The organism is Tenacibaculum skagerrakense (genome assembly GCF_004345825.1).
GTDB lineage: Bacteria > Bacteroidota > Bacteroidia > Flavobacteriales > Flavobacteriaceae > Polaribacter > Polaribacter skagerrakensis.
On the sequence record NZ_SLXM01000005.1, the window covers coordinates 231,975 to 312,878 of the forward strand.

54 protein-coding genes (1 of these 54 cut by a window edge) are annotated in these 80,904 nt (G+C 30.9%); 34 read left to right on the forward strand and 20 right to left on the reverse strand.

Translation table 11 applies throughout. The annotated features are described in order from the left end of the window. The 3 genes from EV195_RS10065 to EV195_RS10075 form a co-directional block, all read right to left on the reverse strand. On the reverse strand, nt 1-1,265 hold the 5' portion of the coding sequence (locus tag EV195_RS10065; RefSeq protein ID WP_132794820.1) for an amidohydrolase family protein. The gene continues 31 nt to the left of window position 1, outside the view; only the first 1,265 of its 1,296 coding nucleotides appear in the window; it begins with the start codon at nt 1,263-1,265; the stop codon falls past the left edge of the window. Between the two features lie 19 nt (nt 1,266-1,284). Further along, nucleotides 1,285-4,233, reverse strand: a complete 2,949-nt coding sequence (locus EV195_RS10070) for an amidohydrolase family protein (RefSeq protein ID WP_132794821.1) — start codon at nt 4,231-4,233, stop codon at nt 1,285-1,287. Between the two features lie 81 nt (nt 4,234-4,314). Then, a complete protein-coding gene (locus EV195_RS10075) occupies nt 4,315-5,355 on the reverse strand; it encodes a WD40/YVTN/BNR-like repeat-containing protein (RefSeq protein WP_132794822.1) in 1,041 nt (346 codons plus the stop codon). Between the two features lie 50 nt (nt 5,356-5,405). On the opposite strand from EV195_RS10075, the gene EV195_RS10080 reads away from it, so the two are divergent. Together EV195_RS10080 and EV195_RS10085 are read left to right on the forward strand one after the other, a co-directional pair. Further along, a complete protein-coding gene (locus tag EV195_RS10080; protein WP_132794823.1) occupies nt 5,406-6,347 on the forward strand; it encodes a patatin-like phospholipase family protein in 942 nt (313 codons plus the stop codon). Then, nucleotides 6,344-7,231: a DUF72 domain-containing protein gene (locus tag EV195_RS10085; RefSeq protein WP_132794824.1), complete on the forward strand. Its 888-nt coding sequence runs from the start codon at nt 6,344-6,346 to the stop codon at nt 7,229-7,231. Before EV195_RS10080 ends, EV195_RS10085 begins: the two co-directional genes overlap by 4 nt. On the opposite strand, the gene EV195_RS10090 is transcribed toward EV195_RS10085, so the two are convergent. Beyond that, a complete protein-coding gene (locus tag EV195_RS10090; RefSeq protein ID WP_132794825.1) occupies nt 7,228-7,743 on the reverse strand; it encodes a hypothetical protein in 516 nt (171 codons plus the stop codon). The two genes, EV195_RS10085 and EV195_RS10090, sit on opposite strands and share 4 nt — an antisense overlap. 140 nt (nt 7,744-7,883) lie before the next feature. Continuing rightward, nucleotides 7,884-9,344: a S41 family peptidase gene (locus EV195_RS10095; RefSeq protein WP_132794826.1), complete on the reverse strand. Its 1,461-nt coding sequence runs from the start codon at nt 9,342-9,344 to the stop codon at nt 7,884-7,886. Nucleotides 9,345-9,507: 163 nt separating this feature from the next. Between EV195_RS10095 and EV195_RS10100 the strand changes: the two genes are divergently transcribed. The 7 genes from EV195_RS10100 to EV195_RS10130 all read left to right on the forward strand — a co-directional run bounded on the left by EV195_RS10100 (nt 9,508) and on the right by EV195_RS10130 (nt 16,112). Beyond that, nucleotides 9,508-10,017, forward strand: a complete 510-nt coding sequence (locus EV195_RS10100; protein WP_132794827.1) for an RNA polymerase sigma factor — start codon at nt 9,508-9,510, stop codon at nt 10,015-10,017. Next, nucleotides 10,004-10,480, forward strand: a complete 477-nt coding sequence (locus EV195_RS10105) for a hypothetical protein (RefSeq protein WP_132794828.1) — start codon at nt 10,004-10,006, stop codon at nt 10,478-10,480. Before EV195_RS10100 ends, EV195_RS10105 begins: the two co-directional genes overlap by 14 nt. 42 nt (nt 10,481-10,522) lie before the next feature. After that, the gene (locus EV195_RS10110; RefSeq protein ID WP_132794829.1) at nt 10,523-11,026 is read left to right on the forward strand and encodes a DUF4252 domain-containing protein; all 504 of its coding nucleotides are present in this window, start codon (nt 10,523-10,525) and stop codon (nt 11,024-11,026) included. A gap of 80 nt (nt 11,027-11,106) precedes the next feature. Continuing rightward, a complete protein-coding gene (locus tag EV195_RS10115) occupies nt 11,107-11,682 on the forward strand; it encodes a DUF4252 domain-containing protein (protein ID WP_132794830.1) in 576 nt (191 codons plus the stop codon). A gap of 123 nt (nt 11,683-11,805) precedes the next feature. After that, on the forward strand, nt 11,806-14,247 hold the full coding sequence (locus EV195_RS10120) for a M1 family aminopeptidase (RefSeq protein ID WP_132794831.1): 2,442 nt from the start codon (nt 11,806-11,808) through the stop codon (nt 14,245-14,247). A gap of 59 nt (nt 14,248-14,306) precedes the next feature. Further along, nucleotides 14,307-15,506 carry a hypothetical protein gene (locus EV195_RS10125; protein WP_132794832.1) on the forward strand — a complete coding sequence of 400 codons (1,200 nt, stop codon included), beginning with the start codon at nt 14,307-14,309 and terminating at the stop codon, nt 15,504-15,506. Beyond that, nucleotides 15,507-16,112 (forward strand): alpha-ketoglutarate-dependent dioxygenase AlkB family protein, encoded by a 606-nt coding sequence (locus EV195_RS10130; protein ID WP_132794833.1) that lies wholly within the window; start codon nt 15,507-15,509, stop codon nt 16,110-16,112. Here EV195_RS10130 and EV195_RS10135 read toward each other — a convergent pair. Continuing rightward, nucleotides 16,109-16,834, reverse strand: a complete 726-nt coding sequence (locus EV195_RS10135) for a head GIN domain-containing protein (protein ID WP_132794834.1) — start codon at nt 16,832-16,834, stop codon at nt 16,109-16,111. The genes EV195_RS10130 and EV195_RS10135 overlap by 4 nt on opposite strands. A gap of 74 nt (nt 16,835-16,908) precedes the next feature. On the opposite strand from EV195_RS10135, the gene EV195_RS10140 reads away from it, so the two are divergent. After that, nucleotides 16,909-17,538: a hypothetical protein gene (locus EV195_RS10140; RefSeq protein ID WP_132794835.1), complete on the forward strand. Its 630-nt coding sequence runs from the start codon at nt 16,909-16,911 to the stop codon at nt 17,536-17,538. Between the two features lie 3 nt (nt 17,539-17,541). Here the strand turns inward: EV195_RS10140 and EV195_RS10145 are convergent, their stop codons facing one another. Genes EV195_RS10145 through EV195_RS10155 form a run of 3 tightly spaced genes read right to left on the reverse strand, consistent with a single transcriptional unit; the run spans nt 17,542 to nt 19,703 of the window. Then, nucleotides 17,542-18,627 carry a hypothetical protein gene (locus EV195_RS10145; RefSeq protein WP_132794836.1) on the reverse strand — a complete coding sequence of 362 codons (1,086 nt, stop codon included), beginning with the start codon at nt 18,625-18,627 and terminating at the stop codon, nt 17,542-17,544. Next, nucleotides 18,614-19,144: a hypothetical protein gene (locus EV195_RS10150; RefSeq protein WP_132794837.1), complete on the reverse strand. Its 531-nt coding sequence runs from the start codon at nt 19,142-19,144 to the stop codon at nt 18,614-18,616. Before EV195_RS10150 ends, EV195_RS10145 begins: the two co-directional genes overlap by 14 nt. Beyond that, nucleotides 19,134-19,703, reverse strand: a complete 570-nt coding sequence (locus EV195_RS10155) for an RNA polymerase sigma factor (protein WP_132794838.1) — start codon at nt 19,701-19,703, stop codon at nt 19,134-19,136. Before EV195_RS10155 ends, EV195_RS10150 begins: the two co-directional genes overlap by 11 nt. A gap of 145 nt (nt 19,704-19,848) precedes the next feature. Here EV195_RS10155 and EV195_RS10160 point away from each other — a divergent pair, with 145 nt between their 5' ends. From EV195_RS10160 to EV195_RS10210, 11 genes are all read left to right on the forward strand, one after another. Further along, nucleotides 19,849-20,718: a hydroxymethylglutaryl-CoA lyase gene (locus EV195_RS10160; RefSeq protein ID WP_132794839.1), complete on the forward strand. Its 870-nt coding sequence runs from the start codon at nt 19,849-19,851 to the stop codon at nt 20,716-20,718. Further along, entirely contained in the window at nt 20,718-21,533 is an 816-nt protein-coding gene (locus EV195_RS10165) for a hypothetical protein (protein ID WP_132794840.1), read from the forward strand. The genes EV195_RS10160 and EV195_RS10165 overlap by 1 nt, the downstream gene beginning before the upstream one ends. Before the next feature lie 15 nt (nt 21,534-21,548). Further along, complete coding sequence (locus tag EV195_RS10170; protein ID WP_132794841.1) at nt 21,549-23,054, forward strand: bifunctional metallophosphatase/5'-nucleotidase; 1,506 nt, start codon at nt 21,549-21,551, stop codon at nt 23,052-23,054. Between the two features lie 88 nt (nt 23,055-23,142). Continuing rightward, nucleotides 23,143-24,333 (forward strand): DUF4856 domain-containing protein, encoded by a 1,191-nt coding sequence (locus tag EV195_RS10175; protein WP_132794842.1) that lies wholly within the window; start codon nt 23,143-23,145, stop codon nt 24,331-24,333. Between the two features lie 100 nt (nt 24,334-24,433). Next, nucleotides 24,434-25,537, forward strand: a complete 1,104-nt coding sequence (locus tag EV195_RS10180) for an imelysin family protein (protein ID WP_132794843.1) — start codon at nt 24,434-24,436, stop codon at nt 25,535-25,537. A gap of 63 nt (nt 25,538-25,600) precedes the next feature. After that, nucleotides 25,601-26,956 (forward strand): HTTM domain-containing protein, encoded by a 1,356-nt coding sequence (locus tag EV195_RS10185; protein ID WP_243693102.1) that lies wholly within the window; start codon nt 25,601-25,603, stop codon nt 26,954-26,956. Beyond that, nucleotides 26,931-29,366, forward strand: coding sequence for a TonB-dependent receptor family protein (locus tag EV195_RS10190; protein ID WP_132794844.1), 2,436 nt, complete (start codon nt 26,931-26,933; stop codon nt 29,364-29,366). Before EV195_RS10185 ends, EV195_RS10190 begins: the two co-directional genes overlap by 26 nt. An 82-nt stretch (nt 29,367-29,448) precedes the next feature. Beyond that, complete coding sequence (locus EV195_RS10195; protein WP_132794845.1) at nt 29,449-30,171, forward strand: hypothetical protein; 723 nt, start codon at nt 29,449-29,451, stop codon at nt 30,169-30,171. Nucleotides 30,172-30,318: 147 nt separating this feature from the next. After that, on the forward strand, nt 30,319-30,819 hold the full coding sequence (locus EV195_RS10200; protein WP_132794846.1) for a hypothetical protein: 501 nt from the start codon (nt 30,319-30,321) through the stop codon (nt 30,817-30,819). 9 nt (nt 30,820-30,828) lie between these two features. Beyond that, on the forward strand, nt 30,829-32,541 hold the full coding sequence (locus EV195_RS10205; protein WP_132794847.1) for a tetratricopeptide repeat-containing sensor histidine kinase: 1,713 nt from the start codon (nt 30,829-30,831) through the stop codon (nt 32,539-32,541). A 45-nt stretch (nt 32,542-32,586) separates the two neighbouring features. After that, nucleotides 32,587-33,330, forward strand: a complete 744-nt coding sequence (locus EV195_RS10210) for a LytR/AlgR family response regulator transcription factor (RefSeq protein WP_132794848.1) — start codon at nt 32,587-32,589, stop codon at nt 33,328-33,330. Nucleotides 33,331-33,405: 75 nt separating this feature from the next. Here the strand turns inward: EV195_RS10210 and EV195_RS10215 are convergent, their stop codons facing one another. Then, entirely contained in the window at nt 33,406-33,810 is a 405-nt protein-coding gene (locus EV195_RS10215) for a DUF1842 domain-containing protein (RefSeq protein WP_132794849.1), read from the reverse strand. A gap of 222 nt (nt 33,811-34,032) precedes the next feature. Between EV195_RS10215 and guaB the strand changes: the two genes are divergently transcribed. From guaB to EV195_RS10280, 13 genes are all read left to right on the forward strand, one after another. Further along, nucleotides 34,033-35,508 carry an IMP dehydrogenase gene (gene guaB, locus EV195_RS10220; protein ID WP_132794884.1) on the forward strand — a complete coding sequence of 492 codons (1,476 nt, stop codon included), beginning with the start codon at nt 34,033-34,035 and terminating at the stop codon, nt 35,506-35,508. Between the two features lie 244 nt (nt 35,509-35,752). Then, nucleotides 35,753-38,245, forward strand: coding sequence for a TonB-dependent receptor (locus EV195_RS10225; RefSeq protein WP_132794850.1), 2,493 nt, complete (start codon nt 35,753-35,755; stop codon nt 38,243-38,245). Nucleotides 38,246-38,267: 22 nt separating this feature from the next. Next, a complete protein-coding gene (locus tag EV195_RS10230; RefSeq protein WP_132794851.1) occupies nt 38,268-44,267 on the forward strand; it encodes a DNA/RNA non-specific endonuclease in 6,000 nt (1,999 codons plus the stop codon). A gap of 14 nt (nt 44,268-44,281) precedes the next feature. Next, nucleotides 44,282-45,004, forward strand: coding sequence for a hypothetical protein (locus EV195_RS10235; RefSeq protein ID WP_132794852.1), 723 nt, complete (start codon nt 44,282-44,284; stop codon nt 45,002-45,004). Nucleotides 45,005-45,034: 30 nt separating this feature from the next. Beyond that, the gene (locus tag EV195_RS10240) at nt 45,035-49,648 is read left to right on the forward strand and encodes a hypothetical protein (protein ID WP_132794853.1); all 4,614 of its coding nucleotides are present in this window, start codon (nt 45,035-45,037) and stop codon (nt 49,646-49,648) included. Then, on the forward strand, nt 49,641-51,743 hold the full coding sequence (locus EV195_RS10245) for a fibronectin type III domain-containing protein (protein WP_132794854.1): 2,103 nt from the start codon (nt 49,641-49,643) through the stop codon (nt 51,741-51,743). The genes EV195_RS10240 and EV195_RS10245 overlap by 8 nt, the downstream gene beginning before the upstream one ends. A 3-nt stretch (nt 51,744-51,746) precedes the next feature. Next, nucleotides 51,747-64,106, forward strand: a complete 12,360-nt coding sequence (locus tag EV195_RS10250; RefSeq protein WP_132794855.1) for a T9SS type A sorting domain-containing protein — start codon at nt 51,747-51,749, stop codon at nt 64,104-64,106. A 444-nt stretch (nt 64,107-64,550) separates the two neighbouring features. After that, entirely contained in the window at nt 64,551-64,784 is a 234-nt protein-coding gene (locus EV195_RS10255) for a hypothetical protein (protein ID WP_132794856.1), read from the forward strand. Nucleotides 64,785-64,992: 208 nt separating this feature from the next. Continuing rightward, nucleotides 64,993-66,849: a DNA topoisomerase IV subunit B gene (locus EV195_RS10260; protein ID WP_132794857.1), complete on the forward strand. Its 1,857-nt coding sequence runs from the start codon at nt 64,993-64,995 to the stop codon at nt 66,847-66,849. A gap of 163 nt (nt 66,850-67,012) precedes the next feature. Continuing rightward, nucleotides 67,013-68,416 (forward strand): glycine-rich domain-containing protein, encoded by a 1,404-nt coding sequence (locus EV195_RS10265; RefSeq protein WP_132794858.1) that lies wholly within the window; start codon nt 67,013-67,015, stop codon nt 68,414-68,416. 55 nt (nt 68,417-68,471) lie between these two features. Then, on the forward strand, nt 68,472-71,150 hold the full coding sequence (locus EV195_RS10270) for a DNA gyrase/topoisomerase IV subunit A (RefSeq protein WP_132794859.1): 2,679 nt from the start codon (nt 68,472-68,474) through the stop codon (nt 71,148-71,150). Then, nucleotides 71,151-71,486, forward strand: coding sequence for a DUF2834 domain-containing protein (locus EV195_RS10275; RefSeq protein ID WP_132794860.1), 336 nt, complete (start codon nt 71,151-71,153; stop codon nt 71,484-71,486). A gap of 4 nt (nt 71,487-71,490) precedes the next feature. Then, entirely contained in the window at nt 71,491-72,309 is an 819-nt protein-coding gene (locus tag EV195_RS10280; protein WP_132794861.1) for a mechanosensitive ion channel family protein, read from the forward strand. Between the two features lie 43 nt (nt 72,310-72,352). On the opposite strand, the gene EV195_RS10285 is transcribed toward EV195_RS10280, so the two are convergent. The 10 genes from EV195_RS10285 to EV195_RS10330 form a co-directional block, all read right to left on the reverse strand. Further along, nucleotides 72,353-73,273, reverse strand: coding sequence for a T9SS type A sorting domain-containing protein (locus EV195_RS10285; protein WP_132794862.1), 921 nt, complete (start codon nt 73,271-73,273; stop codon nt 72,353-72,355). 191 nt (nt 73,274-73,464) lie between these two features. After that, on the reverse strand, nt 73,465-73,965 hold the full coding sequence (locus EV195_RS10290; RefSeq protein ID WP_132794863.1) for a hypothetical protein: 501 nt from the start codon (nt 73,963-73,965) through the stop codon (nt 73,465-73,467). A gap of 727 nt (nt 73,966-74,692) precedes the next feature. Then, nucleotides 74,693-75,226: an STM3941 family protein gene (locus EV195_RS10295; protein WP_132794864.1), complete on the reverse strand. Its 534-nt coding sequence runs from the start codon at nt 75,224-75,226 to the stop codon at nt 74,693-74,695. Between the two features lies 1 nt (nt 75,227). After that, a complete protein-coding gene (locus EV195_RS10300; protein WP_132794865.1) occupies nt 75,228-76,112 on the reverse strand; it encodes a pirin family protein in 885 nt (294 codons plus the stop codon). A 177-nt stretch (nt 76,113-76,289) separates the two neighbouring features. After that, the gene (locus EV195_RS10305; RefSeq protein WP_132794866.1) at nt 76,290-77,084 is read right to left on the reverse strand and encodes a cation transporter; all 795 of its coding nucleotides are present in this window, start codon (nt 77,082-77,084) and stop codon (nt 76,290-76,292) included. 68 nt (nt 77,085-77,152) lie between these two features. Continuing rightward, entirely contained in the window at nt 77,153-77,686 is a 534-nt protein-coding gene (locus tag EV195_RS10310) for a contractile injection system tape measure protein (RefSeq protein ID WP_132794867.1), read from the reverse strand. A gap of 74 nt (nt 77,687-77,760) precedes the next feature. Then, complete coding sequence (locus EV195_RS10315; protein ID WP_132794868.1) at nt 77,761-78,492, reverse strand: sulfite exporter TauE/SafE family protein; 732 nt, start codon at nt 78,490-78,492, stop codon at nt 77,761-77,763. 40 nt (nt 78,493-78,532) lie between these two features. Beyond that, entirely contained in the window at nt 78,533-79,150 is a 618-nt protein-coding gene (locus EV195_RS10320; RefSeq protein ID WP_132794869.1) for a class I SAM-dependent methyltransferase, read from the reverse strand. A 178-nt stretch (nt 79,151-79,328) separates the two neighbouring features. After that, complete coding sequence (locus tag EV195_RS10325) at nt 79,329-79,742, reverse strand: hypothetical protein (protein ID WP_132794870.1); 414 nt, start codon at nt 79,740-79,742, stop codon at nt 79,329-79,331. A 142-nt stretch (nt 79,743-79,884) separates the two neighbouring features. Further along, nucleotides 79,885-80,637 carry a hypothetical protein gene (locus EV195_RS10330; protein WP_132794871.1) on the reverse strand — a complete coding sequence of 251 codons (753 nt, stop codon included), beginning with the start codon at nt 80,635-80,637 and terminating at the stop codon, nt 79,885-79,887. Nucleotides 80,638-80,904: the final 267 nt, after the last annotated feature.

Here is an 80,904-nt window from a genome sequence, read left to right on the forward strand (position 1 = left end):
CAAAGTTTTGTTTGATGTGTTTCTAAACTAATTTTCCTTCCTTGAATAAATGCTTGAGAGATTATATTTGTTCTCATGTCTAAAGCATCTCCTTCCGAAATAAATAAAGTCGCATCTTTACCTACCTCTAATGTTCCAACTTGATTGTCGATTCCTAAAATTTTAGCAGTATTTGAGGTGATTAATTTTAAGGCTTCTTCTTTTCCTAGTCCGTAAGCAGCATACGTACCAGCATAAAAAGGTAGATTTCGTGTACTCATTCTTTCCATGTCACCTTCCATTCCTAAACCAACTACAATACCTTTGTCCGTTAAAATTTTAGCCGTTCTATATGGTAAATCATAGTCTTCATCCTCGCTATTAGGTAATCTATGAGCTCTATTTACAATAACACTTACGTTGTTATCTTTAATTAAATCAGCAACTTTATCGGCACCTTCAGCATGTACTAAAACTAAATTATTGATGTTTAATTTTTTGAAGATATTAATAACATCGGTGATAGGCTTTTCTCCCGAAGCATGAACAAAAAGTTTCTGTTTACCATTGAGTAACTTTTCCATTGCTTCAAAAGGCAGGTTTTTTGGTGTTCTATCTCCAGCCAAATAATTCTTTGCATCTTTAATATAATTTACAATTTTATCAACTGCTTCAGGATAGGTTTTATTAGGTTTTAAACCAGCATCTTCACCAAGCCACCAGCGTCCTCTAGAAAAACTAGATGGCCAGTTAATGTGAATGGCATCATCAAATACCATAGCAGCGTCTTCCCAGTTCCAAGCATCAAACTGTACAATAGAAGATGTACCAGAAATAGTTCCGCCTCTTGGTGTAATTTGAGCCATTAATACACCATTAGGACGCATAGTTTCTACGACTTTACTTTCTGCATTGTAAGCGATAATACTTCTAATATGTGGTAAATAACCACCAACCTCATCAAAATCTCTAGTAGCTCTTACAGCATCAATTTCAGCTAATCCTAACGAAGTGTTTGCTGCTATAAACCCAGGATAAACGTGTTTCCCTTTTCCGTTGATGATAGTACCTTTACGAGCAATTCTTGAGTTAGCACTACCAACAAAGTCTAGTTTACCATTAGAAAACATTATTAAAGAGTTTTCTATAACTGTACCGTTTCCTAAATGAGCAGTTGCGCCTTCAATACTAAACGCTTCTTTTTGTTTCGGAGCGGGAGTTTGTTGAGCACTAAGATTTCCAATGAATAAGAAACCTAGCAATATGTATATAAATTGTTTTTTCATTTTGTTTCGTTTTAAGTTCTTATTCAGTATCACAATGGAATAATTTCTTTTGCTTTTTTGAAGGAGCTTGTGTTGGTGCACCTCCAATTTTTTCCTGTAACATCATTTCAACTAGCTTAGCTTTTTCAGCTTTAATAGCTTTACGTTTTTCAATATCCTTTTCAATATCAAAATAAATAGCACCGTCAATTATAGTTTTTTCAGCCTTACTGTATATAGATAACGGATTATCACTCCAAAGTACTACATCTGCATCTTTTCCTTCTTTAATACTTCCCGTACGATTGTCTAAGTGTAATAATTTAGCAGGATTGATAGTAACTGTTTCCCAAGCTTCTTGTTCTGTTAAACCACCATATTTTATCGTTTTAGCAGCTTCTTGATTTAATCTTCTTGACATTTCAGCATCATCAGAATTGATTGCTACCGTAACTCCTTGATTGTGCATAATAGCAGCATTATAAGGAATAGCATCATTAACTTCATATTTATAAGCCCACCAATCTGCAAAAGTAGAACCGCCAACACCATGTTTCTTCATTTTATCAGCCAGTTTATAACCTTCTAAAATGTGTGTAAACGTGTTTACATTAAAGTCGAATTGTTCTGCAACTTTCATAAGCATGTTAATTTCAGATTGGATATATGAGTGACAAGTAATAAAACGTTCTTTATTGATGATTTCTACCAATGTTTCTAACTCGATATCTTTTCTATATGGTTGTCCGCTTTTTTTCTTAGCATCGTATTCTTTTGCACGTTGAAAGTAATCAATAAATACTTGCTCAACACCCATTCTAGTTTGTGGAAAACGAATCGTTTGACGGTCTCCCCAGTTAGATTGTTTTACGTTTTCACCCAAAGCAAATTTGATAAACTTAGGAGAGTTGTCATAAATCATATTTTCAGCATTTTCTCCCCATTTAAGTTTGATAATAGCTGAACGACCACCAATTGGGTTTGCAGAACCATGTAAAATTTGAATAGAAGTTACACCTCCAGCAATATTTCTATAAATATTAATATCATCAGGATCAACAACATCTTCTATGGTAACTTCTGCTGTTGAGTTGTGCCCAGATTCATTTACAGCCGATGTTGCAATATGTGAATGCTCATCAATAATTCCTGCTGTTAAGTATTTTCCTGTTCCGTCTATTACTTTAGCACTTCTAGCTGATAAGTTTTTTCCTATTTTACTAATTTTTCCGTCTTTTATTAATACATCTGTACCTGTTAAAACTTGCTTGTTTTCACTTGTCCAAACAGTTGTATTTTTAATTAAAATAGTTTGTTGTACTGGTTTAGTAGTATTTCCAAAACCGATATTTGGGTATGTTACAGCTACAACTTCTGGAGTTTTATCATCTGATTTCTTTTTAGATTTCTTATCATCCGATTTCTTTACTTGCTTTGAAGCATTCCATGTAATGTCGTTTCCATAATGATCAGTTCCGGTTCCTTTCACACCATTTAAATCATTAACAACAGTACCAACTAAACGAATAAATTTACCGTTATCATTAATTGCTAATTGGATCCATCCGTCTTTAAATGAAAAAGTAGATTTTAATTTTTTATCCCCTAATTTAACTTCACCTTTTTGTTTATCTCCTTCACCAGAAATTGTTAATTCATATGAATTTCCATTAACACTTACCATGTAAGTTCCTTCTAAGCTAGGAATGGTCATATCATTGATAATGTTTTTACTTCCTTGTACCCAGTTTTCATGAACAGTGGTTTTATCGTCAAAAATATCACCTGAAGTAATTAAAAAGTTAGCATAACTTCCAGTGCTTAAGTTTCCAATTTTAGTATTATTTAAAATTGAAGCAGGAGTTGTAGTAAGCGCCTCTAAAGCTTTCGTTTTATCTAAACCATACTGAATTGCTTTTTGTAAATTTTTACTAAAATCTTTTACTGATTTCAACTTGTGAGTTGTTAGAGCAAAATTTACATTGTTTTTAGCAAGCATAGCAGGGTTAGAAGGTTCTTGATTCCATTTACGCATATCATGTAATGAAATTACTTCTGCTAAGAATTTATCGCTTACATCATAGGCTTTTCTGAAGTCGATAGGAATGATAAAAGTAGCATTCGTTTTTTTAATATCTTGAATTCTTTCAAATTCATCACCACCACCTAAAATAGTATATTGTATACCAAACTCGTCTCCAACTTTATCTGCTCTTAAGGCGTTAATAGCATCTCCAGCATTGAAAATTTGTGGTAAGTCTTTATTCTTGTTAATAGCTTCTAAGGATAAGTCAGAATTCTTAGAGTTTCCTTTACCATACCAATCTGCATCCATGTAAGCTTGTCTTATCAATGCCATAGCTCCCATTCTTGAAGTAGGATAAGATTGACCAGAAGCATTACTTTTTGAAAATGATAAATGATTCGTAGTTTTTTGTTCTAAAACTCGGTAAGCATTTGTAGCATCTGAATTTAAAGCAACTAAAATTCCATTACCTTGCATGATACCATCTTCCAAATGAGAATTTACAACACCAAATCCAGCATCAATTAATTCTTTTGCTTTTTTAGCATCAAATGAAAAAGACGTTAAAGGATCTGTTTCTGGTCTGATATGATCATTCCAATAATATCCTTTTCGGTTTGCATCGTATTGTGGACCTCTGTCACCACCCGGACTTCTTTTAACAGGAGCTATTCCAAAACTTGAATACACATCAATAAATGAAGGATAAATATATTTTCCTTTTACATCAACGATTTTCGCTTCTTTTGGAATAGTAACATTTTTACCAACATTAACAACTTTACCGTCTTTAATTAATAAAGTTCCTTTGTTTATCTTACTAGTTGGAGTTACATAAATAGTTGCATTGGTAAAAGCAACTGTAGTGTTTTGAATTGTTTTCACTCCTGTATTCGTAGGAAAGTATTCTTGAGAGAAACTTATTGATACACAGAAGAGAAATAGTAGTACTATTTTTTTCATTGTAGAATTAATTGATTGAAATAACGACTAAAAATATTCAATTAATTCCACAATGAATTTCCTTTAACATAAAATTAAGAATTAAGGAATGCTCAATTTGGCTATTTTCTCATTACCTGATAGCCAAGCGGTATTTTTATCTATGAATTGAATTGAGTAAAAGCCTTCATCAGAAAGTTTCTTCCAAGATTTTCCAGCATCATTAGAAAATGATATTCCTGTTTTTCCTACTGCAAAAATTTCTTTTCCATCACCTTCAGGAACATATTGTACACAACTTTTGTAATTTGGGTTTTCATTGTCTGCAATTAGTTGCCAAGTTTTACCTCCATCAGTAGTAATGGCTTTGTTTTTACAATTGTCATTCGGTTTAGAATAATCGCCACCGATAATTATCCCATTATTCTCATCATAAAAATCAATAGAATAAATGCCTTGAGGACCATTGCCTTGCACAATAGGAGTAGTATAGATTTCCCAAGTTTTTCCCTTATCCGAAGATTTCAGTACTCTAGCTTTTTTTCCTCCAGAGGCAATCCAAACTATATTATTAATAATTTTAATATTTGTGTTACTGGCTGCAAAGAAAGCTTCACCTTCTTCGAATTTAGGAAGTTGTTCACAAGAAATTTTTGTCCAAGTATTCCCTCCATCATTTGTAGTAATTATAGACGGACAGTCACTTGTTGGATCACCAACTGCAATTCCATCAATTCCATTGCTAAAAAACTTCATGGAATCATAAAATACCTTTTCGTTATTTTCTGTATATACTATTTTCTGGGTATCATCAATTTTATATAAGAGAGCCGGATTAGCAATAGAAAGTGCAAACAAAGCGTTTTTTGTTTTTGAAATACTTCTGAAATGTGGTTTTATAGAATCATGAAAAGTAAGGGTATTAATATTCCATGTATTTCCTCCATCTGTTGTAGTTCCAATTCTTCCATTTGAGCCGGCAAAATATAAAGTGTCTTTATTTTTAGCATAAATAGCTCGTATGCTAGTACTATCAATCTTGTATGTTTTAACACTTATGGTGTTAATTTCTCTAGGTGTAAAGTTTTCTTTACATGAGGTGAAAAAAAAGGATAATGAAATAATTGTAAGGTAACGTTTCATTTTTTGTCTATTTTTATGCAACTAAAAATAGAGAAAATCATTTCATATTTATGAAGAAAGCACTAGTAATTTCTGGAGGTGGTAGTAAAGGCGCATTTGCGGGTGGTGTTGTTGAGTTTTTAATGAAGGAAAAAAAGAAGGATTATGATTTATTTTTAGGTACTTCTACGGGTAGTTTAATGGTATCTCATTTGGCTGTTGGTATGGTAGATGAATTAAAAGTCTTATACACCAATGTTGATCAGCGAAATATTTTTAGTAATAATCCATTCAGAATAAAGAATGTTCACGGAGTAAAAGTAGTCTCAATCCGACATAGAAATACCTTTTGGAATTTTTTAAACGGAAGAAAGACTTTTGGTGAGAGTAAGAATTTGCTAAAACTTATTAGGGCTAATATTACCCATAAAATGTATGATATCATTAGAGAACAGAATAAGGATGTAGTTGTAACGGTTTCTAATTTAACAGCCAATGAGATTGAATACAAATCGATATTAGATTATAGTTACGATGATTTTTGTGATTGGATTTGGGGTTCTTGTAATTATGTTCCTTTTATGAGTCTGTTAGAAAAGAATTCATGTCAGTATGCAGATGGAGGTTTTGGGTGTTTAGTTCCTATTAGAGAAGCTATAGACAGAGGCGCAAAAGAAGTAGATGCTATTATTTTAGAAACAGAAGTGAATCAAATTAATAGAATACCTGCTAAAAATCCATTTTCGTTAATGTTAGATGTTTTTGGTTTTATGTTAGAACATGTGGAAAAACATAATGTTACCATAGGAAAATTATCTGCAAAATATCAAGATGTTAAATTAAATCTATATTACACACCTACAGTTTTAACTACCAATTCATTAGTGTTTGATAAAAAACAAATGTCTTCTTGGTGGTTACAAGGTTATGAGTATGCTAAAATGAAAGATTTATCACTTATGAATGATTTTAGACCAGAATTAATAGACAAAAAAACTAAAGATGCTTCATGAAGTTTGGAAAAGTAGCACATCCAGAGTTAATAGATTTTTCGTTTCCTGAAACTCATAAGGATACTGTTAAACTATTGTCTAATTTGGATAAATCTGAACATTTATCTGTTTATGTGGGATGCGCAAAATGGAATAAAGCCGATTTAAAAGGTTTTTATCCAAGAGGTACTAAAGATGAATTGGTATATTATTCTAGTCAATTTAATTCTATTGAATTAAATGCAACTTTCTATAGACAATTTCCGCCAGAACAGTTTGAGAAATGGAAAAGTAAAACGCCAGATGGTTTCAAGTTTTTTCCAAAGTTAACCCAAGAAATTAGTCATTGGAAGCGTCTACAAGAAGTTGCTGATGCCGTAAATTACTACCTGGATGCAGCGACTAGATTAGAGGAGAAGCTAGGAACTATATTCTTACAATTACATGCTAATTTTGGACCTAAAAACTTTGATAGACTTCAAAATTTTGTGGAAAGCTGGCCAAAAGATATTCCTCTAACAGTTGAGTGTAGGCATACTGATTGGTTTACTGATGAAGCTATTTCTAATGAATTTTATAATTTATTAGAAGAGAATGGTGTATCCAATACAATAGTTGATACCGCAGGTAGAAGAGATATGATGCATATGCGTTTAACCAATAATGAAGCATTTATAAGGTATGTTGGAGCAAATCACAGTTCAGATTACCAACGCTTAGATGATTGGGTACTTAGATTAAAAGAATGGGTTGATGTAGGTTTACGAAACATCCACTTTTTTGTGCATCAAAATTTAGAAGTTGAATCACCACTTTTAGCGGCTTATTTTATCAAAAAACTGAATTCTAAACTAGGAATTAGTTTAAAAATTCCAAATGAAGAAGAACAGCAAAGCTTGTTTTAATTAAGACTTTCTAATTGTTGTTTTATAGTTTCTTTTTGACTTTCAAGATTCTGTAGATCTATTTCATTAGGATGTTCTATTATTTCATAACGAATACTATTGAGAAATTTATTGCATCCATCAAAACGTTCATTAATTTTTTGATTTCTATTGATTACTTTTTGTTTCACTATTTTAATCCCTGTTAACGAGTACAAAATAATTCCGATAAGAACACAACTTGGTACAATGATGATGATTGATGCTAAAACCACTAAGAAATTAGTTAATTTATTATCAAAAACTTCACTTGGGTCGTTGTGAAAAGCTTCATGACAATGATTGGGTCCATCAACAGGTTTAAAAGTAAAATCTATTATTTGCTCAAGTATTTTCCAATATAAAGGAACTGATTTTCTATCAGGGAAGTAATGATGGTTATAGTATCCTATTCTAGCTGAAATTGTATTGTCTGCATAACCTCCGGCAATAACATTTCTAAATTGATCCAAAGAAATAAAAAGGTTTGACATGTATTTCCATATAGCAGATTTATTGGTAATAATTTGTAGTTATTTTTTTGTCTTCTTTCAAAGATAATAATTGAAGCATAAAAAAAACTACCTAAATCTAGGTAGTTTTATAAGTTAGTAAAGCTATTTTAGAAATAAGCTTACTTGAATTGTATATACATATTATTGTAATCTAAATTCTTCATGTTTGAATTCCAAATAGGCTTTTCAACTTCACTAGTAAATGAAAAATTAGTTCCTCTAGCTCCAGTTGTTATGTATTGAATAGTTCTTTCTAATAAAGGTTCTGTAGGATCTCCTAAAACACCAAGATTACTATTATCTTCAGCAATTTGAACTTCTGCGGTAAAACCATTAGGTTCGTTTTGTCCATCTCTATTTTGAATTTCTAATACAATTGGTTGCATAGCCCAAGTATGAGAAGCATTAAAATTTGGTCCGTTTCTAGTGTAATCATCAGAATCGTATAACGTAATAGATGCAACTTGCTTTCCTACAGTTTCTGTTCCAACCAATTTCACATCTATGTAAGGTCTTAAACAGTTAATAATTAATTCTGAAGCTGAAGCAGTTTGTTCACTAACAATTATATAAACTGTGCTTAGGTTTAAACTATTTATGGTTTCGTCTAGAATAGTATTACCGTTACTGTCTTTTTTTACAATTCTATCAGTAAAACGATCTATGAAATTATCAGCACTAAAATTAGCCATTACTTTTTCGTTCCAAATTTTATTGGCAAAAACTTCACCGTTAAACTGACCAGTAATCATACTTGATAAGTACACTGCTGATGCAACTGATCCTCCACCATTATATCGTAAATCTAAAACTAAATCGGTGATACCACCTGTTTGAAAATTGGCAAAAGCTTGATTCAACTCATCATCAAAATCAGAAGCAAATTGATTGTACATTAAATATCCAATTCTATTAGCTCCTTCGTTAATAATAGTAGCAACTTTAATTGGGTTTTCGGTAACTTCCGATTTTACTATGTTAATTATTGTTCCATTTGTAGTTGGATTTCCACCATTATAATCTGCTAAACTTACTGTAAAGTTATTAGGTTCAAATAATTGACTTACATTACCAGTTGTAATTTGTGTTCCGTTTACTTCAGAAATAATCATTCCTCGAGTAATTCCTTTTATATCAGCATCTGATCCTGTTACTACATCTCTAACTACCACATAAGCATTACCAGAATTATCAGCATACGGAATAGCTACTAACTTTAAACCACTTGTTAATCTAATTCCTTGAAAAGAGTTTTCTAAGGCAATGTAATCGCTTGTAATCCATGAAAAAACTCTATTTGGATCTTTTGGAAATTCATTAGGATACGATAGTAAACTATTAAAAAGTTCATCAGGCGTTCCAGTTCCACTTAAATAACTGTTTAATTGTTCTCTAGTAGAAAATCTATTATCTGATAAATCAGGAATAATTCCCTGCCACTTATAATAAGCATTCATACCTCCCCATACAAAATCATTGATTTCAATATCTTGAGGAATGTCTTCTGTTTTAGAACAACTAGCAAGAGTTACTGTAAAAACAATTAAAAAAAGATTTTTAAGCTGGAAATATTTCTTCATCTGATCAGGTTTAATCCAAGTAATAACGCAATTTATGCAAAACTTAGTATTTTTTTTAACTTTCTTTGTAACAAAATAAATTCTACCTCGTCGTAAGGGTGTAATATTGATAATTAAGACGTAAAATAAATCAATAAATTACAACTAACTCAATTACCAAACAATGAAACAGTCAGACTTTTTAAAAGCTGTATTACCATTTAAAGATAAAGTTTTTCGTTTAGCCAAACGTTTACTTGTGTCTACAGAAGAAGCAGAAGACGCTACACAAGAGCTTTATTTTAAATTATGGAAGAACAAGGAGAAGTTAGGCGAATATAAAAACGTAGAAGCGTTTGCTATGACAATGACTAAGAATTATTGTTTTGATAGATTAAAATCGAAACAAGCTAGTAATTTAACATTAGTTCATAGCAATTACAAAGAGAAGGATACTTCTTTAGAAAAGAAGATAGAGTATAAAGATAGTGTAAGTAATGTTCATAAACTGATAGAAAATTTACCAGAACAACAAAAGATAATCATTCAACTAAGAGATATCGAACAGTATGATTTTGAGGAAATTTGTGAAATGGTAGATATGAAACCAACCGCAGTTAGAGTAGCATTATCAAGAGCACGTAAAACAATTAGAGAAGAATTAATTAAACAACATAACTATGGAGTTAGCTAACATAGAAAAATTAATAGAAAAATACCTAGAAGCTGAAACATCTCTACAAGAAGAGAATATTTTAAGAACGTATTTTACTTCAGGTAATGTGGCACCACATTTAGAAGATTATGCAATAATGTTCGGGTATTTTAAACAAAATCAAAGTGAGACGTTTACCAAAACCATTAAGTTAAAACCTGAGAAAAAAAGTAAAAAGAACTTTAAATGGTTATCAGTAGCAGCATCTTTAGCTTTGTTAGTAAGTGTTTATGTAGGTAAAGTTCAATACGATAAGTATCAACAAAGAGTATACTTTGCTCAAGTTAAAGAAGCACTTGAAAAGGTTTCATTTCAATTAAATAAAGGAAACGATGCATTGTATGCAGTTTCAGACAACTTAAATAAAGGAAGTGATGCTGTAAGCCAATTGAAAATCTATGAGAACACTGCAAATACAGTACTCAAAAAAGTAAATTATTAAAAAATTAAAAGTAAAACCAAGTATTAAGTAAATAAGTAAATCATGAAAAAAGTAATATTATTAGTAGCAATGGTATTTATGTCTAACATAACTTTTGCTCAAGGAACATTCGATTCATTAGAAGATTTAGACGATGTATCAACAGTTGTAGTAACAAAAGCAGCATTTGAATTATTAAAGAAATTCCCTGATGCTAAGTCTGAAGACATGAAGGTTTTTAATACAGCTAAAGGATTAGAAGAGTTAAAAGTGTTTTCTACTGAGAATGGAGATATAGCTTCAAAAATGGAAGCAATGGCTAATGCAGCTATCAAGAAAGGAAACATGACTCAATTAATGCGTGTTAAAGACAAAGGATCTAGAGTTAAAATTTACATCAAATCTACAAGCAACAAGGATATCGTAAGTGAGGTGTTAATGTTTGTAAAGAGTAAAGATGGTAAAGATGACAAGCAGAGCTCTACAATCATATCTTTAATCGGAGAGATTAACATGAACGAATTAGCTGAAATCGCTAAAGATTACGATAAAAAATCTGATAAATAATTTAGATTTTTATATAAAAAATAAAAACATAGCCTACTTTTAGGCTATGTTTATTCATCTCAATAACCAATAAGTATACTATGAAAAAATTATTCACATTCGCAATTATATGTCTAACATTAACAATTACCTCTTGTAAAAAACAAGAAAGTTTACAGAGTTATTTAATTCAAACAGAAGACAACCAAGATTATGTGCGTTTTGATTTTTCAACAAGTATGCTTGGTTCCTTTTTAGAGAACATTTCTGAAGAAGATCAACAAACATTTAGAAGTGTTAAGAAAATGAATATAGCCTTTTTACCAGTTAATAAAGCTACAGAAGAAGTTTTTAGTGAAGAAAGAAAAAAGATAAAAGGTATTATGAAAAATACGGATTATAAGTCGTTAATTCGTGTAAATGATAAAAGAGGTAAGGGTAATATTTACTACGCTGGAGAAGCAGATGCAATTGATGAAATTGTAGCTGTTATTTATGCTAAGGATTTTGGATTTGGTGTTGCTAGAATTATAGGAAATGATATGAACATTGAGAAGATTATGAAAATGGTTCAAAATATAGACACAAAAGATAAAGGAGATGAGCTTGTGAAAATTAAAGACATTTTCGGAGGTCAATTTCAAACTGAAAAATTGCATGTAGAACCAGTTCAGTAAAATAACCAAGAACTACATAAATAAACAAACCACAATTTCTAAATTGTGGTTTTTTTGTTTTAACTCGCTATTAACAAGTCCAAATGTTAAAATTCTTATTTTTGGCTAAATTTCTAACAGTATATGAGGAAAGTAGTATTGGTTTTAGTAGCGTTTATTTCTATACAATTTTATGCGCAGAATGCAAGTGAATATAGAGCAGAGAGAGATAAAGTTCATAATTTAGTTCACACGAAGCTTAAAGTAGACTTTGATTTTGATAAGCAAACAATGAACGGTGAAGCATGGGTTACTGCGAAACCTCATTTTTATGCTTCAGATAGACTTGTTTTAGATGCAAAGGCAATGGTGATTCATAGCATAACAATGGACTCTAAACCTTTAAACTTTAATTATGATGATTTTCAAATCATAATAAACTTACCTAAAAAATACAAACGTGACGAGCAATTTACAGTATATATTAAATATACAGCTCAACCAGAAAAAGTTAAGCAAAAAGGAAGTGCTGCGATAACATCTGCTAAAGGATTGTATTTTATCAATCCAACTGGTATTGACAAAACGAAGCCAACACAGATTTGGACACAAGGAGAAACAGAAGCAAGTAGTTGTTGGTTTCCAACGATAGATGCGCCAAATCAAAAAACTTCTCAAGAAATTTATATAACTGTTCCTAATAAATATGTTACACTGTCTAATGGTAGGTTAGAAAATCAGAAAAATAATTCAGACGGAACAAGAACAGATTATTGGAATTTTACTCAGAAGCACACTCCTTATTTATTTTTTATGGGAATAGGAGAGTATGAAATAATTAAAGATTCTTACAAGGATATTCCAGTAGATTACTATGTTGAAAAAGAATATGCGCCTTATGCAAAAGAAATTTTTGGTAAAACACCAGAAATGTTAGCGTTCTTTTCGAAAATTACAGGAATAGAATATCCATGGAATAAGTATGCACAAATTGTAGGACGAGATTATGTAAGTGGTGCTATGGAAAATACGACAGCTGTTATTCATGGAGAACAGGCTTATCAAACTCCAGGAGAATTAATAGATGGAAATAGACAAGAAAATACCATTGCTCACGAGGCTTTTCATCATTGGTTTGGCGATTTAGTAACTACTGAAAGCTGGAGTAATTTAACCTTAAATGAAAGTTTCGCCAATTATAGCGAATATTTATGGAGAGAGTATAAATACGGAAAAGATGATGCAGATGCGCATTTATTTACGGCTATTCAAGGGTATAAAAGTGGTCAAAATTATGACAAGCATTTAGTTCGTTTTTATTACGATGATAAAGAAGATATGTTTGATGCTGTGAGTTACAACAAAGGTGGTGCAATTTTACATATGTTACGCTCTTATGTTGGCGATGCAGCTTTTTTTGAAGCGCTAAATAAGTATTTAACCGATTTTAAATATCAAGTAGCAGAAGTACATCAATTGCGTTTAGTTTTTGAGGAAATTACAGGGAAAGACTTGAATTGGTTTTTTAACCAATGGTATTTTGGTAATGGACATCCTAAGTTAGATATTTCTTACGATTACAATGAATTACGTAAAACGGTAACCGTAAATGTTTATCAGACGCAATCTGAAGAGTTTAAGTTTCCTTTAGCTATCGATATTTTTGAAGAAGGAAAGCAAACAAGACATGAGGTTTTTGTTGATAGAAAAGAATCTTCTTTTACATTACCTTATACAAAACAACCTAAACTTATTCAAATTAATGCGGATGGTGTGTTGCTTTGTGATATCAATGAGAATAAAGTGTTGAGTGATTATATATTTCAGCTTAAAAATGCTAAAAGTTATATGCATAAGAGAGAGGCTTTATTAGAACTCATCGATAAACAAGATGATAATGATGCTTTTGATGCTGTTGCAAATGCGCTTAATGATTCTTTCTATTTGATTCGTAAGTTAGCATTGGAAAATATTAATTTGATTAATAAATTCTCTAAGCGACAAGCTATAGATAAGATCAAACAAATGGCATCTAATGATCCTAAAACTGTTGTGCAAGCGGCTGCCATCGAAACATTAGGAAAACTTACCGATCCAGAATTGAAACCTATTTTCGTAAAAGGTCTTCAAAGCCCGTCTTATTCTGTAATCGGGAAATCACTAGTTTCTTTGTATTATATAGATAAACCATTAGCGGTAGCAAAATCTAAAGAATTACCAGATGAAGTAAAAAAGATTATAGCTACACCGCTAACACGTATATATTTGGAAGAGAATGATGAAGAGGAATTGACTTTTATAGCAGGAAATGTAATTTCAGGTATGTATTTAAGTCAAGATAGAAATACACAGAGTCTGTATAAAAAGGCATATGATAAAATTGCAGAAGGAAATAATTCGAGAGCAATTCAGAACCTCGTAAATGATATTGTGAATAAAGGAAAGCAGTACAAGCAGTACGGGTTTCATAATGTCGGAATAGACTTAATGAAAAAAATGGTAAAAACACAACAATCTGCTAATAAGAGTAATAAAATCAAAAATATTGCAATTATTCAAGATGCTATGACAAGATTATTAGAATAAGTCATAACAATTGTTAATTTTGGTACTGTATTTGTCATAATCGATTAAAACAAATTTTTATGTATAAAACACTACCTACCATTCTGCTATTTAGTATTCTGTTGTTAAGCGCTTGTAGCAGCGTTAAATCCACACAAAAAGCTATTAATACTGGAAATTATGATAAGGCAATTTCAATTGCTTTAAAAAATCTTGAAAAAGATAAGACTAAAGAGAAAAATCAACCTTACGTGGTTATGCTTCAGGATGCTTTTAAAAAAGCGACAGACAGAGATATAGCACAAGTTGAGTTCTTAGAAAAAGAAAACCGAGCTGAAAACTTAGGAAGAATTTACGAGTTGTACAGAGGTTTAAAAAACAGACAAGAACGTATTAAGCCATTACTTCCTCTAAAAATCTTAGCTTCAGGTAAAAATGCTGAATTTAATTTAATGAATTATGACGAAGCAATAATTTCTGTAAAAGAAGATTATGCAACTTACTTGTATGATGAAGCAAAAAACACATTTGATCAGGCTAGAGGAGATAAATTAAGCTACAGAATTGCTTACGATCAGTTTCAAAATGTCTCTAGAATTTATCCAAATTTTAAAAACATTAATGATTTGATGCAACAATGTCATAATAAAGGAACAGATTATGTTCATGTGGCTGTGTTTAATGAAACTGATCAAATAATTCCAAGACGTTTAGAACAAGATTTACTAGCTATTGATACTTATGGATTGGATGATTTTTGGACCGTATATCACTCTAAAAGAATAAGAAATAAAAAATATGATTTTAATCTTGAGTTAAATTTTAGAAGAATAACAGTCTCACCAGAACAGATAAGTGAAAAAGAAATTATTCGAGAAAGAGAAATAAAAGATGGTTTTAAATATTTAAAAGATAGTAGAGGAAATTATGTGCTAGATAGCCTAGGAAATAAGCAGAAAGTAGATAATATGGTACTTGTTCGTTGTAAATTTTACAGATTTACACAGTTTAAGAGCAGTAACGTCGAAGCGGTAGTAAGATATATAGATAATCGAAATAAGCAACTTATTGATCAGTTTCCGTTAGTGAGCGAGTTTGTATTTGAGCATAGTTATGCTGATTATGATGGTGATAAAAGAGCATTAAACGATGATAACTTAAACTTAATCCGTTTAGAAGCTGTTCAGTTTCCTTCTAACGAACAAATGGTTTATGATACGGGTACCGATATTAAGGAAAAATTAAAAAGGATTATCAGGAGAAATAAGTTCAGAAAGTAAATGGATTTATTTAATCAATTTGACGAGCATACTAATCTACTTCCTTTTGGTGGGGAAGTAAATTATTATGGTTGTGTTTATACTAATCAAGAAGCAGATAATTTTTACGATTATTTGCTCAATCAAATTGAATGGAAAAATGACCAGGCTGTGATTTTTGGGAAGTTAATGGTGACAAAAAGAAAAGTAGCTTGGTATGCAGAAAAACCTTTCGAATATTCCTACTCAAATATTACTAAAGTAGCTTTGCCATTTACAGATGAACTACTCGAAATAAAAAAGTTTGTTGAAAGTAAAACCACTGAAACCTACAATTCGTGTTTGTTGAATTTATATCATGATGGGAGTGAAGGTATGGCATGGCACAGTGATGGAGAAAAAGATTTAAAGAAAAATGGAGCAATAGCTTCTGTAACTTTCGGAGCAGAACGCAAATTCGCTTTTAAAAACAAACGAACCAAGGAAGTTGTATCATTACAACTTCAACATGGTTCGTTATTAGTTATGAAAGGGGAGACCCAAACAAATTGGTTACATCGTTTGCCTCCCACAAAAAAAGTACATCGTCCTAGAATAAATTTAACATTCAGAACAATTGATTCTTAGTCTCTTTTGATTACATCACCAGATCCAACAGAGCTTGTATCAACAAACTTAGCATTTCCTTTATAGTAAACGCTTCCAGATCCTGCAATACTTGCTTTAATTCGTTCCGTTACAGTTGCCTCTATATCTCCTGATCCAGCAACACTAGCTCTTAAACTAGTAACAGTTAAGTTATAAGCTCTAACATTTCCAGAACCTGCAACAGAGCATTTTAATTTATCACTTTTTCCCTTTAGGTCAATATTACCAGAACCTCCAATTGAAGCTTTTACATTTTCAGCGCTAACAGCAGCTTTAATATTACCAGAACCTCCAATTGCAAATCCAACTTCGTTTCCTTTTATAACTTTTTTAGAGATAATACTACCTGACCCGCCTAACGCAACACCATTTATATCTTCAAAAGGAACTATTACGGTTAGTTTTTTTCTAAATTTTAAATTAGTGTTTTTCTTTACTTTAATTTTTAAAGTACCTCCTTTTACTTCGGTAATTATGTAAGGTAATAAATTTTCTTCACCTTCTAACGTAATTTCACCTTCTTTTCCGTCAATTAAAACAACGTCAAAAGAACCACTCAAACTCACCTCGTCAAAAGAGCCAACGCTACGTTTTTCAGTAACAACATTCCCGTTACCTTTTACAGATGAAGAACCCCACCAACTTTGCGATAATACTGTAGCACAGTTAAAAATTAATAGTGTAAATAATAGTTTTCTCATTTTTTATTTTAAATTTAAGATTAATAAATATTTCATTGAAGTCGCATATTGTAAATAATAAGATTACTCGTTTTTTGAAGCTTTTGTATATTATTACTTGTATTTTAGTAAGTTATGCTTTAGCTGTTGAAAATGTAAACCTTGAGTTTGCCATAAAACTAGTAGCATTATTCTCACTATCATTTTTATACCTAGAAACTACTTTGAGTGTAAACCATTGGTATATAATGATTCTTTTATTCTCAATTATTTCTGACTCGTTATTTATTTTTGAGGAATTTTACTATCCTGCGTTATTTTTTCTGATTCTTAATAGGTTTCTCTACATTGTTATTATTCGAAAAACGATATTTCCGTATCCTCCTAAAGTAATCTTCCTGTATTCAATTCCTTTTTTGTTAACTTTTTTGATGGTCTATTTTCTCATTTATGAATACATGGTTGATATTCAGTTTTTCGCATTCGTATTCGGAATTGTATCTGTTTTTATGTTCTCTTCGACCTATTTAAATTTTCTTAAAAAAAACAATAAACGATCTAAATACTATTTTTTAGGAACATCATTAATGCCTTTTGCCGATATACTAATGGCTATAGCGTTCTATATAGACTCTCATTTAGCTTATGTAATTATATATCATATGATGTATTACATAGGTAGATTTTATATTTATAAAGCGATGGTGATGCATCGGAACAAATAAATATTAATCAACTAATTTAAGAGAAACGCCTCCATAATTAGACTTTATTTTTATCGAAGATTTAGCATTACCTTTTCCAAATACACCTTCGTAATATTTACTTGTATTTTTCTTAATTGATTTGAAAGTTTCAGTTTGCTCTTCAGGATAATTAAAACTTGCATAACCTAAGTCTACAGTAAATTTAAAGTTGTTATCAGACGAGGTTCCGATTTTAATACCTGCATAGTTACCATCAATTACTACCTGGTTAAATCCTTTTTTCAATTCATCAACTCTAAGACCACCATAGTCAGTATTAATTCTTAGGTTTTGTCTTAATGTTCCAATTTTCATTCCAGCATAGTCAGAGTTTCCATCTACAGAATATGCATCATTAATAGAAATGCTACCATAATCACAATTAAAATCTACTGTATCAGCATTCCCAATCTTTACACCACTGTAATCTGCATTAACTCTAATCTTATCGGTCTTATCAATAGTAATTTTAGAATAATCAGCATTTACACTACCAGATTTCATGTAACGGATATCAGAATTTCCACAGTAATCTAATTCGATAGTATTATCTTGGTTTAAAAGTTTATCTATCTGAATAGCTCCATAATCACAGTTAATATTAGCTTTACCTTTCAACTCGTCTAAATCTATATTTCCATATTTATTATTTAGATCTGCATTATTGGTAATAGGCATTTTAATGTAATAATTAATTTTATAGTTCAAATTGTTGTTGTTGTTATTTCCCCACCAACTCCAACTAGATTTTATACTTTCTATTATAGTTCTAGCTTCTACTAAATCTGCTGAAGCTTCAAATTCTACCGTGATAGCATTAAGCTTTTCTTGTACTTTATCTTCACTTTTACCATTTACAGTAATTTTTACATCAATTTCAACGATGTTTTTTTCCCAAGTAGTAACATTTACATTACCATATTTGTTTTTGATAAAAACAGTAGCATTGCTGTTAACATTAAATTTTTTACTGATAGTTTTAGTTTTCTCATGTTTTTTTATCGGGCTAGCCAATAGGAATAGCGGAGAAAGTAAAAGGACTGTAATTATTTTTTTAAATTGTTTCATTGAATTCTGTATTTTGAATTTCAGGGTTTTTTAATCGTTCTAATAAATTTTGAAGAGTTTGTAATATTTTCAAACGTTGTTGATAATTTGTGATCATGGCTTGAATCACAAGTTCTTCATTACCTTTTATTTGTAAATCTTTTACATAGTTTTGATAATGATCTTCTAGTTCTTCAATATCATCTAAAGCATCTTCAATTATAGTCTCAGTATCTAAGTTTCTATATTTTTCAATTTCTCTTAATTCGTGATTTATAGCATTTACAAAGAACATTTTAGTTTCACTCATTTCAGGATTGATATCTTCTAAAATGATGGTGTTATTTCCATAAACACTACCGAAATAAAAACCAATTAGTAAAACTACAGATGCTGCTACTGACAACCATTTGAATGATATTCCTTTAGTATTGCCTCTTCCTTCTAATTTTCTCAAAAAACGCTCTTCATGTCCTGTGTGAGGCTCAAATAAATCTAGATCGTTATTCGAAAAAAAATCTTTCAACTTATCTTCCATACATACTTATTTTCGGGTTCTCTTTAAGTAATAATTGTTGTAATTTCTTTTTTGCCCTAGAAATAGTAGTTCTAACATTCTCATTACTGAAATTTAAAATAACTGCTATTTCTTCATTGTCATAACCTTCAATTAGATTGAGGTTTAAAACTATTCTATAATTATCTTTAAGGCTATTGATAGTATTTAGGATGTTATTCACACCTAAAGCTCTATAATTAATGTCAATATTTTCATGTTCTTCATCATCAGATACAACTTCCATTTTTACTTCCGAATAGCGATTGTTTTTCTTTAATTGTGTTAAACTTTTGTTTATTACTATTCTTTTTAACCATGCTCCGAAAGCCACTTCTCCTTTAAAACTATTAATCTTTGTAAAAGCGGTTAAAAAAGCTTCTTGCATAAGATCTTCAGCTTCAAATTCGTCCTTTAATATTCGATACGCGGTATTGTACATTGCTTTATAATATTGTCTATACAATTTCATTTGTGCTGTTTTATCACTTTTTTTACAGCGTTCGATTAGTTGATCTATATTTAGTTTTTCAGCGTTCAAAAAATTACTTTTCTATGGTAAAGACTAACCATTTTTTAGCTTGTTACACTTTTTTATTTTTTTTATTTAAAAACTTAATAAAATTGTTAGTAAACACATTTATCAATAATTTAAAAATATTAAAATATCACCTATATTTGGCATAATGATTGAAGAAGTAAAGTTAATAGAATGCCCAAGAGATGCAATGCAGGGAATAAAAAGTCATTTTATTCCTACTGAACTCAAAGCAAAGTATATAAACTCATTGTTAAATGTAGGTTTTGATACTATTGACTTTGGAAGTTTTGTATCCCCAAAAGCGATTCCTCAAATGAGAGATACAGACAAAGTTTTAAATTTACTGGATTTATCTTCAACAAGAAGTAAGTTATTAGCAATTGTTGCAAATGTAAGAGGAGCTAATGACGCTTGTGTTTTTGAAGAAATAGATTATTTAGGGTACCCTTTTTCTATTTCTGAAAATTTTCAAATGAGGAATACTCATAAAACCATATCGGAATCAGTAGATATTTTAAGAGATATATTAAACATAGCCAACAGACACAATAAAGAGGTAGTTGCTTATTTATCAATGGGCTTTGGGAATCCTTATGGGGACCCTTGGAACGAAGAAATTGTAGCAAAATGGACCGAAAAACTTGCAAAATATGGAGTTAAAATTGTATCTTTGTCTGACACCATAGGAAGTTCAACTCCTGAGGTTATAGATTATTTGTTTTCTAGTTTGATCCCCAAGTACCCTCAAATCGAGTTCGGAGCACACCTACATACTACTCCGAATAAATGGTTTGAAAAAGTAGACAGTGCATATAAAGCTGGGTGTAGAAGGTTCGACGGAGCAATCAAAGGTTATGGAGGTTGTCCAATGGCGAAAGATGAATTAACTGGTAATATGCCAACAGAAAAAATGTTGTCTTACTTTACTACCAACAAAGTTAATACCAACGTTAAGCCATTGAGTTTTGAAAGTGCTTATAACAAAGCTTTAGAGGTTTTTAATACTGTTGTGTGATGAAAATTAAATTTTTAATAATATTCTTCTTAAGTACAGTAATCCCTACTGAAAAGTCAAGGGACAACGATGGGGTCACTCTTGGTTCCTGGGAAATTAAGAATGGAATTTTTATTGAAAATAACGACGAAGAAACAAATATTGCACGCTATAATTGGAATATTTTCTACAACATGTTTCCAAAGCGTATTACCCAACGTTACATAAAAAAATTAGTCTTAATGACTGATGGAGAGGATGAAAAAACTGGAGCATTAGGTGCCTTGAATGACAAGAACAATGAATGGCAACTAGTTTTAGATCCCATTGATGTAGATTTTACTAGTAAAGATGAAACTAGAATTTCCCAGTCAATCTATACTTTGGTTCATGAGTTTGGTCATCTTTTGACGTTAAATCACACTCAAATAAAGCCTGTAAAAAAGACAAAGCAAGAAAAAGGTGATCCTTACGTAACTATTGAAGGAACAGCCATAAAAGATAGTTATATCAACAAATTTGTTGATGAGTTTTGGGACGGAGGTTTATTGAAAGAATGGGATTACATTCAAAGAAATTTCTGTGTTACCGAACAAAAAAGTTGTTTGGAAAAATTGTACGGTTTATACAAAGATAATTATACAGATTTCCTAACAGATTATGCTGCTGAAAGTCCGGAAGAAGATATTGCTGAAAGTTGGACGGCTTTTGTTTTGGGAGAAAAAATTAAAAATCCACAAACCATAGCAGAAAAGAAGATAAACTTTTTTTACCAGTTTGAAGAATTGGTTTACTACAGAAAAGTTATCCGAAAGAATATTAGAAAATATCAATAGATTTTAGTTTTTGCTATGCACTTTTTAAAGAGGTTTTTACCACTTATCGTTTTTGCTTTTATAATTTCATGTAAATCTAAAGCAGATAAAGATGTTACTTTTACAATAGTTCAACTCAATGATGTCTACGAGATTTCTCCGATACAAGGTAATAAGTATGGAGGAATGGCAAGAGTTGAAACAGTTCACAAAGAATTGCTAAAAGAAAATCCTAACACTATGTTAGTTTTAGCTGGAGATTTTTTAAACCCATCACTTTTAGGAACCATTAAAGTAAATGGAGAGCGTGTTAGAGGTAAACAGATGGTGGAAGTTATGAATGCAATGAATTTTGAATTAGTTGCTTTTGGTAATCATGAATTTGATTTAAGTTATGAGCATTTACAAAACCGCTTAAATGAGAGTAAATTCGAATGGATTTGTTCTAACGTCTACCATAATGTAAACGGAGAAAACGAATCTTTTGTTAAAGTAGTTGATGGTAAAACGAAACATATTAATCAAACATTTATTAAAGAGTTTACAGTAGGTTCAGAAACTATAAAAGTTGGTTTTATAAGTGTTTGCATTCCTTCTAACCCTAGAAGTTATGTTACCTATACAGATATGTTTGAAGAAGCAAAAAGAACTTACGAAGAGTTGAAAGATAAAACAGATTTTGTATTGGGTTTAACGCATGTAAAAGTTGAAGATGATATAAAAATAGCAGAGATGTTACCCAATATTCCTTTAATCATGGGGGGGCATGAACATACTAACAAGTATGAGAAAGCTGGTAATTCAATCATTTCAAAAGCCGATGCCAATGCTAAAACGGTATATATACACCGATTTAAATACAATACAACTACTAAAAAAATAGATTTTAATTCTGAGTTAAAAACAATAGACGAGTCTATTCCTGCGGATAAAGAAGTAGGAGAGGTTGTTTCAAAATGGGAGAATATTTTAAATACTCAGATTAAAGAAGTTATACCCAATCCAAATGAAATAGTATTCACAACTGAGACTCCGTTAGATGCTAGAGATACTCAAATACGTTCTGTTCAAACTAATATGGGAGAAATTGTTGCTGCAGCAATGAGTAAAGCTTATGATGATTCTGTTGATTGCGCTTTTGTGAATGGTGGATCAATTCGTATTGATGACGAATTGTTAGGAGATATATCGGCAGTTGATATTTTTAGAGTTTTACCTTACGGTGGACCAGTTTTAAAAGTCTCACTTAAAGGAGATTTACTTGAAGAAGTTTTAAATTTTGGAGAAAAAGCTGCAGGCACAGGAGCATATCTTCAGATGTATAATATTACTAAGTCTAATAATCAATGGTTAGTTCAAAACAAGATTATAGATAAGAAGAAAACCTACACTATAGCTACTTCAGATTATCTATTAAAAGGCTTCGATATTCCTTTTTTAAAGCCTTCAAACCCCAAAGTTGTTGACGTTTACACTCCTACACAAGAAGAAGAAGCATCTGATGTTCGAAAATCTGTAATTACTTATTTAAAGTCTAAATAATTTATTTAAAATTAATCTAAATAATACTTGTAGAATTCATTTTGTTTTCTACTTTTGCATCGTTATTTGAAATTAATCTAAATAAAAAATGAAAAAAGTAATTATAGCTTCATTAGCATTAGCGTCTTTATCTATTGTTTCATGTTCAGACGATGATAATATCGATTCATCTGTAACTGCACCACAAACGTACAAATTTGAAAGAAATGGAAGTACTTCTGTAAGTTACTCTGGGCAAACTACTCGTATTAAAATGGGTGAGGAGTTTATAAGTGCATTAATGGATCCAACAAAGACAGAGGCTGAGTTAGACGGAATGTTTGCTCACGTTGCAGGGAATAATGATTTTTCTGATGCTACACTAAATAGCTCTGATAAAAGTATTAGAAGTAAAACTGCTGCGTCTAGAGATTATTTCTCAACAAATACAGCAGAAGCAACAACTTTAAAGGCAAAGTTTGATACATGGATTGCAGCTCAAGTTTCTGAAGTTTTTCCAAACTGGAATACACTAGCTTCAGAAGGTGTAGCAGGGCAAATTCAAGAAGCTGGAGGAGGTTCAACGCGTTATGTAAGCGCTAAAGGATTGGAATATAATCAAGCTATTAATAAAGGTTTAATAGGAGCTTTAATGGTTGATCAAATGTTAAATAACTATTTAAGTACTTCTGTTTTAGATGAAGTTTCAAATATTGCTGATAATAATTCAGATGTGTTGGCTGTTGATAAGAATTATACAACAATGGAGCATAAATGGGACGAAGCGTTTGGCTATTTATATGGTACAGATGATGCTGAAAATCCTCAATATGGAGCAGATAGTTTCTTAAGTAAATATGTGGCAAGAGTTGAAAATGATGCTGATTTTGCTGGGATTTCTAAAGAAATTTATGATGCCTTTAAATTAGGAAGAGCCGCTATTGTTGCAAAGAATTATGATGTAAGAAATGAGCAAGCAGATATCATCAGAAATGCAGTTTCAAAAATCATAGCGATTAGAGTTGTATATTATTTACAACAAGCAAAAGCTTCATTGGCAACTGATAAAGCTGCAGCTTTCCATGATTTGTCTGAAGGTTTTGGTTTTATTCAATCATTACGTTTTACTAGAAATACATCAACAAATACAACGCATTTACCATCAGCTGAAATTGAAGGTTTCTTAACTACCTTAATGGCTAATAATGGTTTTTGGGATGTAACAACCAATACGTTAGATGATATTTCTACAAGAATTGCAAATGTGTACGGGTTTACTGTAGCAGAAGCAGCTAATTAAAATCTATTCTAAATAAAAATAATTACCTAAAAAGTAGCTATGTTTCATAGCTACTTTTTATATTTGCACTGTTTATTTAGAATAAATAGAAATAATAATTATGATTAAAAGATATATAGCATTACTTACCGTTTTAATTGTTGCTTTTTCATGTTCTAGTTCAGATAATGGACCATCTGGTAACACAGATAATTTTGATAGATCTACCTTATTAGCGAATATAGCTGATAACATGGCTAAGCCTGTTTTTGCTGATTTAAAAGCTAAGTTAGAAGATTTAAAAGCTAAGTTTGATAGTTTCAATACTACACCAAATACATTAACTTTTTCTGAAGTAAAAACATCTTGGTACGAAGCTTATAAGGTTTGGCAGTATGCCGCTATTTTTGAAATAGGGAAGGCGGAAGAATTACAATTTGTAAATCACTTTAATATTTATCCTGTTACCGTTGCTGATGTTGATAATAATATTGCTACTGGGACCTATGATTTAAACAGTACAAATTTTCATGATGCGCAAGGTTTTCCTGCTCTTGATTATTTATTTTTTGGTGTAGCAGCTACTGAAGCTGATATTGTGGCTAAATATACCACAGATGCAAATGCTGCTAATTATAGAAAATATGTGTATGATGTTATTGCTAAAATGACAGATATTGCTACTCAAATTTCTGATGATTGGAATGGAAGTTACAGAAACGATTTCGTATCTAATTCAGGTAATACAGCTACAAGTGCTTTGAATAAGTTTGTAAACGATTTTATTTTTAACTACGAAAAAAGATTGAGAGCCAATAAGTTTGGTATTCCTGTTGGAAACTTTTCAACGACACCATTACCTGAAAAAGTAGAGGCATTTTATGCAAAACAATATTCAAGAGATTTAGCTTTAGAATCTTTATCAGCAGTAAATGGTGTGTTTTCAGGAAGAGCTTATGGAGGAACTACATCAGGAGCAAGTTTTCAAACCTATTTAAATAGTTTAGATAAATTTAATTTAGCTACGTCTATTACGAATCAATTTGAATCAGCAAGAACTCAAATCAACTCATTGAGTCCAAATTTATACGAGCAAATTAACACAAATAATCAACAAGCCTTGATGGCTTACGATGAATTACAGAAAGCAGTAGTATTACTTAAAGTAGATATGCTACAGGCTTTTAATATAAGTGTCGATTTTGTTGATGCTGATGGAGATTAGAAATCGAAAATAAAAATAATAGAACTGTCTGTTTTTCAGACAGTTTTTTTATGTGTTGGATAATTGTATTTTAAGAGCTACATAGAAAAGAAAGTTAGTGCAGCTCCTTTGGCATTTTTTCGAGTTGCTTTTGGAGTTTTAATGTGCTTAAGTATTATTAGATTTTGGTATAATGGATGGATTGAAAAGCTATACATTTTACCAAAATTCTTTTTTTCTTTCTATGGTTTTGAATGGGTAAAGCCTTTTGGGAATTTAACTTATTTACTTTTCGTCTTTTGTGGATTAGCTGCGTTTTTAGTAGCTATTGGTTATAAATATAGAATTGCCATTATTTCATTCTTTTTAAGTTTTACTTACATAGAGTTAATGGATAAAACTACCTATTTAAACCATTATTACTTTGTAAGTTTAGTGAGCTTTTTAATGATATTTCTACCAGCAAATGCTACCTTTTCGGTTGATAGTTATCTTAAAAAAATAGAGTTCAACAAAATTCCAAAATGGACTATAGATAGTATCAAATTTATGTTGGGAATTGTCTATTTCTATGCTGGTTTGGCAAAATTGAATTCTGATTGGTTGTTTAGAGCACAACCTTTAAAGATTTGGTTACTATCAAAATACGATTTACCTTTTATCGGGAACAATTTAATGCAACAAGATTGGTTCCATTTTGCAATGAGTTGGAGTGGAGCTATTTATGATTTATGTATTCCGTTCTTATTACTTTTTAAAAGAACCAGAGTAATCGGTTTTGTTCTAGTCGTAGTTTTCCATGTATTTACTAGAATTCTATTTCCTATAGGAATGTTCCCGTATATCATGATTGTGGCTACTATGATTTTCTTTGAGCCAAGTTTTCATGAAAAGGTTATTTCTTTCCTGAAAGAGAAGTTTACACTATTGAATTATAAGGTTCAATCAAAAGAAGTTTTCCAATATAAAAGTAATACCGTTCCAAAATTAATTGGTGTTTTTATACTAATTCAACTGCTATTTCCATGGAGGTATTTATTATACCCAGGAGAATTATTTTGGACTGAAGAAGGTTATCGTTTTTCCTGGAGAGTGATGTTGATGGAAAAAGCGGGCTATTCAAATTTTAAAATAGTTGATGGAAAAACAAAGCAGTTTTTCTATGTAGATAATAAAGATTTTTTGACTTCTTTTCAAGAGAAGCAAATGAGTTTTCAACCTGATTTTATATTAGAATATGCACACTATTTAGGTGATCATTTTACAAAAGATGGACATCAAAATGTTGAAGTATATGTAGAGTCATATGTAGCTTTAAATGGAAGGCCAAGTAAGTTATATATCGATCCGAAGGTTGATTTATACAAGCAGAAAGAAAGTTTTAAACATAAAGATTGGATTTTACCTTTTAACGATGAGATTAAAATTAAAGGATTATAGTTTACTAGTAATAGTGTTTTTATTTGTAATAGTAGCAAGTGCTCAAACAAAGTTTACAGGAATTGTTACTTCTGAAACAAATAAACAATTACAAAAAGTACAATTACTTGATGTATCTGGTAATACATTAGCAATTACTGATTCTAAAGGTTATTTTGAATTTACAAGTGCTAAAAAAACGTTTATAGTTGCCTTTTATTTAGATGAATATGAACTATTTGAAACGAAGTTTGATGTAAATACTAAAACTGTTTATAACATCGTATTAAACTCTTTTTCTGAGGAATTATCTGAAGTTGAAATCAAAGCTAAAAAACGCAAAGCCTTTGAGTTAAAACGATTAAAAGATGTTGAAGGTACAGCTATTTATGCCGGTAAGAAAACGGAAGTTATTTTAGTAACAGAATCTATGGCGAACTTAGCAACCAATAATGCACGTCAATTATATAACCAAGTTGCGGGTTTAAACATTTTTGAAAATGATGATGCAGGTTTACAATTAAATGTTGGAGGTCGTGGATTAGATCCGAATAGAACTTCGAACTTTAATACACGTCAAAATGGATACGACATTAGTGCAGATGTATTAGGATATCCGGAAAGTTATTATACACCTGCTACAGAAGGAGTTCAAGAGATACAAGTAATACGTGGAGCTGCGTCTTTACAATATGGAACTCAATTTGGAGGGTTGATTAACTTTATCATGAAAAAGCCAAATCCTAATAAAGAATTTGAAGTAGTTACAAGAAATACTCTAGGAAGTTTTAATTTGTTCACAAACTTTACAAGTATTGGAGGAACTTCAGGAAAATTGAGTTATTATGGATACTATAATTACAAACAAGGTGATGGATTTAGACCAAACTCTGGTTTTAATTCTAAAAATGCATATGCTTATATTGGTTATGATTTTAATACAAAGACAAAATTAGAAGCAGAAGGAACATATTTGACTTATTTAGCTCAACAAGCTGGTGGATTAACCGATGCAATGTTTACTGACAATCCGTTTCAAAGTAATAGAACTCGAAACTGGTTTAATGTAGATTGGTTTTTATACAACTTAAGATTAACGCATGATTTTTCTGAAAATACAAAGCTTACGTTTAATTTCTTCGGATTAAATGCATCTAGAGATGCAATTGGTTTTAGAGATAGAAGAGTAGATGTAGCAGATAATTTTGAAGCCCGAGAATTATTAAGTAGCGATTTTAGCAATTTTGGATTCGAAGCACGTTTCTTGGATAAATATACCTTTTTTGGAAAGAATGCTACGTATTTAATAGGAGGGAAGTACTACAATGCAAGCAACACGTCTTTCCAAGGTCCAGGAACCGATGAAAGTGATGCTAATTTTTCTTCTGCACTAGATCAATTTCCAAATTATACCTTCCAATCCGATTTTGAAAACCCAAATGAAAATATAGCAATTTTTGGAGAGAATATTTTTTATGTAAACGACAAGTTTTCTGTTACTCCAGGTTTCAGGTTTGAATACATTAATACAGGAAGTAATGGTTTTAGAAAACGAGTAAATAGAGATGGTGCTGGAAACCCAATTGGAACAGTCGAAGAATCGGATAATATAACAAAAGAGCGTTCATTTGTATTATTAGGAATTGGGTTGAGTTATAAACCGACAGATGTTTTGGAAGTCTATGGAAATGTTTCTCAAAATTACCGTTCAATTACATTTTCAGATGTAAATATTGTGAATCCATCAAATGCTGTAGATCCTAATTTAGAAGATGAAAAAGGTTTTACAATTGATGCTGGTGTTAGAGGTAATTTGAATAAGTTTGTTTCTTATGATGTAAGTGGATTTGCATTATTCTATAACAATCGTATTGGAGATTTTACAACTACAATTCCGCCATTGAATACAGTAGGTCAATTACGAACAAATGTTGGAGAGGCTCGTATTCTTGGTTTAGAATCTTTGATTGATATTAATATGAAAAGAGTATTTAATTTATCTAATCACTATAGTCTTAATACTTTTATAAATACGTCATTCATCACTTCAGAATATACTGATTCTAAGGAAAACAATATCAAAGGAAATAAAGTTGAATTCGTTCCTGATGTAAACTTAAAAACAGGATTAAAATTTGGTTATAAGAATTTTACCACAAGTCTTCAATATTCATATTTATCAGAGCAGTTTAATGATGCTAATAATTCTGATCAACCTGATTCTTCAAATGCAGTAAGAGGTCCAATTCCAGCTTATGGAATCTTAGATTTCTCAGCTTCTTATAGTTATAAGTTTGTAAAGTTAGAAGTTGGTGTTAATAACCTATTGGATGAAGTGTATTTTACACGAAGAGCAACTGGTTACCCTGGTCCAGGTATTATTCCTTCAGCACCAAGAAATTGGTATACAACACTTCAGTTTAAATTTTAGAACTAGTCTAAATAACAAGAGAGTTTTTAGACCTTTTTATTTACTGATATTTTGTTGTATTTTTATGTAAAAGACTATCAGTATGTTAGGTTTAGTGAATCTTCATGAAGAGTTAATTAAGAGCAGAGCAAGAGAGCTTAATGGGAAAGATGTTTTAGATTGGGTTCAACATCTTTTTAAAGAGGTTGATAATGAGCATGAAAGAATAGAAAAGGTTCTAAAATCATCAAATTCCAATGGTATTGAAAACAATTTCGATATTGATAAATTAGATGCTAATCGCATATTTCATATTTCTCAAATAAAAAGTATTTGTATTCAATATCGATTAAAGTTTTTAGATACTCATTTGTTTAAAGGAGAATTTCCAAAATCAACTATTAGCAAGATAAACGAACTAGAAAAAGCTCATAATCTAGCAATAAAAGGATATAAAATAATTGCCCCTTCGATCCTTTTTAAATTAAAAAAGGCTGATGATCCTTTACTTTTTGCTCCGTTAGGAAATGATTTTTATTACTTAATTGATAAATGGGGAAATGATATTCGTTTCTCCCGAAAGATAGCATATTGGCCGGTTCGTACTTTTGATAATTTTGCATTTACACTACTATTTACAACGGTTGTATTAACAGCTTTATGTCATCAACTATTTTTTGGTACAGAAGGCACTGTAGCACATTTCTTTATTGTATTCTTATTCTTTTTAAAAGGTGTTATTGGTATGGCTTTATTTTTTGGTGTTTCTATTGGAAAGAATTTTACTGAATTTTCATGGCAAAGCGAACACGATAAAATTCAATAATTGTTTTTTTTTACTGAACTATTTAAAACTGAATTAATTGAAGGGTGAAATATGTTTAATATCTATTGAACTTAGATAAAATCGTTTGTTTTTTTGATATTTTTTATTGTAAATTTAGTTCGTCTAACTAAACTTAATTATAAAAATATGGGTAATCCTGTAAGTACAAACGGAGTAACACTTACTCTTGTAGATTTCAAAAAATTTAACAACGCAAATATAGATGCTCAGTATAGAGCAACTGGTCCATTAGTAAATATTTCTGGAGCCGAAGGTGGTTCAGCTACACCATATACTGTAACAGTTTTAGCGTATATTCCAAGCAACCAACAATTAAAACCTGTTGATAATACATCTGGACTTTCACTTCAAGGTAATCAGATTTATTTGAATTACTATGGAGCGACTAATATGCAGATTTTGAATAAACAAGGAGGTTGGGATACGGTTTCTTGTAGAGATTTTAGAGTTGAATTTAACTGTAATGAGCAAGCATCACAATATGACTTATACTACATTCAGTTTACTTATCAATTAGATTCAGGAACTCCTTCTGTTGATGCTATTTGTGTAAGAGATCAAGATGATGATCCTGAAACAGATAGAGGAACAGTAACAAGACCTTCAACACCACCACCAACATTGTAATTTTAAATATTGAAATATTCTTTCTCTTTTTTTACGATTGTTGTTTTATCATCTATAAGTTTCCTTTCAGCTCAAAAGAAAAATTATTTAACAAGGAAAGGAGATTCTATATGTGATAATTCTAAGAACATTGTTTTTTGTAAGGCTATAGATTTTTACAGAAGTCAACAATATGATTCTTGTTATGCCTATAGTAATAGAGCATTAATGATGACAAATGATAAAGAGGAGAAGGATTTTTTCCATTGTATTCATGGATATAGTGCTTATACGAAAGGCCTATATAAAAAAGCGTTGTTGAGTTTCAACAGTATTTCCAATTCCGATAATTATGCTCTTATAAAGAATTATTTACTTGGTAATGTTCATCTTAGTTTAAAATCTTATGATAAAGCTGTAAATAATTATAAATATTGGATAGCAAATAATAAAGATACCAATAATGTTATTAAGAAAGCCGTTTTAAGGAATTTAGGTTTATCGTACATACATTTGAGAGACTATGAAACTGCTAGAGATTATTTTGATAAAGAATTGTCCTTAATTAATAGTAATGATACTGTTGCAATAATTGATGCTAAGACATATTTAGCAAATGTTTATTACAATCAATATTTAGATGAAGATGCTATTCCATTGTTTAAAGAGGTGTATGAACTTTCAAAATCATTTAACAATGTTGAATTAAAACATAATGCTTCATTAAATATGGCAGTAGTTGAGCGAAATAGAAAAGATTATCAACAAAGCGTAGCATATTATAGAGAGCATATTAAATGGAAAGATTCTTTATTTAACAGAGACAAAATCTGGGAACTTACAGAAAAGGATAAACAATTTGCAGTAGCTCAAAAAGAAAGTGAAATAGCAATTCAAGATGAGAAATTAAAAACTCAGAAAGTAGTACAAAAAGCTTTGATTTTTGGCGCTTCTGGATTATTAATATTTCTTGCTTTCTTAGGTTTTTTCTATAAAAAACTACAAAAGAAAAACTCTTTAATAACGCAACAAAAAGAGGATTTAGCCATAGCGAACAAAACTAAGAATTACTTGTTTTCTGTTGTTTCGCATGATTTACGTTCTCCAATGAACACTATAAAACACCAACATTTACAGCTTAAAAAGCATATTGAGAATAATAATATTGAAGGGATTAGAGAAGCAAATAATTCTGCCATAACAGTTACAGAAAGTACTAGCCATTTATTAAATAATGTATTGCATTGGTCTTTAGAGCAAAACAATCAAATGGTTTTTGAGCAAAAAGAGTATCCTTTTAAACCAATTATTGAGCATGTTTTATACGATTATGAAAACTTAATCGAAGCTAATGATGTTGAGATCAAGACTAATTATTTAAAAAACTCTTTAATTAAAGCCGATAGAGAGTCTTTAAAAATTGTACTTAGAAATCTATTAGACAATGCTGTAAAGTACATGAATGGAAAAGGTGCAATTACAATCGAAATGGGAGTAGATTCGGAAGATTTTGCCTACGTTTCGATTCAGGATACAGGAATAGGAATTTCAAAAGAAAAACTAGAAAGAATTAATAGTTTAAAGGATGTAAGTATTGATAAAATCAATCGCTCTGAAGGAGTTGGATTGGGATTAATTTTATGTCAGACCTTGGTAAAAAAGAACCAAGGTGTTTTATCTTTTGATAGTGAAGAAGGGAAAGGTACTAAGGTTACGATACAATTACCAAGAAGTGAAGCCTAAGGCTAATTACTTTTTTATATATTTACTGTATCAAACCAAATACCCATGAAGAACCTACGATTACTTTTATTAGAGGATTTAGATGAAGAAGCAAAAGAAATCGTTTCATTTCTTGAAGAAAATGAATATGAAGTAATTAGAGTACGAAATATTAGTGAGGCTGAAAAAGAAATCAAAAATCGATTTTTTGATTTAGTTATCTTAGACATAATGATAGATGGTAAGCCTGATGGTATTACGTTTGCACAAAGAATCAATAAAGAAGGTATTGATGTTCCGTTTTTATTCTTAACAAGCATGCAAAGTAGAGCTGTTTTTGATGAAGCAAAACTTACAAATCCGCTTGTTTACTTATTAAAACCATTCAATAAGCTTGAGCTATTATATACGCTAGAGCTAGCTATTGAATCGTGTTATGATCAAAGTAACAGTATTAGTTTTGATGATGAAAATGCAGTACTAAGTCCAAAATTTTTATTTATTAAGCATAAGCGTAGCGTTGTAAAGGTAGATGTAGATGCTATTGATTATGTAGATGTTAAAGAAAAGTATTGTAATTTACAATGCGGTGAAAGCAGATACTTAGTAAAGCTTTCTTTGATAAAACTTAAAGAGATGCTTAACAATGATAATTTTAAACAAGTACACAGAAATTATCTTGTAAACATGAAAAGTATCAAAGAGATTTATTTAGAAGACAATTTAATCATCTTAAATAACTTGGAGAAAATTCCTTTTAGTGAGCGTTACAAAAACGCTTTTGTTAGAGATAATACAATTTTCAGATAAAAATTAAGGTAGTTTTTGTTTTAATTAAAAAACGCAAACTACCTTAAATTACTATAATCCCCTAATTTTTATATTTTAATTCTCCGATTTTACAGGAACATTTTCAATTTTTTGATTACTGTAAGTAAATCCACCGGTTCCATTCCATTCATTATTTATATCCATATGAGCAGTAAAATGTTGTAAATAACTGCCTATTGCTGGTGGAGGAACTGTAATTAAATAGTTGCCACTTAAGTTTACCGTTTTTGTGTTTTCACCAAAACCAGTAGAACGAATACTGCCAGTAACATTAAGTAAAATAGAAGGCCTGTCAATAGCCTGAATAATTTCTATAATCCCAGATATTATTCCAGAGGTAGCACAAACTACCAAAGAGAAATGAATAATTGGTTCAGCTGGCATTCCTACATTTCCAATAGTGCCTTTACTTAAATAAGCAGAATCAATTAATGATTTTGGTTCCTTTAAAGCAGGCATATTAAGTTGGTTTTGGGGTTAGAAATAACTATTTACTCATTTTATCATTGTCAAATGTATTCTATGAATTAGAACTTTGTGAAATTTTTCCCTTAAACGTATTAATATTGACCATAAGCGTTTTAAGTTAAAAATACTGCTTAACAAAAACATAAACTTAAAATTCCAATAAAATCAGTATATTTGCATGCAATTAATTACAAACCTAATATTGATTGCACCATGAATGCCCACTCATCTAAATTCGTCGGAGAAGGATTAACATACGATGACGTTCTACTAGTCCCAGCTTATTCTGAAGTACTTCCTAGAGAAGTAAATATTCAAACAAAATTTACAAGAAATATCACGATTAATGTACCAATAGTATCAGCAGCTATGGATACTGTAACAGAAAGTGATATGGCAATTGCTATTGCTCGTGAGGGTGGTATTGGAGTTTTGCATAAGAATATGACGATAGAGCAGCAAGCTCAAGAAGTTAGAAAGGTTAAGAGGGCGGAAAGTGGAATGATTATAGATCCGATTACTTTACCATTAGATGCTGTGGTTCTTGATGCAAAAAAGGCAATGAGAGAGCACAAAATAGGAGGGATTCCTGTTGTTGATGATGAAAAAAAATTAGTAGGTATTGTAACTAATAGAGATTTACGTTTTGAGAAAGATAATGATCGTGCGATAACAGAAGTTATGACTTCTGAAAACTTAATTACTGTAGCAGAAGGAACTTCATTACAACAAGCTGAGATTATTCTTCAAAGCAATAAAATAGAAAAACTACCTGTAGTAAACAATCAATATAAATTAGTAGGGTTAATTACATTTAGAGACATTACTAAAACTACTCAAAAACCAATTGCAAACAAAGATAGTTTAGGAAGATTAAGAGTTGCTGCCGCATTAGGTGTAACATACGATGCAGTAGAAAGAGCAGAAGCATTAGTAAATGCAGGAGTAGATGCAGTTATTATAGATACTGCACATGGACACACGAAAGGTGTTGTTACTGTATTAAAAAGCGTAAAAGAAAAGTTTCCAAATCTAGATGTTGTTGTAGGGAATATTGCAACACCAGAAGCTGCAAAGTATTTAGTTGAAGCAGGTGCCGATGCTGTAAAAGTTGGAATTGGTCCTGGGTCTATTTGTACTACAAGAGTAGTTGCAGGAGTAGGTTTTCCTCAGTTCTCTGCAGTAATTGAAGTAGCAGCAGCTATTAAAGGAAGTGGAGTACCTGTTATTGCTGATGGAGGGATTCGTTACACAGGAGATATACCTAAAGCAATTGCAGCTGGAGCCGATTGTGTTATGCTTGGATCTTTATTAGCTGGTACAAAAGAGAGTCCAGGAGAAACAATTATTTACGAAGGAAGAAAATTTAAATCTTATCGTGGTATGGGATCAGTTGAAGCAATGAAACAAGGTTCTAAAGATCGTTATTTCCAAGATGTTGAGGATGATATTAAAAAGTTAGTTCCAGAAGGAATTGTTGGTCGTGTTCCTTACAAAGGAGAATTATATGAAAGTATTCATCAGTTTGTAGGAGGTTTACGAGCAGGAATGGGATATTGTGGAGCAAAAGATATAAATACATTAAAAGAAACAGGTAAGTTTGTAAGAATCACTGCAAGCGGTATTAATGAAAGTCATCCGCATGATGTAGCAATTACAAAGGAAGCTCCAAATTATAGTAGAAGATAATTTAAGTTTCATTTATTTATTATATACAATTCATTAAAGAATTGAAAGGTAGTTTGTCTTTCGATTCTTTTTTTATTTATGATTATGTTTTTAAAACTGATACAATTTTTAACTAATAAATTATCCTGATAAGGCTTATCCTCTGCAAGGATTAAGAGCTGTTAAAAAAGTGTTAATATCGTAATAGATAATTCTTTGATAATTAGAAAAAAAGTCGTTTTTTTGCCGCGAAAATAATTGACTATTGAAACTTAGAAATCTACTATTAACACTATTTCTAGTTCCCCACCTTACAATTAGTCAGAATCTAGAGAAGATTGGTAAGTCACCTCTCTTTAGATTGACTGGTGGTATTGGTGTAAACTCAGTTTATTTTAACGGAGATTCAAATAGGGAGCCTTTTACATATTTCTTATCAGGAAATGTGAATTTGAATATTAGCGATATTTATAATATCCCTTTTTCTTTTTCATATTCTAATAGTAAGTTTCAATCAAATACACCTTTTACTTTTAATAGATTGAGTATGCACCCAAGTTATAAATGGGTAACTGCTCATATCGGAGACGTAAACGTTAGTTTTTCTCCTTACACACTAAATGGACACCAATTCACAGGATTGGGTTTAGACTTAACTCCTAAAGATAAAATTAAGGTGAGTTTAATGTATGGTAGGTTGTTAAAAGCAAGGGAGTTTGATGCTGAAAATATTAGTAGTGCGGCAAGTTATCGTAGAATGGGTTATGGATTTAAAACTTCTTATCAACTAGATAAAATTAAATTAGGAGCCATTTTCTTTAGAGCTTCCGATGATGTAGCATCTTTAAAAAATCCAATTCCTACGGAAAACGAAGTTTTACCTAAAGACAACACTGTGATAAGTTTTGATGCGGAAGCGACTTTATGGGAAAAGTTGAAGTTTCGAGGAGAAGTGGCTTTATCAGCGTTAACAGAAGATATAAGAGTTAATGGAGTTAGTGATCATCTTGCTGCTTTTTTAGTTTCAGATAATCCAACTACACAATATTATAAAGCTTTAAATTTTAATTTTGCTTACCAGGTAGCAAATGGTTCTATTGGGTTAGGGTACGAACGAATAGATCCTAATTACCGAACTTTAGGAGGATATTTTTTTAATAATGATTTAGAAAATATTACGGTTAATGCTTCTCAGCGTATTTTTAAAGATAAAGTAACTGTTAACTTTAACGCAGGTCTTCAAAATGATGATTTAGATAACACCAAAGCAACACAGCTTAGTAGATTGGTAATGGCATTAAACGTGGCATATAATGCGAATGATAAGTTAAGTATTAATTCAGGATATTCAAGTTTCCAATCATTTACCAATATTAAAAATCAGTTCGATTTTATAAATGGTGTCTCACAAATTGAAGAACAATTAGATCAAGATAATTTTGCTCAGATATCTCAAAACGCAAATATTAATGTAAACTATAAGCTCAAAGAAACGGATTACAACAATCAGAATTTAAATGTAAGTTTTTCCTTTCAAGATGCAGAAAATAGAATAGGCGATGAAGAAAGAAGTGAAGATAGTTCTGTTTTTTACAATGCCAATTCTGTGTATACAATTAATTATCCTCAATCTGATTTTGGTATTTCTGGAGCTTTAAATACCAGTTTTAGTACGTTAGGTACTGAGAAAAATGTTATACTAGGACCAACAGTTTCTGCAACAAAAGGCTTTTTAGAAAAGAAGTTAAAGGTAAATGGTTCATTTGGGTATAATAAAAGTATAACGAATGGATTAAGTCAAGGAGATGTTACTAATGTTAGAATAGGTAGTAGGTATGTATATGAGAAAAAACATAATTTTAGCTTAAATGGATTACTTCAATTAAGAAATACTGCAACAACAAAAAATAGCAGTTTTACACTAACTTTTGGGTACAATTATAGTTTCGGTTTATTCAATTCAAAAGATCTTAAGTTTAAAAGGAGAAGTAAGATTCAAAAAGATAAAACTAAAGAAGATAAGCTTGTTGAAAAGGAAGTTAAAAAAGTAAAACCAGAGATTAAATTTATTTACAAAGATTCATTGTATACAGGTTCTATTTATCAGGTAGATAATAAGATTAAAGAATTAATCAAGTCAGATAAATTTAATCAATTACCAAAATCAGTCCTTTATAGTCTTCAGAAAGAAAGGATAGAAATAGCTTCTGAAACTAAAACCAAAGCTTACAAAGTAAAAGCCGTAAAATTATTAAAGAGGCTCTATGCTTCACACGATAAAAAGAAGCAGTACAACGAATTGCTATATCAAAGTATGAGTGATTTATATGAAGATGTGAATCAAGCAGATTATGCCATAGAAAAAGCATTTGTTCAAAATAGAAAAGAGATTGTTAAAAGTCCACTATGGAATTTAACAGAAGAACAAAGAGCCGATTTTTCAAAAGAAATTAGAGTTCGATTCCGAAGAAAACATGAGGTTTATAATAAATCATTAAGAAAGCTTTTAGTGCATCGTTGGGTGTTAAATGAGCTAGAAAAATATAACAGCATTGAAGCTATAAATAAGGATTCTGAGCTGTTGAGAGAATTTGAAAATTCATTAGGAGTAGAAGCCTATAATATGCTAGAAATGAATGAAAAAAATCCAGAAATAAAATTATATTTGCAACAATCAATCATCAAGTATTTAACCAATAAATCAGAAAATTATATTGATGAAAATCAATATGAATTAAAATATATCAACCAAGATTAAATTATAATTGCCCTAAAAAACTATGAAAAGAAAAGTCCTCCTTTCGCTTTTTTCATTTGTATTATCTATTAATGTATTTGCACAACAGTATCCGGTAAATATTATCCCTAGAGTTAAAGCTCCAGCACCTGTTAATTTTTATAATTATGCAGATGAAACAGCTTTAAACGGACCAATTACCATACAAATATTTTTAAATGACTTAACAGTATCTAGCAGACAAGTTCGTTTGAAAACGTATTTTGAAGGAGGGAATATTAGTTTTTCAAGCAGAGATTTTGTCATTGGAGCTCAAGATTTATTTATTGAAGGAGGAATTCCATTAACATTAACAAATGTTGAGTTAGCTCCTTACTACAGATTCGAAAATATTCAGGGTATAGGTCAATCAGTTTATGCACAGTCTATACCAGAAGGAACCTATAATTTTTGCTTTGAAGTATATGATTTTTTATCCGGAGCTAAACTATCAGATAAAAAATGTGCTACTGTTTTCATTTTCAAAAATGAACCACCAATACTAAACTTACCTTTTAATGGTAAAAATATAGAACCAAGCGACTTCGAAAACATCGTTTTTCAATGGACACCAAGGCATATTAATGTTAGTAATGTTGAATACGATTTCAGTATTGTAGAGATTTGGGATAATAATGTTGATCCACAAACAGCTTTCTTATCACAAGCTCCAATTTATGAAGAAACAGTTAGAACAACTAGCTTGTTTTACGGTCCAGATAAACCATTATTACTAGCGGGAAGAAAATATGCTTGGAGGGTAAGAGCTAGAGCTTTACAAGGTTTAGAGGAAATAGGCCTTTTTAAAAATGAGGGTTATAGTGAAATTTTTTGGTTTTCCAGAACTGCTCCATGTCAAATACCAGAAGGTATTTCAGGAGAACCAAAAGGAACTTCAAAAATTAATGTTTTTTGGGATCAAGATCCTACCTTACATTCAGAATATATAATTGCGTATAGAGAAGCAAATAATCCAGATGCAAATTGGTTTACCAAAAAAACTAATAGTGCTTGGGCAACTATTTGGGATTTAAAACCGGGCACTGCTTATGAGTTTAAGGTAAAAGGAAAATGTGCTTACCAATATAGTGAATACTCTGAACCTCAATATGTAACTACAGATATTGTTCAAAACGAAGATGCAAATTATAATTGTGGTATTGTTCCAGATGAAATAGCTATTTCGAATAGAGATCCTCATCCAGGTTTAAATATTGGAGATCAAATTACTGCGGGAGATTTTAAAGTGACTATTACAGAAATTCAGAGCCAATCCAATGGTGTACTTTCAGGAAAAGGTTTTGTTGCAATTCCTTATTTAAAATTCGCAAAATTTGGCGTAACCTTTTCTAATATTTTAGTAAATACAGACGCTCAGTTAGCCGAAGGAGAAATAGTAACATTATACGATCCGGAATTTGGAGAAGGAGCATCAATGACTGTTGATGTAAATATCAATATTTCTGAAGGTATAGGAGGAGATCCAGGAGATTTGGAAGAAACTGTTGAAGTTGGTTTTGAAGTAGCAACCGTTGTGATTGATGCAAATGGAGCAATTGTTGTAACTGGAACGAATGGTGAAACGGCTATAATTCCTGGTGATGGAGATGTAAATATTGTTAGTACTAACGGCGATATATGGGCAGTTGGGGAAGATGGAACAATAACCAAGCAAGAAGGAGCGCAAGGAGGAGTTGTTTCAAGTGATACAACTAATGGTTTAGATTCAAATGGAAATGTAACGGCTGTAACTGCCAAGGGAGTTACCATTGATTTTCAATCTTCTGGCTTTTATCATTTTGATGAATTGCCTGAAAATACATCAGCTACTTTTGAAAAAGAATATAAAATTCTTGATACGGAATCTGGAAAATATAGAGTTCCTTATAAAGCAATTTCAGATAATGAAGGAGAAGATTTTGTAACTGCAAAAGTTACCATTACTGACACTTCAATAGTAAAAGATAGTATTATATTTAAAACAAAAGATGGGGCAAAAGTACCGGTTGAATGGATTGGTGATATTGCAAAATTACAATTGAAACGCAAATTCGATTATGCAGACGAAGAAATTTTTGCAGTAGTTAAGTCTAAAGATAATGGTAAATATGATATTGCTGGTAGTCTCGTTACAACACATTTAGCATCACAACAACTCGAACCGATTAATGTAACTATAGTTCCTGTATTTAGGAATATTGCATCATCAGAGATAACAGAAAAATTAAAAATATTAAAAAAGGGGGTAACTCAAATTTATAATAAATCAGGCGTTAAATTAAATATTCAGTTTTCTGATAATGTTTCGCCAGAACAAATTTATGGTTGGGATAAAGATGGAGATAAAAGACTAAGTGTTGGAGATAGTAATTTACTTTCTCATTATACAGATGAAGAATTAGTCTTTAATAGTTATATAAAACAACAAACGTATTACAACAATAAAACTTACTATGTTTTTGTAACCAATGTATCAGTTACTAAAACTGAAGTAGAAGGTTTTATGCCATTAAAGCGCCAGTTTGGTTATGTATTTACTGCAAATTCTAACAATGAATTAAAGCAAATCCGTACAATGGCGCACGAATTAGGTCATGGTATATTCGGCTTAAAGCATACTTGGGATGAATATCAATTTCCACAAGGAGCAACAGATAATTTAATGGATTATGGAAACGGAACTACATTAAACCATTTAGATTGGAAGAAAATCCATGCACCAGGTATTAAAATCTACTGGTTCCAGGGTGATGAAGAGGGGCAGAATACAGTTGTTTCTAGTATACCTAAAGAATTTGCAAACCCAGATAAAACATTTACTTTCTTGACTGTTAACGGTAGTTTCATTACTCTTCCTGAAAATGTTACTAATTTAAGTTTCATAACTGGTATTGATAAATTTAACCCTTACGTTTTTTATCCAACTGGAGCTTTACAATCATTCAAATTAGATGAAGTTAGTTACCATATAGATGTAGAAACAACAGAAGTTGAAGATAAGTACACTGTTGATAGTTTTAATTTTACATACAAAGGATTTAAAAATTACGATGCTGAGGATAGAAATAAATATCATGGAACAATCATTACAGTAGCCCCTGATGGTGATGGAAGGAAACTATTGAAAACTAAAATCGAAGAGCTTGCATTTAACGAAAATGAAATTGTCAATATACTTAAACCTAATACTTACAATAAATTTAAAAAGGCTACTTTAAAATCTAACAGATTGAATGAGAAAATTTTTGCTTACGGAGAAGAAACACCTTATGATCCTTCATATAAATTAAACCAAGATTTAGTGCAAGACTTTATGGGTGAAAATATTGAATGGAATAATAAATATTTTATTGTTTCTAAATTTGCATTCTTAAATAATTCTTATCCTGAGTTAGTAAAAGATTCATATTCAGAGTTAAAATTTACTTCAAGTATTCCTGCTTATAAAAACAATATATATACCTCTAAAAGAGCTTATACTTTATTTCAAGATTCTGAAATCACTATAGAGAATGCTATCACTATTTATCTGGAAATGATTAATGCTCTTAAAGACAAGCAAAAAGAATGTTTAGATAATTTATTGAATATAACTCCAGATACTGGATTTAATCAAGTTAAGAATTGTATTACTAGTTTATCAGACCAAGAATTAGAGAAACTTAGTGTAGAAAATAAAATTACGGCAATAAGTATTCTTACGCCAAAAAACGGCCCTACAAATAATAGTTCTGAAATTCAAATTATTAGGTTGTTAAGGTTTACTAAAGATGCAGATGTTGACAATTTACTGACAGCTTTATTGGGTAAATCTAAGTTATATGAAGATGAGTTCATATTGAAGAGATTAGCTTATAAAATTGATAATGATCATATTTGGTTAACAGACGACAATTATAAAGAATTTGTAAACACTTTATCACAGTTATGTGGTAAGTCAAAAATTTTTAAAGAAACCGCTATTGGATATACTGATGATGAATTTGCAGATCGCATAATTAATTTTTACCACAAAGGTTTCTGGGATTATGTAAAAGAATTAGGAGCCAACTCTCCTGTAATGTTCTTTTACGTTTGTAATATGGATACTAAGATTGATTGGGTTTCTGATGAGTCAGTGAAACTTTCTGCTTATAATGAAATGACATGTAATTTATTACCGATTACTCAAGATGAACCAGTAGAACTTGGACCTCTGGATCCTATTTGGTTTGTTAATAAGTCTTCTTTGAGTATGCTTAGTGATTATAATAAGGAAACACCAATTATTGCACCAGCTATGTTAGCATATTATGCTAATGATGTAGGTAATACTAAAAATACAGTAGATGGAATTGAAGCTGCAATTGATGTAGTTAGTTTAGCAACAGGAGTAGGTGCTTTAGCTAAGGCGCCAACTACTCTTAGAAAAGTTTTTATAATAGCAGATATGATAGGTTCAGGTGTGAATATTATTCTTTCTTCATCATCAGAAAATTTATCACCTAATGCAAAAAAGGTACTTGAGGCCTTAAACGTTCTAACGGCTATTATAGCTGTTGATGAACTTTTAATAGACGGTACAATAAGTATAAAAAAACTGTATAAAAAAGTAGCTAAACAGAACACTAAACCTTTACCAAGTAAAAATCAGATTAATGATTTTATTAATAGTGTTCTTAATCAAGATTTAACCAATCAGCAATTAGCAGAAATAGGTGCTAATAAATTAAGAGAAGCAGAAAAATGGTTAGACAATGTTATTGCTGAAGGCAAAATTAGTGGCGAGTTGGAACTAGCAGTCCGTGCTAGGACAGCTAAAGCTAAAATTGAAGCAGTTAAAAAGCTATTAAAAATCGATGCTAAACACTTACAGAAAAGTATAGTTGATTTATCTGGACCACCACCAGTTGATATCAATAAAGTAAAAAACTTTATAGATAATGGTGATGACTATGTTGATGTTATTATTCATGCTGATGATACTGGTAAAGGTTTCTCGATGGTAATTGAAATTGATGGAGTTGCTGAGACAGTAACTTTGAGTGCTACAGAATTTGCAAGATCTTTAAAAAATGTTCCTGAGAGTAAAAAAATAAGATTATTAAGTTGTAATGATACAGAAAGTGCAAAAGAAATAGCATCTGTTTTAGGAAGAGAGATTATTGGATCTAGTGGTGAAATGAGGATTTATGAGAATGGAGTGGTTAAAGCGGATGATTGGTATTCAATAAAACCTAATGGTAAAATAGATCCTTATTCTGTGAGTTCGAGCGCACCTTCTGGAGAATTTTTAATGTTGAAGAAAAAGTTTGTTGATAATTTACCTACAGATATAGTCAATGATTTGACTAAAATGTTGGGACAGTCTAAATTCGACGAATTTGCAGAAATGCTTACTAGAAGTAAACTCCCAGGAACATGGAAACTTCAAAAATCAGGGGACGTTTTTACTCTAATAGATAAACAAGGTAAAGTTTGGGCAGAGATATCTAATGGTGTAATAAAAGCAAAAGCTGGAGGTAAAGGTGATGGTTGGAACCATTTATTGAATGTAGATCCACCACTTATGAAAGGATTTAGATATGAAATTGAAAATGGAAAATTTATTTATGAAATTGATGATTTAGGAAGGGTAGTTAGTGCAAAAATGAATTCAGTTTCTATAGATAAATCTATTAAAAGAAGTGAAGATTTTCAATCACATACCAAAACAGTAAAGGATGGATCAACTGTTAATGTAGATGACGGAGGTCATATTTTTAGAAATGAATGGGGTGGTCTTAGTGAACAAATTAACTATTTCTCTCAAAATGCTAAAGAGAATAGAACTGGTGCGTGGTATAATATGGAGAAAGCGATTTCTAATATGTTAAAATCTGATAATCCACCAACAAATATTAACATAGAAATGGATTTTAATTTTATTGGTAATTCAAAACGTCCAGATTCTATAGATGTAATTGTTAAAGTTGATGGCAAGATTGATACTCAATTATCTAGAAGTTATGATAACCCTCTTTAAAAAAATAAAATTAAATGGAAAATAATTTTTTAGACTTAATAAAAAATGGATTTAATGATTTAAACTGGAAATCAATTAAAGTAGTATTTGATGTTAATGATGGTAGTATAGGTTATGAGACTATTCAGTATATAACACCTGACAACGAAATACAAGAGCATTGGATTCCTTTCAAGAAAATAAAGGAGGTTATTGATTTTATTAGGGAATCATATAATTCTAAGAAAAATACTAATGAAAAATTTAATAAAGTTGAAGTTAGTTTAATTTTAAATGAAAATAGCACAGTAAGATATTATTTAGATGAAGCTGAAGAATTAAAAAACAAAATAAACACAGAAAATGTCTTTTTCCAATGGTTAAATGATAATATGATGAATAGAATCTTTGATTTTGAAAAAGGAAATAATTTATTAACTCCGAATTATGATGAAGATGGAGACTTTATTGATTTTCAAAGCTCATGGGATCAAGGTATATTCACTTTTAATATTGTTAATAAAGAGGTTTTTCATAAAATTCAATTATTCAAGAATGAAGAATCTAGATTGTTATCTATGCCTTTACCTGATTATTTAGTTAATGGTATTTTAGAACACCATTATGTTACAAATAATGAATTAACGGAAGTTTGGGAACCATGGAATACTTTAGTCATAAAATCTCCACACAATAGTATACCTTATGATGATTGGAAAAAGTATGTAACATATAGTTTAGAAGATAAAATTGTTTAATAGTAAAAGAAAAAATCAACTAACAAAAACATGAAAATAAAATTACCCCTGAGTCTATTACTCGTTTTTTGTATTAGCATTTCTGTATTTGGATATACTAAAAATCCTAAAGATAGTTTATCAACAGAGCCAGTTGTAAAACCTGTAAGAATTACAAATAGTAAAAGTTTACGAAAATTTTCTTCGTTAGATAAATTTGAAAATTTAGAAAACACTTTAGTATCTAATGCTAAAGCACAGTATAGTTTTACTGATCAAGGTTTTAAATTTAATACTTCAGATTCAATCATTAACAAAAAGTGGTTGGATATGGCTGAGAATACTTTCAAAACCATTGATGAAACAGGTAATTTTATCGATGTTTTAACAAAAGATGGACTTAGTGAACTTCCAGTAGCTATTAAACCACAGAGTATTAGTAATGTAAAATATACGGTTGGTATTGCAAAAGCTGTTTTTAAACCAGCTTTTACAGAGTTAACAGTTTTTCTTAAAGTTGAGTTACCAAGCACTAATGAACAAAGAGGTGAGCAAGTTTTAATTCTTGGAGCTTCTAATGTGAAATTATCTCATGAAGGTGGTATAATAGGGGATGCCAAACTTCAATTGATTTCTCAGTTTACGGTTAATTTTAATAGTGGTACAGTTTTATTAACACTAAAAGGTAGTTTTGAAGAACCAGGTACGTATGCAATTATAGATTGTTCTGGTTTTAAAGAAATGGGATTAGACGCAAACATCAGGTTTGCTAATGGTTTATTACATCCAGTTGATAAAAACGGGAAAAAGAAAATCGGTTATGTTGAAGCCGATTTTAAAACCTCTATTTCCGATTGGAATGATATGGTAGTGAATATTTCATTACCGGAATTTGGCGTAAAAGGTTTAGAAGGAACAACTTTCAAATTAAATACAGCTGTTTTTGATTTTAGCGATTTACGAAATGATCCAGCGACACCTAGTGGTTATTTAAGTAAATATTACAGTGAAGCTCCTAATTTATGGAGAGGTGTTTATGTAAAATCATTGAAAGTTATTTTACCTCCTGAATTCAAAATAAAAGGAAAATCTGATGAAAGAGTAGCTTTTGGAGCAACAGATTTAATTATCGATGGACAAGGAGTAACAGGTAAGTTTATTGGTGAAAATGTAATTGGATTAAAAGAAGGAGATGCTTCTGGTTGGGATTTTTCTTTGGATTACTTTTTATTAGATGTTGAAACGAACAATTTAAAAGCAGGTGAATTCAAAGGTAAATTGGTTTTACCTGTTTCTCAACTAGATAGTTTAAAATATAATGCTGTTTTTCAACCAGGTGAATATAAATTAAGAGTAGAAACCGAAAAGGATATTCAGTTCAATGTCTGGAAAGCAGATGTACTACTTACAAAGGATTCGTATATAGAAATGAAAGTTGCTGATGGTAAGTTTAGACCTAAAGCAAGCTTAAATGGATCCATGAGTATAGCTTCCGGGTTGAAGAAAGATGATACACCTGCTAGTGACCCTTCTAAAAGTGTTGTTAACTTTAAAGGAATTAAGTTCCAAAAATTGGTGCTCCAAACTGAATCGCCCAAATTTTCTGTAGAATACTTTGGTATAGAAGGTCAATTACAACTGGCCAATTTCCCTGTCTCCATTAACGAAATAGGTCTAAAAACACCTACTGGTAATAAGGCTGAATTAGTTATAGATTTAGCCGTAAATCTAATGTCTGAAGGTGATGGAGGTAACGGAGGTTCTTCTAAATTAGCTATTAAAGGGAAATTAGATGAAGCGGGTAACAAATGGAAGTTTGATGGTATAGATCTTGAAAGACTATTCATTAAAATGGAAGTCGGAGGTACCGAACTTAAAGGTGCAATTTTCCTATTTGATGAAGACCCTAAATATGGAACTGGTTTTGCTGGTGCTGTTGGCGCAAAATTTTCTAAAGGTTTAAAACTTGAAGTAGAAGCAAAGGCTTTGTTTGGAAGAACAGAGACTTTCAGGTATTGGTTTGCAGATGCAATGGTAACCATACCAGGAGGTGTTCCAGTTTTCACAGGATTTGCTTTAAATGCCTTCGGCGGAGGAGTATATAACAAAATGAAAATGGCTGGTAATACAACTAATAAAGATGCTGCATATGAGCAAATAGGAGCATCCTTATCAGGAGTAATTTATGAGCCTTTTGAAGATAATGCTTTTGGAATGAAAGCGTCAGTGGGAATTACAACACAAAATTCTGAAGACTTATTTCATGCTACAGTAGAGTTCGGAATGGCATTTAAAAAGAGTGGTGGTTTACAGGAAATTTATTTTAAAGGTTTTGGAGAGTTAATAGCTCCATTACCTCCAGAGTTCCAAGATGTGGTTGATAGTAATTTATCAGCAATTGCGGCTCCGAATAGCAAAGGTATTCCTGCCCAAACCCCTACAGGAGCTATTTCAGCAAATGTATTCATTGGTTTTGATTTTGTGAATGATATTTTCCATTCAACTTCCGAAGTGTATATCAATTTTGGAATTTTAAAAGGAGTTGGAGAGAAAGGTAGAGCTGGTTGGTTAGATTTTTATGTATCTCCTGATGAATGGCATTTAATGATTGGAACTCCAGAGGACAGAATAGGTGTTAAAATAGACCTAGGAATTCTTAAAATTAAAATGGACAGTTACTTCATGGTAGGAGATGACTTACCAGGAAGTCCACCACCTCCAGCTATTGTTGCAGATATTTTGGGAGTAGATGTATCTAAATTAGATTACATGAGAGACCTTAATATGCTTGAATCTGGAAAAGGATTAGCATTTGGAGCAAGTTTAAGCGTTTCAACAGGTGATTTAACATTCCTTATTTTCTATGCTCGTTTTGATGCCGGAGTAGGTTTCGATATTATGTTGAAAGATTATGGAGATGCACACTGTAAAGGTTCATCTGAACCTATAGGTATGAATGGTTGGTATGCTAACGGCCAAGCTTATGCTTATTTATATGGCGAATTAGGTTTAACGTTTAAGTTATTTGGTTCAAAAACAAAAATACCTATTGTAAGTGGTGGTGGAGCAGTATTACTGCAGGCAAGACTTCCAAATCCAGCATGGTTTAGAGGATATTTAGGAGGAAAATATAATTTACTAGGTGGATTAATCAAAGGTCGATTTAGATTTAAAGTAGAACTTGGAGAGAAATGTGAAATAGTTGGAGGTAGTCCTTTAGATGGAATTGTTGTTATTGGAGACATGACTCCTAAGGATGGAAGTGCAGATGTAGATGTATTCGCAGCCCCTCAAGTTTCATTCAACATGCAGATTAATAAGGTTTTCGAACTTCCAGATGAAACGGGTGAGAGAAAATATAAAATTTTCTTAGATGAATTTTCTGTAACTAATAATGGTCAGAAAATTCAAGGGGAAGTAAGATGGAATAATAATAATGATGTTGCTGCTTTTTATTCACATGAGATCCTTCCTCCTCATTCAAAGTTAAAGGCTTATGTTCAGTTGCATTTTGAAGAATTTAAGAATGGAAGTTGGCAAGTTATCAAGTCCGATGGAAAGACATCACTTGAAACTAAAGAGGTTAATTTCACCAGTGGAGATGCACCTAAAACGATTCCATTAACAAATATTGAGTTTATGTACCCTGTATTAGGACAACAGAATTTCTTTATTGATGAATATAACAAAGGTTATATCAATCTAAAAAGAGGTCAGTCTTACTTGTTTGACGCTGTTCCAGATTGGGATAGAGAAATGATTATGACGGCTAGTTCTGGTGTTAAAATGAAGAAAGCGTTTACATATAATTCAGCTAATAAACAATTGGTTTTTGATTTACCTGATGATATCAGTACAGATGAAAATTATAATATTAATATTCAGTTGGTTTCAGAAGGCACAGATGTTGGAGCCAATGTTTCAGAAAGCTATAATTCAAAAAATTTAAGTGACGATGATGAAAATACAGCTGAAATTAAAACTACCGAGTTGGAAGGTACTGTAAGCAAGAATGGTCAGCGTGACTTATTAACCTATGATTTTGGGACTAGTACTTATAAAACTTTTAAGAGTAAAATGAGGGATATGAATAATACAAAAGATTTATATGAATTCATAAATTATCCTTATGACTTAACTCTTTTGATGAGTATTGAACGATTAGAAGAATTTGATTTGGTTGAATTAAGAGGTAATGAATATTCTGGTAATAAGCCACTAATAATGGTTAGAGCAGTATTAGATGATAGTTATTATAAAAATCAAATATATCCACTATTATATAAAAATTATCCTTTAGAAGGCAGTATAACTGTTACTAGAGACACAGACAAAGTAGGAGTACCACCTGTAGAAGGAGTTGAACCTTTGACATGGTATCTGACGCATCTTGAAAATGATAATAAGGATGTTATTAATTTATACAATCCATACAGATATAATTTAACACATTATTATCATCAAGATTTTGAAGATTTAAGTTATCAATTAGTAACATCAGATATTCAATTGATAGGAAACCCTTTGTATGAAAAATTAATTAGTGAAGCTTTCCCATTAATGAGGAAGGATACATACAAAACAACGTACAAATATGTTTTACCAGGTCAAGTAAAAATTGGCGAGAATCATTCTGTTAAGTATATAAATCCGATAAATGATTAAGAATTTAAAATATTCTTTAATAGCAATTTTATTTTTAAATACATTTTTTTCAAATCTAATTGCTCAAAAAGAAATAGGTAATGTTCTTCCAGAAGTAAAAGCTATAGCAACTGTTACGGAGAAGAGTATAATGTTACGTTGGGGTGTTACTACTCCTACAGCATGGAAGTATTCAAATCAGCATGGTTATATTATAGAACGAAGAACTATTGTTAAAGACAAAATAGTGCTTAGACAACCAATTCTTAAAATCCTGAATACAACTCCAATAAAACCAAAACCAATGATGGAGTGGAAGGAGTTTACAGAAAAGAATACGAACGCTGCTATTGCTGCACAAGCCTTATACGGAGAGCAGTTTGATGTTTCTATGAATGAGGGAGGAAACGGAATTCTTAGTGTTATAAATCAAGCGCAAGCTTTTGAACAACGTTTTACGTTTGCTTATTATGCAGCGGATCAAGATTTTGAGGTCGCTAAATTTTCTGGACTTGGTTTTGTTGATAATGATATTATTGAAGGAGAAAAGTACTTATACACAATCAAAGTAGCCTTGCCAGAAACTAGTAAGTATAAAATTAAAAAAGGAGGAGTTTTTCTTGGAAAAATGGATTACAAACCGCTTCCAAAACCTCAAGAGTTTGTGGGTGTTTTTAAAGATAGAACCGCAATTTTGAGCTGGAATTTTCAAATTTTGAAAAGATATTATACAAACTATATACTTCAGAGATCTGATGACGGAGGTAAAAACTTTAAAGATTTAAATAGTACACCTATAACAAATCTTGGAGAGAGAGAAACCAATCCTTCTAATAGAATGTTGTATGTGGATAGTCTTTTTCAAAACAATAAATCATATCAATACAGAATAAAAGGAATTTCTCCATTCGGAATTGAAGGACCTTTTTCTGATATTGTTACAGGGAAAGGTGTTGATCCATTAATTTACAATCCATTCCTTACAGACTTATCTTTTCAAGATAATGGAAGTGTTACACTAAATTGGGAATTTCCTAGTCAAGGAGTAAACACCCTAAAAAACTTTGAATTGTATCGATCAAATACTCCCAAAGGAAATTATTTATTAGTGAATTCATCAATAGCTAAAAACGTAAGGAATATAAATATTTCAAACTTACAAGCTATTAATTATTATAAAATAGTTGCAATTGGTTACGATGGAAGTCGAAGAGAGTCATTTCCAAAAATGGTTCAACCTGATGATAATACACCTCCAGCTATTCCTTCTGGTTTAACAGGAACTATTGATTCTTTGGGTGTAGTAAAAATTAATTGGGCTAAAAATACGGAAATAGATTTTTTAGGATATAGAGTATTTAAAGCAAATTTAAAAAATGATGAGTTTACACAAATAACGTTTAAACCTATTCCAAACAACTCAATAATAGATACAGTTAATATTAAAACATTAACTAAGAATATTTATTATAAAGTTCAAGCTTTTGATAAACGATATAATCCATCAGGTTTTTCACAAGTTTTGGAATTAAAGAGACCAGATATTGTTCCTCCAACTGCTCCAATCTTTACATCTTTTGAGTCTAATGTTAAACAAGTGAAGTTGCATTGGGTTTGTAGTACGAGTGACGATGCTAAAGCAACTTTACTATACAGAAAAGAAGCTGGAGCTAATTTAGATTGGACTCTTATTAGTGAGCTTCCTTTACCAATAGACAAATACGAAGATCTCACAGTTCAAATAGGTAAAACGTATTTATATACCATAATTACTGTTGATGAATCAGGATTAGAGTCGGAACCAATAAGACCTTTAAAAGTTACAATTTCTGATAATGTAAATAAGGCTCCAATTAAGAGGTTTAATGGTATAGTAAATAGAGAATCAAAATTCATTCGTTTAAGTTGGAGCTATAATGAGGATAATGTTAAAGAGTATGTGCTATATAAAGCTGATGCTGAAAATCAACCAACCTTGTTTAAGATTTTTGATGCTCAAACAAAAAATTATACGGACAGAGAATTGTTAATCAATACAAAATACACCTATTTAATCCAAGCAGTTTTTAACTCTGGATCAAAGTCTCCCTTAAAAAAAATCAATCTGAATTATTAAGTTATGAAAAGAATTCTGTTTATATTTTTTATTATTAAGATAACGTTTCTATCGAGCAAATTATTTGCTCAGACAGATACCTATCAAATACGTTATGAATTGCGTTATGATCATGGAGTAAATGCATATTGTAGTCATTATGAAGCAAGAGTATGGTTTATTGGAGCTTCTAATTATGAAGTTATTGGCTCAGGAGGATGGGCTGAAGGAAGATATACATTAAGGGGGCAGAAGTCATTTTCAGTAAATAAAAAAATTAGAAGATTTGAAATTTATGCTAAAAGGCATCATAACAGCCGATGTCGAAGTGGAAGTAAGCACGAAACAACAAGACAAACAAATTTAGTATCTCATAGCTATTGTACAACTTATAATTTTACGTTAGATGTAAATTCTGCAATTAGAGGTACTGTAAATGCTAAATTTATTGTTAGTCCTAATAATCCAAAACTGGTAGTTACTAACGGAACAACTTCCAATGATGTTAAACAGTTTTGTGTTACTGATGTGGCTCAAATTAAACCGATTTATTCAGGTTATAATGCATCACAAATTTATAATTGGGAGTTTAAAGATCCTGTAAATACAGTAAGTACAATCACAACTCAGTATCAAAATTTAATCAATGCTCAGAATGAGGCTTATGAAATATGGCAAGATTGTGAGAATTTAAATAGTGGCGGTGGTGGACCGGGAGATCCAATTTTTAGAAATTCTAATATAAAAAATAAAAAAAGCAATGTAAGTATTACAGGTAATAAACTCCCTATTGATATTATTCCTGGTGGTAATCCAAGTACTACGTGTAAAAGGTGGTACGATCGATATGTAGTTGCTTATAATAATGTTAGAAACTTCACTGGACAAAAGTATTATCCTCGTGCAGTTTGGAGACCAATTCTTGGTAAAACGGAAAAGCAATTGGATTTAAAACTTTCTGATCTTTATTCAAGAGTTGAGGACCAACTTAAAGCAATGAGCAATAAAACAATAAGGATTAGATTAAATCCTAATTGTGACAGATCTTATAATCAAACAAATGAAGATGGAAGTGTAGGAATTCAATTTTTTCCTGAAGCTCCAAGACCAGCAAAAGCACCTGAAGCACAATCACCTCCATGTTCTTATGACGAAGCTATAGGTTTTACATTGTTCTTTAAAAGACAAATTTTAGAAGGAGAAACTGTAGATATTTCATTAATGAGAAAAATAGATACCGTTAATGAAGTAGCTTGGAATAATAATACAGGTATTACAGAGTTCGAATATGTTAGTCCAGGATTGTATAAATATGTTTGGAAGAAAGATTTAGATAAACCTGGAAATCTTTTGATAGATGGTCAGTATAGGTTAGAAGTTACAGGAAACAGAAAGTTAGGAACCACTTTAGTACCTAATTGTAAGATGCTTAACTTTCCAAAAGATGATCCTAATAATAGCGATGAGTATTATACAATAATAACTCCAAATCCTGTTGTATTTGAAGGATTAACATTAATACAAAATGAAACGTGTTTCAATAGAAAAGATGGTATAGTAGAAATTGAAGTTTCTGGAGGTTCTGGAATATATGATTATTATTTAGATGGAACATTTTACGATGTTAATTTCACTAATAAAACCACTATTTCTGGTCTTTCACCCGGCAATCATGTAATTAAAGTTAGAGATTCTAAAAACTGTGAAGTTAGAGATGGTTCAGGAGTTGAAATTTCAAAATCAATAAACATTGAACCAAAAACTAAAATTACACATATTGTTACTACCAATTCTAGTGAGATTATACACCCAGGAGCTCCAGGTGCTAGTACTGGTTCTATTAAGATAAATAGTGTTAGTGGAGGCACTTTATCTGGAAATACCTATGCTTATACAGTTCTTTTAAACGGGAATCCTTCTACAACATTAACAGGAACAGCTAATAAGAATGGTTTTATCATAGAAGATTTACCTAAAGGAACTCATAAAATTAGATATACCGATGATAATGGATGTCAGTCTGAAGCATTTCCATTACCAACATTAAATGATCCAGCACCCGTAAATTTTACTCATAGTATAACTAATGCTACTTGTAAAGGTGGTAACGGACAAATAAAAGTTTCCAATATAACTGGTGGTTATGCGAATTATAAAATTAAACTAACCAAAACGGGAATGACTCCTCAAGAGTATACTAACGTTCCTTCTAATACAGAAAAAATATTTACAGTTGGACAAGGAACTTATACAATAACTGTAACTGATACTAGGTCTGGAGAAAAAATAAAAAATAATATTACTGTATCAGAGCCAAATGAAATTGTTATCACAAATGTAAATGCAACTGCTATTAGTTGTAATGGAGGTAAATCTACAGTTACTATTTCTGTTTCGGGTGGTCAATCTGGTGTTGTTTATGAATATGCTATTTATAAGACATCTGGAATGGTTTGGCAATCTAGTAATATATTTAGTTTAGATGCTAGCCCTACAATTGGTTATCGTTTTGTAGCTAGAGACAAAAACCAAACATCATGTAAGTCGCAACCTTCATCAGTAGTAAGAATTAGTGAACCAACTGAGATTATTTTAGGAACACCAACAATTAAACACAACACTGTTTTTAATGGTGCTATTGGAGAAATCCAACTGCCTATATCCGGAGGAACTCCAGGTTATACAGTTACATGGACTAGAAATGGTTCTAGTATAGGTAATACAGGAGCTACAATAACAGGTTTATTAGCTGGCACCTATGTTGCAACAGTTGAAGATGCAAATAATTGTATTAAAACTTTTGGAAATATTAAAGTAGAACAACGGGATAAATTAGAAGTTAATGTAACAATTGATCAGGTTATTAGCTGTAATGGAGGAACTGGAATAGTTAGAGCAAATGCAACAGGAGGTTCTGAAAGCTATACGTATAAATGGTACCGAAATAATACATTAATTTCTGGTGTTTCTTCTATCACATATACTGGAATTACTGGTAATTATAAAGTTGAAGTTAATGATGGTTATACATCAGCTATAAGTGCTGTTAAAAACTTATCTGAACCAACTTTAGTTCAATTAAGTCTTACTAAAGAGGATATTACTTGTAATGCTCTTGATAATGGTAAAATTAAATTAAATATTTCAGGAGGAACATCACCGTATTATTTCTCAATTGATGATAAAACAACTTACAGTCCGGTTTCAAGCTTAACAAGTTCAACTATCACAGGTTTAACAGATGGAACTTTTAACGTTTGGGTTAAAGATGCTAATAATTGTGAAATAGCATCGGCTAAAAGTGTAACAATCAATAGACCGTCATTATTAGAGATATCAAACTTTACAATTATCAATAACCAGATTATTAATGAAAGTAAAGGAGAAATCCAAATAGAAGTAGATGGAGGAACACCTCCTTATACTTATCAATGGACAGATAAATTCAACCCAGCTTTTTCTGAAGTTACTCAAAATATAGCTAACCTACCTGCTAGTTCCTACATAGTAGTTGTTAAAGATGCTAATAATTGTGAAGTAACTCAAGAGTTTGAGGTTAAAGAACCACTTCCTCTAGCAGTAACAATATCTCAAACGAGTGCTATTTTATGTTTTGATGATGCTACAGCTACCCTTTTTGCTGAAGTAACTGGTGGTTACCCACTTAATTCAATTCCTTCAGATTTTGATTATAGATGGTATAAAGTAGAAGGAACTGCAACAACTTTATTAAATGGATCTAACTTGAAGTTAGATAAAATAGAGAATCTAAAAGCTGGTTTTTATCGTGTGGTAGTTAATGATAGTAAAGGAACATCTACTAGTAAAGATATTGAAGTTATAGAGCCTCCGCGTTTAGTAACTACTATTGATTTACAAAAGAGAGTTAGTTGCTTTGATGGAAATGATGGTGAAATAAATATTAGTGTAGTAGGTGGAACTCAGCCTTATAGTTTTAGTTGGACCAATTCTCTTGATAATACATTTAGTGCATCATCTGAGGATATATCAGGGTTAAAAAAGGGTAATTATAAAGTTATTGTTACCGATGCAAATGGATGTGAGTCTATTGTTTCTGACATAGTAATAGAACAACCTTTAGCTCCATTAGCGATAACCAATGAAACTGTAGTTAATTTAACCGGTTTTGAAACTAATAATGGTAGTATTTCAGTTACTGTAAGTGGAGGAACTCCAAATTATACGTATCAATGGAGAATTAAAGGACAATCTACAGTAATTGGTAATGCAAACTCATTAGAAAATATAGAAGCTGGTACTTATGAAGTAACAATAACTGATTCAAAATCATGTGTTTTAGTTAAAGATTTTATTGTTACGCAACCAGAATTGTTAGCAATTAATTCAGTTAATGCTACGGGAAATATTCTTTGTTATGGGGATAAAACTGTTGACTTAGAAGTTTTAGGTGTTACAGGTGGAGTAGAACCTTATACTTACGAATGGATTTTAAAAGGAACTACTACAGTACTAAGTACTAGTACTACATTAACGGATATTGGAGCAGGTGTTTATATAATTAAAGTTATAGATGCTAATCTAAATGAGGCGACAAATGAGTATACAGTAGTAGAGCCTGATGTTTTAGAGATATCAAATGTTCAATCACAGAATGTTTCTTGTTTTGATGGTAATGATGCTTTTATTGATCTAACCATAAGTGGTGGAGTTACACCTTATGTGTATAGCTGGAAACATGGAGCAACAACTTCAAGAATAGAAAATTTAAAGAAAGGTACTTATGAAGTTACTATTCGTGATAAGAACCTATGTGAGGTTACTCAAAGTTTTACCATAACTGAACCTTCTTCTGAAGTAGGAGTGACTAATGAAACAATTGTTAATTTAACTGGTTTTGAAACAGGTAATGGAAGCATTTCTGTTGATGCTATTGGAGGAACTCCTAATTATAGTTACGAATGGAGAGTTAAAGGAAATACATTTATAATCGGGACTTCAAATTCGATACTTAACTTGTCTGCTGATGTTTATGAATTAACAGTTATCGATTCTAATTCTTGTAGTTTTATTAAAGAGTTTACTGTAACTCAACCTGAATTATTAGTGGTTGGTATTCAAGAAACAACATCTATTTTGTGTAACGGTGATAATGGTAGTTTAACTACAAATGTAACTGGAGGTGTTACTCCATACAGTTATGAATGGACAGTAAAAAATGATGCTACAGTTATAAGTACAGTGAATTCATTAGATAATACATCAGGTAATGTGTATGTTGTTAAAGTAGTAGATGCTAATGGTAATGAAGCTACAAATGAATATACCGTTTTTGAACCTGAACTTTTAGCTATTTCTGATGTTTCATCTCAGGATGTTTCATGTTTTGACGGAAATGATGGTTTTATAGATTTAACAATTAGCGGTGGAGTTGCACCGTATACATATAGTTGGAAGAATGGAGAAACTACTTCAAGAATTGAGGATTTAAAAAAGGGTACTTATGAAGTAACTATACGTGATAAGAATTTATGTGAGGTTACTCAAAGCTTTACCATAAATCAGCCTTCTTCTAGAATAAGTTTAACAAATATTTCAATTGTTAATCTAACTGGATTTGAAACTGCTAATGGTAGTATTTCGGTTGATGTATTAGGAGGAACACCAAGTTATACGTATGAATGGAGAATTAAAGGAGAGACCACAATTATTGGAAATTCAAATTCAATAAACAATTTAAGTGCTAATTACTATGAGTTAACAGTTATCGATTCTAATTCATGTTCTTTTGTAAAAGAGTTTTTAGTTACTCAGCCTTCTTTACTTCAAGTTACTATTCAAGAAACGTCAGCAATTTTATGTAATGGAGATACAGGTAGTTTAAAAGCAAATGTTTCGGGAGGTGTTAGTCCTTATACATACGAATGGACTATCAAGAATGATACTACGGTAATTAGTACTATTAATACAATAGAAAATACTTCAGGAAATATTTATGTCGTTAAAGTTGTTGATGCAAATGGAAATGAAACAATCAAAGAATACACTGTTTTTGAGCCAGAGGTTATAACTATTTCTGATGTTCAATTACAAAATGTTTCTTGTTTTGAAGGCAATGATGCGTTTATAGATCTAACGATTAGCGGAGGAGTTGCACCTTTCTCATATAGCTGGAAACATGGAGCAACTACTTCTAGAATTGAAGATTTAAAAGCAGGAACGTATGAAGTTACTGTAAGAGATAAGAATTTATGTGAGGTTACTCAGATTTTCACTATTACAGAACCTTCAGCTGCATTGAGTTTAACTAATGAATCTGTAGTTGATTTAACTGGTTTTGAAACTGCTAATGGTAGTATTTCTATTGATGCAATTGGAGGTACACCAAATTATATGTATGAATGGAGAGTTCAAGGAAATGCTTCAGTCATTGGAACAACCAATACATTAACTAATCTAAATGCAGGTACATACGAACTAACTATTACGGATGCTAATTCTTGTACAATAGTAAAAGATTATACAGTAACGCAACCTGATTTATTAGTGGTTGATGTTCAAGAAACAGTAGCTATTTTATGTAATGGAGATACAGGTAGTTTAAAAGCAAATGTTTCGGGAGGTGTTAGTCCTTATTCGTACGAATGGACTATCAAGAATAATGCTACGATAATTAGTACTACTAATACTGTAGAAAATACTTCAGGAAATATTTATGTTGTTAAAGTTGTAGATGCAAATGGTAATGAAACAATCAAAGAATACACCGTTTTTGAACCAGAAGTTTTAACTATTTCTGATGTTCAATCACAAAATGTTTCGTGTTTTGATGGAGATGATGGTTTTATAGATCTAACGATTAGCGGAGGAGTTGCACCTTTCTCATATAGCTGGAAACATGGAGCAACTACTTCTAGAATTGAAGATTTAAAAGCAGGAACGTATGAAGTTACTGTAAGAGATAAGAATTTATGTGAGGTTACTCAGATTTTCACTATTACAGAACCTTCAGCTGCATTGAGTTTAACTAATGAATCTGTAGTTGATTTAACTGGTTTTGAAACTGCTAATGGTAGTATTTCTATTGATGCAATTGGAGGAACACCAAATTATACATATGAATGGAGAGCTCAAGGAGATGCTACAGTCATTAGAACAACCAATACATTAACTAATCTAAATGCAGGTACATACGAACTAACTATTACCGATGCTAATTCTTGTACAATAGTAAAAGAATATACAGTAACACAACCTGATTTATTAGCGGTTGATGTTCAAGAAACAGTAGCTATTTTATGTAATGGAGACAGCGGTAGTTTAATTGCAAATGTAACTGGTGGTGTTACACCGTATAGTTATGAATGGGTTGTAAAAGGTTCATCTACAAATATTAGTAACACTGCTTCTTTAGAGAATGTTAAAGCAGATATATACGTAGTTAAAGTAATTGATGCTAACGGAAATGAAGTTATAGTTGAACACACTATTAATCAACCAACTTTACTTGAGGTTGTAGATGTGCAAACCTCAGATGTTACATGTTATAATGGAAGTAACGGGTTTATTGACATTAGTGTAAGTGGTGGAGTACCTCCTTACACTTATAGTTGGAATCATACTACTGATAATGTAAATAGATTAGAGAATATTACTTCTGGAAATTATTCAGTTACAATTTCTGATAAGAATGGTTGTGAAATTCAACAAGCTATTGAAATAAAGCAACCAGTAAAATATGATATCACTAGTGTAAAACTTGACAGACCTTCTTCTGATCTTATAGATGATGGAATTATTGAAATTGAAATAACAGGTGGAGTTGCTCCGTATACTTATTTATGGACAGATGAGATTGGAACGGTAATTTCTAATCAAACAAGTAGTTTATTAGTCAATAGAATTGAAAATCTTGGCGAAGGAACGTATACTATTGTTGTTACAGATGCTAGCAATTGTGTAATTAATGAAACGTATAACCTTGCGAATCCGGGCGAAATTTTAGTATCTATTACTCAAATTCAAGAGATTAAATGTTATAATTCTTCTAATGCTATATTAGATGTTATAACTGTTGGAGGAGTAGGAGGAAACTCTTATCAATGGTTTAATGCTGTTAATGATCAATTAATAGGAACAGAAAAACAACTTAAAGATATCCCAGCAGGAGAATATTATGTGATTGTGAGTAATGCGGAAGGGATACAAGAGAAGAGTTCAGTATTTGTTGTTACACAACCTGATGAATTACAGGTTGCTATTTCAACTAAAGATGTAAGCTGTTTTGGATTTAATGATGGTAATTTTGAGGTATCTGTTCAAGGAGGAACCGGAAGCTACGAATATAGATACAGAAAAGAGTCAAGCTATTCAGATTGGAATACAATTGTAGGAAATTCTGTTACACTCACTAGCTTATCAAGTGGAAACTACACACTTCAGGTAAGAGATATAAACAATTGTTTGGCTCTAGATGCTTCTTCAAGCAATGAGTTTAGTATTACAATAAATGAGCCTTCAGCCTTAGAATTATCAAATGAAGTAGTTGTTAATTTAACTGGTTTTGAAACAGCTAATGGTAGCATTTCTGTAGCAGTGGTTGGAGGAACTCCAAACTACTCATACGAATGGTTTGATGGTTTAGGAGCTTCAATAGCTACAGGAGTTACTGAAATAACAAACTTAGTTGCTGGTAATTATACCTTTACAGTTACAGATACTAAAGCATGTTCATTTACTAAAGAATTTGTTGTTAAACAACCTGATGCATTAGAAGTTACTCTTTCAAGAACTTCAATTATCAGTTGTAATGGAGCTAATGATGGTTCTTTAGAAGCATTGGTAACAGGTGGAGTTTCAAATTATACTATTGAGTGGTTTAAAGAAGGTGACGCTACAGTTTTAGGAACAAGTTCAGCGCTTACTAATTTAGGTCCTGGTAATTATTATACAGTGATTACTGATGCAAATTCAAATACAGTTACAAGTTCAGTATATAGTTTAGTTGAACCTACTGTTTTAGAACTGAGTTTATCATCTGACTACGTGTTATGTGGAACTGGAAATGATTGGACAATCAATACCACAGTTACAGGAGGAACAGCTCCATATGTTTATTTATGGAACACAGGAGCTAACTCAGCGAATTTAGATAATGTTGTTGCAGGAACTTATGCAGTTACTGTGGTAGATGTAAATGGTTGTAGAGTTGAGAAATCTGTTGTTTTAACAGCACCTGAAGTTTTAGAATTATCAAATGAGGTAGTTGCTAATTTAACTGGTTTTGAAACAGCTAATGGTAGCATTTCTGTAGCAGTGGTTGGAGGAACTCCAAATTATACATACGAGTGGTTTGATGGTTCAGGAAGTTCAATAGTAACAGGAGTTACTGAATTAACAAACTTAGTAGCGGGAACATATACATTTACAGTTACAGATACTAAAGGATGTTCATTTACTAAAGAATTTGTTGTAACACAACCAGATCTATTAGAAGTTTCTCTTTCAAGAACTTCAATTATCAGTTGTAATGGAGCTAATAATGGTTCGTTATTGGCAAGTGTAACAGGAGGAGTTTCAGGTTATACATGTGAGTGGTTTGCTGAAGGCAGCTCAACAGTTTTAGGAACGACTTGGAATCTTACCGATTTAGGTCCTGGTAATTATTACGCAGTCATTACAGATGCAAATTCAAATACAGTTACAAGTTCGGTATATAGTTTAGTAGAACCTACTGTTTTAGAGTTGAGTTTATCTTCTGATTATGTAACCTGCGGAACTGGAAATGATTGGACAATCAACACTACAGTTACTGGAGGAACAGCTCCATATGTTTATTTATGGAACACAGGAGCTAACTCAGCGAATTTAGATAATGTTTTTGCAGGAACTTATGAAGTTACTGTGGTAGATGCAAATGGATGTAGAGTTGAGGAATCTGTTGTTTTAACAGCACCTGAAGTTTTAGAATTATCAAATGAAGAAGTTGTTAATTTAAGCGGATTTGAATTATCAAATGGTGCTATTAAAGTTGAAGTAGTTGGAGGAACACCGAATTATACTTATGAATGGTTTGATGGTTCAGGAACTTCAATAGCTACAGGAGTTACTGAGTTAACAAACTTAGCTGCTGGAACATATAATTTTACAGTTACAGATGCTAAAGCATGTTCATTTACTAAAGAATTTGTTATAACACAACCAGATCTATTAGAAGTTACGCTTTCAAGAAATACAATTATAAGTTGTAATGGAGCTAATGATGGTTCTTTACAAGCAAGTGTAACAGGTGGAGTTTCAAATTATACTTTTGAGTGGTTTAAAGAAGGTGATGCTTCAGTTTTAGGAACAAGCTCAACGCTTACTAATTTAGGTCCAGGGAATTATTACGCAGTCATTACAGATTCAAATTCAAATACAGTTACAAGTTCAGTGTATAGTTTAGTAGAACCTACTGTTTTAGAGTTGAGTTTATCGTCTGATTATGCAGGCTGTGGAACTGGAAATGATTGGGCAATCAATACTACAGTTACTGGTGGGACAGCTCCATATGTTTATTTATGGAACACAGGAACTAACTCAGCAAATTTAGAGAATGTTGTTGCAGGAACTTATGAAGTTACTGTTGTTGATGCAAATGGCTGTAGAGTTGAGGAATCTGTTGTTTTAACAGCACCTGCCGTTTTAGAATTATCAAATGAAGAAGTTGTTAATTTAAGCGGATTTGAATTATCAAATGGTGCTATTAATGTTGAGGTTACCGGAGGAACTCCAAACTACTCATACGAGTGGTTTAATGGTTCAGGAGCTTCAATAGCTACAGGAGTTACCGAGTTAACAAACTTATCAGCTGGTAATTATACTTTTACAGTTACAGATGCTAAAGGATGTTCATTTACTAAAGAATTTGTTGTAACACAACCAGATCTATTAGAAGTTTCTCTTTCAAGAACTTCAATTATCAGTTGTAATGGAGCTAATGATGGTTCATTATTAGCAAGTGTAACTGGAGGAGTTTCTGGATATACATGTGAATGGTTTGAAGAAGGGAATTCAGCAGTGTTGGCAACTACTTGGAATCTTACCGATTTAGGTCAAGGTAATTATTACGCAGTCATTACAGATTCAAATTCAAATACAGTTACAAGTTCGGTATATAGTTTAGTTGAGCCTACAGTTTTAGAGTTGAGTTTATCGTCTGATTATGTAGACTGTGGAACTGGAAACGATTGGACAATCAACACTACAGTTACAGGAGGAACAGCACCGTATGTTTATTTATGGAACACAGGAGCTAATACAGCGAATTTAGATAATGTTGTTGCAGGAACTTATGAAGTTACAGTGGTAGATGCAAATGGATGTAAGATAAACCAATCAATTACGCTTACAGCTCCTGAAGCTTTATCAATAGAAAGCGAAGTTGTTTCCAATCCTACTTGTTTTGAAGGGAACGATGGAAGTATTTCAATAAATGTAATCGGAGGTACACCACCATATCAATATGAGTGGACAAATGGAGATATAACTCAATTATCTCAAGGATTATCAGCAGGTCAACATGAAGTAATTATTACCGATAGTAAAGGTTGTACAACTTCAAAGGTATTTACAATTGAAAATCCTGCTCAAATTGAATTAAACTTAGGCGAAGATGTTACTTTATGTCAAGGGCAGAATTATATTCTTGATGGTAGAATTGAAAATGGTGAAAGTTATTCTTGGACTTCTTCTAACGGATTTACAAGTAATGAAGCCGTTGTTGAAATTACCGAGGAAGGTATTTATAAAGTAATTGCAATTAATAATCAAGGTTGTCAAGTTGAAGATGAAATTGAAATTAAGAGATCAACAGAAGATATTTCTGCTAATTTCCTGATGTCTTCGCAAGTATATACAAACGAAGTATTTGTAGCGGTTAATGTAAGCGATCCTGTTCCTGACGAGTTAGATTGGATTTTACCGCCTGAAGCAATTATTAAAGAAGTTAATAATTCTTTTGCTGAAATTTCATTTGCAGAAGAAGGCGAATATGAAATTACTTTATACACTAAGAAAGGAGATTGTGAGGCATTTTTAACTAAAAAAGTGCTTGTTTTAGAGAGAGATTTTGACGATCCAGGAAATGGAGACAATTCTGTAGATAGTTCTCCAAAGATTCAAGATTTAATCATTTATCCTAACCCTTCTTCAGGAGTATTTGCTTTAGAAGTTGATTTGAAAGAAGTAAGTCCTATTAGTGTTAAAATATTTACGTTGGTAGGTAATGATATGATAGACTATAAGAAAATGGAAAACGAAAGTGAATATAAGATTGATTATAACTTAAATCTTACCACAGGATTGTATTTTGTTGTCTTAGAATCTGGAAATGAAAGAATCGTAAAGAAGATTATTATACAATAAGAACCTAATTAGGTCAAAGAATTAAAAACTCTGTTAATAACTATATTAGCAGAGTTTTTTGTTTTATATAACCCCTGTTACGAATTGTTATTGATATGGTTTTTGTTTGCTTGTATCTATAAGTAACGAGTTTTTGTTAATAGATATAATTGTTACATATATCTATAGTGAATTATAATCAAGATAAATAGTTTGAGTTACATATTATAATTCATCCCAATTTTAAAAATGTTTATCACACACTTAGTTTTTTTAATCACTCTTTTCCTATGAATAATCACTTGAAAATTTGTTATAAATGATGGTTTACAACTTTCTTGTATGTTTGAGATGTAGATACTAATAAATAAACTTTTATAGTTCCGGAAGAGTAATAAGTTTTTTATTTAGGTGAAACCGAAAAACCTTTAATAGAGTAGGAATAACTCATAAAGACCAAAAATTATGAAAAAAATAGCAGAATTTAATGAAAATCAAATAAGTAAATCAAAGTTGCAAATGACAACTGGAGGTACAAGTACCACAAGAGATTCAAGTACTAATATAAATACCAGTACTAATGTAAATCTTGGATCTAATGTTGTTGGAGTTGCTATTACAGACCCCGAAATGATAGACGGAGATATTACAGACCCTGAAATTGACGATGCAGTATCAGCAAACTATAGTAATGTATAATTTAAGCTATAATTAAAGTATTAGGTATCCATTAAAAATGTAATACGAACATTTTTTAATTTCAACTATTACTTACACATAGATTTGCTAGTTGAGTTTTTAATAAATAGCAACTAATTGAACTCTGTTAATAACTATATTAACAGAGTTTTTTATTTTATGGCGGTAAGTCTTATTTTAGCAAACACTTCATTATTTACTAACTTTTATGACGCAAGAAACACAATATACCGAAGATAATATACGATCACTCGACTGGAAGGAGCATATCCGTATGCGACCGGGTATGTATATCGGTAAATTAGGAGATGGATCCTCACCAGATGATGGTATTTATATTTTAGTAAAAGAGGTACTAGATAACTCAATTGATGAGTTTGTAATGGGTACGGGTAAAACCATTGAAGTTTCTATTCAAGGGAATAAAGTTATTGTTAGAGATTATGGTCGTGGAATTCCATTAGGTAAAGTGGTAGATGTAGTTTCTAAAATGAATACAGGTGGAAAATACGATACAAGAGCCTTTAAAAAATCTGTAGGATTAAACGGAGTAGGTACAAAGGCAGTAAATGCGTTATCATCTTATTTTAGAGTAGAAAGTACTCGTGATGGAAAATCCGCTTCTGCTGAGTTTGAAAAAGGAAATTTAACTAATCAAGATTTATTAGACGAAACTACGCGAAGAAAAGGAACTAAAGTAACATTCATTGCGGATGAGTCGATTTTTAAAAATTATAAGTATCGTCCAGAATATATTATTCGTCTTCTTAAAAATTATGTGTATTTAAACCCAGGTTTAACAATAGTTTTTAATGGAGAAAAGTTTTATTCTGAGAATGGATTAAAAGACTTATTGGAGGACAACAACAATCAAGATGATATGTTGTATCCAATTATTCATTTAAAAGGAGAAGATATTGAAATTGCTATGACACATAGTAAAACGCAGTATTCTGAAGAATATCATTCCTTTGTAAATGGGCAAAACACAACGCAAGGAGGTACGCATCAGGCGGCTTTTAGAGAATCTGTTGTAAAAACCATACGCGAGTTTTATGGAAAGAATTTTGAAGCATCAGATGTTCGTAAATCTATTATAGCAGCTGTTTCTATAAAAGTAATGGAGCCTGTTTTTGAAAGTCAAACGAAAACTAAATTAGGATCTACAGAAATGGGAGGTGATTTACCAACTGTTAGAACCTATATCAACGACTTTATTAAGACGAATCTTGATAATTACCTTCATAAGAATCCACAAGTAGCTGAAAAGCTTCAACGAAAAATTTTACAGGCCGAGAAAGAGCGTAAAGAATTATCTGGTATTCGAAAATTAGCAAGAGAGCGCGCAAAAAAAGCGAGCTTGCACAATAAGAAACTACGTGATTGTAGAATCCATTTTGGAGATACTAAACAAGAAGATTATTTAAATACTACATTGTTTATTACCGAGGGAGATTCTGCATCTGGGTCTATTACCAAATCGAGAAATGTAAATACACAAGCGGTGTTTAGTTTAAAAGGAAAACCTTTGAATTCGTATGGGTTGTCTAAAAAGATTGTATATGAAAATGAAGAGTTTAATTTGCTTCAAGCAGCTTTAAATATTGAAGATGGACTAGAAGGTTTACGTTATAATAATATTGTAATTGCTACTGATGCCGATGTAGATGGAATGCACATTCGTTTGCTGTTAATCACTTTCTTTTTACAATTTTTCCCTGAAGTGATTAAAGAAGGTCATTTATATATTTTAGATACGCCTTTATTTAGAGTGCGTAACAAGAAAGAAACTATTTATTGTTATTCAGAAGAAGAGAAAAAACAAGCTATTCAAAAGTTAAGAGGAAAGCCAGAAATAACACGATTTAAAGGGTTAGGTGAAATTTCTCCGAATGAGTTTGTTCATTTTATTGGTGATGACATTCGTTTAGATCCAGTTATGTTAGACAAAGAAATGTCTATTGATCAAATGTTAGAGTTCTATATGGGAAAAAATACTCCTGATCGTCAAAAATTCATTATACAAAATTTAAAAGTTGAGCAAGATCTAGTTGAGGAAAGTTAGAATGAAGTTAAATAAAAATATAATTTACGTAGCTGGTTTTCTGATTCTTTTATTACTGTCTTCTATTAATTTTAATGATTTGTCTAACAGTAGTAATTTCGGATCTTACATTGGAATTTTTGGGCTAGCTACTTTTATAGTTTTAAAAATAAAAAAATAAAAATTGAATAAAGAAGAAAAACTACTTTGGGAACAAGTAGAGGCATATAAATTTGATACAACAGAAGAAAATTATGGTTTTTCGGTAAAATTAGCTCATGAAAATAAATGGACTATTCAGTTTACTGAAGATGCCATTTTAGAGTATAAAAAATTCATGTTTCTAGCAGCAGTATCAAAACAGATGGTGTCTCCTTCTCATATTATAGATATTGTTTGGCATTTGCATTTAACATTTTCTCATTCTTATAAGAAGTTTTGTGAATTGTTAGGTAAAACTATCAACCATATTCCTTCAACAGGAAAATCAGGAGAAAAAGAAGTGCTTAAAAATGCTGTTGAATTTACAAGAGAGAAATATGAATACTATTTTGATAAGCAAAACTCAACAATATGGAGTGTTAAGTCTTTTGAAGAGGCCATTAAATTAAAACAAGCGAGTAGTAAGTGGAATGTATCAAATAGTCAATTAGTTTTAATTGGATTGGCGTTATTAATACCTGCTTTCTTTTTATGGAAACCAATTTTGCTAAAAATAGGAAACCCCGATTTTATTCAAATAGCAGTTATAGCATTAGTAATTACTATTTTATTAGTTGAGTATTTTGTAAGAGATGGCTTCAATGCAGCTTATAATAGTTTGGTGTATGATAATGAGTATATTCGAAAATTACGTCCGGAAGAATCTATAGTTATAGCCACAAAAAATGTTGAACAGTTAACACTTTTTAAAGTCAATAATTTATTTGAAAACAAGCTAGTAGAAACTTCGTCAGAAGATAACACCAAATTAGAAAAGGTTACTACAAATCAACTAAGTGATGATGTAATTGAATATTCTATTCTTAGTTGTATAGAAGAACATCCAGATAACAACTTAAGAACAATTGTAGGAGAAACCAGTAAAAAACCACTGCTAACAAGGTTTTTAGATACAGCTAATATTATTGAAGATAAAATAGTTAATTCAAAGGCTATTGTAGAACATAAGTTGGTTATCTCATTTCTTTTATTTTTATTGTATTCTTTTCTCTTTTCTAGATTTATTTTAGGAACCTTAAGAGATAAACCTGTTTTAATTCTAATGATTTTTATAGTTTTATCGCTGGTAATATTCTACGTTTATCTATCCGATAGATACAAAACATTATATAAAAGAAAGTTTTTAGCTACTATTGATACACATGTTGATACAGACCAATATTTAGAAGGTATTTTATACAATGAAAATATAATTTTTGCAGGTGCGCTAACAGCTCTCGTAATTTCAAGTGGATATGGACCATCTCAAAAGAGTACTAGTTGGTTCGATTCATCATCTTGCTCTTCTTGCAACAGTTGTAGCAGTTGTAGTTCCTGTAGCTCTTGCAGTAGTTGTAGTTCTTGTGGTGGATGTGGAGGAGATTAAGTATATTAGTCTGGCAAATTAAAATAAACTCAAAACGCTTAAACGTTTATAATACATGAGCGAAGAAAATAATAATTACGAACACGAAGAAGGTGTAACAAACGAAAATCAATCTGAAAATACAGAGTCGATAACTAAGGTTACCGGAATGTATAAAGACTGGTTTTTAGATTATGCTTCTTACGTAATTTTAGAACGTGCAGTTCCATCTATCGAAGACGGTTTTAAACCCGTACAGCGAAGAATTATGCATTCTATGAAAGATTTAGACGATGGTCGCTATAACAAAGTAGCTAACATTGTTGGTCATACAATGCAATATCACCCGCATGGAGATGCTTCTATTGCAGATGCAATGGTACAAATGGGACAAAAAGAATTGCTAATAGATATGCAAGGAAACTGGGGTAATATCTTAACTGGAGATAGAGCTGCAGCTTCACGTTATATTGAAGCACGTTTATCTAAGTTCGCTTTAGATGTTGTTTTCAATGCAAAAACTACAGAATGGCAGTTATCTTATGATGGTAGAAAGAATGAGCCAGTAAATCTTCCTGTAAAGTTTCCATTATTGTTAGCGCAAGGAGCAGAAGGTATTGCAGTAGGATTATCAACCAAAATATTACCACATAATTTTAATGAGTTAATAGATGCTTCAATAAAATACCTAAAGGGTAGAAGCTTTACGTTAGTACCAGATTTTATGACTGGCGGAATTGCCGATGTATCTAGTTACAATGATGGTAAACGAGGAGGAAAGGTTCGTGTAAGAGCAAAAATTTCTCAATTAGATAAAAAAACACTTGTTATTACTGAAGTTCCTTTCGGTACTACTACTTCAACTTTAATTGATACCATATTAAAAGCAAACGATAAGGGTAAGATTAAAATTAAAAAGATTGAAGATAACACAGCTGCTAACGTAGAAATTTTAGTGCATTTACCACCTAATGTTTCTCCAGATAAAACTATTGATGCCTTGTATGCATTTACAAGTTGTGAAAGTTCTATTTCTCCGTTGTGTTGTATCATTGAAAATAATACACCAATTTTTATTGGTGTTTCTGAAGTGCTTAAACGTTCTACAGATTTTACAGTAGAATTGCTTAAAAAAGAACTTGAAATTCAATTAAATGAGCTAGAAGAGCAATGGCATTTTTCTTCACTAGAAAGAATTTTTATTGAAAATAGAATTTACCGTGATATTGAGGAACAAGAAACTTGGGAAGGTGTAATTGAAGCAATAGATCTAGGTTTAAAACCTCATACAAAACACTTAAAAAGAGCCGTTACAGAGGAAGATATTGTTAGACTTACCGAAATTAGAATTAAGAAAATTTCAAAGTTTGATATAGACAAAGCTAAACAGTTTATTGAGAGTTTAGAAGATAAGATTACTGAAGTAAAAAATTATTTAGATAATCTTATTGAATTTGCCATCGACTATTTTAAAGAATTAAAAAACAAATACGGAAAGGGTAAAGAACGTAAGACAGAAATTAGAATGTTCGATGATATTGTTGCTACTAAAGTAGTGATGCGTAATTCTAAATTATATGTCAATAGAGAAGAAGGTTTTATCGGTACTTCTTTGAAAAAGGATGAATTTGTTTCTGATTGTGCCGATATCGATGACATCATTGTCTTTAAGGATGATGGTTCTATGGTGGTTACCAAAGTCGATTCCAAAACCTTTGTTGGTAAAGGAATTATGCATGTAGCTGTTTTCAAGAAAAAAGATAAACGTACTGTATATAATCTTATATATAGAGATGGTACTAGAGGACCAAGTTATATGAAGCGTTTTAATGTAACTGGTGTAACTAGAGATAAAGAGTACGATTTAACAAATGGTAATAAAGGCTCAAAAGTATTGTATTTCTCTGAAAATCAAAATGGAGAAGCTGAGGTAGTTACAATACTATTAAGAGCTGTAGGAAGTATTAAAAAGCTTAAATGGGATTTAGATTTTGCCGATTTAGCTATAAAAGGACGATCTGTTCGTGGTAACTTAGTTTCTAAACACGGAATTAAGAAAGTAGAATTTAAAGAAGCTGGTGTTTCTACGCTTAAGCCACGTAAGATTTGGTTTGATGAAGCTGTACAACGCTTAAATGTTGATGAAAGAGGTGAATTGCTTGGCGAGTTTAGAGCTGAAGATAAAATTCTTATCATTACACAATCTGGAAAAATAAAAGCGGTTACTCCCGACTTGGCAATGCATTTCGACAATGATATGATTGTGCTGGAGAAATGGAAACCTAACAAACCTATTTCCGCTATTTATTATGATGGTCATAAAGAACGTTATTTTGTAAAACGTTTCTTATTAGAAAGTCCAGATAAAGAAGATGTTTTTATTACAGATCATGAAAAGTCTCAATTACAAATTGTCTCTACCGATTATAGACCGATTGCAGAGGTTTCTTTTACCAAAAGAAATTTACCAAAATTAGAAGTAAATTTTGAGGAGTTTATTGCAATTAAAGGAATAAAAGCAATTGGTAATCAGTTAACACAAGCTAAAATTAGAAGTGTAGATTTGTTAGAATCGTTACCGTATGATGAACCTGAAGAAATCGTAGAGGATATTGAAGTAAATGATGAAGAAACAATGGACGCTTCTGAAGATGTTGATACATTTAAAGCAGATAAAGCCAATAAGGCATTACAAGCTGCTATAAAAAAGAAGAAAGATGGTAATGACGATGAAAATCAAACAGCGTTATTTTAGATGAAGTTAAAGCATTTATATTTATTACTAGCAATTGTGGGTATTTGTTACACATGGTATTATAACATACAGTATTTTAAAACTGCTGTAGATCCTTCATTTACCCATTTTTTTGCAGAAGCAAAATCTACATTTGCAGGTAAATCATTAAGTGCTGATTTATTAGTAGTCGTGCTTACTTTTTTTGCGTTTTACATACCAGATGCTATCAAGTTAAAAATTAAATATTGGTGGATATTTATTCCATTAACATTTATCATAGCAATAGCATTTACGTTTCCTTTGTATTTATATATTAGAACTATCACATTAGAAAAAAGTACTATAATTGGATAATTTCATGCCATATCAATTTGATTTAAAAAATCCTTTAGGAATTTTAGCTTACATTGTAACTGTAGTTTTTGTGGCATGGGTAATTTCTAGATTGATTCGATATTTCATAGTACTAATAATCGATTCAAAGAGAACGGATCAATATGGTAAAACAAGTATCCAGTTTTTAAGAAATTCGGTTAAGTTTTTTTTAGGAATATTAGCGCTTTTCTACATAGTTTTAACAGTTCCTACACTTCGTAGTAAAGCAACTTTAATTTTTTCTGGTGCGGGTATTATTGCAGCTATAATAGGTTTTGCTGCACAAGCTGCTTTATCTAATTTAATAGCGGGCGCTTTTATCGTAATTTTTAAACCGTTTCGTGTTGGAGATTATATCAAACTAGATGAAGATAGAGTCGGTATTGTAGAAGATATTACTTTACGTCATACAGTTATAAATAATTTTGAAAACAAAAGATTAATTATTCCTAATTCTGTAATTAGTACCGATTCTGTATTGAATCATACTATTCAAGATTCAAATGTTTTAAGTTTTAATAATTTTAAAATAGGTTTAAGAGCAGATATCGATTTAGCTAGAAAAATCATTCAAGAAGAAGCAATAAAATTACCAATGGTTATGGAGATTGATAGCAATTCTGTTGATGTTCGAGTTATTGATATTCACGAGAGTTATATTCATATGCGTGCTTACGTTTGGATGAATGAACCTTTTCAAGAATTTATGGGTAAATGTGCCTTGAAAGAAGCCGTACATAAGCGTTTTATTAAAGAAGGTGTAGATTTACCTATTCCAATAAATAAAATAGAAAAAATCTAAATTGACTATTTTTTCATCTCAATAAAATATTAAAGTTAAGTTTTTAATTTATGATTAATTTCTTACTCTGAAAAGTATTTGAATTTATTAAAGTTATAAAATACACTCCTTTAGTAAAAGACTTTAATTCCAAAGTATTATTGCCAATAGTTAAGTTTCCATTCATTAAAATTTGACCTTTAATATTGGTTACTTTATACTTTGCATCTTGTAAAAGCTCTATAGTAATTATACCAGTACTTGGAATAGGATAAATACTAAATTTATTTAATTCGTAATTGTCCGAATTTAATGTATTACAAGCTCTTCCAAAACTGGTATGTGGGTCTATATCCATCCAATTTGAAGTACTATAATCAATATTATCGACTGCTACACAGTTCAAATTCGGGTTATTTCTAGTGTCAAATCGTGTAAAGTTTTCATTATTGCCATTTTGAACATTTAAGGAACTAAGATTATTTGAAGAACACCATAAAAATTCTAATGATTTATTTTGAGATACGTCTAGATTAGTAAGTTGATTACCATAAATGTAAAGTTCTTTTAATTTTTTATTATTAGATAAATCAATACGGTTAATTTTATTAGTACGTATAACAAGTGTTTCTAAATGAATATTTTTAGAAACATCAATAGTTAATAACTCATTACCACTAGCTTGTAGATAAGTAAGCGAAGTGTTTTTGGAAAGATCGACAGTTTTAAGATTATTAAAATGTATTGACAATTCTTTGAGTGATATGAAATCCTTAATACCAGTTAAATCCGAAATATTTTTATCAAATACATTAAGGTAAGTAATATTATTAATATTTGATGTTAAAACATAATTATCTAAAACATCATCTACCCCTAAATCTATTAAAGCCTTTTCAAAATTATCATCAGGTACAAATGTATTTTGGCAATTAATGAATGAAGTAATAAATAAAAACAGTAAATAAAGTAGTTTTCTTTTCATATGGTTTTTAATATGCAATTACAGTTTTCTAAAAATAATAAGAAAAACCGAAATTTCTCTGGTAAATAGAATTTAGTTTATTTGTTCCTAAAATCAGTTGTAAAGAAAGAATATATATTCTTGATTTTACTAGAGTACAAGAAAACAAACTAAATGTATAATGTAATTTATATACTTCATTTTTATTTAGTTTATTCCAATATTTGCTTAATATATTCAGAAAAACCTTCTTTTTTAACATTAAGATTATCTTCAATAAACAGATAAAGCTGTTCATCGGTTCTTACATTTTTTAATCCTTCAAATAAAGCATTCATTCCTTTAACTTCAAACACTTTTTTACAAATTAAACCCCCAATAACATATCGAAATTCTGTACTATGTAATCCATTGGGGATATAGCCTTTTAGGGTTTTAAATGATATTTCAAAGTTTGGATTTTGATGTACATATTTCCTGAATTTTTCAATATGCCAATCCAAACTTTTACCACCACTTCCTCCTATGTAGGTGGCAAATCCTTCATTAAGCCAAAAGTGATACCCATCAGGATACATTTTAAAGGTGTATAAATGAACTAATTCATGTGGATAATATTCTGAATTATTACCAGCATAAACAATGTTGTTATTGATATCAGCAACACCTCCAGTTTGACCAGGAATATATATGGCATATAATCGTATGTCCAAAGTTGGACAATTTCTCTAGAATAATTACTTACGAAATAATCAATTGAAATAGGAGAGATGTTGAATAGTTTCGACATTTTAATATTGAAACGATACATTTTTTCTGCTTCCTCTCTATTAAATTTATGATTTGGATGAATGTAATATTTAAAACATTTGGTTTTTTAATAATCCATAGAGCAGAAATAAGATAAAGTAGTGTGAGAGAATTAAATATACTGTCACTCATTATATAATTTGTACAGAAAAGTATGCTAGGAGATAAAATATATAAAAAAGAAAATATGTAGTATACTATTTTATGTAATTGAAAAAAATACTTAACGCTAAAAATAAAGGTGAGCTGGGCTAATACACTTATTAAGAACTGACCTATAAATATGACTGAAATTTTTGTTGAGAATAAATGACAAAAATAGATAAACCAAGAATATCCCATAGGTCTAAAACCATTAATAGTCATAGTTTTAGCTGAAAGAATGTAATTTCCAGAATCAGCAGTAACAGCAGGGTATGGGTAGGTTTTGCTTAAGAATAAAAAAAGGAGTAAATAAGCAAAAGCGAAAGCAAATAATTGAAGCTTTTGCTCTTTTTCCATTAGATAGGATAAAAAAGTGTTGTTTTGAAAAAATGTATTGTTTTTGAAACTTTTAAGCATCGCTACATTAAACTACCTATTTATAATATTTAGATAAGGGTTTAATACAAAAGTAAACATATAATCGGATTATAATTTATGCTTTTCAAACTCCTTATGTATAAGCTTTTCTAAATCATCGTATTTCATTTTCAGCGCATTTGAGGTAATAGCTATTGGTGAACCATACATTTTATAATTGGCTTTCATAATTCGTTTTGATAATCCGTTTTTGGCTCTTTCTATATATTTTTCTGGTTTATTTGTTTCAATCATCATAATGTTAGTAGATGCTATTTCTAACGTTCTAATTTGGCTGATATCTTCCCATTCAACAAGGCCAATACTATTTCCGCTAGTGTTATCCGTAATTCCTTTTTGGTTAATAATTAGCCCAACTTGATTATCAAATAATTTCTTTCCAATAAATACTAAACCGAGTCCAAAAAAAACTACAGAGGCAATTCCTACAATCGTAATGATTAATGTGGTTTTAAAAATTGGATTTATAAAGGTTTCTGGATATACTATAAATAAAACTCCTGCAATTACAAAAAGCAAGGCACAGATTAGGAGCAAAATTATTTTAGTTTTACTTAATGGAATTTCAATGGTATTATTCATCTTATTTTTTTAAAATTTCAGGAATAGGAATATACGTTTCATCGCCAGGAACTTCAGGAAAACTTTTGTTTTTCCAATCTTGTTTTGCTTTTTCTAAACGTTCTTTACTATGAGAAACAAAATTCCATAACAAAAAACGTTCTTCAGGTAGTGTTTCACCACCAAACAGCAGGATTTGTGAGTTAGCATCTAAACAAATTTCACATTCATCGTCTGTTTTACTAATTAGCATTTGACCAGCTTCTACTTTTTGTTCTTCATTTAAAATAGCTCCTTTTACAACTACGAATGCTATTTCACCTTTTACTTTTCCTCGGAGATTCAAGGTAGTTTGTTCACTTGCAAAAATATCGACCATGAAAAGTGGAGAATACCCTTGAAGAGGTGCCGATTTCCCGAAAGCATTACCTGCAACAACTTTTATAGTTAAGTTTCCATCAATAAGTTTAGGAATGTCAGAACTAGGATAATAATCAAATCGAGGATTAATTTCCTCTTTTTCTACAGGTAATGCCACCCAAATTTGATATCCATGCATTAAAAACACTTCTCCAGTTCTATTTTGTTTTGGCGTACGTTCCGTGTGTGTTACACCTTTACCAGAAGTCATAAAACCAACATCTCCAGGAGATATTACCTGAACGCTTCCTGTGCTATCTCTATGTTCAATTTCACCTTCAAATAAATAGGTTAATGTACTTAAACCTATATGCGGATGCTGATCTACATCAAAATAAGCACCATTTCCCATAGTAGATGGTCCCATATGATCTATAAAAGTAAAAGGACCTACCTGTCTTTTTTTTCTGAATGGTAGTAATCTTCCCACCATAAAATTACCCAAATCTGCTTGACGTTCATTTACTAGTAGTTTGTTATTAGCCATGGAGTTGTTTTTAGTTATTTATTTTAAATTTAATCAATACTATTATATTCTTGTTGAAATTTCTTTAAAAGAAAAAGAATCAATGGAGCGTGTTTGGGATAAAATTAAATTTTGATTAGATTCATTTTAAAAATGAATAATCCTCTGATAATTATGGTATCAATTTTTATTAATAGGTTATTTACTCAACTTTAATATTCTTAAAGCTCCTTGAATAACCAATACAAAAACTATAGATCCAATAATTAAATCTGGTTTACTGGAGTTGAGCCAATTTACTAAAATACCAGCAGATATTACACCAAGGTTTATTATTACATCGTTGGAAGTAAAAATCATGCTTGCTTTCATATGAACTTCTTCTTTACTTTTAGATTTTTGTAAAATGTAAAGACAAAATCCATTAGCGACTAAAGCTAAGATAGAAACGATAATCATTGTTGAAAAGTTAGGAAGTTTCTCATTTCCAAAAAACCTTCTTAACACTTCAATAAAGCCAATAACGGCAAGCGCAATTTGAAAAAATCCTGCTAATTTAGCTATCTGTTTCTTTTTAGTTAATGTTCCACCAACTGCAAGTAAACTAATTCCGTAAACAAAACTATCTGCAAGCATATCTAAGCTATCAGCAACCAATCCCATCGATTTTGAAATAATACCTGTAGTCATTTCTATGATAAAAAAAGCAAAATTAATTCCAAGTACCGACCAAAGTAGTTTTTTCTGATTGGTTTCTTCTTCAAATTCTATCACATCGGTCTCTTCAGAAGAAAGTATTTTTCCCCCTAAATTTAGCTCTAGAATAGATGTTTCAATTTCATTTATTTTTTCACTATGATAAACAATTAGTTTTCTATTAGGTATATCAAAATCTAACTTTACAATACTTGAAATACCACCTAATTTCATTCTTATTAGATTTTCTTCTGAGGGACAATCCATTTTTGTAATTTCAAATATTGACTTTTTCATTCATCCAGTTTTAAGTAGTTATAATAAAACTTAAGTTAATAGAATTTTAAATAGGGTTGAAGAGTATTTTAGAGAGGCCAAGTTACTTGTAAAGGTTTAACCATCCAAGGTAATTTTACATTTGAAAATGAAAAAGGACATCGTTCCAATAGAAGGTCATAAGACCTTTTCTCAATAAATAACTCCCAAATATCTTCTGTTTCACGCAAAATACCATTACGCATTAACCAATTTCCTCTAAATCCGTTTATTGAAGATTTTCCTATGGCAGGCCAATAATCTATAGCTGATTGAATCAGATAATCAATTAGTTGCTTTTGATTTTGATTCATATTTATAGTAGCGTCGATATTTGTATTTGGCGAAAGACCTACTAAAATTTTATTCAAGGCTAAATGTGATTGGTTAGTTTCAGTTGTCCCTGAAACTATATATTGTAAACAAGATATAGAGTCTAATCGTGCTTTTTCTGTGATGAATGTATTATTTTGAACAAGATTTAGATTTTCTAATAAGATTGTAAAATAAGAGCTTAATAAAATCATTCCAGCATTTGAGATTGAAAGTTCAATTTGAGATTTTGTTACTGCTTCGTTACTCATATTTTAGCTTGTTTATTTTATTAATTGTTCAATTACAACAGGTTTTACAGGTGTTTTATTGAATACGTTTTGTATTATTTTAATAAAACATTTGTTAGCGTTACTATTCCGATAATAAGAATTAGACTTAGCGAGAGCTGTTTAAACTTCTCTTGAGGAATATAATTCAGTATTTTTTTACCAATTAGCGTTCCTATAATTCCAATAATGATTAAAAAAGGAACATATTTTAGGTCGTGTTCATGAATAAATCCATTGTAATAGTATACAAATGATCTAGAGAAATCTATTAAAAAATCAATAAAGGCAGATGTGGCTATGAATACATTTTTTTCTAAGTTAAAAGCAGACATGGTTAAGCCTCTTATCGCTCCGCCGGTTCCTAAAAGACCTGCAGAAAAACCAGATAAACTTCCACCAATTATGGCGTTTCGTTTGTTTGGTGTTATGATTAACTTTTTCTTTATCAGGAATAAAAGTGCTAAGGAGACTAGAAAAATTCCTAGAAATAATTCTAAAAACGAATTCATGAAAATCTTAGTTATTAATCCACCTAGTATTACAAACAAAACAGATGGAATACCAATGTTAATAAGTAATTTTTTATCGAGTCCTTTTTTGAATAAAACAATCTTACTTAGATTACTGGAAAGATGATAAATAGCAGTTAATCCTAAAACAGATTCAAAATCGAAATAAAAATTAGCGATTGGTACAAAAAAGACAGATGAACCAAAACCACCTATAGTTCCAAATATTTCAGCAAGTAAGGATAAAAGAAGGAATAGATAACTTATGTTTTTCATTTATTTTATATGGATTACACTAACTACAACTGATAATAAATCAGTTTGATTTTCTTTTAAAACTACAAAACAGAAAGTTTTGCATAGTATCAAAAGGAGTAATATGATCTTCAGTTGAACAGGTAATTTTTTCGAAATCATTTTCAAACTCAGTTATCAACTTGCCTTCACTATATTGCTTAATGTCAAGACCGCTACATTTCTTCGGCCCATTTTCTGAAAAAGTACCAATGATTAGATATCCAGTTACAGTATTTCTTGCAATATTAACATATTTAGAAATTTGTTCTGGAGTTGTTAAAAAATGAAACGCTGCTCTGTCATGCCAAAGATCAAAAGTTGTGGAAGGTGTAAATTCTGTTATATCACTTACTATCAAATTTACGTTATTTGCTTTATCACCTAAACGTTTTTTTGCTTTTTCTAGCGCTGCTGCAGAAATATCCAAAACCGACACGTTTTCAAATCCCTCTTCAAGTAGATAATCCACAAGTTTACTATCGCCACCGCCAACATCAATTATTTTAGCAGATTTATCTAAATCTAATGAGTTAATTAAATCTAGTGAAATTTGAGGTTTTTCTTGAGTCCAGCTAACTTGCTCCGGATTTTTAGTTTCGTAAACTGTTTCCCAATGTTTCTTGCTATCTAGATTCATTGTGTTTGAGTGTTTTTAGATTTGCTGTAATGTAATTAAAAATCAAACTAACAGTTTTGTTAATGTTTGTTTGTGTAGGAAAAGGGTATGATTTTGATACTTTTATAGATTTTTCAGGTTCTTTAAGAACAACATAAAAGAAAATAAATCCATCGCTAGATATAATTTAAATTTTCACTTATCCTTTAACCATTTCCAATTTCATTCCAGGAATAACAAAAAATACTTTTCCGTTTATCTTTTTAATTTTAATGAACATTAAATTGAAATTGTTTTCATCTGTTCCCAGTTTTATCTGGTTGTTTTTTAGCTTCCAATTTTTATCATTTAAAGATGCTAACTCTTCCATAAATGCAGCCCTGTCATTTGGTAGTTTAAGGTAAAATTTTCCATTTTCTTTAAAATCAAATTCTGAGTTAAGAAAACCTTTTTTTAAACCTTCTATAACTTTTTGACTTTTAGGTTTCGCATCTTTAAAATCAATTGTTATGTTTTTAGTAGTCCATTTTCCAATTAATTCAGGTTTTTTAATATTCTGACCAAAACTTGTGCTAATAAATGTTAGAATAAGTAGGGTAATAATATTTTTCATACTGATTTATAATAAAGTTAGAATTCCGTTATACTCGTTTTATGTATTTTCATTACCTAAAATAATAAATACAAATTTAATAGAATAAGCAAGAGTACTTTTTAAATATACTTAAATCCTGTTACTATTTATAATTATGTTTTTATTTAATGTTTTTGTGTGAGATCAATTGATTCTTCACTTTAGGATTTTCAATAATTGATTTCGTATAGTCTTTGAAATTTTCATAATTATTAGGTGAATCCTTAATTTGTTCATAGAGGAATGATTTATCCGTTTGAGGATAAATTATAACAGTTTCTCCAAATCTTAAATCAAAAAGTTTCATGTTTAAAAGTAAAGTAGAATATCCATCTGGACTGTATGTAAAAATCCAGTCAAATTCATTGTTTATTACTTTAAATACACCTTGTGCAGTTAAATATGGATAATTTCGTGAATCAACCAGTGTTGATTCTTCTGCATTCTTATCATTTGTTAAAACCAACAAGGTTAGTTTATCAATAATTTTTTCACTTTCAGGGTTTTCATATTCTCCAATTCTAATGCCTTTGAAAATTCTTGATTCTACTTCAATTAAAAACGGAATACTAGATACAGCATAGTCATATTTAGCTACAGGAAAAGGAGATTTATTTAAAGGATAGCTCTGAAAAACTTCAGAATACATCTTATAAGTATCAATGTCTTGTTTAAACAGCTCTAAGTCCCATTTAGTACTATCAAGATGTTGAATAGCTTTTTTGTTTAATTCTTCAAAATTCCATTTCTTTTCCTTAACTTTTTGACTAACGGAATCAGATTTACCTTCTTTATGACAAGAAAAAAAGAGTATCCCAAAAACTATAAAGATGAACTTTTTAGTTATTATCAAATCTTTTAAATGTATTAGCATAATATTTTTCTAGGGAAAAGGAGGTAAGTTCTTTTCCGTTGTTTTGGAAAGATAATTAATAAGATTATATTTCCGAAGAAGAAATTTATTTTCATTTAATTATTATTTTGTAGCTAAAGTTTATTTTATTTCGAATGTATTTCCATTCCAACAGATTTTAATTTGTTCGTCAGAACCTATTAAACTTATTTCGTAAATTTTCTCGTTGTCATTCCATTGAATGTTTAAAATATCTTCTTCCATAGCAAATTCGTCGTTCAGATAAAA

Coding starts and splice junctions, on each gene's coding strand:
- EV195_RS10070 (WP_132794821.1), bottom strand. CDS start 4,233: ATGAAAAAAATAGTACTACTATTTCTCTTCTGTGTATCAATAAGTTTC.
- EV195_RS10075 (WP_132794822.1), bottom strand. CDS start 5,355: ATGAAACGTTACCTTACAATTATTTCATTATCCTTTTTTTTCACCTCA.
- EV195_RS10080 (WP_132794823.1), top strand. CDS start 5,406: ATGAAGAAAGCACTAGTAATTTCTGGAGGTGGTAGTAAAGGCGCATTT.
- EV195_RS10085 (WP_132794824.1), top strand. CDS start 6,344: ATGAAGTTTGGAAAAGTAGCACATCCAGAGTTAATAGATTTTTCGTTT.
- EV195_RS10090 (WP_132794825.1), bottom strand. CDS start 7,743: ATGTCAAACCTTTTTATTTCTTTGGATCAATTTAGAAATGTTATTGCC.
- EV195_RS10095 (WP_132794826.1), bottom strand. CDS start 9,344: ATGAAGAAATATTTCCAGCTTAAAAATCTTTTTTTAATTGTTTTTACA.
- EV195_RS10100 (WP_132794827.1), top strand. CDS start 9,508: ATGAAACAGTCAGACTTTTTAAAAGCTGTATTACCATTTAAAGATAAA.
- EV195_RS10105 (WP_132794828.1), top strand. CDS start 10,004: ATGGAGTTAGCTAACATAGAAAAATTAATAGAAAAATACCTAGAAGCT.
- EV195_RS10110 (WP_132794829.1), top strand. CDS start 10,523: ATGAAAAAAGTAATATTATTAGTAGCAATGGTATTTATGTCTAACATA.
- EV195_RS10115 (WP_132794830.1), top strand. CDS start 11,107: ATGAAAAAATTATTCACATTCGCAATTATATGTCTAACATTAACAATT.
- EV195_RS10120 (WP_132794831.1), top strand. CDS start 11,806: ATGAGGAAAGTAGTATTGGTTTTAGTAGCGTTTATTTCTATACAATTT.
- EV195_RS10125 (WP_132794832.1), top strand. CDS start 14,307: ATGTATAAAACACTACCTACCATTCTGCTATTTAGTATTCTGTTGTTA.
- EV195_RS10130 (WP_132794833.1), top strand. CDS start 15,507: ATGGATTTATTTAATCAATTTGACGAGCATACTAATCTACTTCCTTTT.
- EV195_RS10135 (WP_132794834.1), bottom strand. CDS start 16,834: ATGAGAAAACTATTATTTACACTATTAATTTTTAACTGTGCTACAGTA.
- EV195_RS10145 (WP_132794836.1), bottom strand. CDS start 18,627: ATGAAACAATTTAAAAAAATAATTACAGTCCTTTTACTTTCTCCGCTA.
- EV195_RS10150 (WP_132794837.1), bottom strand. CDS start 19,144: ATGGAAGATAAGTTGAAAGATTTTTTTTCGAATAACGATCTAGATTTA.
- EV195_RS10160 (WP_132794839.1), top strand. CDS start 19,849: ATGATTGAAGAAGTAAAGTTAATAGAATGCCCAAGAGATGCAATGCAG.
- EV195_RS10165 (WP_132794840.1), top strand. CDS start 20,718: ATGAAAATTAAATTTTTAATAATATTCTTCTTAAGTACAGTAATCCCT.
- EV195_RS10170 (WP_132794841.1), top strand. CDS start 21,549: ATGCACTTTTTAAAGAGGTTTTTACCACTTATCGTTTTTGCTTTTATA.
- EV195_RS10175 (WP_132794842.1), top strand. CDS start 23,143: ATGAAAAAAGTAATTATAGCTTCATTAGCATTAGCGTCTTTATCTATT.
- EV195_RS10180 (WP_132794843.1), top strand. CDS start 24,434: ATGATTAAAAGATATATAGCATTACTTACCGTTTTAATTGTTGCTTTT.
- EV195_RS10190 (WP_132794844.1), top strand. CDS start 26,931: ATGAGATTAAAATTAAAGGATTATAGTTTACTAGTAATAGTGTTTTTA.
- EV195_RS10195 (WP_132794845.1), top strand. CDS start 29,449: ATGTTAGGTTTAGTGAATCTTCATGAAGAGTTAATTAAGAGCAGAGCA.
- EV195_RS10200 (WP_132794846.1), top strand. CDS start 30,319: ATGGGTAATCCTGTAAGTACAAACGGAGTAACACTTACTCTTGTAGAT.
- EV195_RS10210 (WP_132794848.1), top strand. CDS start 32,587: ATGAAGAACCTACGATTACTTTTATTAGAGGATTTAGATGAAGAAGCA.
- EV195_RS10215 (WP_132794849.1), bottom strand. CDS start 33,810: ATGCCTGCTTTAAAGGAACCAAAATCATTAATTGATTCTGCTTATTTA.
- guaB (WP_132794884.1), top strand. CDS start 34,033: ATGAATGCCCACTCATCTAAATTCGTCGGAGAAGGATTAACATACGAT.
- EV195_RS10230 (WP_132794851.1), top strand. CDS start 38,268: ATGAAAAGAAAAGTCCTCCTTTCGCTTTTTTCATTTGTATTATCTATT.
- EV195_RS10235 (WP_132794852.1), top strand. CDS start 44,282: ATGGAAAATAATTTTTTAGACTTAATAAAAAATGGATTTAATGATTTA.
- EV195_RS10240 (WP_132794853.1), top strand. CDS start 45,035: ATGAAAATAAAATTACCCCTGAGTCTATTACTCGTTTTTTGTATTAGC.
- EV195_RS10245 (WP_132794854.1), top strand. CDS start 49,641: ATGATTAAGAATTTAAAATATTCTTTAATAGCAATTTTATTTTTAAAT.
- EV195_RS10250 (WP_132794855.1), top strand. CDS start 51,747: ATGAAAAGAATTCTGTTTATATTTTTTATTATTAAGATAACGTTTCTA.
- EV195_RS10255 (WP_132794856.1), top strand. CDS start 64,551: ATGAAAAAAATAGCAGAATTTAATGAAAATCAAATAAGTAAATCAAAG.
- EV195_RS10260 (WP_132794857.1), top strand. CDS start 64,993: ATGACGCAAGAAACACAATATACCGAAGATAATATACGATCACTCGAC.
- EV195_RS10270 (WP_132794859.1), top strand. CDS start 68,472: ATGAGCGAAGAAAATAATAATTACGAACACGAAGAAGGTGTAACAAAC.
- EV195_RS10275 (WP_132794860.1), top strand. CDS start 71,151: ATGAAGTTAAAGCATTTATATTTATTACTAGCAATTGTGGGTATTTGT.
- EV195_RS10280 (WP_132794861.1), top strand. CDS start 71,491: ATGCCATATCAATTTGATTTAAAAAATCCTTTAGGAATTTTAGCTTAC.
- EV195_RS10285 (WP_132794862.1), bottom strand. CDS start 73,273: ATGAAAAGAAAACTACTTTATTTACTGTTTTTATTTATTACTTCATTC.
- EV195_RS10295 (WP_132794864.1), bottom strand. CDS start 75,226: ATGAATAATACCATTGAAATTCCATTAAGTAAAACTAAAATAATTTTG.
- EV195_RS10300 (WP_132794865.1), bottom strand. CDS start 76,112: ATGGCTAATAACAAACTACTAGTAAATGAACGTCAAGCAGATTTGGGT.
- EV195_RS10305 (WP_132794866.1), bottom strand. CDS start 77,084: ATGAAAAAGTCAATATTTGAAATTACAAAAATGGATTGTCCCTCAGAA.
- EV195_RS10310 (WP_132794867.1), bottom strand. CDS start 77,686: ATGAGTAACGAAGCAGTAACAAAATCTCAAATTGAACTTTCAATCTCA.
- EV195_RS10315 (WP_132794868.1), bottom strand. CDS start 78,492: ATGAAAAACATAAGTTATCTATTCCTTCTTTTATCCTTACTTGCTGAA.
- EV195_RS10320 (WP_132794869.1), bottom strand. CDS start 79,150: ATGAATCTAGATAGCAAGAAACATTGGGAAACAGTTTACGAAACTAAA.
- EV195_RS10325 (WP_132794870.1), bottom strand. CDS start 79,742: ATGAAAAATATTATTACCCTACTTATTCTAACATTTATTAGCACAAGT.
- EV195_RS10330 (WP_132794871.1), bottom strand. CDS start 80,637: ATGCTAATACATTTAAAAGATTTGATAATAACTAAAAAGTTCATCTTT.